The 115,343-nt window shown below is 37.6% G+C and carries 104 protein-coding genes, 1 tRNA gene, 1 other RNA gene and 4 other annotated features (2 of these 110 cut by a window edge); of the genes, 12 read left to right on the top strand and 94 right to left on the bottom strand.

The window, feature by feature from the left end; translation table 11 throughout:
• From JMM81_RS01110 to JMM81_RS01060, 11 genes are all read right to left on the bottom strand, one after another.
• Window positions 1–1,183 carry the 5' portion of a replication-associated recombination protein A gene (locus JMM81_RS01110; protein ID WP_256240284.1) on the bottom strand. 104 nt of this gene lie to the left of the window's left edge, so the window shows 1,183 of its 1,287 coding nt (coding positions 1–1,183); the start codon lies at window positions 1,181–1,183; its stop codon lies beyond the left edge, outside the window.
• Window positions 1,184–1,454: 271 nt separating this feature from the next.
• The gene (locus JMM81_RS01105; protein WP_256239665.1) at window positions 1,455–2,414 is read right to left on the bottom strand and encodes an ABC transporter permease; all 960 of its coding nucleotides are present in this window, start codon (window positions 2,412–2,414) and stop codon (window positions 1,455–1,457) included.
• On the bottom strand, window positions 2,407–3,333 hold the full coding sequence (locus tag JMM81_RS01100; protein ID WP_256239664.1) for an ABC transporter ATP-binding protein: 927 nt from the start codon (window positions 3,331–3,333) through the stop codon (window positions 2,407–2,409). The genes JMM81_RS01105 and JMM81_RS01100 overlap by 8 nt, the downstream gene beginning before the upstream one ends.
• Window positions 3,334–3,347: 14 nt before the next feature.
• Window positions 3,348–4,040: an ABC transporter ATP-binding protein gene (locus JMM81_RS01095; RefSeq protein WP_256239663.1), complete on the bottom strand. Its 693-nt coding sequence runs from the start codon at window positions 4,038–4,040 to the stop codon at window positions 3,348–3,350.
• Between the two features lies 1 nt (window position 4,041).
• Window positions 4,042–4,416 (bottom strand): GntR family transcriptional regulator, encoded by a 375-nt coding sequence (locus tag JMM81_RS01090; RefSeq protein WP_256239662.1) that lies wholly within the window; start codon window positions 4,414–4,416, stop codon window positions 4,042–4,044.
• Between the two features lie 3 nt (window positions 4,417–4,419).
• Window positions 4,420–5,211 carry a hypothetical protein gene (locus JMM81_RS01085; RefSeq protein ID WP_256239661.1) on the bottom strand — a complete coding sequence of 264 codons (792 nt, stop codon included), beginning with the start codon at window positions 5,209–5,211 and terminating at the stop codon, window positions 4,420–4,422.
• A gap of 192 nt (window positions 5,212–5,403) precedes the next feature.
• Window positions 5,404–6,177 (bottom strand): tRNA threonylcarbamoyladenosine dehydratase, encoded by a 774-nt coding sequence (locus JMM81_RS01080; RefSeq protein ID WP_256239660.1) that lies wholly within the window; start codon window positions 6,175–6,177, stop codon window positions 5,404–5,406.
• A 316-nt stretch (window positions 6,178–6,493) separates the two neighbouring features.
• A non-coding RNA gene (gene ssrS / locus JMM81_RS01075) (6S RNA) lies at window positions 6,494–6,678 on the bottom strand.
• 69 nt (window positions 6,679–6,747) lie between these two features.
• Complete coding sequence (gene aspS / locus JMM81_RS01070; RefSeq protein ID WP_256239659.1) at window positions 6,748–8,517, bottom strand: aspartate--tRNA ligase; 1,770 nt, start codon at window positions 8,515–8,517, stop codon at window positions 6,748–6,750.
• Between the two features lie 11 nt (window positions 8,518–8,528).
• Window positions 8,529–9,800, bottom strand: a complete 1,272-nt coding sequence (gene hisS / locus JMM81_RS01065; RefSeq protein WP_256239658.1) for a histidine--tRNA ligase — start codon at window positions 9,798–9,800, stop codon at window positions 8,529–8,531.
• Between the two features lie 247 nt (window positions 9,801–10,047).
• Window positions 10,048–10,290, bottom strand: a binding site (T-box leader).
• Window positions 10,291–10,346: 56 nt separating this feature from the next.
• Window positions 10,347–10,523, bottom strand: a complete 177-nt coding sequence (locus JMM81_RS01060) for a hypothetical protein (RefSeq protein ID WP_256239657.1) — start codon at window positions 10,521–10,523, stop codon at window positions 10,347–10,349.
• 281 nt (window positions 10,524–10,804) lie between these two features.
• Here JMM81_RS01060 and JMM81_RS01055 point away from each other — a divergent pair, with 281 nt between their 5' ends.
• Complete coding sequence (locus tag JMM81_RS01055) at window positions 10,805–12,142, top strand: N-acetylmuramoyl-L-alanine amidase family protein (RefSeq protein WP_256239656.1); 1,338 nt, start codon at window positions 10,805–10,807, stop codon at window positions 12,140–12,142.
• 50 nt (window positions 12,143–12,192) lie between these two features.
• Here JMM81_RS01055 and dtd read toward each other — a convergent pair whose 3' ends face one another.
• The 6 genes from dtd to JMM81_RS01025 all read right to left on the bottom strand — a co-directional run bounded on the left by dtd (window position 12,193) and on the right by JMM81_RS01025 (window position 20,814).
• Entirely contained in the window at window positions 12,193–12,630 is a 438-nt protein-coding gene (gene dtd, locus JMM81_RS01050; RefSeq protein WP_256239655.1) for a D-aminoacyl-tRNA deacylase, read from the bottom strand.
• A 9-nt stretch (window positions 12,631–12,639) separates the two neighbouring features.
• Window positions 12,640–14,835, bottom strand: a complete 2,196-nt coding sequence (locus tag JMM81_RS01045; RefSeq protein WP_256239654.1) for a RelA/SpoT family protein — start codon at window positions 14,833–14,835, stop codon at window positions 12,640–12,642.
• A gap of 185 nt (window positions 14,836–15,020) precedes the next feature.
• Entirely contained in the window at window positions 15,021–15,533 is a 513-nt protein-coding gene (locus tag JMM81_RS01040) for an adenine phosphoribosyltransferase (protein ID WP_256239653.1), read from the bottom strand.
• Window positions 15,524–17,893 (bottom strand): single-stranded-DNA-specific exonuclease RecJ, encoded by a 2,370-nt coding sequence (gene recJ, locus JMM81_RS01035; RefSeq protein WP_256239652.1) that lies wholly within the window; start codon window positions 17,891–17,893, stop codon window positions 15,524–15,526. The genes JMM81_RS01040 and recJ overlap by 10 nt, the downstream gene beginning before the upstream one ends.
• A gap of 111 nt (window positions 17,894–18,004) precedes the next feature.
• On the bottom strand, window positions 18,005–20,272 hold the full coding sequence (gene secDF / locus JMM81_RS01030; RefSeq protein ID WP_256239651.1) for a protein translocase subunit SecDF: 2,268 nt from the start codon (window positions 20,270–20,272) through the stop codon (window positions 18,005–18,007).
• Between the two features lie 245 nt (window positions 20,273–20,517).
• A complete protein-coding gene (locus JMM81_RS01025) occupies window positions 20,518–20,814 on the bottom strand; it encodes a post-transcriptional regulator (RefSeq protein ID WP_256239650.1) in 297 nt (98 codons plus the stop codon).
• A 279-nt stretch (window positions 20,815–21,093) separates the two neighbouring features.
• Between JMM81_RS01025 and spoVB the strand changes: the two genes are divergently transcribed.
• Window positions 21,094–22,683 carry a stage V sporulation protein B gene (gene spoVB, locus JMM81_RS01020; RefSeq protein WP_256239649.1) on the top strand — a complete coding sequence of 530 codons (1,590 nt, stop codon included), beginning with the start codon at window positions 21,094–21,096 and terminating at the stop codon, window positions 22,681–22,683.
• A gap of 40 nt (window positions 22,684–22,723) precedes the next feature.
• Here spoVB and JMM81_RS01015 read toward each other — a convergent pair whose 3' ends face one another.
• On the bottom strand, window positions 22,724–23,365 hold the full coding sequence (locus JMM81_RS01015; RefSeq protein WP_256239648.1) for a DUF421 domain-containing protein: 642 nt from the start codon (window positions 23,363–23,365) through the stop codon (window positions 22,724–22,726).
• 310 nt (window positions 23,366–23,675) lie between these two features.
• Here JMM81_RS01015 and JMM81_RS01010 point away from each other — a divergent pair, with 310 nt between their 5' ends.
• The gene (locus tag JMM81_RS01010; RefSeq protein WP_256240283.1) at window positions 23,676–24,065 is read left to right on the top strand and encodes a TIGR04086 family membrane protein; all 390 of its coding nucleotides are present in this window, start codon (window positions 23,676–23,678) and stop codon (window positions 24,063–24,065) included.
• A 74-nt stretch (window positions 24,066–24,139) separates the two neighbouring features.
• On the opposite strand, the gene yajC is transcribed toward JMM81_RS01010, so the two are convergent.
• The 13 genes from yajC to nadB form a co-directional block, all read right to left on the bottom strand.
• Window positions 24,140–24,409, bottom strand: coding sequence for a preprotein translocase subunit YajC (yajC, locus tag JMM81_RS01005; protein ID WP_256239647.1), 270 nt, complete (start codon window positions 24,407–24,409; stop codon window positions 24,140–24,142).
• 27 nt (window positions 24,410–24,436) lie between these two features.
• Complete coding sequence (gene tgt / locus JMM81_RS01000; RefSeq protein WP_256239646.1) at window positions 24,437–25,576, bottom strand: tRNA guanosine(34) transglycosylase Tgt; 1,140 nt, start codon at window positions 25,574–25,576, stop codon at window positions 24,437–24,439.
• Window positions 25,577–25,621: 45 nt separating this feature from the next.
• On the bottom strand, window positions 25,622–26,650 hold the full coding sequence (gene queA / locus JMM81_RS00995) for a tRNA preQ1(34) S-adenosylmethionine ribosyltransferase-isomerase QueA (protein ID WP_256240282.1): 1,029 nt from the start codon (window positions 26,648–26,650) through the stop codon (window positions 25,622–25,624).
• 198 nt (window positions 26,651–26,848) lie between these two features.
• Window positions 26,849–27,055 (bottom strand): DUF2905 domain-containing protein, encoded by a 207-nt coding sequence (locus JMM81_RS00990; RefSeq protein WP_256239645.1) that lies wholly within the window; start codon window positions 27,053–27,055, stop codon window positions 26,849–26,851.
• The gene (ruvB, locus tag JMM81_RS00985; RefSeq protein WP_256239644.1) at window positions 27,052–28,053 is read right to left on the bottom strand and encodes a Holliday junction branch migration DNA helicase RuvB; all 1,002 of its coding nucleotides are present in this window, start codon (window positions 28,051–28,053) and stop codon (window positions 27,052–27,054) included. Before ruvB ends, JMM81_RS00990 begins: the two co-directional genes overlap by 4 nt.
• Before the next feature lie 18 nt (window positions 28,054–28,071).
• Window positions 28,072–28,683 (bottom strand): Holliday junction branch migration protein RuvA, encoded by a 612-nt coding sequence (gene ruvA / locus JMM81_RS00980; protein ID WP_256239643.1) that lies wholly within the window; start codon window positions 28,681–28,683, stop codon window positions 28,072–28,074.
• 243 nt (window positions 28,684–28,926) lie between these two features.
• Window positions 28,927–29,475, bottom strand: coding sequence for a BofC C-terminal domain-containing protein (locus JMM81_RS00975; RefSeq protein WP_256239642.1), 549 nt, complete (start codon window positions 29,473–29,475; stop codon window positions 28,927–28,929).
• A gap of 297 nt (window positions 29,476–29,772) precedes the next feature.
• Entirely contained in the window at window positions 29,773–30,543 is a 771-nt protein-coding gene (locus JMM81_RS00970; protein ID WP_256239641.1) for a YhcN/YlaJ family sporulation lipoprotein, read from the bottom strand.
• Window positions 30,544–30,707: 164 nt separating this feature from the next.
• A complete protein-coding gene (locus JMM81_RS00965; RefSeq protein ID WP_256239640.1) occupies window positions 30,708–31,688 on the bottom strand; it encodes a phosphotransferase in 981 nt (326 codons plus the stop codon).
• On the bottom strand, window positions 31,672–33,627 hold the full coding sequence (gene safA, locus JMM81_RS22800; RefSeq protein WP_309143467.1) for a SafA/ExsA family spore coat assembly protein: 1,956 nt from the start codon (window positions 33,625–33,627) through the stop codon (window positions 31,672–31,674). Before safA ends, JMM81_RS00965 begins: the two co-directional genes overlap by 17 nt.
• Before the next feature lie 338 nt (window positions 33,628–33,965).
• Window positions 33,966–35,063, bottom strand: coding sequence for a quinolinate synthase NadA (gene nadA / locus JMM81_RS00955; protein ID WP_256239639.1), 1,098 nt, complete (start codon window positions 35,061–35,063; stop codon window positions 33,966–33,968).
• A 50-nt stretch (window positions 35,064–35,113) separates the two neighbouring features.
• Window positions 35,114–35,947 (bottom strand): carboxylating nicotinate-nucleotide diphosphorylase, encoded by an 834-nt coding sequence (nadC, locus tag JMM81_RS00950; protein WP_256240281.1) that lies wholly within the window; start codon window positions 35,945–35,947, stop codon window positions 35,114–35,116.
• Complete coding sequence (gene nadB / locus JMM81_RS00945) at window positions 35,916–37,478, bottom strand: L-aspartate oxidase (protein ID WP_256239638.1); 1,563 nt, start codon at window positions 37,476–37,478, stop codon at window positions 35,916–35,918. The genes nadC and nadB overlap by 32 nt, the downstream gene beginning before the upstream one ends.
• A 308-nt stretch (window positions 37,479–37,786) precedes the next feature.
• Here nadB and JMM81_RS00940 point away from each other — a divergent pair, with 308 nt between their 5' ends.
• Together JMM81_RS00940 and JMM81_RS00935 are read left to right on the top strand one after the other, a co-directional pair.
• Window positions 37,787–38,914 carry an IscS subfamily cysteine desulfurase gene (locus tag JMM81_RS00940; RefSeq protein ID WP_256239637.1) on the top strand — a complete coding sequence of 376 codons (1,128 nt, stop codon included), beginning with the start codon at window positions 37,787–37,789 and terminating at the stop codon, window positions 38,912–38,914.
• A gap of 26 nt (window positions 38,915–38,940) precedes the next feature.
• The gene (locus tag JMM81_RS00935; RefSeq protein WP_256239636.1) at window positions 38,941–39,489 is read left to right on the top strand and encodes a transcription repressor NadR; all 549 of its coding nucleotides are present in this window, start codon (window positions 38,941–38,943) and stop codon (window positions 39,487–39,489) included.
• An 84-nt stretch (window positions 39,490–39,573) separates the two neighbouring features.
• Here the strand turns inward: JMM81_RS00935 and pheA are convergent, their stop codons facing one another.
• The 28 genes from pheA to JMM81_RS00795 all read right to left on the bottom strand — a co-directional run bounded on the left by pheA (window position 39,574) and on the right by JMM81_RS00795 (window position 66,058).
• The gene (gene pheA, locus JMM81_RS00930; RefSeq protein WP_256239635.1) at window positions 39,574–40,428 is read right to left on the bottom strand and encodes a prephenate dehydratase; all 855 of its coding nucleotides are present in this window, start codon (window positions 40,426–40,428) and stop codon (window positions 39,574–39,576) included.
• Window positions 40,429–40,652: 224 nt separating this feature from the next.
• Window positions 40,653–41,108: an ACT domain-containing protein gene (locus tag JMM81_RS00925; RefSeq protein WP_256239634.1), complete on the bottom strand. Its 456-nt coding sequence runs from the start codon at window positions 41,106–41,108 to the stop codon at window positions 40,653–40,655.
• Window positions 41,109–41,428: 320 nt separating this feature from the next.
• Entirely contained in the window at window positions 41,429–42,718 is a 1,290-nt protein-coding gene (gene obgE, locus JMM81_RS00920) for a GTPase ObgE (RefSeq protein ID WP_256239633.1), read from the bottom strand.
• Window positions 42,719–42,763: 45 nt separating this feature from the next.
• Entirely contained in the window at window positions 42,764–43,300 is a 537-nt protein-coding gene (locus tag JMM81_RS00915) for a sporulation initiation phosphotransferase B (RefSeq protein WP_256239632.1), read from the bottom strand.
• A gap of 219 nt (window positions 43,301–43,519) precedes the next feature.
• Window positions 43,520–43,813, bottom strand: coding sequence for a 50S ribosomal protein L27 (gene rpmA / locus JMM81_RS00910; protein ID WP_256239631.1), 294 nt, complete (start codon window positions 43,811–43,813; stop codon window positions 43,520–43,522).
• Window positions 43,814–43,825: 12 nt separating this feature from the next.
• On the bottom strand, window positions 43,826–44,158 hold the full coding sequence (locus JMM81_RS00905; RefSeq protein ID WP_256239630.1) for a ribosomal-processing cysteine protease Prp: 333 nt from the start codon (window positions 44,156–44,158) through the stop codon (window positions 43,826–43,828).
• A gap of 11 nt (window positions 44,159–44,169) precedes the next feature.
• Window positions 44,170–44,478 (bottom strand): 50S ribosomal protein L21, encoded by a 309-nt coding sequence (gene rplU / locus JMM81_RS00900; RefSeq protein WP_256239629.1) that lies wholly within the window; start codon window positions 44,476–44,478, stop codon window positions 44,170–44,172.
• A 14-nt stretch (window positions 44,479–44,492) separates the two neighbouring features.
• Window positions 44,493–44,572 (bottom strand) — a sequence feature (ribosomal protein L21 leader region).
• A 174-nt stretch (window positions 44,573–44,746) separates the two neighbouring features.
• Window positions 44,747–46,189: an Rne/Rng family ribonuclease gene (locus JMM81_RS00895; RefSeq protein WP_256239628.1), complete on the bottom strand. Its 1,443-nt coding sequence runs from the start codon at window positions 46,187–46,189 to the stop codon at window positions 44,747–44,749.
• Window positions 46,190–46,281: 92 nt separating this feature from the next.
• The gene (locus tag JMM81_RS00890) at window positions 46,282–47,148 is read right to left on the bottom strand and encodes a M50 family metallopeptidase (RefSeq protein ID WP_256239627.1); all 867 of its coding nucleotides are present in this window, start codon (window positions 47,146–47,148) and stop codon (window positions 46,282–46,284) included.
• Window positions 47,141–47,923: a M23 family metallopeptidase gene (locus JMM81_RS00885; protein ID WP_256239626.1), complete on the bottom strand. Its 783-nt coding sequence runs from the start codon at window positions 47,921–47,923 to the stop codon at window positions 47,141–47,143. Before JMM81_RS00885 ends, JMM81_RS00890 begins: the two co-directional genes overlap by 8 nt.
• A gap of 157 nt (window positions 47,924–48,080) precedes the next feature.
• Entirely contained in the window at window positions 48,081–48,884 is an 804-nt protein-coding gene (gene minD / locus JMM81_RS00880) for a septum site-determining protein MinD (protein ID WP_256239625.1), read from the bottom strand.
• Between the two features lies 1 nt (window position 48,885).
• Window positions 48,886–49,566 carry a septum site-determining protein MinC gene (gene minC / locus JMM81_RS00875; protein ID WP_256239624.1) on the bottom strand — a complete coding sequence of 227 codons (681 nt, stop codon included), beginning with the start codon at window positions 49,564–49,566 and terminating at the stop codon, window positions 48,886–48,888.
• A 576-nt stretch (window positions 49,567–50,142) separates the two neighbouring features.
• Complete coding sequence (gene mreD, locus JMM81_RS00870) at window positions 50,143–50,661, bottom strand: rod shape-determining protein MreD (protein WP_256239623.1); 519 nt, start codon at window positions 50,659–50,661, stop codon at window positions 50,143–50,145.
• The gene (mreC, locus tag JMM81_RS00865; protein WP_256239622.1) at window positions 50,658–51,545 is read right to left on the bottom strand and encodes a rod shape-determining protein MreC; all 888 of its coding nucleotides are present in this window, start codon (window positions 51,543–51,545) and stop codon (window positions 50,658–50,660) included. Before mreC ends, mreD begins: the two co-directional genes overlap by 4 nt.
• Before the next feature lie 23 nt (window positions 51,546–51,568).
• Entirely contained in the window at window positions 51,569–52,591 is a 1,023-nt protein-coding gene (locus JMM81_RS00860; RefSeq protein WP_256239621.1) for a rod shape-determining protein, read from the bottom strand.
• 275 nt (window positions 52,592–52,866) lie between these two features.
• Entirely contained in the window at window positions 52,867–53,556 is a 690-nt protein-coding gene (gene radC, locus JMM81_RS00855; RefSeq protein ID WP_256239620.1) for a RadC family protein, read from the bottom strand.
• Window positions 53,557–53,598: 42 nt separating this feature from the next.
• Window positions 53,599–54,165, bottom strand: a complete 567-nt coding sequence (locus JMM81_RS00850; protein ID WP_256239619.1) for a Maf family protein — start codon at window positions 54,163–54,165, stop codon at window positions 53,599–53,601.
• 279 nt (window positions 54,166–54,444) lie between these two features.
• Window positions 54,445–55,530, bottom strand: coding sequence for an SPOR domain-containing protein (locus JMM81_RS00845; RefSeq protein ID WP_256239618.1), 1,086 nt, complete (start codon window positions 55,528–55,530; stop codon window positions 54,445–54,447).
• A 138-nt stretch (window positions 55,531–55,668) separates the two neighbouring features.
• Window positions 55,669–56,748, bottom strand: coding sequence for a LysM peptidoglycan-binding domain-containing protein (locus tag JMM81_RS00840; protein WP_256239617.1), 1,080 nt, complete (start codon window positions 56,746–56,748; stop codon window positions 55,669–55,671).
• Window positions 56,745–57,392, bottom strand: coding sequence for a PilN domain-containing protein (locus JMM81_RS00835; protein WP_256239616.1), 648 nt, complete (start codon window positions 57,390–57,392; stop codon window positions 56,745–56,747). Before JMM81_RS00835 ends, JMM81_RS00840 begins: the two co-directional genes overlap by 4 nt.
• A gap of 2 nt (window positions 57,393–57,394) precedes the next feature.
• Window positions 57,395–58,348: a type IV pilus biogenesis protein PilM gene (gene pilM / locus JMM81_RS00830; protein ID WP_256239615.1), complete on the bottom strand. Its 954-nt coding sequence runs from the start codon at window positions 58,346–58,348 to the stop codon at window positions 57,395–57,397.
• Window positions 58,349–58,399: 51 nt separating this feature from the next.
• Window positions 58,400–59,161 (bottom strand): prepilin peptidase, encoded by a 762-nt coding sequence (locus tag JMM81_RS00825; protein WP_256239614.1) that lies wholly within the window; start codon window positions 59,159–59,161, stop codon window positions 58,400–58,402.
• A 42-nt stretch (window positions 59,162–59,203) separates the two neighbouring features.
• Window positions 59,204–59,650 (bottom strand): type IV pilin protein, encoded by a 447-nt coding sequence (locus JMM81_RS00820; protein ID WP_256239613.1) that lies wholly within the window; start codon window positions 59,648–59,650, stop codon window positions 59,204–59,206.
• A 141-nt stretch (window positions 59,651–59,791) separates the two neighbouring features.
• A complete protein-coding gene (locus JMM81_RS00815) occupies window positions 59,792–60,997 on the bottom strand; it encodes a type II secretion system F family protein (RefSeq protein WP_256239612.1) in 1,206 nt (401 codons plus the stop codon).
• A 1-nt stretch (window position 60,998) separates the two neighbouring features.
• Window positions 60,999–62,039 carry a type IV pilus twitching motility protein PilT gene (locus tag JMM81_RS00810; RefSeq protein WP_256239611.1) on the bottom strand — a complete coding sequence of 347 codons (1,041 nt, stop codon included), beginning with the start codon at window positions 62,037–62,039 and terminating at the stop codon, window positions 60,999–61,001.
• Window positions 62,040–62,051: 12 nt separating this feature from the next.
• Window positions 62,052–63,716 (bottom strand): GspE/PulE family protein, encoded by a 1,665-nt coding sequence (locus JMM81_RS00805; RefSeq protein ID WP_256239610.1) that lies wholly within the window; start codon window positions 63,714–63,716, stop codon window positions 62,052–62,054.
• Between the two features lie 109 nt (window positions 63,717–63,825).
• Window positions 63,826–65,040, bottom strand: coding sequence for a G5 domain-containing protein (locus JMM81_RS00800; RefSeq protein ID WP_256239609.1), 1,215 nt, complete (start codon window positions 65,038–65,040; stop codon window positions 63,826–63,828).
• A 16-nt stretch (window positions 65,041–65,056) separates the two neighbouring features.
• A complete protein-coding gene (locus tag JMM81_RS00795) occupies window positions 65,057–66,058 on the bottom strand; it encodes a hypothetical protein (RefSeq protein ID WP_256239608.1) in 1,002 nt (333 codons plus the stop codon).
• An 833-nt stretch (window positions 66,059–66,891) separates the two neighbouring features.
• On the opposite strand from JMM81_RS00795, the gene JMM81_RS00790 reads away from it, so the two are divergent.
• The 3 genes from JMM81_RS00790 to JMM81_RS00780 are packed head-to-tail and all read left to right on the top strand — an operon-like array spanning window position 66,892 to window position 68,993.
• Window positions 66,892–67,356 (top strand): type IV pilus modification PilV family protein, encoded by a 465-nt coding sequence (locus JMM81_RS00790; RefSeq protein WP_256239607.1) that lies wholly within the window; start codon window positions 66,892–66,894, stop codon window positions 67,354–67,356.
• Between the two features lie 6 nt (window positions 67,357–67,362).
• Entirely contained in the window at window positions 67,363–67,800 is a 438-nt protein-coding gene (locus JMM81_RS00785; protein ID WP_256239606.1) for a PulJ/GspJ family protein, read from the top strand.
• Window positions 67,800–68,993 carry a FapA family protein gene (locus JMM81_RS00780; RefSeq protein WP_256239605.1) on the top strand — a complete coding sequence of 398 codons (1,194 nt, stop codon included), beginning with the start codon at window positions 67,800–67,802 and terminating at the stop codon, window positions 68,991–68,993. Before JMM81_RS00785 ends, JMM81_RS00780 begins: the two co-directional genes overlap by 1 nt.
• A gap of 248 nt (window positions 68,994–69,241) precedes the next feature.
• Here JMM81_RS00780 and JMM81_RS00775 read toward each other — a convergent pair whose 3' ends face one another.
• Together JMM81_RS00775 and JMM81_RS00770 are read right to left on the bottom strand one after the other, a co-directional pair.
• Window positions 69,242–70,546: a bifunctional folylpolyglutamate synthase/dihydrofolate synthase gene (locus tag JMM81_RS00775; RefSeq protein WP_256239604.1), complete on the bottom strand. Its 1,305-nt coding sequence runs from the start codon at window positions 70,544–70,546 to the stop codon at window positions 69,242–69,244.
• A 121-nt stretch (window positions 70,547–70,667) separates the two neighbouring features.
• Complete coding sequence (locus JMM81_RS00770) at window positions 70,668–73,313, bottom strand: valine--tRNA ligase (protein WP_256239603.1); 2,646 nt, start codon at window positions 73,311–73,313, stop codon at window positions 70,668–70,670.
• A 48-nt stretch (window positions 73,314–73,361) separates the two neighbouring features.
• Window positions 73,362–73,689: a binding site (T-box leader), on the bottom strand.
• A gap of 184 nt (window positions 73,690–73,873) precedes the next feature.
• On the opposite strand from JMM81_RS00770, the gene JMM81_RS00765 reads away from it, so the two are divergent.
• Complete coding sequence (locus JMM81_RS00765) at window positions 73,874–74,065, top strand: hypothetical protein (RefSeq protein ID WP_256239602.1); 192 nt, start codon at window positions 73,874–73,876, stop codon at window positions 74,063–74,065.
• Window positions 74,066–74,078: 13 nt separating this feature from the next.
• Here JMM81_RS00765 and ysxE read toward each other — a convergent pair whose 3' ends face one another.
• The 8 genes from ysxE to hemA all read right to left on the bottom strand — a co-directional run bounded on the left by ysxE (window position 74,079) and on the right by hemA (window position 83,101).
• On the bottom strand, window positions 74,079–75,113 hold the full coding sequence (gene ysxE / locus JMM81_RS00760) for a spore coat protein YsxE (protein ID WP_256239601.1): 1,035 nt from the start codon (window positions 75,111–75,113) through the stop codon (window positions 74,079–74,081).
• A gap of 25 nt (window positions 75,114–75,138) precedes the next feature.
• The gene (locus tag JMM81_RS00755; protein WP_256239600.1) at window positions 75,139–76,626 is read right to left on the bottom strand and encodes a LysM peptidoglycan-binding domain-containing protein; all 1,488 of its coding nucleotides are present in this window, start codon (window positions 76,624–76,626) and stop codon (window positions 75,139–75,141) included.
• A gap of 130 nt (window positions 76,627–76,756) precedes the next feature.
• Window positions 76,757–78,046, bottom strand: coding sequence for a glutamate-1-semialdehyde 2,1-aminomutase (gene hemL / locus JMM81_RS00750; protein ID WP_256239598.1), 1,290 nt, complete (start codon window positions 78,044–78,046; stop codon window positions 76,757–76,759).
• A gap of 147 nt (window positions 78,047–78,193) precedes the next feature.
• The gene (gene hemB / locus JMM81_RS00745) at window positions 78,194–79,168 is read right to left on the bottom strand and encodes a porphobilinogen synthase (RefSeq protein ID WP_256239596.1); all 975 of its coding nucleotides are present in this window, start codon (window positions 79,166–79,168) and stop codon (window positions 78,194–78,196) included.
• An 11-nt stretch (window positions 79,169–79,179) separates the two neighbouring features.
• Complete coding sequence (locus JMM81_RS00740) at window positions 79,180–79,962, bottom strand: uroporphyrinogen-III synthase (protein WP_256239595.1); 783 nt, start codon at window positions 79,960–79,962, stop codon at window positions 79,180–79,182.
• Window positions 79,959–80,894: a hydroxymethylbilane synthase gene (gene hemC, locus JMM81_RS00735; RefSeq protein WP_256239594.1), complete on the bottom strand. Its 936-nt coding sequence runs from the start codon at window positions 80,892–80,894 to the stop codon at window positions 79,959–79,961. Before hemC ends, JMM81_RS00740 begins: the two co-directional genes overlap by 4 nt.
• Window positions 80,895–80,908: 14 nt before the next feature.
• Window positions 80,909–81,739 (bottom strand): cytochrome C assembly family protein, encoded by an 831-nt coding sequence (locus JMM81_RS00730; RefSeq protein ID WP_256239593.1) that lies wholly within the window; start codon window positions 81,737–81,739, stop codon window positions 80,909–80,911.
• A 15-nt stretch (window positions 81,740–81,754) separates the two neighbouring features.
• Window positions 81,755–83,101, bottom strand: a complete 1,347-nt coding sequence (gene hemA, locus JMM81_RS00725; protein ID WP_256239592.1) for a glutamyl-tRNA reductase — start codon at window positions 83,099–83,101, stop codon at window positions 81,755–81,757.
• A gap of 286 nt (window positions 83,102–83,387) precedes the next feature.
• On the opposite strand from hemA, the gene JMM81_RS00720 reads away from it, so the two are divergent.
• Window positions 83,388–83,873 (top strand): LiaI-LiaF-like domain-containing protein, encoded by a 486-nt coding sequence (locus JMM81_RS00720; protein WP_256239591.1) that lies wholly within the window; start codon window positions 83,388–83,390, stop codon window positions 83,871–83,873.
• A 106-nt stretch (window positions 83,874–83,979) separates the two neighbouring features.
• Here the strand turns inward: JMM81_RS00720 and yihA are convergent, their stop codons facing one another.
• The 21 genes from yihA to JMM81_RS00615 form a co-directional block, all read right to left on the bottom strand.
• Window positions 83,980–84,564, bottom strand: coding sequence for a ribosome biogenesis GTP-binding protein YihA/YsxC (gene yihA, locus JMM81_RS00715; protein ID WP_256239590.1), 585 nt, complete (start codon window positions 84,562–84,564; stop codon window positions 83,980–83,982).
• Window positions 84,561–86,888: an endopeptidase La gene (gene lon, locus JMM81_RS00710; protein WP_256239589.1), complete on the bottom strand. Its 2,328-nt coding sequence runs from the start codon at window positions 86,886–86,888 to the stop codon at window positions 84,561–84,563. Before lon ends, yihA begins: the two co-directional genes overlap by 4 nt.
• 313 nt (window positions 86,889–87,201) lie before the next feature.
• Window positions 87,202–88,869 carry an ATP-dependent protease LonB gene (lonB, locus tag JMM81_RS00705; RefSeq protein ID WP_256239588.1) on the bottom strand — a complete coding sequence of 556 codons (1,668 nt, stop codon included), beginning with the start codon at window positions 88,867–88,869 and terminating at the stop codon, window positions 87,202–87,204.
• 213 nt (window positions 88,870–89,082) lie between these two features.
• A complete protein-coding gene (clpX, locus tag JMM81_RS00700; RefSeq protein WP_256239587.1) occupies window positions 89,083–90,348 on the bottom strand; it encodes an ATP-dependent protease ATP-binding subunit ClpX in 1,266 nt (421 codons plus the stop codon).
• Between the two features lie 412 nt (window positions 90,349–90,760).
• Window positions 90,761–92,056, bottom strand: coding sequence for a trigger factor (gene tig, locus JMM81_RS00695; RefSeq protein ID WP_256239586.1), 1,296 nt, complete (start codon window positions 92,054–92,056; stop codon window positions 90,761–90,763).
• A 154-nt stretch (window positions 92,057–92,210) separates the two neighbouring features.
• A complete protein-coding gene (locus JMM81_RS00690; RefSeq protein ID WP_256239585.1) occupies window positions 92,211–93,239 on the bottom strand; it encodes a tetratricopeptide repeat protein in 1,029 nt (342 codons plus the stop codon).
• A gap of 116 nt (window positions 93,240–93,355) precedes the next feature.
• Complete coding sequence (leuD, locus tag JMM81_RS00685) at window positions 93,356–93,949, bottom strand: 3-isopropylmalate dehydratase small subunit (RefSeq protein ID WP_256239584.1); 594 nt, start codon at window positions 93,947–93,949, stop codon at window positions 93,356–93,358.
• A gap of 14 nt (window positions 93,950–93,963) precedes the next feature.
• Window positions 93,964–95,367: a 3-isopropylmalate dehydratase large subunit gene (leuC, locus tag JMM81_RS00680; RefSeq protein WP_256240280.1), complete on the bottom strand. Its 1,404-nt coding sequence runs from the start codon at window positions 95,365–95,367 to the stop codon at window positions 93,964–93,966.
• A gap of 121 nt (window positions 95,368–95,488) precedes the next feature.
• Window positions 95,489–96,565, bottom strand: coding sequence for a 3-isopropylmalate dehydrogenase (gene leuB, locus JMM81_RS00675; RefSeq protein WP_256239583.1), 1,077 nt, complete (start codon window positions 96,563–96,565; stop codon window positions 95,489–95,491).
• Between the two features lie 234 nt (window positions 96,566–96,799).
• Entirely contained in the window at window positions 96,800–98,341 is a 1,542-nt protein-coding gene (locus tag JMM81_RS00670) for a 2-isopropylmalate synthase (RefSeq protein ID WP_256239582.1), read from the bottom strand.
• On the bottom strand, window positions 98,328–99,350 hold the full coding sequence (gene ilvC, locus JMM81_RS00665; protein ID WP_256239581.1) for a ketol-acid reductoisomerase: 1,023 nt from the start codon (window positions 99,348–99,350) through the stop codon (window positions 98,328–98,330). The genes JMM81_RS00670 and ilvC overlap by 14 nt, the downstream gene beginning before the upstream one ends.
• Before the next feature lie 153 nt (window positions 99,351–99,503).
• Window positions 99,504–100,019: an acetolactate synthase small subunit gene (gene ilvN, locus JMM81_RS00660; RefSeq protein ID WP_256240279.1), complete on the bottom strand. Its 516-nt coding sequence runs from the start codon at window positions 100,017–100,019 to the stop codon at window positions 99,504–99,506.
• Window positions 100,019–101,746, bottom strand: a complete 1,728-nt coding sequence (ilvB, locus tag JMM81_RS00655; protein WP_256239580.1) for an acetolactate synthase large subunit — start codon at window positions 101,744–101,746, stop codon at window positions 100,019–100,021. Before ilvB ends, ilvN begins: the two co-directional genes overlap by 1 nt.
• A 72-nt stretch (window positions 101,747–101,818) precedes the next feature.
• Window positions 101,819–102,075 (bottom strand) — a binding site (T-box leader).
• A gap of 366 nt (window positions 102,076–102,441) precedes the next feature.
• A tRNA-Arg gene (locus JMM81_RS00650) sits at window positions 102,442–102,518 on the bottom strand.
• Between the two features lie 109 nt (window positions 102,519–102,627).
• Window positions 102,628–103,143 carry a metallophosphoesterase gene (locus tag JMM81_RS00645; RefSeq protein ID WP_256239579.1) on the bottom strand — a complete coding sequence of 172 codons (516 nt, stop codon included), beginning with the start codon at window positions 103,141–103,143 and terminating at the stop codon, window positions 102,628–102,630.
• Window positions 103,143–103,754: an XTP/dITP diphosphatase gene (locus JMM81_RS00640; RefSeq protein ID WP_256239578.1), complete on the bottom strand. Its 612-nt coding sequence runs from the start codon at window positions 103,752–103,754 to the stop codon at window positions 103,143–103,145. Before JMM81_RS00640 ends, JMM81_RS00645 begins: the two co-directional genes overlap by 1 nt.
• A 93-nt stretch (window positions 103,755–103,847) precedes the next feature.
• Entirely contained in the window at window positions 103,848–104,924 is a 1,077-nt protein-coding gene (locus tag JMM81_RS00635) for a GerMN domain-containing protein (RefSeq protein WP_256239577.1), read from the bottom strand.
• A 97-nt stretch (window positions 104,925–105,021) separates the two neighbouring features.
• Entirely contained in the window at window positions 105,022–105,846 is an 825-nt protein-coding gene (gene racE, locus JMM81_RS00630) for a glutamate racemase (protein WP_256239576.1), read from the bottom strand.
• Window positions 105,847–106,274: 428 nt separating this feature from the next.
• Complete coding sequence (locus JMM81_RS00625; protein WP_256239575.1) at window positions 106,275–106,985, bottom strand: Crp/Fnr family transcriptional regulator; 711 nt, start codon at window positions 106,983–106,985, stop codon at window positions 106,275–106,277.
• 34 nt (window positions 106,986–107,019) lie between these two features.
• Entirely contained in the window at window positions 107,020–107,241 is a 222-nt protein-coding gene (locus tag JMM81_RS00620) for a heavy-metal-associated domain-containing protein (protein WP_256239574.1), read from the bottom strand.
• A gap of 214 nt (window positions 107,242–107,455) precedes the next feature.
• Window positions 107,456–107,680, bottom strand: a complete 225-nt coding sequence (locus tag JMM81_RS00615) for a helix-turn-helix domain-containing protein (protein WP_256239573.1) — start codon at window positions 107,678–107,680, stop codon at window positions 107,456–107,458.
• Window positions 107,681–108,016: 336 nt separating this feature from the next.
• Here JMM81_RS00615 and recQ point away from each other — a divergent pair, with 336 nt between their 5' ends.
• Entirely contained in the window at window positions 108,017–110,173 is a 2,157-nt protein-coding gene (gene recQ, locus JMM81_RS00610; RefSeq protein ID WP_256239572.1) for a DNA helicase RecQ, read from the top strand.
• A gap of 94 nt (window positions 110,174–110,267) precedes the next feature.
• On the opposite strand, the gene sdhB is transcribed toward recQ, so the two are convergent.
• The 3 genes from sdhB to JMM81_RS00595 form a co-directional block, all read right to left on the bottom strand.
• On the bottom strand, window positions 110,268–111,029 hold the full coding sequence (sdhB, locus tag JMM81_RS00605) for a succinate dehydrogenase iron-sulfur subunit (RefSeq protein WP_256239571.1): 762 nt from the start codon (window positions 111,027–111,029) through the stop codon (window positions 110,268–110,270).
• Between the two features lie 2 nt (window positions 111,030–111,031).
• Entirely contained in the window at window positions 111,032–112,795 is a 1,764-nt protein-coding gene (gene sdhA, locus JMM81_RS00600) for a succinate dehydrogenase flavoprotein subunit (RefSeq protein ID WP_256239570.1), read from the bottom strand.
• A gap of 81 nt (window positions 112,796–112,876) precedes the next feature.
• Window positions 112,877–113,485: a succinate dehydrogenase cytochrome b558 subunit gene (locus JMM81_RS00595; RefSeq protein WP_256239569.1), complete on the bottom strand. Its 609-nt coding sequence runs from the start codon at window positions 113,483–113,485 to the stop codon at window positions 112,877–112,879.
• A 379-nt stretch (window positions 113,486–113,864) separates the two neighbouring features.
• Between JMM81_RS00595 and JMM81_RS00590 the strand changes: the two genes are divergently transcribed.
• Window positions 113,865–114,317, top strand: a complete 453-nt coding sequence (locus JMM81_RS00590; protein WP_256239568.1) for a YslB family protein — start codon at window positions 113,865–113,867, stop codon at window positions 114,315–114,317.
• A gap of 144 nt (window positions 114,318–114,461) precedes the next feature.
• Here the strand turns inward: JMM81_RS00590 and uvrC are convergent, their stop codons facing one another.
• Window positions 114,462–115,343: the 3' portion of an excinuclease ABC subunit UvrC gene (gene uvrC, locus JMM81_RS00585; protein ID WP_256239567.1), read on the bottom strand. The gene runs 891 nt beyond the window's last position; 882 of the gene's 1,773 nt are visible here — the last part of the coding sequence; its start codon lies off the right edge, out of view — the gene reads right to left on this strand; the stop codon is at window positions 114,462–114,464.

The raw sequence follows: 115,343 nt of genomic DNA, 5'->3' as shown, positions 1-115,343 counted from the left end.
CCGGTAGATAGTCCTGATTTACCCATCCTCCGAATGTTCCAAGTGGATAATCATGCGGATATTGATATCCTACATGGCCAAGTTTTTTGGCCCCGGCATAATGAGCATCTCGTAAATGTTTTGGAATTTCCCCTACTTCTCCAGTACGGACTCCTTCAATTGCAGCATCTAATGCCTGATACGCAGAATTTGATTTTGAAGATAAGCACATTTCAACAACTGCTACCGCTAACGGAATCCTTGCTTCTGGCAGGCCTAGGCGTTCACTAGCTGTTACTGCAGCTAATACATGACTCCCTACATTGGGGTTTGCAAGACCGATATCCTCAAAGGCGATTACAAGCAATCTTCTATTGATCGAAACGATATCCCCACTTTCAAGTAAATGAGCCAAATAATAGAGAGCTGCGTTTACGTCACTGCCTCTAATACTTTTTTGTAAACTTGATAATAGATTATAGTAATGGGAACCTTTTTTATCCCCATACACCCCGACACGGGAGATCATATTTTCAACTGTATCAGACTTTACAATATATGTATCATCCTCTATATCGGAAGAATAAACGATGGATTCAAGCATAGTAAGTGCTTTTCTTGCATCACCACCTGCACCTTCAGCGATACGATCGATTTGCTGTTCATTCATTTGGATAGATAAGTTGCCAAGTCCTTTTTTCTCATCCTTCAATGCCTGTTCAATCAACTGAGCAATGTCTTCCTTCTCTAGTCTTGTCAATTGCAGAATTTGTCCACACCGGCTTCGAATCGCTGGATTCACATCATGGAATGGATTCTCAGTTGTCGCACCAATTAAAATGATCGTTCCATTTTCCACATGTGGGAGGAGATAATCCTGCTGTGCTTTATTAAAGCGATGGATTTCGTCCAAAAAAAGAATCACTTTGCCCGTTAGACGCGCTTCTTGGACAACCTCTTCTACATCTTTTTTCCCTGATGTGGTTGCGTTTAAAGCAATAAATGAAATCTTCGTCGTGCCTGCTATGGCATAGGCAAGCGATGTTTTTCCGATCCCAGGTTCCCCGTATAACAACATCGAAGGAACGTAGCCGTTATTGATCATTTTATACAAACTTGTATGACTTCCGATAACCTCTTTTTGTCCGACTACTTCATCAATCGTTGACGGACGCATTCGATAGGCAAGTGGTTCACCATTCAATCCAATAACCCCCATTCAACCTCTCCCATCATTATAGCTTAAAGTTCGGTGTCAGGCACTGCAAAAAGACGAATTCAACTTATTTGCACTTTTCAGATGGACATTTTTCTAATACTCACGCAAAAAAAGAGCTGTCCCATAAAGTGTCAGACACCTTATGGGGCAGCCCCTGGTTATTTCTGCATTATAATTATGAATCTACAAATTCATGTCCTTCTGTACAAGACAAAGAATAGATAAGTGTCCATTTTTGGTGCCTGACACCGATATTCTAAGCAGCTACATCACGTTTTTTGAAAACCATATGGGCCAAAAAGAGGAATAGGAGAAAATAGATGACCAACATGGAAACGGAAAATGGAAGGGTCATACCGTCAACCATTGGTATTCCATTGAAATATTGCATTAAATCTGTATTAGCGAATAAAATATATTTTGCCCATGTATATTTCATCGCAATCATTTGTGTAACCTGACTTCCCATGAACATAAGAAACAAGGATAATCCAATCGCAAGTGAGCTATTGCGAAAAACAGCTGAAATCATAAACGCCATTGTTGCAAGCATAAACATATTGATCGATTTCAAGCCATAAAAGACGAGTAAATGTGCCAGCATACTCTGTTCTGTAATCGTCCCTTCATAATAGTTTAAATAGGGAGTAGGATTTTCAGGGAAACCGAACAGGACAGCTCCTAACAATGCCGATAAGCCAAATAAAATTGAGAGCACGAGTAAGCCAAATAATAGAACCGTAATAAATTTAGTAGCTAGAATTTTCCCTCGTTTAATTGGTCGAATCAAAAGTAATTTAATCGTTCCCCATGTGAATTCACTCGCAATGATCCCTGCTGCGATGATAATGGTGAACAGACCGGCAAAATCAATTATTAATGAAGTCTCATTCACAAAACTCCAAACCGAATATTCTACATTTGGTGAAATCTGATGTTCGAGTCTATATTCATTAAGGGCAATTTGCCTTTCATAATAATTGATCGAGCTTTTCGGAACAGTTCCTCTTATTTCTTCAAGTTGCTTTTCAAGACTTTCATTTTCCATTTGAAGCCCCTGTTCCCAGTTTTCATTGTCAGGAACTACACCACCTTGTTCTTGGTATTTGATAAAAGCGCCAGTTATAGTGACCATTAGAACAAGGAGTCCAATCATAACATAGGTTCCAGGGCGTCGAAAAATTTTCATCCATTCATTTTTGATTAAATTAAACATGAATATTTCCCTTCTTTTCTCCTGTTATTTCTAAAAAGCGATCTTCTAATGTTTTTGTCATTTCTTTTATTCCATAGATAGAAATCTTGTGTTCAACTAGTAATGTCACCATTTCAGGGACTTGTTCTTTAGAAATCATGATAGCTAAACCAGAATCTATTTGTTCCATTTTCACCCCTGGGTATTCCGCTGTGATCACCTTTATTGCCTCTGCTTGATTAGCTAATTCAAAGGAAAATATTTTCTCTGTTCCTTGGACAAAATCATGAATCTGCTGAACATCAATCAATTTCCCATTTTGAATAATGGCAATTCGATCACACATCATTTCCATTTCGGATAATAAATGACTTGATACAATCACTGCCATATCCTGTTCCCTTGCAAGCATACGAAGATGATCACGAATCTCTCTTATCCCTGCTGGATCTAAACCATTTGTCGGTTCATCTAGAATCAAGACATCCGGGTCATGTAAAAGACATTGAGCCAACCCGAGACGCTGTCTCATTCCGAGTGAGTATGTTTTTACTTTCTCGTGAATTCTCTCAGTCAATCCTACTAATTCTACTACCTCAAGGATTTTTTCCTTTCTGATTCCTTTTGTCATACGAGCGTAATGAATTAAGTTTTGATAACCGGTAAGAAATTTATACATTTCCGGGTTTTCTACAATGGCTCCAACATGCCTTACCGCCTGTTCAAAATCTTTTTTGATACTTTTTCCATCAATTTCAATATCACCTTCAGTGATTCCAATCAACCCAACAATCATACGAATTGTTGTCGTCTTTCCCGCTCCATTCGGACCAAGAAAACCAAATACCTCTCCTTTACGAACTTCAAAGCTAATGGAATCGATAATTTTTTTTCCTTTAATTGTTTTCGTAACATTATTTAGTTTCACAATTCCTGTCATTCTATCAACACCTTTCATTCCTTAAACATTTTCTTCATCCATTCGAGAACAGATAACCCTTCTTCTTCTCGCAATCGCTCCACATCTCTTCTTTCTAAAATAACTCCATTTTGAATGGCAAGAACTTCATCAAGAAGTGCTTCAATTTCGTCTATTTCATGTGTAGCAATGACAACTGTTTGATGTTCAAAATCCACAAATGATATGAGTCCCTTTACAATTGATTCACGAACAATTGGATCAAGACCGGAAAAAGGTTCATCAAGTAGTAATATAGATGTATGACGGGCAAGGGCAATAACCAGTTTTAACCTTCCTCTATTTCCTTTAGAAAGCTGCTTTATTTTCTTAGTCGTATCTAATGACATGAATGCTAGTAATTCCTGAGCTTTATCCATATCAAAGTCTGAAAATTGAGAAGCAGAAAACCTGATCATATCCATTACATTAAATGATTCATAAAACATATCAAGCTCCGTTAGATAGGCCACTTCGTCTGCAATTCTTCGATTAGCCTCTCTACCATTTACGAGCACCTCTCCAGTAGTTGGATGAGTAAGCCCGGCCATCATCTTTAAGGTCGTTGATTTCCCGCTACCATTCGGACCAAGCAAGCCATATATTTTTCCTTTTGTAAGCTCGAAAGATAGATTCTTTAACGCAAATTCCCGACCATATTTTTTCGAAACGTTCTCGAATTGAATCATTCTATTTCCCCTGCCCTTCTTCAAAATAGCGAATAAGACTAGCAACCATTTCTTTCTCAGAAAAGCCGAGTTCTCTCATGTTATTAACAAATGTTGAAATCATATCTATTTGTAATTGAAACTTCAATTCTTGGATAACCGTTTCACTTTCAACGACAAATGTTCCTTGACCTCTTTTTGTTTCCACTATTGCCATCCTCTCCAATTCAGTGTATGTTCTTTGAATCGTATTTGGATTTACTCCTGTTTGGACTGCCATTTCTCTTACAGAAGGGAGTTTATCCCCTGGCTTAAGTTCATTTCTCACAATTTGTTGTTTAATTTTGTCTGCGATTTGCATGTAAATGGGCTTAGATGCTTGAAACTCCTTTCCCATATGTTACACCTCTACTTTCCGTTCAAGAAGCCAAACTGAAATGAAAAAGACTGCAATGATCAGAATGGTATAAAGTAACCCACCAATGATTGAAAAATTGATTATCCCAATGTCTGGCGTGAGATTAGCTCCCTCTTGTTCTACTTGAAAACTTATTCCTTGAAGAACATGAATTTGAATCACCCCTATACTAGTGACTTTTTCAAAGAGGGGATGGAATCGAATATAATTACCAATCGCACTAATCGCCATCCAAACAAAAAAGATCATGAGCCAACGAATATTTTTCAAGTACGTTATGCCTTTCATTGAGTGATAAAAGGACCAATAAAAGATCACCCATATCCCGAAATAGATTGTCATTAACGTGATAGATACTCCTACAAAAATCAGACCTCTTAGAACTTGGTCTTGAAACTCCAGAAAAAGTCCTGTTCTCATCGCCTGATTAACCGTCCAATACGTAACTAAGAATGCGATAAAAAGTGAAATAAAATAATAGGATAATTGTGCAACAAGTTTCGCCAATAACAGCTTTGATCCACTATTTGGGTTATGCAACCAAAGCTGTGTTTTTCCTTCTCTCCCAAGTGATGAAAGTAAGAAAATGGGCAGGTAGATCACATGCATCACAAATGCAATGAAAGAAATAACCGCAACAATACCCGGTTCTTGAAAATAACTTGTTAAACCAAATCCAGCGATAAACATAAACATGCTTAATCCCGTCATTATATAAAAGTCATACAAAGATACTTTCAGCTCTTTCCAATATAACCCTTTAAATGCTATCACTTACACGATCCCCTTTCAGACATTATATAATTGTATTAGTGTTCTAGGTAAATAGTACACTAGGACATAATTACATGTCAACAGAGTTAAAAGCCCATTTTTTCCCTTAGCCTGTCTTTCTTACAACTATAAAGTAGGATTGAATATTCTTTTTAATCTCTGGTTTCAAAAAACAAACAAAAAAACGCCCCATTAGGCGTCTTTTACATCTTTTACCGTACTGATTTTGATGTCACTTAATAGCTGTCTGACTACATAGCTAGCCATAATAAGCCCTCCTACAGATGGAACGAAGGCATTAGAGGAAGGAGGCATTTGGGCTTTGCGGATTTCCGCATCCTCTTTTCCGACCACTTTACGAATATCTTCACGGATGACAATTGGGCTTTCATCTGAAAAAACAACAGGGACTCCCTTTTTAATTCCTTCTTTTCTTAATCTTGTACGAATAACCTTGGCAAGTGGATCTGTATGCGTTTTTGAAATGTCTGCAATTTGGAAACGGGTTGGATCCATTTTATTGGCAGCACCCATACTTGAGATAATTGGGATCTTTCTTTGCAAACATTCTTTCATCAAATGAATTTTATAAGAAATTGTATCAGAAGCATCTACAACAAAATCTAGATCATAGCCAAAAATTTCTTCATATGTTTCTTCCGTATAAAATATTTTTAAAGCTACTACTTCACAATCAGGGTTAATATCAGCAATTCTTTCTTTCATTAATTCTACTTTCGGTCTTCCTACCGTAGAAAGTAAAGCAATTACTTGACGATTTACATTCGTAATATCAACATCATCTTTATCAATAAGAATTAGTTTCCCAACACCTGAACGAGCAAGAGCCTCAGCAGAAAAGGAACCTACTCCTCCAATACCTAATACAGCCACTGTACTATTCTTTAACGCTTCTAATCCTTCTGTACCAATTGCGAGTTCATTACGCGAAAATTGATGTAACATTTAGACCAACTCCAATATTCTTCTAGCTTATTTATGTATTTCCCGTTATTGAATATATCATACTCTTTCTATGTTCGAAACAATTACCAATCAAGGTACATGAAGGAATTACGATCACTATAGATAGCATGTTGGTGACCGTATCAGGAGAAATTCAGGAGGAATTTTAATTTTTTCGAGACTACCAATAGACCATAATGATCAAAATTGGGAGATTCATACTTTTGGAATATATCTCCTAAAAAACAGCTAAAAATCCATGTCAAATTGTATGTGACATGGATTTTTTCAAGTTTATTATAGCATATGTAAGTAAAAGAGTCCCAATCATGCCGTTGCTTTTATGCCTCGTTTGAACCCGCACTAAGCAGGTGGGTGTTCTGTTTCAATTTATTGTAAGTCCTTAACAAGAAGGCATTTACTCTGATCGAAAACTCGAACTCCCGAAGGTAAAATGTTCGGTCAAACTATTAGGTTACACGACGAACACATCAGGACTCTTTTAAAGATTATATATATAATAGCATATGGATACTTCTCAATTCAAGGGTTGTCCAACAGAACTTTTCCTCATTTTTTGACATTTGAAGACAAATGTAACTCAATCAATTGCGCTTGACTAACCTCACCAGGAGCATCTGTTAGCAGGTCACTTGCACTAGCCGTTTTCGGAAATGCAATCGTATCACGTAAATTCGTTCTACCCGTTAATAGCATCACTAGTCGATCTAATCCTAAAGCAATCCCACCGTGCGGAGGTGTTCCGTATTCAAATGCATCAAGTAGGAAGCCAAATTGACTTGTTGCTTCTTCCTCTGAGAAACCTAATGCCTTAAACATTTTATTTTGAACATCTCTTTCAAAAATCCGCAAAGAACCTCCACCAAGCTCATAACCATTCAAAACAATATCATAAGCCTGGGCGCGTACTTTACTAGGATCACTATCAAGAAGTCCAATATCTTCTCTAACAGGCATCGTAAACGGATGATGGGCAGCAGAGTAGCGACGTGCATCTTCATCATACTCAAGTAACGGCCAATCCGTAACCCAAAGGAAGTTAAATTTGCTTTCATCAATTAACTTTAATTCTTTCCCGATCTTTAATCGTAAAGCTCCGAGAGCATCTGCAACGATTTTTTTCTTGTCAGCAACAAAAAGAATTAAATCGTCTTTTTCAACCGCAAGAGTTTTGTTAAGGGCTTCTAATTCTTCTTCACTAAAGAATTTAATAATCGGTCCTTTTAACCCATCTTCTTCCGCTTTAAGCCATGCAAGACCTTTTGCCCCATAACGTGCAGCGAATTCAGTTAGAGCATCAATGTCTTTACGAGAGTAACTACTTGCACCATGTTTCACATTCAATGCTTTCACTTGACCACCTTTAGCAACAGCCCCAGCAAATACTTTAAAATTAGAGCTTTGGAAAACTTCAGATAGATCAACTAACTTCAAATCAAATCTAGTATCTGGCTTATCAGAACCGTAGCTACCAATTGCCTCGTCATAAGACATACGTGGGAATGGGACAGTGATATCCAACCCTTTTACTTCTTTCATAATTTTGGCCATCATATTCTCAACCATCGTTTGAATATCTTCAGCACTCATAAAACTTGTCTCAACGTCAAGTTGAGTAAATTCTGGTTGACGATCCGCACGTAAATCTTCATCACGGAAACAACGTGCAATTTGATAATAACGTTCCACTCCACTAACCATTAATAGCTGTTTAAAAAGCTGAGGTGATTGTGGAAGCGCGTAAAACTCACCAGGATGCACACGGCTAGGAACAAGATAATCACGGGCACCTTCAGGAGTACTTTTCGTTAAAATAGGTGTTTCAATGTCAAGGAAGCCTTCCCCATCAAGAAAATCACGCATTGTCTTTGTCACTTGATGGCGCATCTTTAACGTTTCAAACATAGCAGGTCTTCTCAAATCAAGATAGCGATATTTTAAACGAACATCTTCAGAAACTTCTGTATCATCTTCAATCATAAATGGTGGTGTTTTTGACGCATTGATAATCGTCATTTTTTCAGCTTGAACTTCAATTGTTCCAGTTGATAAATTTGGGTTATAGGTTGATTCCTCCCGAGCGATTACAGTACCTTCTATTTCAACTACATATTCACTACGAACCTTTTCAGCAACCTCTAATGCTGCTTGTGAAACTTCAGGATTGAACATAACCTGAACAATTCCTGTACGGTCACGCAAATGAATAAAGATCAAACCGCCAAGGTCACGACGTCTTTGTACCCATCCTTTTAAGTTTACTTTTTCTCCAATAGCGCTCGCAGGCACTTCTCCACAAAAATACGTTCTTCCAAACATAACTTTTCCTCCTATTGATATAATTCTTGAAATTTCTCGCTAAAATCTTCCAGGCTCATTTCCAATTGTTCGCCTGTTTCCATTCGTTTCACATTAATACGATTTTCTTTCAGTTCATCTTCACCTAAAATGGCAACAAACTTAGCATTCAATCGGTCGGCTGCTTTCATTTGTGCTTTTATTTTCCGGTCTAAATAATCCCGTTCCGCTGAGAAGCCAGCAAGGCGAAGTTTGTGTAAGAGCTTCACTGTATAATCTTTTGCTTCTTCTCCCAGTGAAACGAAGTAACAATCAATTCCTTTATGAAGCGGTAGTTCAACTTCCTCTGCTTTCAATGCTGCAATGAAACGTTCAATACTGAAGGCAAAGCCAATTCCTGGAGTTTCCGGACCGCCAATTTCTTTTGTTAAACCGTTATAACGTCCACCACCACATAATGTGGTAATGGCTCCGAAGCCTTCTGCATCACTCATAATTTCAAACGCTGTATGATTATAATAATCAAGTCCTCTAACAAGATTTGGATCAACAACGAAAGAAATATCCAAATCAGTTAAATATTGCTGAACTTTTTCAAAATAGGCTTTAGACTCCTCATTTAAATAATCAATGATTGATGGTGCAGTCTTCATTAACTCATGCTCACGGTCTTGCTTACAATCAAGAATCCGCATTGGATTTTTTTCAAGGCGATTTTGACAGTCATGACAAAACTCACCAATTCGCGTTTGAAAATGTTGAATAAGTGCGTCACGGTGTGCTACACGACTTTCTTTGTCACCAAGGCTATTAATGATCAACTTTAGCTTGCTTAAACCTAAGCTTTTATAAATAGACATGGCAAGAGCAATCACTTCTGCATCAATAGCCGGGTCTTTACTGCCAAGTGCCTCAACACCAAATTGAACAAATTGACGAAAACGCCCTGCTTGTGGTCGTTCATAACGAAACATCGGACCCATATAATACAATTTAACAGGTTGGTTCGGGTCACCATACATTTTATTTTCAACAAAAGAACGAACCGTTGAAGCCGTTCCTTCTGGTCGTAATGTCAAACTCCGTTTACCACGGTCTTCAAAGGTATACATTTCCTTTTGAACAACGTCTGTTGTTTCCCCTACTCCTCTTGTGAACAAATCAGTATGTTCAAAGATAGGAGTTCGAATCTCCTGATATTGAAACTTATCACAAAGTTCGCGCGCTTTTTTTTCAATGAACTGCCACTTTTCTACTTCGCCTGGCAGAATATCCTGGGTTCCTCTTGGAATCTGGATGGACATAAGCAATAAACCTCCTTGATATCAACAATAGTCAACCTATGTATGTGAAAAAGCTGTAATAGGCTCTAGTTACATTAAGGATCTTGTTAATGAATATTATTGAAAACGGCCTTTCGTGTAGTGTATATGAGTCTGAGTTCCATTCCATTGCACAACTCCTATTCGCCTACACGAAAGACTTTTAAAGCATCAACATGATTTTTCAACAAAACCTACAAAAAAAGCTCTCGTCCCTTGTATGATTTATACAAGGGACGAGAGCTTTTTTCCCGTGGTACCACCCTAATTGAAGCAATAAGGATCTTATTACTTCCACTTTCCAGTTAACGCCTGTTCACGTTCATCACCTAATAAAAGAAAAAATTCCTCTTTCAGTGCGAAGCCTCCGAAGTGTTCTTCATTTAGTCAGTATGTAGAAACACTCTCAGCCTAAGGTGCTTCCTCTCTTTTCATCTGAAGTTAAATTACTTTTCTTCCTCAACAGCTTATATTCACTTTATCTCTCTAATATTACGAACCTTATCGAAAATTGTCAATAGCGAGTACCTAATTACGTTCCATTTGTCTTTTTAACTTTTTAATATCTTGACTAGCTATTCCACATTCGGACGCTAATTCTACCATATACGCCTTTTGTCCTTTTTGAATTCTATCCCCAAAATCAACCCCATACAACTGATCTTCTCCAGAAAGAGCTGACATTCCCTTATCACCATTCCGCATAGACATCCCCCTTTATATTTTTTATCAAAAAAATAAGGTTTCTTTATGTAGTTTGCCCTCATAAACAAATTAATTTCATTCATTAAGAAATTTTCAATAAAGAATCTCTTTATAAAAGAAGAAATAATCCGATATTAGAGAAGGAAAAACGGTTGTTAAAAGAGAAGTATTTTAAGGAAATGTTCTATTCCAATTGTGGAAAGTACAACCGTATCAGAAATAGGGTATAAAACATTTTCTGATCAGAATAAAAGGAGGGAACTAAACTGAAACACAAGAGATTGATTTTCTTCATCTGTATGGCTCTTATTCTTCCATGGATTGGACCTATATCAACCACCGAAGCATCTAGCCCTACCATTTCAGTCGCAATAGATAGCCTGAATGTCAGAAGTGGTCCAAGCTTAGATGATCAAGTAATCGCCACTTTGAAAAAGGGAGAGGAATATCCCGTCATTAAAGAAGATGGAGAATGGTTGCAAATTAGTATAAGTCAAGAGGAAAAAGGCTGGGTTGCCAATTATCTGGTTACAAAAAATGATACAGGTATCACATCTGTATCTTCAGCAAAAAGTAAAAAAACAGAAAATGAAACGTCTCCCAAGACAGCTATTACTACAGTAAATTCATTAAACCTTCGTAGTGAGCCTACCTTAAATGGAACCATTATTAACAAGTTACATAAAGGGACAATGGTTGAAGTCATTTCTGAAAAGAATGATTGGGTTAAGATTCATTATGCCGGACAAATCGGCTGGGTTTCAGGTATGTATCTGCAAAACACAAACACGAAAGAGGACAATACAAAGAATGAACAAACGCAAACGATAGTTAATAGCAAAATCTCGATTTTACATAACGGGACAAATATTAGAAAGAATCCAAATACACAATCCTCTATTCTCGATCGTGCAAATCAAGGAGATACTTTTAAAGCGATCCTTTTCCAAAATGATTGGGTTGAAATTGAGCTTTCCAATGGACAAACTGGTTATGTAGCTAGTTGGCTAGTCTCTACACAAGAAGCAAATACTGAGGTTTCAACTACTCAAGTTTCAAACAAAAGACTTGACCAATATTTACAAAACAAGAAGATTGTTATTGATCCTGGTCATGGAGGAAGAGATAGTGGAGCTACTGGAGTAAGTGGCACTTTAGAGAAAAAAGTCACTCTAGACACGGCAAGTTACTTATTTAATAAGCTGAAAGCAGCTGGAGCAGATGTGATTCTAACTCGTCATCGTGATCAGTATCTCTCATTACCTTCCAGAGTGAACATGGCGAGCTATCATGACGCTGACGCCTTTATCAGCATCCATTATGATAGTATTAATAATGATAGCGTGCGCGGTTTAACAACCTATTACTATTATCCATGGCAAAAGGAACTTGCCATCAATATTCACTCTGCTGTTATCGGACAAACAAATATGAAAGACCGTGGAACACGCTTTGGTGACTACTATGTGATTCGTGAAAACAGTAAAAAAGCAATACTGATTGAATTAGGATATCTAAGTAACCCTAGTGAGGAATTGCATGTCACATCAGATCAATATCAACAATCAGCAGCCACAGGAATCTATGAAGGACTCGCCCGCTATTTTAAAGATAATTAAACCCAAAATAAAAAAGAGAGCTTGACCAAAAAAATGGTCTGCTCTCTTTTTTAACTTTCCAAAATCAACGTCACAGGTCCATCATTATTTAAGGAAACATTCATCATCGCCCCAAATTCCCCTGTTTCAACATGGATTCCTTTAGTTTCTAGTAACTTATTAAAGTGGAGATAAATACCTAATGCATGATCAGGCTTTGCTGCCGCCATGAAATTGGGTCTTCGTCCTTTTCGACAATCTCCATACAAAGTAAATTGCGACACGGAAAGAATACTCCCACCGACATCGAGCAATGATAAATTCATTTTATCATTTTCATCTTCAAAAATGCGGAGGTTAACAATTTTATCGGCCAAATGAGCAGCATCTGCCTCTGTATCTTCATGAGTAACACCTACTAATAGCACGAGCCCCTCTGAAATCTCGCCAACAACCCTTTCATTTACCGTGACACTCGCTTTTTTACTTCTCTGCACAACAATCCTCATATTTTCACCTTAATTCATGATTCTTCGTACTGCATACAAATCATGGATTTGTTTAATTCGTTCAACAACCTTTTGTAGATGACTTACATTTAATATTGAAATCGACATCGTAATCGTAACCATTTTATTACGGTCAGTACGACCAGATACGGCTGAAATATCTGTTTTCGTTTCATTAACAGCTTGAAGAACTTCATTTAATAAACCTCTTCTATCAAAACCTGTTATTTCGATTTCAACATTATATTCCTTCCGATCATTAAGCCCTGTCTCCCACTCAACCGGAATAAGCCTTTCTTTCACTTCATCTGTTTCGATATTCGGACAATCTCTACGGTGTACAGAAACCCCTCTACCCTTTGTGATAAAGCCGACAATATCATCACCAGGAACTGGATTACAACAACGAGAAAGACGAATAAGTAAATTGTCAATCCCTTCAACTCGAACACCAGACTCCCTTTTCTTCTTTTGTGGCAACGTTTTTAATTCCGAAACGGCATTTGAAATATTAGCACTTTGTTCAAGATCCCGTTTTTTACGCAATTTCTCGGTCAATCTGTTGGCGACTTGAAGGGCTGTAATACCACTATAACCAACAGCTGCATACATATCATCTTCATTGGAAAAATTAAACTTTTCAACCACTCGTTTTACATTATCTGGTGTTAAAACCTCTTTTAAATCAAACTCCATAAGACGAAGCTCTTTTTCTAACTGTTCGCGGCCTTTTTCAATATTTTCTTCTCTTCTTTGCTTCTTAAAAAAGGCTCTTATTTTATTTTTCGCTTGTGAAGTTTGGGCAAGCTTCAACCAGTCTTGGCTTGGCCCATACGAGTGCTTAGACGTGAGAATCTCTAAAATATCTCCGGTTTTCAGTTTATAATCAAGGGTAACCATCTTTCCATTCACTTTCGCCCCGATCGTTTTATTACCAATCTCTGAATGAATTCGATAAGCAAAATCAATCGGTACAGAACCAGATGGTAGCTCAATCACATCACCTTTTGGAGTAAAGACAAACACCATATCAGAGAATAAATCTACTTTTAACGATTCCATAAACTCTTCAGCATTAATCGTATCATCTTGGAATTCAAGAATCTCACGAAACCACGTAAGCTTGTCTTCAAATGAAGAGTCTTCATTTATTGTTTTGCCTTCCTTATATGCCCAGTGAGCGGCAATCCCAAATTCAGCGATTCGATGCATCTCAGTCGTACGAATTTGTACTTCAAGTGGATCACCTTTTGGACCAATAACAGTTGTATGCAAGGATTGATACATATTCGGCTTTGGCATGGCAATATAGTCTTTAAATCTACCTGGCATCGGTTTCCAGCAAGTATGAATAATACCGAGCACAGCATAGCAGTCTTTAATTGAATTGACGACAATTCTTATCGCTAACAAATCATAAATTTCATTGAACTGTTTGTTTTGACGAGTCATTTTTCGATAGATGCTATAAATATGTTTGGGACGACCGGACATATCCGCTTTAATGCCGACTTCCTCCATATTTTTTTGTAGCTCATGAATGACTTCATCTAAATATTGTTCCCGCTCTGCCCGTTTTTTCTTCATTAAATTAACAATACGGTAATATTGTTGCGGGTTTAAATATCGTAATGCGGTATCTTCAAGTTCCCATTTAATGGTGGAAATCCCCAAACGATTAGCAAGAGAAGCGAAAATCTCCAATGTTTCATTTGAAATACGACGCTGCTTTTCAGCTGGCAAATGTTTCAATGTCCGCATATTATGAAGTCGGTCCGCCAATTTAATCATAATCACCCGGATATCTTGAGCCATAGCTACAAACATTTTCCGATGATTTTCTGCTTGTTGTTCCTCGTGAGACTTATACTTTATTTTACCGAGCTTTGTTACACCATCGACGAGCATGGCCACTTCATCGCTAAAGGCTTCCTTTAAATCTTGTAGAGAAGCTTCTGTATCTTCAACAACGTCATGGAGAAATCCAGATGCGACCGTGGATGGATCCATTTCTAAGTCAGCAAGAATGCCTGCGACTTGTATAGGATGGATAATATACGGTTCACCAGATTTTCTATATTGTAAACGATGAGCATGACTCGCAAATTCATATGCCTTCTGAATAAACTCAACATCCTCATCATCTAAATATGTCCTTGTTCGATCGATGACTTGTTCGGCGGTCAATACTTGATCATTCGCCATAGAATCACCTTTTTATATAAATTTTCAAAGAAGTACCCAAAATCGTTTAAAAAATCAAATGATTGTTTTTATTATCGAAAAAAAACAGCAAGATGTAAAGAGAATGTGTGCTATTTTTCAGTATTATTAAAAATCCATTAAAAGTATAGGAAAAGAGCGCTTATTTTTGTAAGCGCTCCCAGCGTCTAAAATGTCATTAATGTTGTTATATCATAACCTTTGAGCTTACTCCGTCCATCTAATTCACTTAATTCAATTAGAAAAGCAATACCAGCAACAATCCCACCGAGTTCTTCTACTAATTGAATGGTCGCTTGAATCGTTCCACCGGTTGCGAGTAAATCATCCGTAATAAGGACTCTTTGTCCAGGTTTAATTGCATCCTTATGAATCGTTAGGACATCATTTCCATATTCTAAGCCATAGTCAACCTTAACGGTCTCACGTGGTAGCTTTCCTTCTTTACGAACAGGTGCAAAACCAACGCCAAGAACATATGCCACTGGGCAACCAATAATAAAACCACGAGCTTCAGGTCCCACAACAAGATCAATCTTTTGTTCACGAGCATACCCGGCGATTTGATCTGTTGCATATTTATAAGCCTCACCATTATCCATGAGTGTCGTAATATCTTTAAAACTAATACCAGGTTTAGGCCAACCTTCTACAATTGTTACGAATTTTTTTAAGTCCATTCTTCCACAGCCTCCTCCGATGTCACCGGTCCTTGCAACACTTGAGTAAACAAGTCTTTTAGTTGTTGAAACGATGAATATAACAAATCCTTTTCAAGTTCTAATTGAGCCTGCTTTTGTTGATAAGTTTTAGAATCTGATAAATCATGCTTTTTCGCATTTTTATTTAATATAATGAGTCCATTCTCCATTGTAACAAAATTAAGTTCAAAAAACACCTGTGACATAAAATCGACTGTTTCACGTGTCCATCCACGATGCTTGGCCAACGCATCACCATGCTTTTTCAGATCAAAAGGTCCTTTTTTGGCTAGTAAAGCATAATACCATGTAAAATGCTCTCTTTTTGGAATTGTTGAGAAAAAATCACTTTCCGCTTTATAAAAATGGGCATAGATTCTTGAAACCTTTTTCCCAGCAAATAAACGAATGAGTATTTCTTTTGAAGATGGCAAATCAACTAATACAACATGACAATGATCTAGTTGGAGCTTCTCTGCTTCATCTGAAGATGAAATAAATAACACTTCGCTGTCGCCTAATGTTCTTTGAAGCTTTTCCGTAAGTTCATCATGAAAAACAATCCATTTCGTCTGTTCAACTGGCAGTTCATTCGCTATTCGAATCAGCTTTTTTGCCCCCCGATAGTCAAATAGCTGCCATGAAGAGATCGAAATATCTTGTAAAAAGATTTGCGGTTTTTTCCGATTATTCCACTCATTAATCGATAATTCTCCGATTACAGATAGCTTAGCAACAGGAGAGATATGATCACATACCCACCCTAGGCCAAACCCTACGGCATCTAAAGATGCCTCATCATGTTCTAATGTCAACTTTAAATGATTTTGCTCAGAGCCAATTTGTCTGATATTAGCAATACGCGCATCCTTAATAACTACCTTCGGCTTTGGATTATCCATCCCATACGGAGCTAATTTATTCATCTCCTCAATTGCAGCTAAGTGTATATCGTGAATACTTATTTCTGTATCAATGTACGTAATGGGAATTAAATCTTCTGGTTTTAATTGCTGTTTTGCAAGTTGATTCAAACGTGAACGCAATTCTTCTACATCGGTTAAATTTAGTGTCATACCTGCTGCCATTGTATGACCCCCAAAATGGGGTAATAGCTCACGGCAGGTCGATAAACTTTTAAAAAGATCAAAACCTTGGATACTTCTTGCAGAACCCTTTGCTGTTCCCTTTTCTTGATCGTAGCTTAATACAATGGTTGGTCGGTAATATTTTTCCACAAGCCTTGATGCCACAATTCCAATGACACCAGGGTTCCATCCTACTTTTCCGATCACAAGACAAGAGTTCTCCTCAATAGGGAATTGTTGTTCAACTAATTGAATGGCTTCTTCTGTTATACTGTTCACCAATTCTTTTCGCTCTTTATTTAATTGTTCAATTTCGTCTGCTAAATCTTCTGCCTCATAAGCATCCTCAGCTAACAATAAGTGAACGGCAGGGTCTGCACTATCCAATCTACCGGCTGCATTTATACGAGGAGCGAGGGAGAATCCAACCGTTTCTTCATTGATTCCTGACTGCTCTGCTCCTGCAAGCTTCAAAAGAGCTTTTAAGCCGACATTGTCGGCACCTTTTAGTTTGTCCAAACCTTTTTGAGCAATGAGTCTATTTTCATCTTTCAAAGGTACAAGATCGGCAATCGTGCCAATCGCAGCAAATGGCAGCAAATGCTCAGGAACTCGTCCTAACAACGCATGAGCCAATTTAAACGCAACACCCACTCCAGCAAGTTCATGAAATGGATAGGAACTATCTTCAAGTTTTGGATGAATAATGGCAAAGGCGTCTGGTAACTCCGGCCCTGGTTCATGGTGATCTGTAATAATTAAATCAACACCCAGTTCCTTCGCTATACTTGCCTCATGAAGAGCAGCGATTCCTGTATCAACGGTAATGATAAGCCTGACGCCCATTTCATGGGCGTATCGAAAAGCCCCCTCGTTTGGACCATAACCTTCTGTGAAACGATTGGGTATATAAAATTCTACATTTGCACCAAGTTCTTGTAATGCTTTCATCATGACGGTTGTACTTGTCACTCCATCGGCATCATAGTCTCCAAAAATAAGAATGGCTTCATTTTCAAGGACCGCTTGTTTAATTCTTGTTACGACTTTATCCATATCCTTTAAAAGAAACGGATCATGAAATTCTTGTTTTTCATTAAATAAAAAAGCCCTTGCTTCATCAGGATTTTCTAATCCTCTGTTAACAAGTAGCGATGCAACTAATGGTGTGACATTGAGTATTTCCACCAGTTGAGTGACTTTTTCTTGATTTGATGATCGAACAACCCAACGTGTTTTCGACTTTAACATACGTTCACCCCTCAATCTAATCATTATACAAGACAGGTGGAAAGGATTCAATTATAGAAGTATGGTTTGAATGGGAATCGTAGGTAAAAAAAGCTGCGGGTATCCCGCAGCTTACACTTGTGGTTCATCACTGATTACTTTCTTTTCTTTATACGTATTAATAACACCCTTTTGTTTCAATTCCCGATGCTTAAATTCAACCCAAAGTGGGATAGCAATATAGATAGTCGTAAGCGTACCAACTACCAAGCCAACAGTTAAAGCAACCGCAAATGGAAATAATGATTCACTACCGAAAACCATGACTGAGATAACCGTAACGGTTGTCATCAAAACGGTATTAATCGAGCGGCCAAGCGTCTGCCTTAAACTTGTATTGGCAATATCGGCAATATCCTCAAATGTTTTAATACGTCTTCTTTTTTGCATATTTTCTCTCATTCGGTCAAAGGTAACAATCGTATCATTGATGGCATAGCCGACAATTGTTAATAAAGCAGCAATAAAAGTTAAGTCAACCTGTATTCTCGTAATACTAAAGACCGGAATAACAATGATCGCTGCATATAATAAGGCAATAACAGCAGAAACTGCCATTCGCCATTCAAAACGAAATGATACGAAGATAATTAAACCAATCGATGCAATTAAAACACCAAGCACGGCATTTTTCGCAAGTTCTTTTCCAACAATCGGTGTGACACTACTAACGCTAGGCTCCGCCCCAAACTCTTCTTGAAAATGTGTTTTTATATTGGCAATTTCCTCTTGTGATAGAGCCACATTAAATTGTGCTACACCCGTATTTCGTTCATCTCCAGAAATAACAATATCGTCTGTAGGTGTCCCTATTTTTTCAAATTCATCAGCAACCATTTCTGTTGTTAACGACTCTTTTGTTAAAATATCCACACGAGTTCCACTTGTAAAATCGATCGATAAATTTAATTTAAATACAGACAAAATAATAATCCCAATGACAAGCAGTGTACCAAAGAATGTTAAGAACTTTTTCCGATTCTTCACAAAATCAAATTGATCAAATTTTGTTGTTAAATCTAAAGTATCAACATTATCTTTCAAATCATGAATAGCACCCTTCTTCACGCCAAACCAGCCTGGTCTTTTATCTAATAAACCACTATTAACAAACAATCCTAATAACCATCGCGATAAAAACACATTGGTAATGAAACTACCTAATATCCCAATGATTAAGCTAGTTGCAAAGCCTTTTACCGAACTTGTTCCATAATAAAAAAGGACAGCTGCAGCTAAAAGAGTTGTAAGGTTAGCATCTGTAACCGTTGATAATGAATTCTGATTCCCTGCTTTGAACGCTGATTTAATCGTCTTACCAACTCTTATTTCTTCCTTAATTCTTTCTGCCGTTATAATATTAGCATCAACAGCCATACCAACCCCAAGAATAAGAGCTGCAACCCCTGGTAAGGTAAGAACGACATTCATCAAATCAAAAATAGTTAATACTAAAAATACATACACCGTTAAAGTAATCGTTGAGATCATTCCTGGTAAACGGTAGTAAAAGATCATAAACAGACAAACGGCTGCTACCCCAATTAATCCAGCAAAGACCGTCTTTTGTAGAGCTTGTTCTCCAAATTGGGCACCTACTGAGTTCGAGTAGATTTCATCTAACTTTACTGGCAGTGCTCCTGCATTTAAAATATCTGATAAGCTTTTTGCTTCTGCCACCGTAAAATTCCCCACTATGGAAACAGTATCTTGATTAAATACTTCTCTTACCGTTGGTGCTGAAACAAACTTTGGATTCGGTTTCAGAATTTCAGTCTGATAGGAATCTTCTCCTTCTTCAAAATCAAGCCAGATGGCCAAAACATTATTGGGCGCACCCATATTTACAATTTCTTGAGTCACTTCTCTAAATTTATCGGCACTTTTTAATTTAATCGAAACACTTGGGCTACCATTTTCATCAAAGGTTTGCTGAGCTCCACCCTCTGCAAGATCAGCTCCATCCATCAATATACGATCATTCGCATCACGGAAAGTTAGATTTGCTTCTGTCGATAGGATTTCCCTTGCTTCGTTTTGATCTTCCACTCCTGCTAATTGGACCCGAATTCGATTTTCTCCTTCTATCTGGATGACTGGCTCACTTACACCGAGAACATTGATCCTTCGATCCAATGCTTCAGCCGTACTTGCGAGAGCTTTCTGGTCAATCACTTGTCCCTCTTTAGCTTCCTTTACTTCATAAAGTACCTCAAACCCACCTTGAAGATCGAGTCCAAGTTTGATATTACTGACAACATCCTTTGTCATTACCCCCATTAATCCACCCATGACGACAATAAAAATAACAAAGGCAACAATCCGACTTCTTTTTATCATTATGTACAGTTCCTCCTTAAATCCAAAACCAACAAATAAGTAAAACATTCGTACATCCCATAGAACATAGTAAGAGCTTAATCGAGCCATTAAAAAGATTATTTTTATGTATATAACAAATCTGAAATAGGCTTCTTAAAAAGGGAATATTTTTATTATGAAACAGTTTCGAATAGCTGTCAATTTCGTATAAGATTACAACATAAAAAAGGGACAATCTCAAAGTTATCCCTTTATTTTATGTACTATTTTAATAACTCTAATCGTTCTTCTTCATTATCGAGTGTAAATTCGGCCTCTTTTAGCGCCTTCACTTGTGTATAATTCATAAATTCTCCTACTTTAAGAGAAAGGATATCTTGGACAACTTCAAATAGTTTCATATCACTACTCTCTTTTCGCCATTTTTTACTCACTAAAAAATCCCAAATATCCTCTTCCGAAACACGACCATAACCGAAAGTGAAAAACTCTTCCTGTTTACTTTTCAATGCTGGTCTTACTTTATGACGAAATTGATCATTATCATGGCTAACCTTCATATTATTAGCCCCTCCTCGCAAATTCATATAAAAAAAGTACAAGCGCCTTGCCTAGGGGAGAAAAGCATCAAAAGAGCCGGTGGAGAAGGTTGTTCTTTAACCTTCTTTAACCGTTTGACTGTAGACCCAAGAGCCCCTAGACGCTAAAGTTAGTTAATTATCTAACTTCAAAGGGATGACGCTCTCTAATCTAACAATTTCTTAGTCATGCTTTGTCCACATCCTTGCATATAAATAATTGTATATGATTAAACCTTTTTTGAGAAGGCAGGGAATGCAATGTCCAAGTTTTTAAAAGGGACCATAATTTTATTAGCAGCAGGACTTATTACACGTGTTTTAGGGTTTATTAATCGCATTGTAATTGCCCGCTTTATCGGCGAAGAAGGTGTCGGGCTTTATATGATGGCCTTTCCGACTTTTATTCTTGTCATTACACTTACCCAAATTGGTCTTCCTGTTGCTATTTCGAAAAATGTAGCAGAAGCTGAGGCGGTAGGAGATAAAGCAAAAGTTAAAAAAATCCTTGTTGTATCATTAGCAACGACGATCACACTTTCAGTCATTTTTACTCCATTGCTACTCCTAATGGCACCATTACTAGCTGAAACTCTTTTAACCGATTCAAGAACACTTCTACCTCTTTTAGCGATTGCCCCAGTTGTACCAGTAATCGCTATTTCGTCTGTTATTAGAGGCTACTTCCAAGGTAGACAAAGTATGAAACCTGTTGCATTATCACAAATGATCGAACAAGTTATTCGAATTGCCTTAATTGCTATCTTAACAAAAGCCTTTCTACCCTATGGGATTGAATACGCAGCAGCTGCAGCAATGGTCGCTTCTGTTATTGGAGAACTAGCTTCACTGATTTACTTAATTACATCATTTAAATTGAAAAAGAAATTTCGGGTCAGAAAACAGTTTTTCACCTATTTAAAATCCGGGAAAACAACCTTTCAAGAACTAATGAGTATTGGCATCCCCACAACCGGCAGTCGGATGATCGGATCTCTTTCCTGGTTTTTCGAACCAATCGTCGTTGCACACAGCCTTGCTATTGCCGGTGTTATCGCTGTTTCCGCAACAAAACAATATGGGGCACTAACTGGTTTTGCCCTGCCATTATTAATGCTCCCATCCTTTGTCACCCAATCTTTAGCCACTTCACTTGTGCCAGCGATTAGTGAAGCACATTCAAAAAACAATATGAAACTCGTAGAATACCTCCTGCAACAAGCACTTCGATTTGTCTTTTTAACAGGTGGACTGGCTGTCGTTGTCTTGTATGTTCTATCCGATCCATTAATGGAGGTGTTATACGGTTCAACAAGTGGAGCACATTTCATTCAATTAATGGCACCTTTTTTTCTTTTTTACTATTATCAAGGACCATTGCAAGCAGCACTCCAAGCACTTAATTTAGCTAGAGCTGCCATGATTAACAGTTTAATAGGAGCAGTCGTCAAAACAGCTGTGATTTTTTTACTAGCAAGCCAGCCTGCTTTTGGAATAAACGGGGTAGCCATTGGTTTGCTCGTTGGTTTCGTCCTCGTCACTTTGCTTCATTTTGCAACTGCACTAAAGGCGATCTCCTTTACATTTTATATACGGGATTATTTAAAAACCTTTTTTGTTATGGGTGTTTCCGGTTGGACAGGGTATTGGCTTTTACACCATCTCCCTTCGGAACAGCTCCTTTCATTTAAAGTTTTACTCGTTACAATAGCCATAAGTTTCGTCTATCTTCTATTGATTTTGCTACTCGGTTTATTGCAAAAAGAGGAGTTAAATCGGATTCCTTGGATTGGAAAGCCCTTATCAAAACTTGCTATATTTGGACAGCATCATTCTAGAATAAAACGATGAATAAAAAGGCCCCAAAAAGGTCCTTTTTGTTCATCATTCATTATTCATCAATCAAATCAATATAAAATTCTCCATTTTGGAAACTACAAAATGATATCTTTTTTATGTCAGGGTACCCTCTTTTTTTCAAATTTTGTCTAAGCCATAACTCTGTTTTATTCACGTAATTCAAATGATCTTGTTGCACCTTCCCATCAATAATAAGAGGAAGTGTTAAATCGCCTTCTTGTTCTTCCTTTTCAAAGACAGACAGTTTTCCAGAAGGTTCGAGAATAGCAAATTCAACATCAGCAATATTATGTACATTCTTTTCTCTCAGTTGTTGTAATAAATCATCGAAATTATATCGTTGCTTACTCATCGCTTTTTCATCTATTTGACCTTGATTGATAATAATGGTTGGAGAACCGTCAATTACATCCCTAAACTTTTTACTTTTCAACGACAGTTGTGCCGTTAAAATTTGAATGAGCATTAATAAAATAATGGGTACAATTGCTTTCATTATCTCTATGTTCGTTTTATCAATCGCCATAACAGCCATCTCAGCGATCATAATATTGACCACTAAGTCAAATACACCTAATTCACCAATTTCCCGTTTCCCCATTAAACGAAAAACAAATAATATCAAAAAATATAAAAATAGAGTCCGAAATATCACGATGAGATAGTCGTTCATATTCCCTTTCCCCTTTCAAATTCTCCATGCTTAGTGTGCGCTCTATTGATAAAATCATAATAGGAAATCTTGTTTTTTATTTTGACAAGTAAGAAAAACACAAAGCGCCCACCTATTGGCTTGTGTTGTGATCTCGAGCGGATGACTCCTGGAGCTAGACCACACTGATCAATTCAGAAATTTTATATTTTCTTATCTTATAAAAAAGAGGTTATGATTCTATTTATAAACATTTCCGAATATGCATGTACAAAGGGAACAGGCTGATATTGACTTGCCATCAGCCTATGACTGAAAGGAGAGATTGGTCATCGAAGATTCAAAAAACCTTGGTAGTGCTGTGTTATACGGAACTTTAACTATTTTTATTTTGGCCGTTGTCAGTAGCTTAATTTTTGCCTTTTTATTAAGATTTACTTCCTTACAAGAATCATCCGTACAATATATCATCACGGCGATCTCTTTTATTTCTATATTTGCAGGTGGTTTTATTTCAGGTGGAAAAGGAAAACAAAAAGGCTGGTTGCTTGGTGGATTAACTGGGATCGTCTACTCAGCAATTATTTTTCTCTACCAGTTCTTAGGTCTTGACAGCCTATTTTCTTTTGAGCAAATTATTTATTATATTTGCTATATTTTAATTGCAATGATGGGTGGGATTTTAGGAGTAAACATGGGAGGAAAATCACAAGCAACATAAAAAAGGACATAAGAAAACAGGAAGCATAGAATATCGCTTCCTGTTTTCTTATGTCCCAGACCTATTTATCGATATTAAGATTGAGCAGATTCTACAATATCACGAACTGCATTTCTGTCATATGTAAGACGACTTCCATCTCCACATTTAATCACGACCTTACCCTCATCAACCGCATCAACAATTCCATGCAGGCCTCCGATTGTAACAATCTTATCTCCCTTTTTTAACTCGTTCTGCATTTGTTGAACAGCTTTTTGCTTTTTTTGCTGTGGACGAATTAATAGGAAATAAAATAGAACAAACATTAAAATAATAGGACCTAAAGTTCCCAATATATCCATTTCTTTTTCCCTCCTTTCAACATCTATTTAAAAGTTCCTGGCATTTGGTTCATTAAAACCGTACTGCTCAAAAAACTCTTCTTTAAAGTCCCCCAGTCGATCTTCTAAAATCGCTTGTCTGACTTGTTCCATTAATTTTACCAGAAAATATAGGTTATGATAAGATGTTAAACGAATTCCGAATGTTTCATCACAACGTATAAGGTGACGAATATAAGCCCGACTGTAATTACGGCATGTATAGCAATCACAATTCTCATCAATCGGACCGAAGTCCTTCGCATACCGGGCATTTTTAACAACAAGACGACCACTTGATGTCATCAACGTTCCATTTCTCGCAATTCGAGTTGGTAAAACACAATCAAACATATCAATTCCACGGATTGCTCCATCAATCAATGAATCTGGTGAGCCAACGCCCATTAAATAGCGTGGCTTATTTGCTGGTAGCAGTGGTGTTGTATAATCAAGCATACGATTCATAATATCTTTCGGCTCTCCAACAGAAAGCCCCCCAATCGCATAACCCGGAAAGTCAAGTGATACAAGATCACGCGCACTTTGTTTGCGTAATTCTTCATACTCTCCACCCTGGATAATACCAAATAACCCTTGATCATTCGGTCTTTCATGTGCTTTCAAACAGCGTTCTGCCCAACGTGACGTTCTTTCAACTGATTTTTTCATATAATCATATTCTGCTGGGTATGGCGGGCATTCATCGAAAGCCATCATAATATCAGATCCGAGCGCATTTTGAATCTCCATTGCTTTTTCTGGTGAAAGAAAAAGTTTGTCGCCGTTTAAATGATTTCGAAAATGAACCCCTTCTTCTTCAATTTTACGGAACTTACTTAAACTAAATACTTGAAAGCCACCAGAATCGGTCAAAATCGCACGATCCCAATTCATAAATTTATGCAGGCCTCCAGCCTCTTTTACGATATCATATCCTGGACGTAGCCACAAATGATAGGTATTGCTTAAAATAATCCCAGCACCCATTTCCTTTAGTTCTTCAGGTGACATCGTTTTAACCGTCGCTAATGTTCCGACCGGCATAAAAGTAGGTGTATCAAATGACCCATGTGGCGTATGTACTCGCCCAAGGCGGGCACCTGTTTGTTTACACGTTTTGATTAATTCATATGTTACTGCAGTCAAGAAAGTATTCTCCTTTCAAACCTAAATGGCCTATCTCGTTGCAACTTAAATAATGAGCATCGCATCTCCAAAACTAAAGAATCGATAACGCTCTTTTACGGCTGTCTCATAAGCATGTAACACAGACTCTCTACTTGCTAATGAACTGACCAACATAATGAGCGTTGATTTTGGAAGATGAAAATTAGTAATCATACCATCAATGGCTTTAAACTCATATCCTGGAAAGATGAATATATCCGTCCAACCGCCCATAGCTTGAAATTTGCCATCACAAGCCGAAGCAATAGTTTCAAGTGTACGTGTCGAAGTCGTACCAACCGAAATAATCTTCCTTCCTGAGCTTTTAACCTCATTTAACAAGGCCGCAGTTCCTTCTGACATTTGATAATATTCGGAATGCATTTTATGTTGATCAACCTCATCCACACTAACAGGTCTGAATGTCCCTAAGCCTACATGCAAGGTGATAAAAGCAATATGTATACCCGCTGCTTGAATCTCTTCAAGCAACTCTTCCGTAAAATGAAGTCCCGCAGTTGGTGCTGCAGCAGACCCTCTTTCACGCGCATAGACTGTTTGATACCTGTCTTGATCATCCAATTGTTCTTTAATATAAGGAGGCAGTGGCATCTTCCCTAATTGATCCAGTACTTCATAAAAAATCCCCTCATATTCAAAATCAAGAATCCTCCCACCTTGCCCGAGTTCCTCTACACAAACAGCAGATAATAAACCATGACCAAAGTAGATTCTTGTCCCTTTTTTTATTCGTTTAGCTGGTTTGACGAGCGTCTCCCAGCGGTCACCCTCTTGCTGTTTCAACAATAAAACTTCTATTTTAGCCCCTGTTTCTTCTTTTTCACCAAATAGGCGAGCAGGCAAAACCCTCGTATCATTTAAGACAAGACAGTCACCCGGTTGTAGATAGTCTTTAATCTGTTTAAACACATCGTGTTCGATCGTACCGGTTTCTTTATTTAACACCATGAGCCTGCTACTTGAACGATCAGCTAATGGAGTTTGAGCAATTAATTCCTCTGGTAAGTGAAAATCAAATAAATCTACTTTCATCATGTCACCCTATCTAATCAAATTCGCCCCGCCGAATTTGCGCCCGGATTTTTATCGAGCTCACTCGATAAATGACCGTAAAAAATCGCAAGGCTCGCCGGAGGCTTAACTTCATTCAGTGGGGGTTTAACCCCCGAGTTTTTGCATTCATCCCCGACTTACAGAAGTGGAGGACTTCTGCTGAATGAAGTTAACGGTTTAACGAAACTTTCCAATAAAATAAAAAATCAGTGACAGCACAACACTTAAAACAATTGAAGTCACTATAGGGAAGTAAAAGGTCGTGCTCCCTTTCTTGATCACAATATCACCTGGCAATTTTCCAATTTGGATAAATTGCATCAGCAAGCCGATAATGAAAATGACTACACCAACTGTCATCAGTAGTTTGCCAATCCCTGTCAATCTTTGGGCACCTCCAGTCCTAAATGACGATAAGCTAAATTTGTCACTAGCCTTCCTCTTGGTGTCCGCTGTAGAAATCCAATCTGTAAAAGATATGGTTCATAGACATCTTCAATCGTCGTTGCTTCTTCACCAATGGTTGCGGCAATCGTTTCAAGTCCAACTGGACCACCACGGAATTTCTCAATAATCCCTCTTATTAATTTATGGTCAATATGGTCTAACCCTAAACGGTCAACTTGAAGAAGTTCAAGTGATTCTCTAGCCATCACTTCATCAATGCGGCCATTTCCACGCACTTGAGCAAAGTCACGGACTCTTTTTAAAAGGCGGTTCGCAATCCTCGGTGTTCCTCGTGATCGACTGGCAATTTCCGAAGCTGCCTGCATATCAATCTCTGTTTCCAAAACTTCTGCCGTTCGAATCACAATTTCTTTTAAATCGTCGGTCGTATAATATTCAAGTCGACTGTGAACCCCAAATCGATCTCGTAAAGGAGCTGACAAAGAGCCTGCTCTCGTTGTTGCTCCAACAAGCGTAAAGGGTGGTAAATCAAGTCTTACAGAGCGAGCACTTGAACCTTTACCAATCACAATGTCGAGACAAAAATCTTCCATGGCTGGGTACAGTACTTCTTCAATCGACCGCGGCAGACGATGAATCTCATCGATAAATAACACATCTCCTGGTTCTAATGCCGTTAAAATTGCGGCTAAATCACCTGGTCGTTCAATGGCTGGCCCTGCCGTTGTTCGAATATGAACATCCATTTCATTAGCAATAATAACAGCAAGAGTTGTTTTTCCAAGTCCCGGTGGACCGTAAAGGAGAACATGATCTAAGGTTTCTTGACGAAGCTTAGCGGCTTCAATAAACACGGATAAGTTTTCTTTTACTTTATCCTGTCCAATATACTGTTTTAATGTTTGTGGACGAAGACTTGTCTCAAAAGATATATCCCCTAGCTCGGCTTCACTTGAAATAATTCGTTCTTCCATTCCTCATCACCCCCAAGCTTACGACCTTAGCAGCATTTGCAGACCCTTTCGAATATACTGGTCGGTCGTAAGAGACTCTTTTTTTAATTCAGGAGAGATTTTTTTAATTTCTCTCTCTGAATAACCAAGAGCTACTAAAGCCAGAACAGCTTCCTCAAACTCTTCATATTGACTGCTTGACGTTTCATTATGTTCCGGCTGAAATAAATTCGGTACATAGTCTGGCAATAGATCTGGTAGCTTCCCTTTTAAATCAAGAATCATCTGTCTTGCTGTTTTTTTGCCAACACCTGGGAATTTAACAAGAAAAGCCTCATCCTCATTCTCAACGGCTTGAACAACCTGCTGAGGTTCACCAGAAGCTAGGATCGCAAGGGCCCCCTTTGGGCCAATTCCCGTTACATTTAAGAGTTTCATAAACAACGTCTTCTCTTGACGTGACTGGAAACCATATAAAGCGAGAATATCTTCTCGAACATATGTATAAGTATAGATGTTCACTTCTTGACCAGAGTATTGTGTGTAAATAAAAGGATTCGGTGCTGCAATTTGATAGCCCATCCCATTATTTTCAATCACGATATATTCAGGTCCAATATATTGAACCGTTCCTTTAATAAATTCGTACAATTTATCTTCTCTCCTCTGAATTGCTGTACATCATTTTATCATACAATATATAAGGGATTAAGAAAAATGTTATAGTTTTCAAATTATTCTCCATTGATTTCAAGGTTTCCTAATATACCCTGAAATCAATGGGGATTTTAACCGAGACAACAAAAAAGAACCAGTGTGACCGGTTCTTAAATTTGATCATGATAGATAGAAGGCATTCGTAGTCTCAGTTAATTAAAGGGCTTCGTATGCCTTCTAATTGGCTTGCTTTTCTTTTGTGTATGTTTTAAATATTTCTAATACTTCTACATAACGATCTTTTGTTTTAATGGGAATCCCTTTTTTCAATTCATTTCTTTTATGGCTCTCAAGCTTTCCTACATCAATTTGAAAAAAAGATTGGATAATATGAGATTTATATGGCTTCCCATTAAAAATGGATAATATTCCATCATTTGTAATTCCAAAATAACCATTTGCTTTTAATAAGGGGGAGATATCATCCATTTCCTTATGAAAGACAAGCTTTTTGTTTTCTATTCCCGTAAATTTCCATTCTTCATATTTAGCCCAAAAGTTCTCCATTGAATAGATTGTTTCTGTGACCGTCTCTTCACTAATTTCTCCATCCAAATACATACATTTCAATTGAATTTCTACCTCTATAGGAGCTTTTATTTCTTCTTTAGATTGATTGTTCGCAAACGCTACTTTTTGAATCCCCCCTAGGGAAACCTCAGCTAAAATGATCACCCAGACAGCTACAAATAGGGCAACTATTCGAACTAACCTTTTCGTTTGCATAGACGATCACCTCGTTTTGGAATAGAAGACACAGCTTTTAAATACATTCTGTATCCTAACAAACGCTAGCTTCAACACTTATACTTTTTTGTTAACTCATTACTATTTTGACCATTTTTTTCATACTTATCCTCATCTCAGAGAGAAAATAAAAAAGTCTAAGAGATGAGGAGTCCTTTCTGATTACAGGTCAAACAAGACAATAAAAAAAACAGAGCAAAGCCATTGCTTCACTCTGTTTTTATATCAAAAATAAATGACTAGGATCCATACAAAATTTTCTTATTTCTAATATCGCTAGTTATTGCGATTAGATTGGGGAACGTTTTCCATTTCTTTGTCTAAAGGCTCTTTTGATCTACCCTTTCTTAAATCATGATCGATCACTTTTATGCGATTAAATTGACTTTCATTTGTCACAATTTGAGCTGTTCTTCCACTTAAAAGGGGATTTACAGCCTCTTGAATATCTTTTTCTGTTTCTTCAACTCTCATTTTATCATTAAGTCGAACCGCAATGATGACCTTTTCATCATCAACAAAGGCTTGTGCTTCTTTCACATTTTCTACATTTTCAGTTGCCTGTGTAATTCGTTTGCTATAGTCCCCTGCATAACCATTGTAATAACTTTGACGTGTTGGCTGATTCGCCATATACATATGTCCGTGATAATTTACGTCACTTCTACCTAAAGTGGGATCTCCTGTGTTTACACCATCAGGGAGGATGTCTCTTAAGGTATTGTTCGTCATTTGATTGTTTACCATATGACTATTTATTAATTGCTTATTATTTTCATTATTCACGCGCAAATATCTTTTATTTGTTTCTCGTTCTACACCCCATGTATGGTCCATAATTTCTACAGCAGGCCCATCATTGTCAGAGCCATCCAACAAAACGGCATTTCCACCATTGCTTTCATGTTCCTCATTTGAATAATACCCCATCGGCATTGTATTTTCTGTTCGCTTATCTTGAAATGCAGTCTCATCATCTTGACCACAACCGGTCAAACCGACTATGAAGATCGTCGAAAGCATCCAAAGTTTTCGATATTGTTGCAAAGCAGTATCACCTCTCCGCTAATGATGAGCATAGAGCTGATTTTATCCCTTTTATCAAAAAATCCAAATAAAAGACCCATTGTGGATAAAGCCTATGCTCTCCATTAGGATGTGAGAGAACTACCTTTTTCATTCTGTCAGTTGCCACCATTTTTTGATTATAATCATTCAACCAATTGCACTAATTCATGATAAAAGGATCTTCTCTTTTCAAACTGACCTAAGGTTAACTCCATAATAGGACGAACTTTTTGTATATTATTGTACATCCGCTCTCTTACCAGACGATTCCATTCGCGAAAAATATCTGTTGGGAAGCCCAGTGCATACAAAAATACTTTTTGTTGAAGATAAGGTTGAAACAGCTCAAAAGAAGCTAACTCCTTTGACGACCATTCCAAAAAAGGAAGAATTCGGTTTGCATATTGCAAATAATCAACTGCCTCGGGACCTATGCTAACTAAATCAAAGTCAATTAAAAATAATTCCCCATCTGAAGTTCTTAAAAAGTTATGATGTGCGACATCACCATGTAATATGACTGTTCGTATTTGATCCAATGAATGCTCTTCTTTCTTCAAGCCAGCTAAAGACCACTCAGCCCATTTAAGTAGTTCCTGAATGATTTCTTTTTTTAAAAAGAAGGATAAGAATGAAAGATTATCTTTAAACAATTGGTATCTTTCCTGCCATTTATCAATTAAATGAAAAGAAGGCAGGATCGTTTTGTAGCTACCAATTAGTTTTACTGAACGTTCATGAAAATTTTGCAATAACTGAAGGCCTTCATGACAATTTTCTCTTGAATCATAATAGAATGTTTGGTCTCCTTTTTCAAGATACTCTATGCAACCATAGTAATGCGATTTGAAATATAAACTTTGTTCCTTAGAAAAGGTATAAAAAGAATACGTATAGGGAAATCCTGCTTTTTTTAGAGAATGAGTAAAAGCCTCCTGAATTTTCAATCTTCGAAGGGATGAGAATCCTTTTATAACAAATTGTAAATCATTTGCTTTTGCTATATATACATTCTTTCTTAGCCTACTCAATGTATGGATTTGAAAAGGCAAGTGATCGTTCAAATAAGAGAGGAGACGATTATGAAAACGATCGTCTCCTCTAAATTTATCCGTTAAATTCACTGCTTTCCTCATCGTGTGTGGCTTGGGCTTGATATTCAGACCCTGGACCGAACCTGTAAGGATTACCGTATGGAGACTGTGGAGCATACCCATCATACATATTTGGTGCAAAAGGTGGCTGACCGTATCCCATTTGTGCTGGATTAAACCCACCATGCGCAAATGGGATTTGTTGTCTATGCATCATTTGTGGTTGGTAATACCCTGGTTGGACTCCGTATCCTTCTAAATCATGAGGAGTCTTCGGCCCCCCACATCCACAATCTTTCTCATGCGACGGGAGTGACTGATATCCTTGCATAGGTTGGTGCATTGGCATTTGATGGTGCATCATCTGGCCTGACATGAATGGAGATGGTACTCCCATTTCTGCTCCTTGAACTTGTGGTGCGTACTGCTGACCATAGTCTAGGGGAGAAGGGGCTGCCATAGTTTCTCCACCCATCACTGGCATTTGCGGCATGAAAGGAGATGACTCTTCAAACATACCTGGACTTTCTGCAACACCAGGCATCATTCCATACGGCATTTGCTGTTCTGGCATATAGGCATCTTGAACCGGCGAATATGGCATTTGCTGTTCTGGCATGTATGCACCTTGAACCGGCGAATATGGCATTTGCTGTTCTGGCATGTATGCACCTTGAACCGCTGGATATGGCATTTGCTGTTCTGGCATATAGGCACCTTGAACCGCTGGATATGGCATTTGCTGTTCTGGCATGTGTGCACCTTGAATCGCTGGATACGGCATTTGCTGTTCTGGCATATAGGCACCTTGAACCGCTGGATACGGCATTTGCTGTTCTGGCATATAGGCACCTTGAACCGGTGGACATGGCATTGGTGGCGGTGGCATGTGTACACCTTGAACCGGCGGACATGGCATTGGTGGCGGTGGCATATAGGCACCTTGAACCGGCGGACATGGCATTGATGGCGGTGGCATATAGGCACCTTGAACCGCTGGATATGGCATTTGCTGTTCTGGCATGTGTGCACCTTGAACCGCTGGATATGGCATTTGCTGTTCTGGCATGTGCTCACCTTGAACCGGCGGATATGGCATTTGCTGTTCTGGCATGTGCGCACCTTGAACCGGCGGATATGGCATTTGCTGTTCTAGCATGTGTGCACCTTGAACCGACGGATATGGCATTTGCTGATATCCTGGATAACAAGGATCTTGACAAGGATTATGGACAGGATAATAATTTGGCTTTGGCATATATGGATACATTGGCTGGTACTGACCTCCTACATTTTGATCAATTGGTGTTTCAATAACAGGCATTTCCTCAATTGGTGATTCTTCTTCTATTACCGGCGCTTCCTCCACCGGTTTTACTTCTGGAAGAACATTTATCGGCTTTGGTGGGAGTTGTGGTGGGAGTTGTGGTGGGAGTTGTGGTGCGACTTGTGGTGGGACCTTTGCTTGTTCATGAACATCTACATTTGCCATGTTCATCATAAAATAGTTATTTATATCAATTTCTGGGATGGCTGGCTGCGGCATTTTCGGAATGTAAGGCTTTTTTGGTTTTTCCATTATTTTCTTTGGAGAAACTGGCTTTTTCTCCACCGGTTTTTCCTCTATTTTTTCTTTTGGCTTTTCTTTTACTGGCTTTTCTTTTGGTATTTCGACTGGGATTTCTTCAATCGGCGTTATCGGTTTTTCTTTTGTAAACGGATGCTCTTGCTTCGGCATTTCCTTTTTGCTACCTAAATTGATTTTTGTACCTGGCGAACTTGAGGTCCCAATTGGAGCTTCTTTTTTTATATTACCTCCTGATGTAGGGACTTTTATTTTCATACCGGGCATAATCATATCAGGGTTGCTGAGCTGTGAATTCATCTTTTTTAGCTCTTCAAAATTCACGCCGTACTTCTTGGCGATCTTCCAAAGAGTATCCCCTTTTTGTACGATATGGATTTTCACTCTGATTTCCCTCCTATGCGTAAGTCCATACAGTCTATGTTAAAGTGGGCAAATTGCTAACTAACTACATAAAAATTTATGCTGTCTTTTAAACAAATATGATTATGTGTGAGTTTATTCGTAATTTTGAGGGGGATATCCGTGATTTTCATATACTTATCCGTCTTTTCAAGGTCGATATCCGTTATTTCCGTATAGTTATCCGTCTTTTCAAGGTCGATATCCGTTATTTCCGTATAGTTATCCGTCTTTTTACTCAAAAAATCCGGTATCAGGCACCTGCAAAAGACGAATATCTTTTTCAGGTGCCTGATACCGGATCAGTACTATACTTTTATTTATCGTTGAAGCATTCGGTCTAGTGCTAGTTTTGCTTTTTGGGCAACTTCAGCTTCTACTTTAATAATGTTTTTCGTATCTCCCTGTTCAATGGAGTCAAGACTCCACGCTAAATGAGGAAGATCAATACGATTCATCGTTAAGCACGAACACATATAAGGATTCAAAGAAATAATATGCTTATCTGGATGTTGCTGGATAATTCGATTGACTAAATTCTGTTCCGTTCCAATCGCCCATGAAGTCCCAGGCTCAGCCTTCTCAATGGCATTAATAATATAATTCGTAGAACCTGCCAGATCACTTAACCCCACTACTTCACGAGAACACTCAGGGTGAACAATAATCTTCATATCAGGGTGCTGCTCCCTAACACTGTGAACATTTGCTACAGTAAAGTTTTCATGTACCGAACAATGTCCTTTCCACAAGATCACTTTCACATTTTCTAGAGAACCTTCATATTCAAATTTGTTTTCAATTGGATTCCAAACAGCCATTTCATTTAATGGAACACCTAGATTGAAAGCTGTATTACGACCTAAATGTTGATCAGGCAAAAATAAGATTCTTTCCTTCTGTTCAAAAGCCCAAGAAACCATTTTTTCTGCATTAGAAGAAGTAACCGTCGCTCCTCCATGCTCTCCAACAAACGCTTTAATCGCGGCTGTTGAATTCACATAGGTTAATGGAATAATGGTATCACCAAATGTATCCATTAATACTTCCCATGCTCGTTCTGTCTGATGAATATCTGCCATATCAGCCATCGAACAACCCGCACGCATATCTGGTAAAAATACTTTTTGATCTTCTGTTGTCAAAACATCAGCTGTTTCCGCCATAAAATGCACCCCGCAGAATGCAATATACTCTGCATCCCGGTTTTCAGCAGATAACTGGGCTAACACTAAAGAATCTCCCGTTACATCAGCAAATTGAATGACCTCATCCTTTTGATAATGATGACCAGGTATAAATAAACGATTGCCTAATCTAGCTTTCACTTCTCTTACCTTGTTCTCAAGCTCTTCTGTAGACATCTGTTTATACATTTCTGGAATCATATTTCCACTAATTGTTTGTAAAATAGACATTTCCCCACACCCCTTTAATAAAGAATGAAAATTTCTAAAAAACCAGTCTTCTATCCGATTTGAACCTTTACACTAATATCAAGAGCTTTCACTGTATGTGTTAAAAAGCCAAGCGAAATCACATCTACACCGGTATCGCTGTAACCTGCCAAATTGTCAAAGTTAATCCCACCAGATGCTTCTGTTTTAATCTCATCAGGAACAAGTCCAATCCATGTTTTAATTTCCTCCGGCTTACGATTATCAAACATAATGACATCTGCTTTTGCCTCAACGGCTTCCATCACCTGTTCTTTCGTTTCGGTTTCCACTTCAACCTTCACCATATGACCAAGCTGAGAACGCGCTTTTTCAACCGCCTTTGTAATCGATCCGGCAAAGGAGATATGATTATCCTTAATCATCACCGCATCATAAAGCCCGAAGCGATGATTTACTCCACCACCACATTGAACCGCATATTTTTCAAGCATCCGAAGACCTGGGGTTGTTTTTCTTGTATCCGTAATTTTTGTCTTTTCACTGTTTAAAATCGAAACAGCTTCATTTGTTTGCGTCGCAATGCCACTCATTCTTTGGACAAGATTAAGCACGACCCGCTCTCCTTGCAAAAGACTCGAAACATTCCCCTTAACTGTTGCAAAAGTTTGACCGATTTCAATTCGATCACCATCACTCACTTTTAGATCAATTTCAACCTTATCATCTAAAATAGGGAATCCAGTACGGATCACATCTTCACCGCAAAAAATACCATTATCCTTTGCGATAAAAACAATTTCACCCATTTCTTCTCCAAAAATTGACTCACTTGTCACATCACGGTCACCAATATCTTCTAAAAAAAACTGTTCAAGTTGTAAGCGCAACTTCAATTTGTTCAACATTATCACCCTTTATTTGTTGGATAATTTGTTTCGTTTCCCAGCTCTTATCCTCATTCGGATAATCTTTGCGGAGATGCCCTCCACGACTTTCTGTTCTTGCTAACGCAGACTTTGTCACAATCCACGAACAGATTAGCATAAATACTTTATTTAATTCTTCCTCTGATAAATGATCTAAATCGGCCTCAAGCCATGCTTCTACTTCGAAACCTTCGAGGAAATCTAATTGTTTTTCTAAAGAAGCCTTTGTCCGAACAATCCCAGTCCGGTCCATCATCGTTGTTTTTAAAGACCTAATATTTGGCAGTTTACTAGGAGAAGAAGTTATTTTTCCTCTATCTAGAACTTTATATGATCGCTCCAAATGTCTTGTTGATTGATTAATATAGTTTGCTAAATTTTTTCCAAAAAACAACCCTTCCAATAAGGAGTTGCTCGCAAGTCGATTCGCACCATGTACACCTGTGCAGGCCACTTCACCAATAGCATATAAGCCTGGAACTGTCGTCCTACCAGATAAATCCGTACAGATTCCACCATTTAAAAAATGGCATCCAGGTACGACAGGGATTTTTCCACTCTCTATATCAACACCATGCGCCTTACAGATAGAAGCAACCGTTGGAAAATATGATTCAAAATGTTCAATGGAAGAGATATCTAAATAAACAGAATGTCCTTGTTTCATTGTCTTATAAATCGTTTGTGAGACGACATGTCTCGGTGCCAAATCTTTATAGGGATGAACATTTTCCATAATAAAAGTGCCATCCTCAGTCACTAACCTTGCTCCCTCACCTCTTACAGCTTCTGAAACAAGTCCTACACCTTTCCCTCCTGCATATAAAAGGGTAGGATGAAATTGAACAAATTCCATATCAGCTAGCTCAGCTCCTGCACGATAGGCAAGTGCAAGCCCATCTCCAGTGACCGTTTCAGCACTAGATGTAAAACTGTAAATTTGCCCTAGACCACCTGTCGCGAAGACAACATGATCTGCCAATATTTGAACGGAATGTCCGTCCTTACTCTTTCCTTTAACTCCAATACATCTATTATGACTCATGATTAAATCATAAACTGTCATATTTTCAATAATATTTATATGGCTAAGTTGTGATTGTAAAAAATCAATGATCGTTTTCCCTGTAGCGTCTCCACCACCATGAACAATTCTTTTCTCACTATGAGCACCTTCTAAACCGAGCTTAATATTTCCTTGGGCATCGCGATCAAAACCGCATCCTTCTAATAAGAGTTCATTTATTAATTGGGGTGCTTCTTTGGTCATTAAAGAAACAGCCTCATGATGATTATGATAACGACCAGCTTCTAACGTATCTTGATAATGTTTATATGGATCATCGTTGGCAGATAACGCAACAGCAACTCCCCCTTGAGCTAAGTAAGAGTTACTTTTTGTAACAGATGATTTTGTGAGAATTATCACATTCAAATCATGACTTAGCTTTTTTGCTAACTGTAAAGCCGCTATTCCGCTGCCAATGATAATTACATTTGCTTGCATTTCTCTTCATCTGCCCTTCTCCAAGTTAACAAGTGTCTTGACACATATATTTACATAGATTTAAACTAATGACAAGTGTTTTTTTCTGATTTTCCATTCATTCGCTCACTTCAACCCTATGAAACACGCTTTCCTTGCTACTAGATTACTTACTCGAATCAAGTGTTTCGAGCATTCTTTATCTTCATTCTTTTAAAATCTTATTTCAGTTCTATTAATTTATCGATCATGGCTGCTTCTTTCTCTTAAATGATTTTTTACTAATAGTTAGATTAAGCCTAATACTAATAAAAAGTTGGTGAAATGTTTTGAAATACTTTGATTATGCTGCAACCACTCCACTTGATTCTCAAGCGGCTCAAACCTTTGTTGAAGTGGCTACAAAATACTATGGCAATACCGGAAGCCTTCATGATATTGGTAGTACAGCAAAAGATTTATTAGAAAATTGTCGTCAAGAATTTTCCAACCTACTAGGTGCCTCAAAGGATGGGGTTTTTTTTACGAGCGGTGGTTCAGAAAGTAATCACCTTGGTATCCACGCACTCTTATCTGCTAAGAAAAAAGAGGGATTCCATATTATTTCTAGCATAGCGGAACATTCATCGATTCGAAGTACGTTGGATTCCTTATCCTTAAAGGGCTATGAAGTAACCCTCTTACCGCTAAATGAAGAGGGACAGATTGAACTTGAATCGGTAAAAAAAGCAACAAGAGAAGACACTGTTTTAATCGCTATTCAACATGGAAATTCAGAAATTGGCTCCCTACAGCCAATTGAAGATATTGGAAAATGGTGTCAAAATCAGAAAATTTTACTCCATAGTGACTGTGTTCATACATTCGGCAAAATAGATCTACGAAAGCTTGTGAAAGTGGTAGATAGTTTATCCCTTTCCTCGCATAAGTTTTATGGACCAAAAGGGGTAGGTGCGGTCTATGTGAATCCAAAGCTTGCATGGAAACCACATTATCCTGGTACCACTCACGAAAATGGTTTTAGACCTGGAACCGTAAATGTTCCAGCTATTGTGGCAATGACAGTTGCCGCGCAACATAATGTTAGTCAACAACAAGAAAGATTCATCCACGCAGAGAAGCTGCGTCAATTACTACTTTCTATGCTAGATAGGACAAAAGAACCTATCACCATCTATGGTGGCGTCGGAGTTCAACAATTACCGCACACACTTGGATTACGCCTTCATGGACTTGAGGGACAATGGGTAATGCTTGAATGTAACCGACTTGGATTTGCCATCTCTACGGGAAGTGCTTGTCAAACCGGGCTTACTTCTCCTTCAAAAACGATGATGGCGATGAATATCCCAGATAAAATTGGCAAGGAATTTGTCCGCATTTCTTTTGGATATCATACAACTGAACAGGACGTTACGGCTTTAGGAGAAGCACTTATAAGAATCATTCACAAATAATAAATCTAGACAAGGAGGGATAAAAAGTGAAGGAACAAAAGAAAATCCTAGGTGAAGAAAGACGAACACTTTTACTTTCCCTTTTAAAAGAAAGTAATCAACCATTAACTGGAAATGAATTGGCTACAAAAACGAATGTCAGTCGGCAAGTAATTGTTGGGGATATTACATTATTAAAAGCAAGAAACGAACCCATTATCGCAACAAGCCAAGGCTATTTATATATAAAGAATGTCTCACCTACTACTGTTTACGAACGCACAATAGCTTGTAGCCACCCTCCCGAAAAAACAGAAGAAGAATTAAATATTTTAGTTGATCATGGGGTAACAGTGAAAGATGTAAAGATTGAACATCCTGTTTACGGTGACTTAACAGCTTCGATCTTAGTTTCAAACCGAAAGGAAGTAAAACAATTTATAAAAAAAATAAAAGCAACAAAATCTTCTTATTTGTTAGAGCTAACGGATGGTGTTCATCTTCATACCATTAGTGCACCAACCGAAACAGCATTAGACGAAGCGGAAGAAGCCTTGCGAGACGCACACTTTTTAATTGAACCAAGTGAATACTAAAAAAGCCGACATATAAACATGTCGACCTATAAAGTAAATCTTCCATCAGCGGTTTTCTTCATCTCCTACTGATGGAAGTCTTTTTTATCCTTGTAACTGATAATAAGGATAACTTCCTAATATTTTTACATGACAATCAAGCGCTTCTAATTCAGAAATAGCCCCTGGAATCAATACTTCGTCAAGCATCGTATCAATATCAATAATAAAGAAATAATTTCCAAGTCCAGTTTTTGTTGGTCTGGACTCAATTTTAATTAAGTTCAGGTTTCTCCATGAAAACGCTGATAATACTTGATGAAGCGCTCCTGAACGATCAGATGGCAATGTCACCATGAGCGTTGTTTTATGGCCAATAAAGTTAGGTCTTTCAGTAGACAGTCTTAAATCTTGTTTCGATAAAAAGACAAAACGAGTACGATTGTAATCAAAGTCATGAATATCTGGTTTCGCAATGGCCAGACCATATTCTTTCGCTGCTAATTCATTGGCTATAGCTCCAATCGGTAACTCAGGATTCTCCATAACAAATTGTGCTGCAGCTGCTGTTGATGTCACACCCTCTGCTTTTGTATCCTTTAACTCATGATGCAAGAATTTATGACATTGTGCAATGGCATGGGAATGGCTGTACACCTTTTTTATTTCTTGCCATTGATGGAGTTGATCTGGATGTACGAGAAAGTGTTGGCGAATGGGAGCTGATATTTCGCCTCTAATAGGTAAATCAACTTCATGAATCAAATAATCAAGGGTAATATTAACTGACCCTTCTAGAGCATTCTCAAGCGGTACAACCGCTATATCAATTTCATCATTCACAACAGCGTCAATACAGTCGGGAATAGTTGTATAGGCGATGGCCTCATATTCTGGAAACATTTCACGAACTGCTAAATCTGTAAAAGTTGCTTTTGGACCTAAATAACCTGTTTTCAATGTAAGTATTCTCCCTATTTTATATTTTAGAAATACTTTACCACGATAAAAATTAAATGTACATCCAAATTGTTCTAGTTATTATAATTTACATAAGAAAAATGCAACACTCCGCCTACTAACTCAAGCTAGAATCACTAGCCATCAACTAGACCACAAGAGATTTTACGAGCGATTTATTATTGTAACCACAACAAAAAAGGCGATGATACAAGCACGTGTGATCACGCACCTGAACCAAGCACCTCTACTTTTTCAACAAAGTCCAAACGTCTTAACTTTGTTAGCAGCTCTTCTATATCCATTTCCATCCCTGCTGTATTAATGGAAAGAGTCACATTCGCTCTCCCTTGTAATGGGATGGTTTGATGGATTGTTACCAAATTACAGCCTGATGAAGCGACAAGGGTTAAGAGATGTGAAAGGGTTCCAGAACGATCCTCCAAATAAAAAAACAAGGTAATAAGACGTTCCTTTACTATCGTGTGAAAAGGGAAAATAGTATCTCGGTATTTATAAAATGCACTTCTGCTTAAATCAACACGCTGTACAGCATCCCAAACCGATTCAACTCTTCCCCGTTCAAGCATTTCCTTTGCCTCAAGCGTTTTCTTCATCGCCTCGGGTAACACATCTTCCCTTACTAAATAAAACTTTTTATCAGCTTTATTTTGTTTCATTCCTCTCCCCCCAATAACAAAAGCGCAGGGCGCCCGCCTATCGGCAAAAAACACAAGACGAGCCTCACAGAAAAGTGTTCTTTACCTTTCTCAGAGGATTGGCTTGTGACCTCGAGCCGATAGCACCTGGAGCTAGACCGCTATCTCAGTTCAGAAAAGTTATACTTTCTTACCTAATAAGAAAAGCGCAAGACGCCCGCCATCGAAGAGCTTACACTAAAAAGCCACATCCATATAGCCCCACCATTACTTGTATGTCCTGTACGGCGAAGCTACAGCATTTTCTATTGTAGTCTTTTCTTATACTAGTCCAAATTTGCCTATTCGATAAATTCAAACTCAAATTCCATTAGCTTGACAATATCGCCGTCTACTGCTCCTTTTTCACGTAATGCCTCATCAATTCCCATACCACGAAGTTGGCGAGCAAAACGCTGTACAGACTCATCTCTTGAAAAGTCAGTCATTTTAAATAACTTTTCAACAGCATCTCCACTCAAAATAAAGCTACCATCCGGACCTCTTGTAATCTCAAACTCCTTCTGTTTGGCTTCATGTTTGTAAAGAACATGATGTACACCATCATCCTCAGTATCAGCTTGCAACGGGAACTCTGGTGTTTCTGAGATCTTATCTGCAATTGCAAATAACAGTTCTCTTAACCCTTTCCTTGTCACAGCCGATATAGGAAAAATAGGATAATCATCTTTCAACTTCTTTTTAAACTGTGCTAGGTTTTCATCAGCCTCTGGCATATCCATTTTATTCGCTACAATAATTTGTGGTCTTTCAGTAAGACGTAAATTATATTGCTCTAATTCGTTATTGATTGTGACAAAATCCTCGTAAGGATCTCGACCTTCCATTGAAGCCATGTCAATTACGTGGACAATGACTCTTGTACGCTCGATATGCCGTAAAAATTGATGTCCTAGTCCGACTCCTGAATGGGCACCTTCAATAAGTCCAGGTAAATCTGCCATGACGAAACTTCTATTATCTTCTGTTTCGACCATACCAAGATTTGGAACAATGGTTGTAAAATGGTATTCTGCTATTTTTGGTTTAGCAGATGAAACCACTGATAACAACGTTGATTTTCCAACACTAGGAAAACCTACGAGTCCAACATCAGCTAAAAGTTTTAATTCAAGAACAATATCTCTTTCCCGACCAGGTTCACCATGCTCTGAGAGCTCAGGAGCTGGATTAGCGGGAGTCGCAAAACGACTATTACCTCGGCCTCCTCGGCCTCCTTTAGCAATAATAGCACGCTGACCATGCTCGGTTAAGTCGGCAATCACTTCACCCGTGTTAGCATCGGTTACAACAGTTCCAGGCGGGACTTTAACAACCATGTCCTTTGCACCTCTACCATGTTGGTTTTTGGACATTCCATGCTCACCGCGCAATGCTTTAAAATGGCGTTTATAGCGAAAATCCATCAGTGTTCGTAAACCTTCTTCTACTTCAAAAATGACGTCTGCACCTTTACCGCCATCTCCACCAGCAGGTCCACCCTTTGGTACGTATTTTTCACGGCGAAAAGCGACCATACCGTTACCGCCATCTCCGGCTTTTACATAAATTTTAACTTGATCGACAAACATATTTCTAATCCTCCCGTCAATAATTTGGGACGGCAAACTAACTTATCACTTATAAGACATAAAAACCTCAAGCGTTAACTCTAGCTCTGAAATTTCAAACTGTTTCACTATGATCCCAAATGAAGTATTTTGCAAAAATTGTTCAATTAATTCTTTCTCTTCTATTATTCCACAAAAATCAAAAAAGAAACGAAGTCCTTCTTGCTGCGGTTCAATCGTTAGAAATAAATGATTATCCGAATAGAGCTTTGCAGCTTCACTTAAACAAGCAAAGAACTTTCTTGTCCAATTTGCAAGTTCTTTATCATCAAGACCTTCACATTTTAATCCATCGATCACTTCGAATTCAAGCTGAAATGAAGTATTTTTCCAATTATGAGTTAATAGTAATACTGTAAAATAAGGAAGATTCAAGTTCGTAACTCTCGTTTCATTCTGGGTCTCAATGACGATTTCTCCGATAATTTCCTTTGCCCGCTCGAATTTCCCTAAATCTAAATTACCCTTAATTAATTGCAACTTATTTAACCAGTCATGGCGTACATGACGAAGCACCTCGGCCGTATTCCATTCATTTTCCATAATCTATTTATACCCCACACATTTATTGAATGTCAGAAGACTACTTTTTGTTAGTATATCAAAAAAGTTAGAGAGAGTAAGTATTTTAGAGGAAAAAGAAGTATCTGAAATGTTAAATTATGATAAAGAAGTACCTGAAATATTAAATTATAATGTTTATAGTATGTCTCCATCTACAAAGAAAACTCTAACCAAAACGGTTAGAGTTTTCTGACATGATTACGCTTCTTGAGCTTCAGGATATACGCTCACTTGTTTACGATCACGACCTACACGCTCAAACTTAACAACGCCGTCAACTTTTGCGAATAGTGTATCGTCTCCACCACGGCCAACGTTTACTCCTGGATAGATTTTCGTACCACGTTGACGATAAAGAATGCTACCGCCTGATACGAATTGTCCATCCGCACGCTTAGCGCCAAGACGCTTAGAGATTGAGTCACGACCGTTTTTTGTAGAACCTACTCCTTTTTTAGAAGCAAAAAACTGAAGATCTAATTTTAATAACATGTATTCCACCTCCTACTTTTTGAAGGTTATTTTTATATGTTCTCCGTATTGTTCCTCAATCGTTTGTAAGGAAATTACCATTCCTTTAAGAAGGAGTTGAACTTTTTCTTGAACATCTTCCGAAATTTTTTCCGGAATGATACAACTCAAGAAACCATCATCACTCTGCTCGATATGAGGGATAATTCCTGTTAACTCGTGAACAGCATTGATGCTACCAAAGGATATAGCAGATGCACCTGCACAGACAATATCTTGACCATGATCCGCAAATAATGCATGTCCGCTCATTGTAAATGATTGAATCAATTCAGACTCGTTACGATGTATCGTAATATTTATCATCGTGTCAAACCTTAAGCGTTGATTTTTTCAACAACAACTTTAGTGTATGGCTGACGATGACCTTGCTTTTTATGGTAGTTTTTCTTCGCTTTATATTTGAAAACAATGATCTTCTTTTGACGACCTTGTTTTTCAACTTTAGCTGTAACTGTAGCACCCTCAACAACTGGGCTTCCTACTTTTACACTTTCTCCACCAACAAAAAGAACTTTATCAAAAGTAACTGTTTCTCCTGCTTCAGCGTTTAACTTTTCAATGTAGATTTCTTGACCTTCTTCTACTTTGATTTGCTTACCGCCTGTTTCGATAATTGCGTACATGAACTTGCACCTCCTCATAAACTCAGACTCGCCAATTACAGGCGTTTTGCTAGAGCAAAAACTTACAACCTGTTCTGAGCGGTTGTAGCACAGGTGCTACAAACATAACAATAAAATATTACCATATAGAAGAGATCTCGTCAATATGAAAAGAGGACTTTACATAGACAAAATTCCTATCTCATCTATTCTAATTTTCTCTTTGGACTCTTAGAAGGATACGTTCCGTTACTATTTACCTTTATTTCATCATCGATAAGTGCCCTTTCTATCGAAGTTTTCCAATATGATAAAAAGGTTGATCACTCGTCCGGATCGTAAATGTAAAAGTAAAACCTAATAAGTCTTCTAACCTCTTACTATGAATATTTTGCTCTCCACAAAACACCTTTTTTACCTCGTCTGTTAATTCAATCACAACTTCTTCAATATCCCCGTTACGATATTCATAAAGCTCTCTTTCAAGGCGAAAGGCTATCGTTTCAGCACTTGCGATTTTTCCTGTCCCTTCACATAGTGGGCATTTCTCCTTCAGACTTTCAGAAAGGGAGACCTTTGTCTTTTTTCGTGTTAGCTGTAGAATACCAAGCGGAGTAAAACCGAGGATATTGGTCCGCCGGCCATCTTTTTGTAATTCCTTTTGCATTACTTCCATCACTTGATTACGCTCATGATCGTTTTTCATATCAATAAAATCAATTAAAATCATTCCACCAAGATCACGCAGGCGAATTTGCCTTGCTGTTTCTATCGCTGCCAACCTATTTGTTTTTAAAATGGTATCCGCTATATCATGCTTTCCTGAAAACTTGCCAGTATTCACATCAATAATGGTAAGCGCCTCGACTTCATCCATAACCAAATAAGCACCATTATCAAGCCAGACGATTCGTTTTAAAGCTTTTTCAAGTTCACCATCAAGATGATAGACAGAAAAGATATTTTCTTTAGCTGTATGCAAACTAATAGGTAGGAGCGGGAATATTTTTTTTAGATTGTCTACTAATTCACGTTCATCCACGATCATCTCAACAGAGTCAGAAATGGGTTTGATTTCTGCTATCATATCTGTGAAGAAGTGATCCTGCTCATATAATTTCCCCGTTTTCTTCATTGACTTTGCTTTGCTTTCAAGCTCATCATACACGCTACGAAGTTCATCTAATTCAACTCTAATCTCCTGTTCAGAGGCCGACTCACTACTTGTTCGAAAAATAATTCCCTCTTCCTTTTGTTTAATCTCATAGCCAAACCGACGACATCTCTCTCTTGCTTCAAACTGCTCTATTTTTTTTGAAACTGCTACATATCTTCCTTTAGGCATATAAATTAAATGGTTTCCCGAAAGTTCAATCACAGCTGTTAATCGTGGTCCTTTTGTTCCGGTTGCATCCTTTTCCACTTGAACCATCAGCCTTTCTCCTTGATGAACAAAAGATGAAATACCACGTTTTTCTTTTTGACCCTTCTCTTCTTCCGATTGGACAAAAGAAGCTAGTTTGTTACGATGAATAAAACCATTCTTCCCTTCACCAATGTCAACAAAAGCCGCATTCATTCCGGGAAGAACTTTTGTAACCGTACCCATATATATATTTCCGACAATAGAAGCGTGTTTGGGCTGCTTCACCACTAGCTTCTCTACTTTTTGATCCTCTAAAAGAGCAAAACGTTTTTCCCTTGTTAAATAATTAACAATCAATTTTTTCAAATCACATTCCTCGCTTTTCGCATTTAAAAACGAGTGGCTCTCCCTAAGGCAAGCCACTCGCTTTTTGTCATCTTTCCCTTTATTATGCTTATTTAATAAGGATAAAGCAACTCCCCAATTTTAGCTGAAAGCATTTTTTGAGAAAAATAAGCATGGAGCAATTCATTTTCATCCAATTGTTCGCTTTCCATGCCCTTCCTTTCAATGATAATTGAATGCTTACATCCTCGTTGAAATTGTTCAAGGACATGGATAACAGACTCATCTTCTTTCACATGAATCGGTTTTAATGTTTCAAACTCCATTTTATTTCCATAATATCTTTCCAGTAAAAATCGGACAAAAACATATCGTCGTTGTTTCCATTCAAAATAAAGAGAAAAAGCGAGGAAACTAATTACGATCCATAAATTCAAATTAATTGGTTGTATGAAAAGTAAAAGTAATGAAAAAAACGAAAGACTAGAAGCAGATATCCATAAGGTTTTCCGCTGAGCTTCAGGAAAGGGTTCATGAAGTGATCGCCATAAATAAACAAGTTTCCCTCCATCCAGTGGCCAAATAGGGAGTAGATTAAATACAAGTACCATAATATTAAATTCAATAAATTTTCCATAAAGGTCATCAGGCATCCAGGATAGTTGATAAAGAATAAAGGCAACTCCCATCATCCAGACATGCTGCAGTGGACCTGCTATCGTGACAATGACTTCTTCTTTTAGCGGCCTATTACCATGTTCATCCATTTCAACTACTCCCCCAAATGGAAGCAGTGAAATTCGTTTGATGCGCCAAGAAAAAAAAGATGCGGCCAATGCATGCCCAAGTTCATGAATCGTGATAATAAACAAAAAAAGGGAAAGTTCAATAAAATGAGCCGTTATAATCGCTAAAGCCATCACAAACCATAACAATGGATGTACATGAATATATTGCAACAAGCTTAACCTTTTAATCAAATTGAATCACCCGAATTGGATCAACAAAATCTTCACCCTCTTTTATGGCAAAATAAAAGGAGCTATTTGTTCCATCCTCATAATCAGTCGCTTTTCCTACCGTGGTTCCTTTTTCAATATATTGGTAGAGAGAAACATCAATAGAACTTAAATTTCCGTACCATGCGTAACTTTTATCAGGATGTTGGATCACAACCGTATTACCGAACCCCTCTTTCTGTCCAATAAAACTAACAAGCCCACCATCCATTGCTTCAACTGCTTCCCCTTTACCAATTTCGATCGCAATTCTTTGTCCATTTTCACCAAACTCTTCTAAGATTTTCCCCGAGGCAGGTAAGGCATATTGTTGTTTAGAATTCCTATTATTGACTTCCAACTTATCTTGCTCCATAGATGGTAATAATGCTAATGGCTTGCCAAATGCACCTTCATACCAATTAGAAACAGCCGCAAATTGGAATTCCTCATTCATAGATTTTGTGACAAACTCTCTTGCTGGCTCTAAAGCAGGTGTTTGATTACGAAACATAATGGCAATAATCAGCACCAGACATGCAGAGGCTAGTACTTTAAAAATAAATATTTCTTTACGAAAAAGTGGATGATGTTCTTCTTCAATAGGACCACTTTCATACGATCCCATTTTTTCAAAGCCATAACGCTCCTCATCTTCTGTCCACGGAAGTCGTGATTCAATCTGCTTCGTCATCCGCTCTCGTTGTTTCTTTCGTTTCTCAATCCTTTTTCGAATATCATCACTTCTTGAACTCATGATCCTCCCACCATTCCTTATACGCCATATAATAGTACAAGTCTATGAGCCAATCCCAAAAAATATAACTCCACTTCCGTTCAGTGCCTAACACCAGAAATGAACATTTCCTTCTATGAAGAGAGCATAAAAAAACCGGAGATTAAAATCTCCAGTTTTATTTCACACCAAAAAATTTCTTTAGTTTTGAGAATACGCCTTGAGTTTCTTGTTCTAAAGGCTGGAGAGGGATGGATTCACCTAAGATCCTTCTCGCAATATTTCGATAGGCAATACTTGCTTTACTATTTGGATTAAGCGCTATGGGCTCACCTTTGTTGGAGGCCTTGATCACTTCATCGTCATCAGCCACAATTCCAATCAAATCGATCGATAGATGGGTCGTCACTTCATCCACATCAAGCATATCGCCATTTCTCATCATATGGCTACGAATACGGTTAATCACAAGCTTAGGAGGCTCAATACCTTCTTCTTTCTCAAGTAAGCCAATAATTCGATCTGCGTCTCTTACAGCAGAAACTTCTGGTGTTGTAACAACAATTGCTCGATCAGCACCAGCAACCGCATTTTTATATCCTTGTTCGATACCGGCCGGACAATCAATAACGATATAATCATAGTCTTGTTTCAAACCATCGACCAATATCTTCATTTGCTCTGGTGTCACAGCATTTTTATCACTTGTCTGTGCGGCAGGAAGAAGATAAAGAAGGTCATCAAATCGTTTATCCTTTACGAGTGCCTGATGCAATTTACATCTTTCTTCGATAACATCAACAAGATCATAGATGATTCGATTCTCAAGACCCATGACAACATCAAGGTTACGTAATCCGATATCTGTATCAACCAAACAAACCCGTTTGCCTTGAAGCGCTAAAGCTGTACCAATATTTGCAGAAGTTGTTGTTTTTCCAACTCCGCCTTTTCCTGATGTAATAACGATTGCTTCTCCCATCCTACCATCCCCTTTCCAGTCTCGTTAAATTGGGTCTAAGCTGAATTAACACTTGTAATCTATCAATCATAATTTGATTATTTTCATTTATGTAAGCACATTCCATTTCTCGGTTTTCTTGGTCCGTATAATGATCTGGTGCCCGATTAATAAATTCACCAATTCGAAGTTGTGAAGGCTTCATAATGGAAGCGGCAATAATCGCCTCTGTATTCCCATAACAACCAGCATGGGCAATCCCCTTTAAGACACCCATGACAAAAATATTTCCACCTGCCATGACAGTTCCACCAGGGTTCACATCACCAATGAGTAATAGATCTCCTGGTACTTTCACTACTTGACCTGAACGAACAATGCTTGAAACCGAAACAATCTTTTGTTCCTGCTTCATTTGTTCCACTTCTTCTTTTGTCATCACATTTGAAGAAACCGAATCTACCACTAGATTCTTCGTTTGAGTGATTAATTCTTTCAACTCTTCTATTTGCGTGTCCGTCAAATAGCGATTACCCACTTGAACCTTTACAGTGATCTGCTGTTGACCTTCCTGCGAGCGATAGTTTTCTGACAATTTCCAATAGAGCTCCTTCTTAAGCTCTTCAAAGGAACAACTGTCATTCAGATGGAGTGTTAACCCCTCTTTTGTTCCTTTAATGACTACATTTTGGAGTTTTTTCATTTCAAGATGTTCACCTCAACTAGATAAGAAAAGCACAAGCGCCTTGCTCACCCCCGACAAGCATAAGACAAACATTAACTGAAAGGTGTATTCTTTACCTTTCTAGGATGTTTGGCTTATGCTCTCGAGGGGATAGGCTCTAGAGCTAGACAGTAATCACAGTTCAAAATTTTATACTTTCTTACCTTATACGAAAAATACAAGGCGCCCACCTATCGGCTTATGACCAAAGATCTAATGACGCCTAAAGTTAGACCACTTGCTCACTATAAAAACGTATACTTTCTGACAAGAAACTTATTTGGAACAAACAATATTAAAAATAAATCCCTATCCCTTCAAATCATCTATTCTTTTTATACTAAAAAAGAACTAGACAACAAACAATACCGTTCTAAATACTTCGACAAAAATCGTTAAAACTCCTTTTTCAAAATAACAAAAAAGCTATCGTAACGAAATGAGTCATGTTCCTGATGGACGAACCCATTTGAAATAATATACAAAAATATCAACAAACCCTAATCTATCTACATAATAGAAAAGTAAAAATCAAGCGACTAAAGCCTTGATGCTTTAATCGTTTCTTAATGCTTCTGTAAAACGATCTAAATATTTTTTCAATGGGTAAGCAACAATCAGAATAAAAATAAAATTTAATACGAGAGTTGGAAACAGTCTACTATCGACAAAAATCGTTAAAGCCATAGTCGTATGGCCAATAATCAAATTCATGCCATAAACCCCAAATTCTAAAAGGGTAACACCTGCTAAGGCAACAAGACAAACAATCACAATATGACTTTGAAGTACTTTCATAATCCAAGTTGTGACATAGACCACTAATGGGATTAGAAATAAATAAATACCAATAATCTCAGTATACACGATATCAAAGAGAAGTCCGAAAATAAATCCATACATCAAGCCACTCTTCTTGTTCCCATAGATCGTCGTAAAAATAATCGCTACAATCAAAAAATGAGGTACTAATATTCTCGTACTAGCAAAAAACTTTTCAGGTAATAATTCAACAAACACACTCTCAAGAATAAAACAAAGACTTATAATAAGAGGAAGAAAAGCCTTTATCACTTTTTGTCCTCCTCCTCACCGATCATATCTTGTAATTCAGGTTGAATCATACTCCGCTTGACGACCATCACATGTTCAATATCATAGAAATTGGCTCCTGGCTTCACATAGGCCGTTTGTGTTAATCCATATTCATCTGGGACCACTTCTTCTACCGTTCCAATAATAAGTTGCGATGGAAAAACACCGCCCATACCTGATGTTTGGACAATTTGACCTTTTTCAATCTTGGCCTCGTATGGAATTCTTTTCAACAGTAAGCTTTCTGTCTCTCGGTCAAAACCTTCAATCTGTCCATAGTAGGTTTCATCCCCAACAATTTCAGCCGAAACACGATTGGTCGAATCATTTGAACTTAATAACTGAACAGTGGAAGTGAATTGGCGAGTATTTTTCACTTTTCCAATTAGCCCTGTTGAAGTGATAACTGGCATATTCCTTTCAATCCCAGTTGTCGAGCCTTTATTGATAATAACAAGTTCATTCCACATCCAGCGATCTGGATTACGACCAATAACCGTTGCTTGAATGGGTTCATAATCACTTAAGGACTCTTGCTTATCTACTATATCCCTTAACTCGTCATTTTCTTCTCGTAAGCTTTGGACATCTGCCTTAAGCTGTGCCAATTCATTTAACCGTGACTTTAACTCTTTATTTTCTTCATATGTATTTTGCAAGTCTTTTACATTTTCAAAAAAACCGGCAATAGAATGAGCCGGTCTTGACACAAGGGTTTGTACCCAGCCAGTTGTATCTTTAATAAACTGTTCCGGCCAGGTCAACTCTTCACGTTCCTTAAGCGAAAACCCTATTAATGCCACGAGAATGATAATGCTAACAAGCAAAATAATCAGGCGTTTGTTCAAAAAGAACTGTGGCATAGGTTACACCTCTATATTCAGTGTTAGCGAGAATCTCGCGCTTTATTTTTAAATAAATGAATGTGATCAAGTGCTTGACCGGTACCAATTGCCACACAATCCAATGGATTTTCAGCAATTAAAACAGGCATTTTTGTTTCTTCACTAATCACTTTGTCCAAATTACGTAAAAGCGCGCCCCCTCCTGTTAAAACGATTCCTCGGTCCATAATATCAGCAGCAAGCTCTGGTGGAGTCTTTTCAAGCGTCATTTTCACAGCATCTACAATGGCTTCCACTGTATCTGCTAACGCCGAAGCAATCTCTTTCGCTGTAATCTCGATCGTTTTTGGTAGTCCTGTTAGGAGATCGCGTCCACGAATTTCCATATTGTCAATTCCTTCTGAATCACCAGCTGAACCGATTTCCATTTTAATAGCTTCTGACGTACGTTCCCCAATCATTAAATTATAGGTTTTACGAATATAATTAACGATCGCATCGTCCATCTCATCTCCAGCAATACGGATCGATTCACTTGTGACAATTCCCCCAAGTGAAATGATCGCAACCTCTGTTGTTCCACCACCAATATCAACGACCATACTCCCAGTAGGTTCCCAAACAGGCAGATTCGCTCCAATTGCAGCTGCAAATGGTTCTTCAATCGTATAAGCATCCCGAGCGCCTGCTTGCCTTGTCGCATCTACTACCGCTCTTTCTTCAACTGCTGTTATACCTGAAGGAACACAAACCATAACATATGGTTTGCCCGAAAAAACACTCTTTGATTTAAGGGCTTCTTTTATATAATACTTCATCATGACTGCTGTTGTTTCATAATCTGCAATAACCCCATCCTTCATTGGGCGTAGTGCCACAACATTTCCCGGTGTACGGCCAATCATATTCTTTGCATCATTTCCAACGGCTACAATACTTTTTGTATCTGTTTGTAATGCGACAACTGAAGGCTCTCTCACTACAACCCCTTTTCCCTTTACATAAACAAGTGTATTTGCCGTACCAAGATCAATCCCAAGATCCCTTGTACCAAATCCAAACATTATTGTATCTCCCTTTCTGAAACAAAATACAAACTCCAATGAAAAGCGTAAGGCACCTGAAACTAAACTTTTCAAAATAAGGCCTATTTATCCTCTTTATTGGATAGGTTTCCCCCCACTGATGGAAGTTCATTTTATTGATTTAATTATTTTTTCATTTTCACAGACTTCATACTTTATCAAAAATAAATATGCATAATGTACCGAAAAATCAAGTGAATTCGTCAAAAATTCACAAATTACATTATATCCTAAGGTTTACTAAAATCCTAGTACTATAAATAACCTTTTTCCTTCAAACTGACAAATTTATTTTCCCCAATAATGAGATGATCGAGCAAATCAATCCCCAGTATTTTGCCACACTCATTTAAACGCTTTGTTACATCAATATCCTCACGACTTGGTGCCGGATCTCCGGAGGGGTGATTATGAATGCAAATAATCGAAGCTGCTGAACGGCGTAATGCTTCTTTGAACACCTCCCTAGGGTGCACGATCGAGGCATTAAGGCTTCCGATAAAAACGGTTTTCTTATGCATGACTTGATTTTTGGTGTTTAAATAAAGGGTAACGAAATGTTCTTGAGTGAGGAACCTCATGTCATTCATGACATATTTAGCCCCATCTTCTGGTGAGCGGATCACATAGCGGTCTTCAAGGTTTAGGTTGGATACCCTTCTGCCTAATTCAACAGCAGCTAATACTTGTATAGCCTTTGCGGTTCCAATTCCTTTTATCGAGGTAATTTCATCAAGGTGTGCATCTTTTAATAACCTTAACCCTTCAAAATGGGTTAAGAGTCGATTGGCGAGTTGAAGAACAGATTCTTCTTTCGTACCCGTACGAAGCATAAGCGCAAGTAACTCATGGTTTGATAAACTTTCTGGTCCGCTTTGAATAAAACGCTCACGTGGGCGTTCATCCTTTGGAAAATCGCGGATCATCAGCGACTCTGTCTGCATTTTATTTCCTTCTTTCCCGTAGAGCTCAGGAGTAAAGAAAGATCAAATAACATATCCTGCTTTTATTAATTCTCTCATCGTTCTTGCCACTGGAAGCCCGACTACAGAAAAATAATCTCCTGTTATTCCTTTCACAAGTAGACGACCAAACCCTTGGATGCCATAGGATCCAGCCTTATCAAACGGTTCACCCGTGTCAAGATACTTATTAATTTCTTCATCACTTAACTCCCAAAACACTACATCTGTTTTTTCGAAAAATGTCTGTTCATTTGTGGGCGTTACAATGGCCACCCCTGTATAAACGGAATGCGTTTTTCCAGAAAGACTTTTAAGCATAGAAAAAGCTTCCTCACGGTTTTGTGGTTTTCCTAAAACGTGATTGTCATTTACAACAACGGTGTCAGAGCCGATCACAAAAGAAGCGGGGTAGTCCTTGAATACAAATTTCGCCTTTCTAAAAGCTAGTTCCATCACAATTCTATCCGGCTTCCATTCTGGATCATAATGCTCGTCGACATCGCTACTTACTGTGTTAAATGACAATTGGAGATTTTCTAGAAGTTCTTTTCTACGTGGAGATGACGAGGCTAAAATGAGGTTTTGCATAGTTTCACCTTACCTTTACAATATTTAGGGAGATACAACTATATCCTATCATTAAAAGCGCTAACAAACAATTAAATTGCGACATTTATCTACGAATGCCTTCTTAAGATAATCGCTCAAAAAACCAGTGATAGACAAAGTTAGCGCATCGACATTCGCTTTTTTTGCCATCCCTGGTTTACTCTTCAATCTTCTCTATCATTTCCCGGAAAATACAATAATCGACGATATATAACATTTTATCTATTTTCATGCTTAGCAATCGCTAATCGCAGGAATTTACAGGCTTTGATAGTGAGCTAAAAAAGATAATAGATGCTGTTGGATTAAGTTTAAAGTACTAGGTTCCGGATTTTTATCATATATTTTCAACTGAACAGTTGCTGCTTCAAGTTGTGAATGGATTCCGGCAACCTCTTCATTCTGAAGCTTTTCTTTATCAATTCCAGCTAGATTCGAGGATTGCTTTTCAAAGTCCTCCATTAGACTAGCAGGGATACTATTCGAATTGGTAGCAGAGGTGACACTTGCTGTGAGAGTTTGATATAGGAGCGGGGATAACTCAAGTAGTTTCTTCTCTTGTTCATGAAGATTCCCTATTGTTTTTTCCCCGATCACAAATTCCTTCGAAAAGTTGCTAATCCCACTTTCGCTTAATCCCTTCCCCATTGTTTTTGCATCTGCAACACTATCCGCTACACGAACAAAAATCGCAAATTGTCCGTTTATAGGGACGATGACTGATGGAATTCCTTTATCCTTTAAAGTTGCTTGAATGTCTTCTGCTCCGCCTTGGGATGAATAAATGCCTTCTTGCACAATTGCCGTTGATAAGTCTGGAAGAGTTATTTCAACATTACCGCTCACAGCAGCTGGAGTGTCACTCTGTTGTTCCGTTTCAACAACCGGTGCCTCCTCTCCAACCACTTTTTCTGACGGCACCACTTTAAGTAATAGTAATCCGAAGAATGTACCTAGTAAAACAGCAAAAAAGACTGCCGAGACCATGGAAATATTTATTCCTTTTGTCGAAAACTTTTTTCCTTTTATTCCTTTTCCAAAATAAGTTGAAATTTTCAGTTTATCACTCTTCTTTTTTTCTGGTGGATCGGTTTTACATTCTTCAATTTCTGGGAGATTCCCTGTCCTCGGTAATACCCAGTCAAATTGTTCATCGTCTTCAGTTGACTCCTTTGCTACAGCTGCCTCTCGCTTAACTTGATTCGAGAGTTGGGACTGTTGTTGCTTTTCGGTTCCCGTTGTTTTTTTATTTATCGGATGCTCTCGCTTTTTCTCTTTCATAAAAGAACTTTCTTTCCCGTTGATCTTGATGGTAATCGTTTTCCCATTCTTTGGCTTGTCCATGTTAGGTCCAACCCCCTATCTTTTGCGCGTTGGTACCATCCTAACATAGGACCCCAAAAAAATAACAAGACTTTTGTCGTCTTGTTATCGAATGCTTTCGTCAAATTTCTCAGTGGAATTTATTTAAAAAACAATTCGTTATTTCCCCATTTTCTCTCCTTCTTCAAAAGGAATGATGAGCTTTTGACCTATAAAAATAAGATGACCGAAAATCCCATTTGCATCCCTTATCTTTTGCATTCCTTCGATGGAATGATAGTAGTGAAAAGCAAGTTCAAAAATGGTATCTCCAGGCTTGACCGTATGGATGAGGTATGGTTCATCTTTTATCATATTCTCTCCATCTTGACCAGCGTTACCTTCACCTTCTTGAGGATTCTTTTCGTCTTGAACAGTGTTGCCTTCACCTTCTGCACTGTTCTCTCCGTCTTGCACACTATTTTCTCCATCTTTGACAGCAGAAGGCTTTCTCGGGATATGCGTTCTCTCTATTTTGGATGGATCATACACGCTAAAAGTGCTAAATGGATTTTTCCTTTTAGCAGGTCCTGGGTTTTCCATTTTCGGCAATTGATCGATTAAATCCGTTAAAGTAGGCATATAAAAAGCGGAAAGTGTCACTTGAAAGGACAAGGGTTCGTCCTCTTGATCTGCTTCGATGACCTCATCACTACCCGTAAAGTCAATAGACTCAACGACCGTAATACGCTTAGAACGTTCAAGTGTTCCAATAAAGTCTTCTAGTTCAAAATAGCTTGGTGACTCGATGTTCATCGAAACGGTAATCTTTTTTACCCCTTCAGGTAAAGAAATTGTTGTTGGTTCTTGTTCACCGCTATTATCCGATGCCGCTTGTCCATCTTCCACATTCGTCTCTTCTACTATATTCACTTCACTGTCCGCAAAGCTCATACGACTGACAAAACTGCCCGAAACTACTTCAGCTTTTTCTATGTCTAACAACAATTGTTCCGTTAACGGTTTTACAGGGACAAGTTCCTGTATGCTTGTGCTGGCAAACTTATTTTTAGTTGGTTCCACACGTTTACTTTCTAAAACAGATAATAATTGCTGCTGTGTTTTTAATTCTTTTTCTTTTTGATCTATTAACCCCATTTTTGGATATAACACAAAAAAGTAAATACCAACAATCAATAGGGTCAATAGGATAATCATTCCAATAATTGTCCATTTTCCATTCGGCAGTTTCACATTCATGAATCCTCTCCTCCCTTCTGTTCGGAGGATTGTGAGGCTAGTTCATTTTTGATCGCATTTTTACTTAAGGTAATATCAAAGTTTGCAACATATCGCGGAACATATTTTTCATTTTTCAATAAAGTTTCATCTACTTCAGAGTCCCCTAATTGTTTATCGTAGAACCCAGTCTCTGCATCGATATTTTTCAATTTGGCATCCTCTATCCAATCGGACTTGAGCAACGTATTTAAATAGTAGGCAGCTTCTCTAGTTGATTCAAATTGAACACGTACATTAACTCTTCCTGTTTCTTCATAATTAAATGTTTGAATAAACCCTCTCTCAGGCAAGAGTTCAGTCAATTTATTTAAAACAGGAACGGTTTTAATCGGATATTGTTTGGCCCATTCTACTGTTTGTTCTAGCTGAGTTAGAGAGTCTGACGATTCATAGGAAGTCATTTTCTGCTGTTCAAGCTCCACTAGCGCCTCAGTCGACGCAATTTGCTGTTCGATCGAGGCGATTTTATTCTCATATGTACGATTAAGCCAAAAAACGAAAAATCCATCAATAAGGAGGATTGCAACGGAAATAATGGCTAGCAATAAAAGGGATTTATTTTTTGTATCTTTCTCAGGTAATAAGTTAATGTCTACAAGCATTTTTACACCCCTTTTAAGGCAAGTCCTAGTGCTAAATAATAAGTATGCGGTAAGATTTGGTCGTTTGGAACCTTCTCTTCATAAGAGATGGTTTCTAATGGAACCGCAAAACGTCCTCTAAGATCCTTTTTAATCCTTCCAATCATCGGATGATCTCCGTTTAACAAAATTTTGGAAACTTGTTTCTTTCCTTGATGCAAGGAATAACGATAAAAGTCCATTAACCGGTTAATCTCTTTGTAAATATCGTCAAGTTGGTAGTTTAACTCGTCTTGTTCACCGACATAGGATAATGTATACTCTCCATTTTTATTTAAATTCATTTTCCATTGTTCCTCATCAAAGTCAACGGGCAAATGATGCATGAAAAATGGGATATGGTTTTCAAATATACAAATATTCACCGTATTTAAATCAAATTGAACAACAAGTAAGTCCTCATTCCTTTTTGTCTGATCTAAATGATCATACAATCGATATAAGGCTAATGGAGAAATCTCTGCTTCAATCGGGTCTAACTTTAAATCTGAAAAAAGATCACTATATTCCATTACATTTTCTTCTTGAGCAGCAAAAATAAGGATTTCTTTTTTCTCTTTATCTGAGGAGAGGACAACCGCATCAAACACAGGCTCCTCAAACGGCAGATGGATACTGGATCCTAGTTCCAAGTATAAATACCCTTTTATTTCGTCATCCTCCACATTCGCAGGGATGGTCACTTTACGAATAATGACAAAGAATTCAGGAATTAAGAAGCGTACTTGTCGCTTGCGAATCTTCCATTCCGTTATACACTCTTCTAAAATCATCGAGAGTGTTTCGTAGTCGTTAATTTTTCCATTGCTAATAATCCCGGCTGGTAACAAGCGCTCCCCCCATTTATAAGCAATGGGCGGGTTCGCTTGTTTTAGCTCGAGATAACGGATGGAATGATCATTAATGACTATATTCACAATTCTCTTTTTGGGGGACAAGAAGGATAAAGGCATCATAAAACCCTTTCATTAAAAGCCTAGTGTTAAAATATGTAAGTAGTAGTAGATGATTTCGTCATAATAATAATAAGCGGTAAGCGTTCCTAGTGCAATAAAGGGCCCAAACGGAATCGGTTTCCCGCGTTTGACGATTTTGAATACTAGCCCAATGATACCAAACAAGGCGCCGTATAAAGTGGATAAGAAAAATGATACTAACATTACTTTCGTCCCAACTACAAACCCAATGAGGGCAAATAACTTAATATCCCCGCCACCCATGCCACCTTTTGAGACAATGGCAATCAGGAGCAATAAAGTAAAGCCGATTGCTGCACCAAGCAAGGAATCCCACCATGGTGTGAGTGGAAGAAAGATTCGTTCCACCAAAAAAATCCCCGCAAACACGATTAAAATCTTATCAGGGATGAGCATATAGGTAATATCTGACACAAAAATAATGATGAACAGTGAAATTAATGTCCAAGCAACGAACAGCTCTGTTGTCCAGCCAAGAACAAGTGGAGCAGAAACAAATAATAATCCGGTTGTCAGCTCGACTAATGGATAAATAGGAGAAATGCCTGTCTTACATTGACGGCATTTCCCCCCTTGAAATACATATGATAGCACTGGAATCAACTCAAGAGCTGTTAACTGATGGTAACAGTTAGGACAGGCTGAGCGTGGTGCTACGATTGATTTATTTTCTGGTATTCTTAGACCGACTACGTTGTAAAAGGAACCGAGTGTTAGACCGTATATGAAAGTTATTAATAGTACAATATTCATGATTTAACACTCCAATTATCCTTTTTTATATAACCTACAGTATTATTCTGGCGCTCCTCCGTCATACTGATACTCTGAAACCACTGTGACTGTTCCATTAAATTGAGCAGCACCATCTTCACCTTTTTCTGTTATACTATCTATTGCGGTTGCCTCTATTGTTGGAACCCCATCAGAAAAAGTTACTGTAAAACTAGCAAGGTTTTCTATTTCATCAATATATACTTCCAAGTCATTTGTATCAGCAGCAGCATTCATAGTTAGAGATGTATTACTATCAACTTCATGACTAGCTGCATACATCTTAGCAGAGTTTAATACCTGAATAGCGTCAGCTTTAGCAGCATCATATTGCGATTTAGAAATAATCCCACCAATACTTGGAACCGCAATGGCAGAAATAATCCCCAAAATGACAATAACGGCAAGCAATTCTACCAATGTCAAACCGCGCTGATCTTTTAAACGTTTTTTGATATTTTTCAACATATTTATCTCCCCTTTTATTCTATCTATAATAGTTATATTTAACTATTATAATTATACTTTAGCAAATTTCAACAAACAACGTCACATTTTTTCCATAAAAACCGTGACATTTTTCTTATATTTCATAATATTTTCTAAAATTTATCCAACTTGATTAAAGATCTCGAACATCGGTACCATGATTGCCATGACAATGGTCCCTACCAATGCTGCTAAGAAAACAATCATAAGTGGTTCGATTAAGGATTTAATGCGGTCCGTACTGTTCTCCACTTCTTGCTCATAGAAATCAGCCACCTTCCCAAGCATCGCATCAAGTGATCCCGTTTCTTCCCCTATCGCAATCATTTGCGTCACAAGAGGAGGAAAGGCCCAATGCCTTTTCATCGGTTCTGTCAACGATCGACCTCTTTCCAACGAATCGCGTGATTGTCGAATCACACGAGAAATCACTTCGTTTTCGACAACATTCTCCACAATCGACATCGCTTGTAAGATCGGAACAGAGCTAGTGAATAAGGAACTTAATGTTCTCGTCATCCGAGCTAGTACCGCTTTTTGTAGCATCTTCCCAAAAATCGGAATACGCAACACGAAATAATCAAAATAATATTTCGTCTCCTTATTTTGCCGAATAAATAGAATTCCTGTGATCAGTCCGCCGATCATCCCAACAACAAGCCACCAAAATTTCTGCATAAAATGACTTGCATTCAGGACAAACTGCGTAATCACTGGTAGCTCTCCACCGAAATCAGCAAACATGCTCACAAATGTCGGGACAACGGAAACAAGAAGAAACATCACAACCGCTATCGCAATAATGCCGACAACAACTGGATAAGCAAGCGCCGACTGTATTTTCGACCTTGTGTTATGCTGCTTCTCAAAATGAACAGCTAAGCGATCTAACGTTTCATCCATATTTCCTCCCACTTCACCAGCCCGAATCATATTGATAAACATCGAAGAAAATATTTTCTTATGCTTGGCAGCGGAATCGGATAAGGGCTTTCCCTCTTGCAACTCTTGTTCCATATCAAGGAGTGCTTTTTTTAATGCTTTACTTTCGGTTTGTTCAGCGAGAATTCTTGTGGAGTCTACAACGGAGACACCTGCTTTCAAAAGCGTGGCAAACTGCCGCAAATAAATAACCATATCCTGGAGTTTGACAGGTGAACCAATGGAAATATCCTTTGTCAGCAGGGTCTCTGGAACTTCGGTCATTTCTAATACTCTGATGCCATCATTCCTCAGCTTTTGCATCGCTTCTCTTTTTGAGGAAGCGGTGATCATACCTTGTTTCTTCCCTTTACGATCTCGGCCTGAGTATTTAAAGCGTGCCATCTTAGCTTAATTTCTCCTGTAGGAATGGCTCTGCTGCTTCTTTTGAGATGATTCCAGATTGGACCAGTTCTTTAATGCTCATTTCAATGGTATGCATCCCATAGGCACGTGACGTTTGCATCACATTAACAATTTGGTGGATTTTCTCGTTGCGAATTAAATTGGCAACAGCCGCATTATTAAGGAGAATTTCAGTTGCTGCCCGACGACCTTTTTTATCAACAGTTTGAAATAAGCGCTGTGAAATAACCGAAACAAGTACAGATGCCAATTGAATTCTTACTTGCGCTTGTTGCGAGGGAGGAAAAACATCAATAATCCGGTTAATCGTTGCTGGTGCGCTTGACGTATGTAAGGTTCCAAACACTAAATGCCCTGTTTCAGCCGCTGTAATCGCCGTATGAATCGTTTCAAGGTCACGCATCTCCCCAACAAGAATGACATCAGGGTCTTGCCTTAAAGAAGCTCGTAAACCATTCGCAAAGTTCTTCGTATCAAAGCCTACTTCTCGTTGATCAATGATGGAATGACTATGCTTGTGTAAGTACTCAATTGGATCTTCTAATGTAATAATATGCTTTCTCATATTCTGATTCATATATTGAATCATGGAAGCTAATGTCGTCGATTTCCCACTTCCAGTCGGTCCCGTCACCAGTACAAGTCCTTGTGGTTTTTCAGCAATTTTCTTTAACACATCCGGCAATTGTAATTCCTCAATTGTCGGGATTCTTGTCGGCACAATTCTCACAGCCATCGAGATGCATGACCGTTGAAAATAGGTATTTACACGGAAACGAGAAACGCCAGGAATGCCGTAGGAAAAGTCTAACTCCCCTTTTTCCTTAAACTGTTCCCACATATTATCTGGGATAATGGCCTTAGCCATTCCTTCTGTATCAGCAGGATTCAAAATATCTTTGCCGTATCTTTTTAAATCTCCATTGATTCTCATAATCGGCGGGACACCAATCGTTAAATGAATATCTGATGCCTTTAATTCAAAGGCCGCTCTCAATAAATGATCAATCATTTCTTTCATTTTTTTGCACCTCTATTCAGGTAATGCCACTCGTAATATTTCTTCTGTTGTTGTCAAACCTTGTTTCACCTTTAACAACCCATCATCAATAAGAAAAATCGTTTTGTTCTTGATCGCTAATTCTCTCAGTTTTGTAAAGGAATCCTCGTTCATAATGACTCGTTTCATATCATCATTAATCACCAACACTTCATGGATCGCGATCCGACCTTTATACCCTGTCATATTACAGGAAGAACAGCCTCTTCCACGGGTAATTTTGTCAACCTTCATCCCCCGTTTGATAAAGATTTCAATTTCCCTATTTGAAGGAGCCTGTTCTTCAGCACAGTCACGACAAACCTTTCGCACTAATCGTTGCGCAACCACTCCACTTAATGAGGATGCCACTAAAAACGGCTCCACTCCCATATCCACAAGTCTTGTTAGCGTTCCAAGTGAGTCATTTGTATGAAGCGTGCTTAAAACTAAATGCCCAGTCAACGATGCACGTATCGCTACATCTGCGGTTTCTTTATCACGAATTTCTCCGACCATGATAATATTCGGATCTTGACGGAGAATGGAACGGAGTCCAGCCGCAAATGTCATTCCGATATTAGCATTCACCTGAATTTGATTAATTCCCTCAATCTGATATTCAACAGGATCTTCAATCGTAATAATGTTAACCTCTTCACTATTAAGGTTATTTAGAGCTGCATAAAGTGTGGAAGACTTTCCCGAACCCGTTGGTCCAGTGATCAGAACAATTCCTGTCGGTTTTTCAATCATGTCGGTAAACCGCTTTAAGTTCAGTTTATTGAAGCCTAATTTGTTTATATCATTTAAAGAGCTTCCTAAATCTAAAATCCGCATAACAATTTTTTCGCCAAATACCGTTGGCAATGTTGCCATACGAAGATCAATGGGATGAAAGTCCAAATTCACCTTAATCCGACCATCTTGTGGTACACGGTGTTCTGTAATATCAAGGTTGGCCATAATTTTAATTCTGGCTGTAAGCAGACTTTGCATATGCTTTGGCAACACTCTTTCCGTCCGTAAAACGCCATCAACACGATATCGAATGGCAACCTTCGTTTCTTGAGGATCGATGTGGATATCACTGGCCTTCATCGTAACCGCATTTGATAAGAGCTGGTTAACAAGACGAACAACCGGTGAGTCTTCTGCCGTCATGGTTTCTTCTTGTACTACCTCATCACCATCAGAAAGGTTTCCAATCAACTCTTCAAACCCTTCATCGATGTTATAGTACTTGTTAATGGCCCTTAAAATATCATCCTTTGTCGCAATCGCTGTTTCAATTTGAAATCCTGTTGAGAGGCGCAAATCGTCAATGGCAAAAAAATCCATCGGATCAGCCATAGCCACGAAGAGCCTATCCCCATCCTTTTTAAGTGGAATTAATTGATTTCGTTTAGCCATTTCTTTCGGTATTAAATTAAAAAGCTTCGTATCAAACGGATAACGATACAAACTTATATGAGGAATTTCAAGTTGGAATTCTAATACCTCAATAAGCTGCTGTTCTGTTAAATGACCTCTTTGTAACAAAGCGTCCCCGAGCTTTTGACCCGAACTTTTTTCATTTAATGTTGTTTGTAGCTGTGCTTCTGTTATAAGACCTGATTCAACAAGTAGATCACCCAGTCTTTTGCGAGTTTGTTGCATCCTTCTACCTCATTCCCTACCATTATTCATGCTTTCTCCAACCACTATTCTCCAAGATCTTCTTCTGGTGCAGGATAGACCGTGTCGTTGTTCGTACTTCCTGCTTCTTCTAGCGGCTCTGTCTCATCTGCCTTATCATCCGTAGGTTATCATTAGCGGTATCGGCTGCGCTCTCACTGCTGATTAAACTACGTACCTCGACTTGATGAATTGGAGCATAAAAGTCTTCTGAGATCCTTTCATTCTTTATCCTTTTACCCTTTTCATCATAGGTTTCTCGGTATATCCGAATCAATAGCCCGTCCTTACCTTCTGTTTTCACACTCTGCTCTCCTGATGATAATTGCGAATTAAATTGAACGATCGTCTTTGGTTGAAATGTTTCTTTTTCTTTCTCAACTACTTTATATTCATATAAAAAGCTTGTTCCTGTTAGCGACACAACTAAATCATGATCATTCCAGTCAAATTGTAGCTTGTACGTAGAATCATTCGGATTAAAAAAAACAAGATCTATGTTTCTCTCAGGATTTATTTTTGCTTCATAGCCAAGCTTTGCATAGCCTGGCAAACTCTCACTAATATGTCTTTCAATAATAGAGAAATTTGTTTGTAAAACGACTTCGTAAATAGCTGAGGCCATTATGCTTAACATTTTAGCAGAATTGTACTGAATTCCTGATTGTTCTAGCTGAGCAAGCAAAGAAAACTCGGACATTGGAGCAATTTCGACCTCACCGATATTCTCAAGCATATTTCTTACCGGATCAGATAGACCGGCTTCTACTGTCGCTTCAATTGTTCCATAATCATTTGCAGCTCCATTATTTAATACAAACTCTTCTAACCTTAGCTTGTATTTGCCAGTTTGCAGCATACTCGCCTTTCCAAGAATCTCTTCTTCAACCTTTTCAAGATCAAAATCTACCTTTTGATTGGATGGAGATATTTTACTCAGCATCATTTCTATTTCATCTGAATAGACCAATACGTTATTTTTTTGACCCTCTATTGCCCTATCCACAGATTCCTGTACATCAAAAGCAATGGAATAAAGATCAAATAGAATCTTTTTCTCTTTATACTGAACCTGTATCTCCGTTTTATTCAGCCAACTTACTAGTTGTTCATCTACCATTTGTAGGGCTTCTGATTTTGTTGTACCAGAAACATTAACAGAGCCAACGAACGTCCCCTCATCAAAGGAATCACTTTTATTCATAATGGTATCGTAAGCTACGACACCAAAATGGGAGAAGCTAAAAATATAGGACGTACAAAGAGCTAAAACAATAAACAATTTCAAGGTCTGCTTATTTCCCATATGACCCCACCTTATTTTAAGATTGCTGTACTACTTGTTTTTTGAATTCCTTAATGGGCTCAATTTCATCCCCCCACTCAACGTTTTCCTCAACATCTATTGACCGAGGCTGTTCGATTTGTTCAAGCTCCAGAACGGGGATTTCGATATCCTCATCTTGTTCTTCCTTTTCAAGATTAGAAGGAACTTCTTCTCCCCCCCTATCAAATTCAGGGGTTTCCTCCAGCATGTCTTTGGAAAAGTCCTTATTCTCAACATCTGTTTCGAGCAAAGAGTCAATTCCATTTCCCTCTAGCATTTGTTCAATTTCAGCCATATAACCGACAGCTTCTTCTGATTTCGAACTTATATTCTCGTCTATTTGTGACGCTTCTTTTATGAGTATGAGTTCTTCTCGTTTTAGTAAAAAGGAAATGTCTTCGTCTAAATCTTCAACCATTTCCACTTTTTCTTTCTCTAGCGCTTGATGTTCTTTAGCAAAGGAATTTTCAGTCTCACTTTTTATTAACGACAACTCTTGATTTACTACAGAGATTTCTTCTTTATGAGAATCCTGCTTCATTTCGATTGTCATTGATTTTTCTTTGTTTTCATGTAAATCTACTAATTTCGCAATTTCTTCTGGACTTAATGGATTATTGGAAGAATGATCTAATACTCGTTCTACCATCTCATCTTCTTGAAAAACTTCTTCTTTCACCAATAAATCTTCTTGCGTTCCTTTATGAGCCTGATCTTCTCCCTGCAAAGCATCCATTGTTTTAACTGGTTTCGAAAGGTAAAGGATATTTTTTAATTTTGAATCAAGCAAGATAGAAAAAAGAATAACGAACAATAACATGATAAGCACCGTCTGCCAGATAGGAAACCTCCATTGAGACAGCAACCCAAGATTCGCTATCAAAAAAGCGACTCCTATTAATACAAATTTTCCTTTTAGGGAAAAACCTAACGGTAAAAAATATAGGGTAGGGGCTAGAATAACTAAGGATGCTAGCGTGAATATTAAATTTTCCATTTCTATTTCCCCCTTAAGATAATTGGATTGTCAAAAAGAGTTATAAATAACACATAATGTAAACCCTTTCATTTATATAGTATTTTTCAACGAAATGTTACAATTTACAAAAAACACCCTACCTTTATCCTGAATTTATAAGTATTATATATTAGTTATTTTATAATAGTTTTATTCCATTAGAAAGAAAAATAAAGAGGTAATAATCCTTTTATCCTATTTAGATCACACAAGAAAATTCATGTTAATCTTTCATTTTCATTAACCTTAAGCACATTTCCTGTGTGAGATTTTTACCCATTTAATTTCCCCAGTTAAAACTCCTCTCATTCACGTAACATCTTAATTATAAGTTTAAAATTTTATGATAAGCTCGTCAAATTTAGACAATTTCGGCACTTTTCATGCTAATAAATGTTAAATTACTTGGAATTAATCTACTTGATCTCAACCAATAAGTAATTCCCTCATATGACTTCTTAAAAACAAGTTTTTAATCAAAAATGAATTTTCCCCCTTGATACAAGATAATCATCTTAAAAGCTATATAATCTACGCTCACTTGCTACTTTCACACTTTGTTCTTTTCTATAAGTCTAAATAACAAAGAAGAGATTTTTTTTGGAAAACCTCTATTATACGCTCTAAAGGACCTAAGTATTTAGAACTGCATCAAACACCCCTGAATAAAATCTGATATAATTTATATATAAATAAAAATCATATTCTTACCTACCTATTCATCATTTCGAACATAGGAAACCACCTTGTCTCATACACAAAAGTTTAATGTTCTAGTAATCATCCACTATATCTCTGAAGGAGAAATTTACATGATCCACCACAATCAAAAAGGAGTAACTCTCTTAGAAGTCCTCTTATCCATTGTCATCTTAACCATTATTCTTGTGTCGATTATGAACCTTCTCCCTCAAATGGGATTTATGAATAAGCAGAACGAAGATAAGCAACAGGCCATTAATTTGGCGAAGAAGGAATTGATTTATTGGCAAGGAACGTTGGAAAGTAGTAACTTTACGAGTTTTAAAGGCAACCCTGAACAAGATTACCCTTTCATTGAAGAAGACGATATTATTTCTACTAACATCGACACCATTATAATAGAAACCGACACAACGGGACCAGCCAATTCAATATTTAATGTGGAAGTGATCATACAAAAGGATTCTGACTTAGATTCAGAACCGATTAAAGCATATCCACTTCATATTAAACTGTTTAAAAACAAGGGCACGCTAGTTAGCGAAACATATGGATATGTCTTTTATGAAGGGTGAGTAACAATGATGAAACAAAATCAACGAGGAATTACTTTAATTGAATTGTTGATAACCCTAGCAGTTCTTTCGATGATAGGTATTTTAGTATGGGGTGTCTTTTTTCAAGGAACAAATTATTCTAACAAAGCCATGATAAAGAATCAAATGCAACAAGAAGCCAATATCATCATGACAAAATTAACTAAGATTCATCAAACATCTGATTCATATGAAATTGATTCACTTGATACATGTAGTTTTACCGTCAAAGATAACGATGGATCAACTGAAGTATTTGAGCATGATCGATTATGCTTTAGCGTTAGTACGAATGTTCCAAATCCCATTCATTCAAACGATGACGATGTGGAATTAGAACTAACAATTTATGATAATAAAGATTCGAAAAATACATTAACAATACACGCTTTCTTATACCGTTTAAAGGGTGGTGATTCTTGATGAAAAAAATCATAAAAGATAATCGAGGATACGCACTTGTTACAGTACTATTAATCATCACTATCTTTATGATGCTTGCCCTTTCATTTATAGGGCAGTCCGCCAACAGTATAAAGCAAAATAAAATGGTTGAAAAAAACTCACAGTCTGTTGCGCTTGCCGAGATGGGTATAACTTATTATCAACACGCAATAGAAAATGCTTATTCAGATGTTAAAAAGAATATCACTGAATTAATTGAAGGTGATATAAATAACAATCAAGTTAAACCTGAAGGCTATTTAGAGACAGCTAAAAGCAATTTCATTACAGCGATTGAAAATATTGCGAAAAAAAAGTATCCAACAGATGATCCTCTTCATACTTTCTTTCAAATTGAAAATCTAGATATAGATACTAGTGGAGAAAATGGAAATATACAAATTAAATTTAGTTCTGTAGGGGGAAAGAACCAAGAAAAGACTAAACTAAGCGCTATTATGGATTTCACCCTAACAAAGGTAACATTAAATCAAGAAGAGGAAGAAGAGAGTGGGGATAATCTTTTACCTGACTTTAATGAAGTGAAACAGTTGGAAAATATTTGTAATTATCCACAAAATGACTACTCAGATTGTAAAACGATTGTACTAGATGGGACCACACCTTTAGATTTGGGAAATGGGAACAATCATAATAACATGAATACACAAATAATCTATTCTACTGGTGCCCTAGAATTTGATGGTAATAATGTTAATAATATGGATAACATGAAAGTTCATGCTGAGGGTAAAATTGATATTCACCAAAATATGCAAAATGTAACCTCTTCAATAATTGAAACAAAGGGAGCAATAGATATTGGAAATCATTTAGATTTAGAAGGTTCAAGGTTGCTTGTAGGTGGAGACCTTACTATCGGCCAACACTTAACACTTACATCTCATTCTAACAAAGGTTCTTTCGTCTATATTGAAGGGAATGCAACTATAGATAATCAACTGACAATTAACAATAATTCAACCATGTGTGTAGGTGGTATATTAAAAATAGGGAATACGGTTCAGACATATGAATTAGGATTACCCAATGGAATCTATACCAAGGATCATCCCGATTTTAACGATACATGTGGAAGTGTAGCTTCCACTATACTAGAACTAGATTGGGGAGAAATGAGTCCCCCTATTATCATTAATTATGAATATTAACTTACTAAAAATAATCCAAAGAGAGCGAATAAATCTTGCTTTCTTTGGGTTATTTTAATAAAGGCTGTTTTAAACAATCATGTTGATGCTCCAATGGCCTTTGGTATACATATCCATTAAGTGATTCATACTGAATCAAATACATGCCGCATACACCAAAGGCCATCGATCAACAATAATCATTGACAAAGCCTTAATAAAAATGGTGTCACACTTCGAAAAAGACTAATATTTTTCTTCATCTATCTCTATATAAATGTTTCCCGAAGAAAAGATTTTACTTGTGAGATAAAGTAGAGTGAGCCTGTTACAACAAGGATTTCATTTTCTTGTACCTTTTTGAACTCCATTGTTAGGATCTCTTTCCAATTTTCATGATATTTCTTATTAGCTGAACCACTTAAATGAAACAAAGCTTCTGCTGTTGATGCCCTTGGATAATCAAAACTAACGAATGTGATTTCATCAGCAATCCTATCGAGTTTTTCAATCATCCCATCTAATTTTTTATCAGAAAGAGCTGAAAAAACCAGCTTAATTTTCTTATCCTCATAACGTTTTGACAGTTCTTCCGTTAATGCGGTAACCCCTTCTTCATTATGTGCCCCATCGAGAATAAGGATCGGGTTATCTGATACCAATTCAAAACGACCTGGCCAATACGCATCCTTAAGTCCTTCACGAATATCGTTTTCGCCAATCCGAAGAGCATGTTCTTTGTCTAATAACATAGCCGCTTTCACAGCAAGGGAAGCATTTTCCGTCTGATGTTTTCCAAACATAGATATCGCTAAATCTGACAACGTTCTATCCTGATCACTCCAGGTAAACGTTTCTCCTGATTCAATCGATACATGGTTTGTCACATTAAAATCCTTCTCGGAAAAATAAGTTGGCACTTGTAATTCGTCTGCCCGCTTCCGAATCACTTCTTCTGCATCCTCTTGTTTAACTGCAGAAATCAAGCTTGTCCCCTCTTTAATAATCCCTGCTTTTTCAAAGGCGATCTCTTTATGGGAAGTTCCTAAAAATTGAATATGGTCTAAGCCAATATTTGTGATAATCGAAAGGAGTGGATGGATGACATTCGTTGAATCAAAACGCCCCCCTAGTCCGACTTCAAAAATGGCTATGTCAACTGAATGTACGCTTCCAAAATAATAGATTGCCATCGCTGTAATAATTTCGAATTCTGATGGACCGCCTAACTCCGTATCCTCCAATTCAATGGATAGAGGGTATATCACATTTGCCAGCTCAACAATTTCTTCGTCTGCGATAGGTACTCCATTTATACTAATGCGCTCATTAAACTGCTCAATATAAGGCGATGTAAAGGTACCTGTCTCATAGCCCGCTTTTTCGAGAATACATCGCAAATAAGTAACCGTCGAACCCTTGCCATTCGTTCCCCCAATATGAACAGCAGTCATCTTCTGTTCTGGATGATCAAGCCTCTCCAACATCCACTCCATTCTCTTTAAGCCTGGCTTAATCCCTACACGTAGTCGGGAATGAATCCAATTCAGTGCTTCTTCATATGTATGAAACATGGCTGTCTCTCCTAAAAATGCTGATTTTAAAAAACAGTTTTGCGCTATTCACTACACGCTTGTTTTACAAAGTCTTTTCATAAGGAAGACGAATTCCTTTGAAAGGAATTCGTCTCGTTCATTATTCACCTTTTAATTCGTTTAAACGCTCTTCAACAGCTGCTCGTTTTTCGGCATAGTCTGTTTGTTTTGCTTTTTCTTCTTCAATGACCTTCTCAGGTGCTTTTTTGATAAAGCCTTCATTGCTCAATTTCTTCTGCACCCGTTCAACTTCTTTATTTAGTTTATCCCATTCCTTCTGAAGGCGAGCAATTTCTTCGTCCAAATTAATCAGACCTTCAAGTGGAAGGATGATTTCCGCTCCTGTCACAATCGATGTCATTGCTTTATCTGGAACGGCTACTTCCGTTGCTAGTAGTAATTCTTCTGGGTTACAGAAGCGCTCTAGATAGGCTTTGTTTTTCTCTAAGATCGCTAGCACAGCTTGATCCTTCGCCTTCACAATCATTTTAATTTTCTTGCTCATTGGCGTATTCACTTCTGCGCGACTGTTACGTACAGAACGAATCATTTCAACAAGCAACTTCATTTCTTCTGCCGCTTGGTGGTCGGTTAAAGAAGAATCAACTTCCGGCCATTTTACCATTGTAATGGACTCTCCTTCATGTGGAAGGTTTTGCCAAATTTCCTCGGTAATAAATGGCATGAACGGATGCAATAAACGCATTGTGTTATCGAGAACATAAGCAAGAATGGAACGAGTTGTTTTCTTCGCTGCTTCGTCTTCCCCATAAAGTGGAAGCTTCGCCATTTCGATATACCAGTCACAGAACTCATCCCAAATAAAGTTATAGAGGACACGACCTACTTCACCAAATTCATAGCGCTCAGAAAGCCTTGTAACGGTTTCAATCGTTTCATTTAAGCGAGTTAATATCCATTTATCGGCAACTGATTTCTCACCCGTGATATCGATCTCTGCATATTTCAAACCGTCCATATTCATTAAGGCGAAACGAGAAGCATTCCAAATTTTATTGGCAAAGTTCCAAGTGGATTCAATTTTCTCCATGCTAAAGCGTAAATCTTGACCAGGTGAGCTTCCTGTTGCCAAGAAATAACGAAGCGCATCTGCACCGTATTGATCAATCACATCCATTGGATCAATTCCGTTGCCTAAAGACTTACTCATTTTTCTGCCTTCTGCATCACGGATCAAACCATGAATGAGGACGTCTTTAAATGGACGCTGTTCAGTAAATTCAATTCCTTGGAAAATCATGCGTGATACCCAGAAGAAAATAATATCATAGCCTGTTACAAGTGCAGCTGTTGGATAATAGCGTTTATAGTCAGCCGCATCCTCATCAGGCCAGCCAAGAGTGGAGAATGGCCATAGAGCCGAGCTGAACCATGTATCTAAAACATCATTGTCTTGTTCCCAATTTTCAGGATCTGCTGGTGGTTGTTGATTCACATAAATCTCGCCTGTTTCTTTATGGTACCAAGCAGGAATTCGATGTCCCCACCAAAGCTGACGAGAAATACACCAATCACGAATATTCTCCATCCAGCGTAAATACGTTTTTTCAAAGCGATCTGGGACAAAGTTTACTTTTCCATCGTTTTGTTGCAATTCAATTGACGCATCAGCAAGTGGCTGCATTTTCACAAACCATTGTGTCGATAAATACGGTTCCACAACCGCTCCACTACGTTCTGAATGTCCAACAGAATGAAGATGATCTTCAATTTTAAATAATACGCCTTGATCTTGAAGGTCTTTGACGATTTGCTTACGACATTCAAAGCGGTCTAGCCCATTATATTTGCCTGCTTTTGCATTCATCGTACCATCTTCATTCATCACAAGAACGCGTTCTAAATTGTGACGATTACCGACTTCGAAGTCATTCGGATCATGGGCAGGGGTAATTTTCACAGCACCTGAACCAAATTCCTTATCAACATAATCATCAGCAACAATCGGAATTTCACGACCAACGATTGGCAAGATCACTTTTTTTCCAATTAGGTGCTTGTAGCGCTCATCTTCTGGATGAACGGCAACTGCTGTATCACCTAGCATCGTTTCCGGACGAGTGGTAGCCACTTCGATTGAGCCCGAACCGTCTGCAAGCGGATAATTCATATGATAAAAGGCCCCTTGGACATCTTTATAGATAACTTCAATATCGGAAATCGCTGTTTTCGTTGCAGGGTCCCAGTTGATGATATATTCACCGCGATAAATGAGCCCTTTTTTATAAAGCTTCACAAACACTTCATTTACGGCTTTTGAAAGACCTTTGTCCATTGTAAAGCGTTCACGTGTATAATCAAGCCCAAGCCCTAGCTTTGACCATTGCTCACGAATAAACCCAGCATACTCTTCTTTCCATGCCCATGTTTGTTCCAGGAATTTTTCTCGTCCTAAATCGTAACGACTTTTCCCTTCCTCACGCAATTTCGCTTCTACTTTTGCTTGCGTAGCAATTCCGGCATGGTCCATCCCTGGTAACCAAAGCACATCGTAGCCTTGCATCCGTTTCATTCTTGTGAGAATATCTTGCAAAGTTGTATCCCAGGCATGCCCTAAATGGAGTTTCCCTGTTACGTTTGGTGGTGGAATAACGATTGTGTACGGTTGTTTTTCTTGATCCGTTTTTGCCTCAAAGTATTTTCCTTCTAACCACCATTTGTATCTACCATTCTCAATCGTATTTGGATCATATTTGGTAGGCATCGTTACTTCTTTCTGTTCCATGCTATTTTCCTCCTGTTTGTTGACAATATAAAAAACCCCACTCGTCACTAAAAGGACGAATGGAGCTGCGTTCGCGGTACCACCTTTTTTCCAGCACAAAAACAACCTGCCGGCACTTATAAGGATAACGGAATTCCGTCTTTTACTACTCGAAAAACGCAAGTGCCTTCGAAACAAGACAAGCTTGTTCCTGTACAGCTGAAGCCGGACACTATTCTAACTTTAAAAGATTACCTTTACTGATCTTTTAAATATTCTTTCGCAAAAGAAGCTCAAGGGTGACTTTCCAATGGTTTTACTTAGAAAACCTTTCAGCTACTAGTTTTCCTCTCTTAAAGCAAGTGATCATTGTACTCTTCCCTGTCAGTGCTTGTTATGTAATTAAATCTATTCTTAATATTATCTAAAAAAGAGACCAATCGTCAATAAGCTTCCCCTTATTTTTTATTTTTTATTCTTTATTCATAAGAATCCTTTTTTTGTCCAAAAATAGGTAACACTTATCACTAACTCAAAACATAAAATAGGCTAAGGATGATTTTCACAAGGAGGAGAAAGGGTTGAAAAGACGTTATAATCCTTATACGCTTCCACCATGGTTAAGAACCTGTAGAGCGGTTTTCCAACAATTTGCTATTCCATTTAGCATTTTTCAAGGAATCCGTACAATACTCATTCCTACAACATTTGATGTCCTCTTATTAGCAGTATTCATTTTAATTGCTGTCGCTTTCCATCTTGAAATACTCTAAAAAAACCCGGAAATTATTGCTCATTCCGGGCTTCTTCTTGTTTCTTCAGTCTTTCAATTTCATCGATTCGACTAACAACATATTCAGTGTTTTTTAATAGCCAATACTCCTTCTGCAACTTTTGAACAGCCTTCCGTTCATTTCTTTTTTCATTCTCACGAAAAAAACGTTCAGCTGTTTTGATCACAGGACCTGGATGAGCTAAATAGCTTAAAAACAAATGCATTTCCTCCTCCTTAAGAGGAAAGTATTTAAAATACGTATACACCCATTCAACAATTTCTTCTGGGCTTTTTGGAAATCCCCTTAAAGATTTTGCTAAAAACGGCAATAAATCATGGGAAGGTGAGCCGATATTGGCCTGTTCAAAATTAATAAAATACCCATAGCCTTTATCATCATATAAAAAATGATCATCGGCCATCTTCCCGTGTATGATGACAACCCGTGCTTTTTCGTGCTCTTTCGTTGCCTCATACCATTCCTTCAATTTCTTTTTTGAAAATTTCAGCGCTTGGTTAATGTCATGGTAATAGGAACAAAACATAAGTTCAATTGGAGCCATGTATATTTTTCTTTCACAAGCCTCTAAATAACCTTCTAGAAATTCCTCTTCACGTTCTAGATCTTCAACTGTTTTTTCATAATGCGCTGTACGCGCCTCTTGACTTACCGTTATTTCATGAACTGAGAGGGAATGTAAGCGAGAAAGTTCACGAAATAACCGATGATTGCGTTCAATGGGATCTCCCTTTTCTTTATTTGAAAGCCATGGCATCAAATAATAAAGCGCATTTTCATAGAGAATCGCATAGCGCCCATCCAATGTTGGATAAATGGGAACAATCCGATTATATCCTTTCTGATACAGACTTTGGACATAACGGATAAAATCGATTCCATGATGGGGATTAATTTTTTTAAAAGCAAAAACACCATGATTAGAATATACTTTTTGAATATTACCCATCTCTTCGACAAAATAAGGTTCGATCCCATAGCTTTTTAACATGTGTTTCACTTTTTTCAAACTGTTCGTTTCTCTCATATGATCCCTCTGTCTGCTTTGGGATTTACCTTTGGCTTTGAGCGATTGGGATATATAATACCTGCCCTTCATATATATCTTGATTCAATTCCATCTCATTCACCCTTTGCAACTGAGCTACAGGGACATTATAGCGTTCAGATATGATATCAAGATTATCGCCGTTCTGAACGATACACATCTTTAACATTGTATGCTCTTCTTCTTCCTTACGAGCAAAAAACTCCGATAGTGTGAGACTTTGTTTGTTTTTCCATTTTTTATTCTTTTGCTTAGCTTGTTGCTCTGGTGAAGATGAAGACGAGGATGAAGATGATTCATTATCTACTAATGAATCGACTGCATCGACTACATCGACTACTTTTTTCTTAAGTGTTCCAAAAAGAACACGATCATCTTCTACAGCCTCTTCTATATTCTCTTCTGATACTGGAGTTGGTCTTTTTTCTTCGTTCTGCTTGGATGAAAAAGTAATTTCAGGATAAATATCTTTAATGGACTCATTATCCTCCAAATTCACAATTTCTTCATCCGCTATTTCATCAATTTCTTCATTGACTTCTTCCCTGACTGCTTCTATCACATCCTCCATTATATCTTCCTGTTCTATATCTTCCTGTTTGTAGATTACTTCTTCATTTAAACCTTCTTGTTCAGAGACCTGTTCTTCATTCAAGTCTTCTTGTTTAGAAGCCTCTTCTTCACGATTCACTACTTCTTCTTCTTTTTCATAAACATTTACTTTGGGTTCCACATCTTGTCGTTGATACACATACTCAGGTTGACTAACCTCATCCTCTAGATTGTGAGCTTCTTGTTCCAATCCTTCTGCTTCCTTATTCTGGACTTCAACTTGAGGTTCTTTTCTAGCTTCTACCTCAAAAGGTTTGTAAAACTCAGTTGATTCCTCTTCAGCCAACAATGGTTTTTCAAATGGAGACGGTCTTTCACTCACTTCTACTTCAGGTATGACGGGTTCCTGAAATAGCGGTTCTAATTTAGGGATTTCTTCCATTTCCTCTAATTCCTCTAATTCTTCTTCCTCCTCTCTGTCCGTTTGTTCCTCCAATAGTTCGTGTTGCTGTTCACCATATAACCCCGTAATCATAAGATCTGCAGATAACATCAGACAGCTTCTCTCGGGAAAAGCATAATCAAACGTTTCAACAAAAACATCAATTTCTTGTAATTCTTGAATTCGATTTTTTGGAATTGTCACTTCAACTGGAAAATGGTGTGAAAATAAATGAATCCCTTCTTCTCTTACTTCTACCGCTTGAATAATTTTAGGATTTGTAAAATAATCTACTTCTTCCTCTAAATTCATTTCTTCACGGTTATATTCACCTGATAATTCCAGCGATCCTTTTATCGTTACATACTGATCGCTTTCTTGAATCGAAATATTCGGATCAAGGGCAATCGATAGTAATTCATCTACTTCCTGTCCTTTTTGAAACCAGACCGATTCTTCTAATGTGAATCGTAAATGAGATTGATTTCCATACGACAAAGCGACTCCTCCCTTCCAGTGCTCATGTTAATCACCATGTCATTAACACTTTATGAAAGAAGAAGAAAATTTATGATATTTCAACAAAAAAACACCCATTAACAGCTGGGTGTTTTTTATTGAATCTATATTAACTACGTAATTTTGAAAAAGCATGTTCAATGGCTTGAATTGTTTTTTCGATATCTTCATTTGTATGGGCGGTAGATAAGAATAATCCTTCAAATTGAGAAGGAGGAAGAAAGACTCCTTGTTCCGCCATTTCTCGGTAATACGAGGCAAAAAAGTCTAAATTAGATGTTTTTGCACGATCATAATTGATTACTTCTTCATTTGTAAAAAAGAAACCAATCATCGAGCCTGCACGATTAAAAGTAAGTGGAACCTCATACTTTGTCGCGGCCGCTTTAATACCTGCTTCTAGTCGATCACCTTTACGCTCAAATTCCTTGTAATGTTCAGGTGTCAATTGACTAAGCGTTTCATAACCAGCAGTCATTGCAAGCGGATTACCAGACAATGTACCTGCTTGATAAATGTTTCCGCTTGGTGCAACTTGTTCCATAATTTCAGCCTTACCACCATAAGCTCCCACTGGCAGCCCACCACCGATGACTTTGCCAAGACATGTGATATCAGGCATGATATTAAAATAGCCTTGTGCACAGTTGTAACCAACACGAAATCCTGTCATCACTTCATCAAATATTAAGAGGGAACCGTACTGCGTTGTTATTTCCCTGAGTCCTTCTAAAAAGCCAGGTTGTGGTGGGACGACTCCCATATTTCCTGCAACTGGCTCAACAATGACTCCAGCAATATCTTTTCCGAATTGTTCAAATGCGTATTTTACTCCCTCTAAATCATTGTAAGGTACGGTAACCGTATTTTTGGCAATGCCTTCTGGTACACCAGGGCTATCTGGAAGACCTAATGTTGCGACACCTGAGCCTGCTTTAATTAATACAGAATCCGAACTTCCATGGTAACATCCTTCAAATTTCAAGATGATATTACGACCTGTATAGCCTCTCGCAAGTCTTAGCGCACTCATGGTTGCTTCTGTACCAGAAGATACCATACGAATCATTTCAACAGAAGGGACCCGTTCTTTTACAAGATTCGCTAGCTTATTTTCCGTTCGTGTTGGTGCACCAAAGCTTGTACCTAACTCTGTCATTTTCTTTAAGGCTTCGACAACCTGTTCATTAGAGTGTCCTAAAATAAGAGGGCCCCATGAAAGAACATAGTCAATGTACTCATTACCATCGATATCATAAATTTTGGAGCCTTTCCCTCTTTCCATAAAAATCGGATCCATGTTAACCGATTTAAAGGCACGAACTGGACTATTTACGCCACCAGGCATTAATGTTTTCGCTTCTTGAAAAGCTTGTTTTGATTTTTCATAAGAGCGCATAGGATCCCTCTTTCCTTAAATAATATTATTTTCTCATTTATCATGACTAGGGGGCTTTTCTTAGTGACCGGTTTTCCCTGTTTGACTCTTGTTCGACCCCTTTTCGGCACCGTGAGCCTCTATTCGTAATGACTTTTTGCGCAACGATTATTCCGATAGCCAACGAGCAGCCTCTTTTGCGTGGTATGTAATAATCAAATCACTGCCAGCTCGCTTCATTCCTGTTAACATTTCCAATACAACTGCTTTTTCATCGATCCAACCATTTTGAGCAGCAGCCTTTACCATCGAGTATTCCCCACTTACATTATATGTAACAACCGGCAAATGAAATTGATTCTTCACATCACGAACAATATCAAGATAAGGCATTCCTGGCTTTACAATAAGGAAATCTGCGCCTTCGTTCACATCAGATTCTGCCTCACGAAACGCTTCTATTCGATTGGCTGGATCCATTTGGTATGCTTTTCGGTCACCAAATTGAGGTGTACTGTCAGCTGCATCACGGAATGGACCATAAAAGGCTGAAGCATATTTAACCGCGTATGACATAATCGGTACATTTTCAAAGCCAGCTTCATCAAGACCTTGGCGAATCGCTGCCACAAATCCATCCATCATGTTCGATGGCGCAATAATATCTGCACCCGCACGAGCTTGGCTTACAGCCGTTTGCGCAAGCAATTCAAGTGATGGATCATTTAATACTTCCTCATTCTCAATCATGCCGCAATGTCCATGGCTTGTATACTCACATAAACAAGTATCTGCAACGACAATAATATCAGGATAACGCTCTTTAATAAAACGAGTCGCTTCTTGTACAATGCCGTGATCATGATAAGCACCTGTGCCACATTCATCTTTTTCAGAAGGAATCCCAAATAATAACACTGATTTAACTCCTAATGAAACAACCTCATCCATTTCTTCCGAAAGTCGATCAAGTGAAAATTGAAAAATTCCTGACATGGAGGAAATCTCATTTTTTATAGCATTACCTTCAATTACAAAAACTGGATAAATTAGATCCTCTACTCTTAAAAAGTTTTCTCTTACTAACGCACGCATATTAGCGGTTTGTCGCAATCTCCGATGACGAGTAAATTGTAAAGCCATTTGAACTCCTCCTATAATGATGATTCTCTCTTAATATAATAAGCAATCTCCCTTAGCATATGCTCAACCGTATAAACAGCTGGTACCGCATGGACAGTCAGTCCCCAGCTTTCTGCCCTTTTTTTCGCTACTGGACCAATACATGCAAACATACAAGAGGTAATCCTGTTAAACAAATGGTATTGCTCCACTACCTCCATAAAGTGATCGACCGTTGATGGACTTGTAAAAGGAATAATATCCAAATCTCCATTTAAAAGCATTCCTGCCAAAGCCGCTTTACTTTCTGGCGGCAAATAAGTGTCATAAACAATTAATTCATCAACTACTGCCCCAAGACAAATCAACCGTGAAGAAATATAATTACGGGCAAGATTGCCTTTCGGAATGAGCACCTTTGTCCCAGGCCCAATCATAGTAGAAAATTCAGTTACAAATGCTTCTGCGACATATTCAGTTGGAAAGAAATCAACTTTCCAACCTTTTTCCTCTACTACTTGGGCTGTTTTCTCGCCAATAGCTGCTAGTTTAGGAAATACTGCCCTAGGGCCAGACCAATCTGATAAAAAAGTTTCCACCGTTACTTTACTGGTGAAAATAATCCAGTCATACTCTCGTATATTTTTCAATACAAATTGAAGCTCCGAGCAATCTGCCGTTGGTTTAAAAGCAAGCAAAGGGATTTCAACTGGAGTTCCCTCGTATTTTCTCACCATTTGTGCAAAAGCTTTTGCACTACTTTTTTCTCTTGGAACTAAGACCCTCTTATTTTTTAAGGAGAGAGAGGAGGTCATTCACCCTCAAGCTCCTCTTTCACTTCGTTGATTAGGTTTTTAGCCCCTTTTTCAATCAGCCTATTCGCTAAACGCTCACCAATTTCTTCATGATTTTGTCCAACTTCTATCTCTTTATAAATCGTTTTTCCATCTGGTGAAGCAACAAGACCCGTTAGCGTGATTTCATCCTGATTATTCAGCTCGGCAAAACCAGCAATAGGTACTTGACAGCCACCTTCCATTTTATTCAAGAAAATTCTCTCCGCAAGGACCGTCTGCTTCGTTTCTGTACAAGTGAATTTCTCAAGTAATGCTAGTAACTCTTCATCACTGCCACGACATTCAATCGAAAGAGCACCTTGTCCAACAGCTGGTAAGCACACCTCTGGCTCTAAAAACTCTGTTACAACATCCTTTGCCCAGCCCATTCTTGCTAGTCCTGCTGCGGCTAAAATGATCGCATCATACTCTTCATTTTCTAGCTTAGCTAACCTTGTATCAATATTGCCTCTAATCCATTTAATCTCTAAATCAGGTCGTTTCGCAAGTACCTGTGCGCCTCTACGCAAACTGCTCGTACCTACAATAGCACCTGGCTTCAAATCAGCTAGTTTCACATGATCTTTGGAAATAAGAGCATCACGGTGGTCTTCCCTTTTTGGAATACACCCAATTACAAGTCCTTCAGGAAGAACGGCAGGCATGTCTTTCATACTATGTACAGCCATATCAATTTCTTGATCAAGCATCGCTTGTTCAATCTCTTTAACAAATAACCCTTTCCCTCCCACTTTTGAGAGGGTTACGTCCAAAATACGATCACCTTTTGTTACAATTTCCTTCACTTCAAAATCGAATGAATCATCCAATTTCTTTAATTGCTCAATAACCCAGTTCGTTTGTGTTAACGCAAGCTTGCTTCGTCTTGAACCAACAATAATTTTCCGCATAAGTGCCTCCTAGTTTATAACCAAATATGGAAGGATGAAATATTCCCAATTAAGAAAAAGTTTATTAATAGAATGAGAAATGCCGCTATATTCCACAGTGCTAGTGTCTTTCCGGCTAATCCTCTTCTAAGACGTAAATATAAATAAACACAATAAACAGCTAGTACAAAGACTGAACCAATGACTTTCGGATCAAGCCATGAAATATTCGGCAATTTAAGATACGCCCACTGCGTTCCGAGGATAACCCCAATCAACAGCATGGGTACCCCAATTACAGTTAAGATATATGACATATGCTCAAGCTTTGATAGATCCGTAATTCGCCATAACCTTTTGCCCCACTTTTTCTGTTTGAGTAAATTATACTGTAATAAATATAAGAGTGAAAAAACAAACGCTAAGGAAAATGCACCATAAGACAATATAGCCACAGTAATGTGGATCAATAATAATTCTGACATGAGTTGCTGTGCTTTCACAGTTGATTCAAACTGTTCTGGGGCAAATGTATGTATAACCAAAAACATAAAGCCAATGACATTTGTAAAGAAAACGATAAAATCCACTCTTAACAAATAATTGACCACAAGTGAAAGAGTAATTAAGACCCACACATAAAAATAAAGACCTTCAAAAATTGTTAATACAGGAAACCGGCCTATGTGAATCATATAAGCATATAAAGATACCGATTGTAAAACCCATACAAACGAAAGTAACCAGAAGGCAGTACGGTTTGCCCTCCGGTTATGGTGAAGAAAATCAATAAAATATAACAATACGGATACAGCATATAAAACGACAGTCAATTCATGTAGCCTTGTCAGCAAGTTATCCACCATTAACAATACCCTCTTCTATGATTGAAAGGCAGGCTGTGATGAATGAACATATACCGTTTTTTGTTCGGCCGCTTTCACTTCTTGTTGCTCTGTAACAAGGCCCTCAATATTAAATATTTTCATAAACAACGCCAATGCTTCATCAGCATCTTTAGAACCAGCCAATTCTTTCGCCTGTAGTATTGGATCTTTTAGCATTTGATTGATAATGCTCTTTGTATGTTTATTTAATACTTTCATATCTCGTTCACTCAAATGTGAAAGTTTTCTTTCCAAACTCGACATCGTTTCTGCCTGAATCGTTAACGCTTTTTCACGAAGAGCCGAAATAACAGGTACAACACCAAGCATGTTTAACCATTGCTTAAATTCAACAATTTCAGCTTCAATCATTAATAGAATGGTTGAAGCCGCGTTTTTCCGTTCTTGTAAATTAGCTTCAACGATTCCTTCTAAATCATCAATATCGTAAAGAAAAACACTATCAAGTTTAGAAATCGCAGGGTCAAGGTCACGTGGTACCGCAATATCCACCATAACTAAAGGTTTACCCTTCCGCTTTTTCTCTATACTTTCAATCATCTTCTTTGTGATGACAAAATCCTTTGCTCCTGTCGAGCTAATTAAAATATCTGCATCTATAAGTGCTGCATTCAATTCATCCATTGATTGAGCTTTCCCATTAAAACGAGAAGCTAATGTTTCAGCCTTTTCATACGTACGATTGATGACAGTCACCTTCGTTGCTCCGCTACCGTGAAGGTTTTGGATTGCCAACTCTCCCATTTTTCCGGCACCTACGATGAGTACATGTTTGTTTTCAATCTTACCAAAAACTTTCTTGGCAAGTTCGACTGCAGCATAGCTTACTGATACCGCGTTTGCTCCAATATCCGTTTCTGAGTGGGCACGCTTTGCCAGTGTAATAGCTTGTTTGAAAAGCTGATTAAATACCGTACCAATTGTATTTTCTTCTTGAGCCAATAGAAAGCTTGAACGCACTTGTCCTAAAATTTGTGTTTCTCCAAGAACAAGAGAATTTAATCCACAAGATACGTTGAATAAATGTTCCATAGCCCCATCTTGCTCATATATAAATAAAAACGGCGAAAATTCCGATTGCTCTATTTGAAACCATTCTGATAAAAATTCTTTTATATAATATCGGCCTGTATGAAGCTGATCGACAACAGCATAGATTTCAGTACGATTACAGGTAGATAGAATAACATTTTCAAGAATACTTTTTTTATCTTTTAGCTTCTTCATCGCGTTTCCTAATTGCGATGGATCAAATGTCAAACGCTCACGGATTTCAACTGGCGCCGTTTTGTGATTAATCCCAACGACAATGATATGCATGTTATTTTTATCCCCCTTAAAAATAAGCATAAGTTCCTATAATAATTATAGCATATGTGATTTTTATTTTTTTACTAATATATGAACAATTATTGAAATCCTTTTCGTTTAACCCGTGATAAGAAAGTATCCATACGATAATTTCTACAAATTCATCTCCAATAATATGTTAAACTATTTAATGCAATAAAGCCTAATATACATGTTACGACATGTTTCTTTCTTATGTACAGTAACAAAAAAACAAACAATATTCAAGAATTCATTACTGGAAGGATTGAGTTTATTGAAAAATCTGCGTATTTTTCCTGGGATTATTTTAGTTGGATTTGGGATATTCTTTTTTGGACAACAGGCCAATATCTCGTTATTTGCCGAGTTTATGACATGGCCAACACTTTTAATGATTGTGGGAATTGCTTTTTTATGTCAGGGATATGGTGGAAAAGACTATGAATCTATTTTACCCGGTGTCATTTTAACTGGATTTGGCTTCCACTTTCATGTTGTGAATCGACTCTCAATCTGGCCTAATTCGATCGGTACGTTTATTCTGGTTATGGCTCTCGGCTTTTTGCTACGCTATCAAAAGGTCGGTAATGGCCTTTTTCAAGGAATTCTTTTTCTTGCTTTAGCCGGTCTTCTGCTTTTCTATGATCAAATTATGCGTTGGTTTGGACTTTTAGAAAACAATGTTGCATCTTTTGCAAAATTTTGGCCTGTTATACTTATTCTCATCGGTGTCTATTTATTATTTTTTAAAAGAAAATAGATAATTCACCCCCTCGAAAAATGGATAATTATGGATATATTAGCAAACTTTCGAATTCTAGATACAAAAAAGCGGAAACATGATATTTCCGCTTTTTTGTATCTACTTAGCCCATATAACTTTGAAGAACAGACCAAGCTTTTTCCTTTCCATAACCCGTCTCAGATGAAAAAAGGATGATTTGATCATTTGGATCAAGTTCTAACTTATCTTTCGTGATCTTTATATGCTTTTGCCATTTTGCTTTCGGAATTTTATCTGCTTTTGTATTAATGATGATGCAAGGTAGATCATAATGCTTTAAGAATTGGTACATCATGACATCATCGGCAGTCGGTGGATGGCGTAAATCAACAATCAAAAGCACTGCTTTTAGCTGCTCCCTATTTGTTAAATACGTCTCAATCATCCTACCCCATGCTGCACGCTCCGTTTTAGATACACGTGCATATCCATAGCCTGGTACATCTACAAAATGAAACTCCTCGTTAATTAAATAGAAATTTAAAGTTTGTGTTTTCCCCGGCTTTGAAGAAGTCCGAGCAAGATTTCTTCTATTCAACATCTTATTGATAAAAGAAGATTTCCCCACATTCGAGCGGCCAGCCAAGGCAAATTCTGGCATGGCTTCACTCGGATATTGTTCTGGCTTTACCGCACTTATGACGATATCGGCACTTTTGATTTTCATTCCTGTCCCTCGCTTTTTAATGCATGTTGCAACACTTCATCAACGTGGGAAACAAGAACAAATTCTAATTCTTCCCTAACGCTTTCTGGGATATCATCTAAATCCTTTTCATTTTCCTTCGGACAGATAATTGTTGTTAATCCAGCTCGATGTGCACTCAATGTTTTTTCTTTTAAACCACCAATTGGCAATACTCTTCCACGGAGCGTAATTTCTCCTGTCATTCCTACTTCTTTCCGAATCGGTGTTCCAGTCAAAGCAGAAACAAGAGCCGTTGCCATTGTAATCCCTGCAGAAGGACCATCTTTCGGTACTGCTCCTTCAGGTACGTGAATATGGATATCTTTTTTCTCATAGAATTCGGAGTCAATTCCAAGTTCCTCTGTCTTTGAACGCACATAACTAAATGCAGCTTGAGCCGATTCCTTCATGACATCGCCAAGCTTACCTGTTAAGACGAGCTTTCCTTTACCAGGCGATAAAGACACTTCAATTTGTAACGTATCACCGCCAACTGTTGTATACGCCAGACCTGTTGCTATACCAATTTGATCTTCCGTTTCTGCCTGTCCATAATGAAACCTTGTTTTACCAAGGAACTCTTCAACATTATGATCAGAAATAACGACTCGTTTCTTCTCACCAGATACAATAATTCTTGCTGTTTTCCGACAAATACCTGCTAATTGTCGCTCTAGTCCCCTTACGCCTGCTTCACGTGTATAAAAGCGAACAATTTGTTGTATCCCTTCATCACGAATTTGCAACTGTGCTTTTGTTAATCCATGTTCCCCAATTTGCTTTGGCAACAAATGATCTTTGGCAATATGAATCTTTTCCATTTCCGTATAGCCAGCGATCGAAATAATTTCCATCCGATCACGTAAAGGCCCTGGTATCGTTGATAAATCATTCGCTGTCGCAATAAACATCACTTTAGAAAGATCATAAGGTTCTTCAATATAATGATCACTAAAATTATGATTTTGCTCAGGATCAAGTACTTCTAACATGGCAGAAGAGGGATCCCCACGAAAATCACCTGACATTTTATCAATTTCATCTAAAAGAAAAACAGGATTGACTGTTCCCGCCTTTTTCATCCCTTGAATAATCCGACCAGGCATCGCACCTACATAGGTTCTTCGGTGACCACGAATTTCCGATTCATCACGAACCCCACCAAGAGAGATCCGGACAAAGTTTCGATTTAATGAAGTAGCAACCGAACGAGCAAGGCTGGTTTTCCCTACTCCTGGAGGACCTGCAAGACAAAGAATCGGACCCTTCAATGAATTTGTTAGCTTTTGCACCGCCAAGTATTCAATCACACGTTCTTTTACTTTTTCTAAACCATAATGATCCCGGTTTAGAATCCGCTCAGCTTTCACGATATTAATATCGTCTTTTGTTGCTTTTGTCCATGGAAGCGACAGGATCCAATCAATATAATTTCGAATAACAGCACTTTCAGCAGAGCTTGATGGAACCTTTTCATAACGGTCCAATTCTTTCAATGCCGTGAGTTTGACATGTTCTGGCATACCCGACTCTTCTATTTTTTCTGCCAGTTCACCTACTTCTCCTGACTTTCCATCTTTATCACCAAGTTCTTTTTGAATCGCCTTCATTTGTTCACGCAAATAATATTCTTTTTGCGTACGTTCCATCGATTTTTTAACTCGCTGTCCAATCTTCTTTTCTAAACTTAATACTTCTTTTTCATTATGGATGATTTCAATCACACGATTCATCCGATCTTTCACATCAACCAATTCTAAAATATCTTGTTTTTCCTTTAGTTTTAACGGTAAATGAGAGGCTATGATATCAGCCATTCGACCTGGTTCTTCAATATCACTAACAGATGAATAGGTCTCAGCAGATATTTTTTTGGAGACCTTTATGTATTGTTCAAAGTATTCAAGCATTTTTCTCATTAATGCTTGATCTTCGGCATCAATTGTTTCCTCGTCTTCATATGTGTTTAAACGAACTAAAAAGTAATCTGGCTCATCTATAAATTCACGTATTTCCGCCCTTTTTAATCCTTCAATTAACACACGAATCGTTCCATTCGGAAGCTTTAACATTTGCTTCACTTTCGTTAAGGTCCCCATGTGATATAAATCTTCCTCCAATGGTACATCTAGAGAAAGATCCTTTTGGGTTGTTAAGAAAATGAGATGGTCATCAACCATTGCTTTTTCAAGAGCTTGTACAGATTTATCTCGACCAACATCTAAATGTAGTACCATTGTTGGATAGACAAGCAAGCCACGAAGCGGCAGCAGGGGGACGATAATATCTTCATTATTCGTCATTACCTTGCACCTCCATATGCATATTTTCTATATATCACTAACATTTGCTTTTTCTCAATTTTATCTTATTTATACCAACGTGTCTAATTAGCAAGCTTTTTGGACCTGTTTGATTACTTAGAACAAGTTTTCACCACGTCATATTCTACATAATAAAGCTTCGATTTGCTCTTATTGCAACAAATCGAAGCTTTATTATGTTCCCAAAGCCACGGTTATTGCAAGTAGAATTTTCTAATATCCTACTGACGACCACTCTAATCCGAGAGTACGTTTATACTCATTCGTCCATCATTTTTATTATAGAAATGGATTAAATACTTTCCTTCTTTGATAAATCAATGGATGCAGTTAAAGCTTCACCAGACGTATAGTCTTTTATGAATACTAAGTCAAACACTTCATTTATATGACTAACTGGCACAATTTCTATATCGGTAATTTCATTTAAAATGGATTGCATATTTTCTTTCGGAATGATCACTTTTTTCACACCTGCTTTTTTAGCTGCCTTCACTTTTGGATACACTCCACCAACCGGTTTAACATTTCCATGAATACTAATTTCCCCGGTCATGGCCACTTTGTTATCAATCGGTAATTGATAAATAGCTGAGTATATGCCCGTTGCCATCGCAATTCCAGCAGATGGTCCATCAATCGGAACTCCTCCAGGAAAATTCACATGAATATCATAATCATCTGCCGCAACACCTAATGTTCTTAATACAGTAATGACATTCTCAGTTGAACCCTTTGCCATACTTTTACGGCGAATCGACTTGCTTCGGTCACCCATTGTTTCTTCTTCAACAATCCCCGTAATATTGATTGAGCCATTCCCTTTTGTCGGCATGACAGTGACTTCAATTTCAAGCAATGCACCTGTATTGGGTCCGTGAACTGCAAGTCCATTAACGAGACCAATCGCTGAATTAGCATTCACTTTTCGTTCCATTCTTGGACTAAGTTGACTTGAATGAACAACCCATTCTAAATCATCCTCTTTTATGTAAGAACGCTCTTCTGTAATGGCCAGCCCTGCAGATAGTTGAATTAAATTGACTGCTTCCCGTCCATTTCGCGCATAGGAAGATAGGATGGAAAGACCTTTCTCACTAATATCTAATTTCACCTTTTCAGCAGCTTTCCCCCCAATTACAGCAATTTCCTCTTGTGACAATTCTCGAAAAAATACCTCCATACAACGCGAACGGATGGCGGGTGGAATTTCATTTGGTGTTCTCGTTGTTGCACCAATAAGTCGAAAGTCTGCTGGTAGTCCATTTTTAAAAATATCATGGATATGAGTTGGAATTTGTGTATTTTCCTCATTATAGTAAGCACTTTCTAAAAATACTTTACGATCTTCCAGTACCTTTAATAGTTTATTCATTTGAATCGGATGCAATTCCCCTATTTCATCTATAAATAAAACACCACCATGAGCGTTTGTCACTGCCCCTTGCTTTGGCTGCGGGATTCCTGCTTGTCCCATTGCTCCTGCACCTTGATAAATCGGATCATGAACAGACCCAATTAATGGATCGGCTATCCCTCTTTCATCAAACCTTGCTGTTGTCGCATCAAGCTCAACAAACACCGAAGAAGGCTGAAAAGGGGATTTTTGATTTTTTTTTGCTTCTTCTAGAACAAGCCTAGCTGCTGCTGTTTTCCCTACCCCTGGAGGACCATAAATAATGACATGTTGTGGATTTGGACCGCATAATGCAGCTTTTAAGGACTTTATACCGTCTTCCTGCCCAACAATATCACGAAAGTCTGCCGGTCGAACCTTTTCAGATAATGGTTCACTTAAAGAAATATCTCGTAACTTTTTCAAGTGATCCATGTCCTTTTTCGATTCACGATCAATGGATACCTTTTGAGTACGCTGGTTCTTTAATAAATTCCAAAAATATAGACCAATCACAACTCCAAAAAATAATTGTATAAACAAGACAATACTCGTCCAACTCATTAAATTCCCTCCTGCAAATTAATACTAGTTGATATTATTGCTAGTATTTCCTTGACTAAGCAGGAATAAACAAACTTTCTACTGTGGAAAACAGAAAAGCCTAAGCGTCCTAGTCACAGATAGACACTCACAACTAAACAATTATCTGTCTTTAAAAAGTTATACTTTTCACTAAAAAATAGCCAAACCGCATGCGGTTTGGCTATTTTTTCATTAAGCAGATGTTTTTCTTTTTGCATCCTCAATCGTTCCATCTGTAAGGACCAGTCTTGGTTCCATCTTATTCGTAACCGTTTCACCTGTAATAATACACTTGGAAATATCATCCCTTGAAGGAAGATCATACATCACATCTAGCATGATGCCTTCAATAATGGATCGCAATCCACGTGCACCCGTTTTTCTTTCAATGGCCTGCTTAGCAATTTCACTCAAAGCCCCATCCTCAAACTCAAGTTCTACATCATCAAGTTCAAGCATTTTTTGATACTGCTTCACTAGTGCGTTTTTCGGCTTTGTTAGGATTTCAATTAATGCATCTTCATCAAGTTGTGAAAGACTAGCAATAATTGGTAAACGTCCAATAAACTCTGGAATAAGACCAAAACGCAATAAGTCTTCTGGTAAAACTTTAGATAGAAGATCTTTTTTCTCAACTTCTTGTTCTTTTAAGTCAGAGCCAAATCCAATGACTTTTTGACCAAGTCGACGTTTAATGATCGTTTCAATTCCATCAAACGCACCACCACAAATAAATAGGATATTCGTTGTATCGATTTGAATGAATTCTTGATGTGGATGCTTTCTGCCACCTTGTGGAGGAACACTTGCTACCGTTCCTTCAAGAATTTTCAGCAATGCTTGCTGTACACCTTCACCAGATACATCCCTTGTAATCGATGGATTTTCCGACTTACGAGCCACTTTATCGATTTCATCAATATAAATAATTCCTTTTTCAGCCTTTTCTACATCATAATCTGCCGCTTGAATAAGCTTAAGAAGAATATTTTCTACATCCTCTCCAACATATCCAGCTTCTGTTAGTGAAGTAGCATCAGCAATAGCAAATGGAACATTTAAAATACGAGCTAACGTTTGAGCAAGTAACGTTTTACCACTACCAGTCGGTCCGATCATAGCAATATTACTTTTCGCAAGCTCCACTTCATCAATTTTACTATTTGAATTAATTCGTTTGTAATGGTTATATACAGCCACTGACAATGATTTCTTTGCCTGATCTTGTCCAATTACATACTCATCCAGTATTTCACGAATCTCTGATGGCTTAGGTACATCTTTAAATTCAATTTCCTCTTCAGTTCCTAATTCTTCTTCGACAATTTCAGTGCAAAGTTCAATACATTCATCACAAATATAAACACCTGGCCCAGCAACTAATTTTCGAACTTGTTCCTGTGTTTTCCCACAGAAAGAGCACTTCAATTGTCCCTTTTCGTCATTAAATTTAAACAATCTTTTCACCCCTTAAATGAACTTTATCTAATCTATAACAAATGCGAATCACACGCAGTTAGTAAGATGTTAAAACTATGTATTGAATTGTAACACATTTTGTGAATATACAGGAAATAATAACTCTTACAAGAACCTGAGTTAATTAAAAAATTTATACTGCGTGTGATCCAGTTTTCATATATGTATTTTACTAGCATAACCATTAAATCAATAATGATCAAATTTAAATGCTTATATGTACTATTGATATTCCTGATATTCTCAAAATAAAACCTTTTATTACAAAATTACTTACTTTTATCTATTATATGTGATTTTACCATTATATAAAACAAGGTACGATCAAATCGCACCTTGTTTTTTTAATATTTTTCTTTTTTAACCTATTGAGCTTGGTTTTTTAAGAAAATTAAGCCTGTTTTTCAACTGTTTTACTGTTTTCAACTAAGAATTGAACTGTATTTCTAGCTTGGATATCAGATCTAATACTATCTAAATTTCCAAGTGCAGCTTTAATATTTTCAACTGTCATATTGTAAGTAGCAGCCATTTTTTCTAATTCTGCATCTACTTCTTCATCAGTTACTTCAATGTTTTCAGCTTTACCAATTGCTTCAAGTGTTAGACTACCTCGAACACGTTGATCTGCTTCTACTTTCATTTGATCACGTAATGCTTCTTCATTTTGACCAGAGAATTGGAAATAAAGTTCAAGGTTCATTCCTTGCATTTGTAAACGTTGTTCAAATTCTTGCAACATACGATCCACTTCATTGTCGATCATGATTGATGGTACATCAATTTCAGCGTTCGCAGTAGCTGCTGCAACAAGTGTATCTTGCGTATGATGCTCTCCTTGATGTTTTTTATCATGCTCTAGACGAGATTTGATTTTTTCTTTCAATGCGTCTAAAGTTTCTACTTCCTCATCTACATCTTTTGCAAATTCATCATCTAATTCAGGAAGCTCTTTTCCTTTGATTTCATGAAGAGTCACTTTGAATAAAGCAGGCTTTCCAGCTAATTCTGCAGCATGATATTCTTCTGGGAATGAAACTTCTACATCTTTAGATTCTCCTACTGCAAGACCTACTAATTGCTCTTCAAAACCTGGAATGAATTGACCTGAACCAAGTTCAAGAGAATAGTTTTCAGCCTTTCCACCTTCAAATGCTTCACCATCAACAAAGCCTTCAAAGTCCATTACTACTGTATCGCCATTTTCTGCTTGTCCTTCTTCTTTTACCACAAGCTCAGCTTGTTTCTCTTGAAGTCCTTTGATTTCGTTGTCAACGTCTTCATCTGTAACAGATGTATCAAATTCTTCAACTTCAAGACCTTTGTATTCTCCAAGTTTCACTTCAGGTTTTACAGTAACCTTTGCTGTGAAAATAAAAGATTTCCCTTTTTCAATTTGCTCTACATCAATTTCAGGACGATCAACAGGCTCAATTCCTGTTTCTTCGATTGCTGATGTATATGCTTCTGGAAGCATTAAATCAATCGCATCTTGATAAAGTGATTCAACACCAAAACGTTGTTCAAACAACGGACGAGGCATTTTCCCTTTACGGAAACCTGGTACATTTATTTGCTTAACTACTTTTTTGTAAGCAGAATCTAAGCTTTCGCTAACCGTTTCTGCATCTACTTCAACTGTAAGAACCCCTTGGTTCCCTTCTAACTTCTCAAACTTTGCAGACATACTATATTTCCCTCCAGCAATCTATTTCATTTACATTCACTAACGAAATGATATGAATATGATTGATCTTATAATCATATTCTAATTGTAATACATTTTTTCACAAAGCGACCACTACATTATAACACACGTTGTCACCGTTTCAACAGACAAGCTACAGATTACGATAAGAAATTTCTTCAATCATTCTAATAAATGAATCTGCCTTATTCATATCCGCTTCTACCACTTGATATTCTCCTAGTAATTCACTCTTAGTATGAGTATTTCCAAAATATTCATTTCCTAATGCATGAAATGCAGCTGCCCATGCTGATATAGCTAAAGAGTCTAAAGGAAACGGATAGATGAAGAAAAACTGTCTTTCCACTAATGATTTAATATTTCCGTAAAGAACAGGATCCTCGTGTTCAAGCTTCTCTCCAATCACTTCTATAATCCTCATTAATTGAGGATCTTTGGTTACAGGGTGAAGCTGTTCTGGAATAATGGTTATTTCCTTACCAAATTTTTGAATTTCGATCGGTTTATGATGTTGATGTTCCTTCAAAACATTTAATATCAATGTTTTAAAAAACGGGTCTCCCTCTTTAGATTGCAGATATTCCGCCATTTCCTCAAGATATGGTTGAATATTGAGGTGGTTAAGATCGGCTGCCAATACCATTTGCGCTTGAGGATCTTGATAGTCAAAAAGATTAAGCTCCTGCCCTGTCCACTCAGCAATCGTTGTTTTCTTCATTTCCATTTCCATTTGATTGTCAATCATTTTCTGACTAAATTGGAGCAACCTCTGAAAATGTTCAAGCTTTTCTTCAGGAATATTACTTTCACTTAATAATTCCTCAATTATGGCCACAACTTCACTATACTTATGTGTCTGTACAAGAAGCATAATATAGATGTTCATCGTTTCAAAATCATTTCCAATGCCATCTTGTATCATTTCTTTTGCTAAATTCATAGCATGTTCGACCATTCCAGCATCAAAATAAGCAAGTAACAGACCTACATGACTATCGTTATTCATAGGCTCTAAGTCAATTGCCGATTCTAATAGAGGAATCGCTTCATCATAATTCTTTCGATGCAAATTTTCCAAACCTTTTTCCAACAGCCTTTTTTCTAAACCAGGAAAATAAATAATATTATCATCTTTTTTTAACGGTTTTCCATTATCCATACTTATCCGCCTTATGTATTCATTGAGCTAAGTGTAGCATAAGAAAAAAAGCAAAGTAAACTTTTTATCGGTAAAAGGAAAAAAAACCACAGAATAGACTGTGGCTTTTTATATGTTTACTTTACAGATGCTTTCTCTTGTTCATATTTGGAAATGGCCTCATCAAGTTGAAGAGTAATCTCAATTTCATCCCAACCATTAACAAGCATTTTTTTCCAATAATCACTGATAGGAAATGATGCTTTGAAGCCTTGACTATCTGAAACAATCTCTTCTTCAATATTAACGGTCAACTCATACGGTTGTTTTTTTGCAGCACTAAGCAAGTATTCCACTTTTTCCTTTTCAAGCCTGATCGGTACGATACCATTTTTTAAACAGTTTTGATAAAAAATGTCTGCAAAAGAAGGAGCAATAACAACCTTAAATCCGTAATCTAGTAATGCCCATGGAGCATGCTCACGAGATGAACCACAACCAAAGTTTTCATTAGCTACTAAGATCGATGCACCTTGATTTTCAGGTTGATTCAATTCAAATTCAGGATTTAGCTTATCATCTTCAAGGTAACGCCATCCGTAAAATAAAAATTGTCCAAACCCTGTTTTTTCAATACGTTTTAAAAATTGTTTTGGAATAATTTGATCTGTATCTACGTTCACCCGATCAAGGGCAACCGTTTTTCCTGTTAGTGTTGTAAAACCACTCATGTTGATTTCCCCCCTTATTGAACTACTTTTGAACTTTTTCGTAGGTCCGCAAATCTACCATATATAGCCGCATTTGCCGCCATTGCTGGGCTGACTAAATGAGTTCTTGATCCTGTTCCTTGTCTGCCTTCAAAATTACGATTGGATGTAGATGCACAATGTTCACCAGCAGGTACAACATCATTGTTCATACTTAAACACATACTACAGCCAGCATCTCGCCATTCAAAGCCTGCATCCGTAAAGATTTTATCTAATCCTTCTTGCTCTGCTTGTTTTTTCACTTGTTGTGAACCTGGTACGACTAGTGCACGAACAGATGCTGCAACGGTTTTCCCTTTCGCCACTTCTGCCGCAGCACGTAAGTCTTCAATTCGAGAATTTGTACAAGAACCGATGAAAACATGTTGAATCGCAATGTCTTCAATCGCTTGTCCTTCTTCTAATCCCATGTATTGAAGGGCACTTGCTAAAGCTTTACGATCTGAATCTGTTGCACAATCCTCTAAAGTAGGAATACTTTCACTCACTTTAGATGTCATAGAAGGATTCGTTCCCCAACTAACCATTGGTTCGATATCACTTCCATCAATTTCAATAACCGTATCATAAACGGCATCCTCATCAGATGTAAGTTCTTTCCATTCTTGGACAGCTTGTTCGAAATTCTCTGGCGCGTATTTCTTCCCTTTTACATAAGAGAAAGTGGTTTCATCTGGTGCAATAAGTCCTGCTTTTGCGCCACCTTCAATTGACATGTTACAGATGGTCATTCGCTCTTCCATTGACATATTCCGAATTACTTCTCCACAAAACTCAATCACATGCCCTGTTCCAAAATTAATTCCATATTTAGAAAGAACATAAAGGATGACGTCTTTAGACGTTACTCCTTCTGATAATTGCCCATTAATTTCTAACTTTAATGATTTAGGCTTTGATTGCCAAAGCGTTTGTGTCGCCAAAACGTGTTCAACTTCACTTGTTCCAATTCCAAATGCAAGGGCACCAAATGCACCATGTGTTGATGTATGGCTGTCACCACAAACAATTGTTTTTCCTGGCTGGGTTAATCCAAGTTCAGGACCGATAACATGAACAATTCCTTGTTCTGGGCTTTCAAGACCAGCTAAAGGTACATTAAACTCTTGGCAATTTTTCTCTAATGTCGTCATTTGATTTAAAGCTACTTTATCATTAATAACAAAACGATTTTTCGTTGGAACATTATGATCCATTGTTGCAAATGTTTTGTCAGGTCGTCTTACCTTCCTGTTCTTCATTCTAAGACCTGAAAAGGCTTGTGGTGATGTGACTTCATGAACTAAATGTAAATCGATATATAGTAAATCTGGCTTACCCTCTTCTTGATGAACGATATGCTTGTCCCAGACTTTATCGATAATTGACTTTCCCATCATAATCCCCCCTCAAGTTGATTGCTCTGTTTTAATTATTTTCATTTTTCTTGTGTCATGATGAATACTATTATCATAGAGTAATAAATCCATTATGACAATTTATAATTTTTAGCAATTTTTATTTTCCTAATATACTTTTCACTTCTTGAATCATTTCAGTTGTAGATACTTGTGTTTTTCCTTCTGCCATTAAATCACCTGTCCGATAGCCTGCATCAAGTACATCATTCACTGCTTTTTCAATGGCAGCTGCCTCTTCTTCTAAGCCAAATGAAACCCTGATCATCATAGCTGCAGAAAGAATAGTTGCTAAAGGATTGGCAATGTTTTTACCAGCGATATCTGGAGCAGAACCATGAATTGGCTCATAGAGGTAAGGACCTTCTTCTGAAATACTTGCAGATGGTAGCATACCTAGGGAACCAGTTAATACAGAAGCTTCGTCACTAAGAATGTCACCAAACATATTTTCTGTCACAACAACATCAAATTGCTTAGGGTTACGAACTAATTGCATCGCACCATTATCAACAAGCATATGTTCAAGCGTCACATCTGGATAGTCTTTGCTTATTTCCACTGCAACTTCTCTCCACATACGGCTTGATTCCAAAACATTCGCTTTATCTACAGAAGTCACTTTTTTCTTTCTTGTTTTCGCTAATTCAAAAGCTTGTCTAATAACACGAGCAATTTCTTCTCTTTCGTAATAAAGTGTATCGACAACTGCTTCTTTACCATTTACTTCTCTTCGTTCACTCGGCTTGCCAAAATAAATTCCACCTGTTAACTCTCTTACCATTAGCATATCAACACCTTCGATAATTTCTTTTCGAAGCGGTGATGAGTCCGCCAAGCTTTGATAATATGTAGTTGGACGTAAATTAGCAAATAGTTTTAATTCTTTACGTATTTTTAGTAATCCTTGCTCAGGGCGAAGATGAACCGGTAAAGTTTCCCATTTTGGACCACCGACAGCTCCTAGAAGAATAGCATCACTTGCTTTGCAAAGACTGGTGGTTTCATCTGGTAATGGTACTCCAGTAGCATCAATTGCAGATCCACCAATTTCTCCAAATGTAAATGAAAATTGGTGATTATAACGTTCACCTACCGCCTCTAAAATTTCAATAGCACCTTGAACGACTTCTTTGCCAATACCATCTCCTGGCAATACTGCAATTCGTTTCTCCATGTCTAATCCCTCCATCGTTTTCCATGTCAAATTTTTCAGATAACTCAACAAAGCGCAAGGCGCCTGGAGCTAGAGCACTATACTTTCTTATCTTTTAAGAAAAGCATAAGGCGCTACCTAAAAGGAACGCCATTATTTAAAACAAGGCTGACTCTAAAGAATTTGACTGCTACATCATTGGAATCTTGTAGCTTTTGTCATCTTCATTTTTGAGTCAGCCTTTCCTATTCTTTTTTACTTTACTAACTCTGATTCAGAAGATTCTTTCATATAAAGAAACCTATTAATCGCATTCAAATACGCTTTGGCAGATGCTTCTAGCACATCTTGAGCGAGTCCACGTCCACTTGTTTCGATTCCGACACATTCCAGTTTGACGAAAACTTGAGCAAGTGCGTCTCTACCGGCACCTACTGACTGAATACGATAATCTAAAAGGTTCACTGTTTCATGAACACTTTTTTCAAGGGTATTGTATAGTGCTTCAACACTACCCTTTCCTGTTCCTATTTCTTTAATGATTTCATTATTACGTCCAGAAAGAGTAACCGTTGCCGTGTGTTCCTGATCCTCTCCACCTTGGACTTGTAAACTAACCAATTCGTAATATTGATCTTCTTTTGACATCTTATTTTCTAATACAATCGAAACTAGATCATCATCAGTCATTTCTTTTTTCTTATCAGCTAAGTCTTTAAAAGTAGCAAACAATTCGCCGACTTCTTCATCTGCCACTACTAACCCAAGTTCATCTAAACGATTTTTAAACGCATGACGTCCTGAATGCTTCCCTAGCACTAAAGAATTAGAATTAAGACCAACTAATTCAGGAGAGATGATCTCGTATGTTGATTTTTCCTTCAAAACTCCGTCTTGATGGATACCAGATTCATGAGCAAAGGCATTTTTCCCGACAACTGCTTTGTTAGCTGGAACAATCATTCCTGTTAGCTTACTAACGATGCTGCTTGTTCTGCTAATTTCCTGCAAATTAAGACGAGTACCTTTATTGTTGTAGTAATCCCCTCTAATGTAAAGAGCAATTGCGACTTCTTCTAATGCTGTATTACCAGCTCTCTCACCAATACCATTAATGGTACCTTCTACTTGAGTAGCACCATGTTCTACAGCTGCAAGTGAGTTAGCAACAGCCATTCCTAAGTCATCATGACAATGTGTAGAAAGATCTACTTTATTAATAGAAGGAACATTTTCTTTTAAATATTTAAAAATCTGTCCATACTCAAGCGGTGTTCCATACCCAACTGTATCTGGAATGTTGATGACATTTGCACCTGCTTGAATGACTTGTTCTACAATTTCTGCTAAAAATGGTAATTCTGTTCTACTTGCGTCTTCAGCAGACCATTGAACAACTGGAAATTTAGCAGCAGCGTATTTGACCGCTGCTACTGCACTTTCAACAACCTGTTCTTTTGACATTTTCAGCTTATGTTCACGGTGAATCGGAGAAGTAGCAAGGAAGACATGGATTCTTGGTTCAACTCCATCTTTTAAAGCATCCCAAGCAATGTCAATATCCTTTTGTAAACAACGAGCTAATCCTGTAACCGTACTATTTTTAATCGTTTGAGCAATTTTTTGAACAGATAAAAAATCACCTTTTGAGGCTGCAGGAAATCCAGCCTCAATAATATCAACATTTAAACGTTCAAGTTGTTTCGCAATTTCAAGTTTTTCTGACAAATTAAGATTTACACCTGGTGTCTGTTCCCCATCTCTAAGTGTCGTATCATAAATCTTAATTTTTTGCACTACCCACCACTTCTTTCTTACGAGCGTCGTTCACAAATGGCATCATCTCTCTTAGTTCACGACCAACTTTTTCGATTTGATGTTCATTTTCATTTGCATCGATCGCATTGAACATTGGTCTGTTAGCTTGGTTTTCTAAAATCCAACCTTTAGCAAATGTACCGTTTTGGATATCTGTTAATACGTCTTTCATTTTTGCTTTAGCTGACTCGTCTACTACACGTGGTCCGCTGACAAAGTCACCCCATTTAGCAGTGTCAGAGATAGAGTAGCGCATGTTAGACATGCCTCCTTCATAAATTAAGTCCACAATTAATTTCATTTCATGTAGACATTCGAAGTAAGCAACTTCTGGTTGATAACCAGCTTCTACAAGTGTTTCAAATCCAGATTTAATAAGAGAAGTTAATCCTCCACATAGAACCGCTTGCTCACCGAAAAGATCTGTTTCTGTTTCTTCTTTGAAAGTCGTTTCAAGTCCACCTGCACGTAAAGAACCAATTGCACTTGCATAAGCTAGAGCTAACTCTTTCGCATTTCCTGAAACATCTTGATAGATAGCAAAGATTGCTGGTACGCCTGCACCTTCTGTATATGTTCTTCTTACTAAGTGTCCTGGACCTTTAGGTGCTACTAATAGAACATCACATTCTGCAGGTGGTACGATTTGGCTAAAGTGAATATTGAAGCCATGAGCGAACATTAAAGCTTGGTTTGTTAAGTTTGGTTCGATTTCTTCTTTGTAAACTTTTGCTTGTTGTTCGTCAGGTAATAGAATCATAACTACATCTGCTTTAGATGTTGCTTCACTAACTGAGTATACTTCAAATCCAGCTTCAACTGCTCTATTCCATGAGTTTCCTTGACGAAGACCGATGATTACATTTACTCCGCTTTCTTTCATGTTTAAAGAATGGGCATGACCTTGTGAACCATATCCAATTACTGCTACTGTCTTTCCTTTTAAATATTCTAGATTTGCATCTCCGTTGTAGTACATTTTTGCCATTGTTAAAACTCCTTCTCAAAATAAATTTTATTATTATTGTTTTGTTCACTGCTAACTTTATTCTACTAAATTTATTATAAAATCCTGTGTTCGGCGATAGATCGTTTTATCTATCACATCACAACAGGCATATTACCAAATGATCCATAAAACTTATACAATCGAAACTTTTTGTGAATTGGCTTGTAATTGCATTCCTCTTGGGAAAGCAGTTGTTCCTGTTCTTGCAAGCTCTTTAATTCCATACGGTTTGATGAGTTCGATAAAGGCTTCAATTTTTTCAGATTCGCCTGTAATTTGAATTACAATACTTTCTTTACTTACATCAACTACAGAAGCACGAAATGGTTCAATGAGTGAATAAATCTCATTTCTCGTATTCGGTAACGTTTGAACTTTAATTAATGCAAGCTCTCTTGAAACAATGGCTTGATCTGTAATATCTGTCACCTTTAACACGTCAATTTGTTTATTTAACTGTTTTGTAATCTGTTCAGTAATACTTTGGTTTTCTACCTGAACGACACAAGTGATTCTTGAAACTCCTTCATTTTCAGAAAGACCAACTGAAATGCTTTCAATGTTGTAATTTCTTTTTGAAAATAAGTTCGTGATACGGTTTAGCACTCCTGGTCGATTAAGAACGGTTAAACTGATAATCCTTTTAATCACGGCTTAACACCTTCCATTTCATGTAATCCTTTTCCTGGTGCAATCATTGGATAAACCAGTTCACTCGGATCAATTCTAAAATCTAAAAGGACAGGTTCATCATTGTTTAATACTTCATTCAAAATTGTTTCCGCTTCTTCATTTGTATCAACCCGATAACCTTTTATCCCATATGCATCAGCTAATTTCACAAAATCCGGTTGATTAGGGATTTGACTATGTGCATAACGCTTATCATAGAAAAGCTCCTGCCATTGTCTAACCATTCCTAAAGCCATATTGTTTAGAATAACCATTTTAATTGGTAAATTATGCTCTCTGATAACCTGTAATTCTTGTGAGCACATTTGGAAACCACCATCACCAGATACCATAACGACTGTAGTATCCGGAGCAGCAATTTGGGCTCCAATACTTGCTGGAAGACCAAATCCCATTGTACCTAATCCACCAGATGTTACCCATTTATCAGATTTTTTAAATGGATAATATTGAGCAGCCCACATTTGATGTTGTCCAACATCAGTTACAACAATCGCTTCACCGTTCGTTTTGGCATGTATCATTTCTAATACTTTTTGTGGTTTTAAATTTTCTTGATCTTCTTGGTTGTAATGGTACGGATATTCTTTTTTCCAGTTATTGATTTTTTCAACCCACTCCGCATGTGCAGGTGGTTTTCCATCTTGCTGAATCATTTGTTTTAAAGCTTCTTTTGCATCAGCAACGACTGGGATTTTTGTTGGAATATTTTTTCCAATTTCAGCAGGATCAATATCAATATGAGCTACTAGAGCATTAGGAGCAAAATGTTCTAAATTTCCAGTTAAACGATCATCAAAACGAGCTCCAATATTTAGTAATAAATCACATTCATACATTGCACTGTTTGCAGCGTAACATCCATGCATGCCACCAAATCCAATATACAATTCATGATCTGCTGGGAATCCACCTAAACCAAGAAGCGTGTGAATAACTGGAATGTGTTGTTGTTCAGCATATGCTTTTAATTCATCCATCGCCTTAGCATGTAAAACCCCTGCACCAGCTAAAATAACCGGTTTTTTCGCACTACTTACTGCCTCTGTTAATTTTCTGATTTGCAAATAATTAGGTTGTAAAGTAGGTTGGTATCCCGGTAAATCAATTTCTACTTCTTCGTTGACTTCAACCACCGCACTAGCTATGTCCTTTGGAAAATCGATAAGTACGGGTCCAGGACGTCCAGTGGTAGCAATATAAAAGGCTTCTTTTATGATGCGAGGAATATCTTGAATGTTGCGCACTTGAAAATTATGTTTGGTAATTGGAGTCGTAATTCCAAGTATGTCTGCTTCTTGGAAAGCGTCTGATCCAATCACACTTGTTGCTACTTGACCAGTAAAGACTACTAATGGTAAAGAATCCATCATCGCATCCGCAATTCCTGTAACGATATTAGTTGCTCCTGGTCCTGATGTTGCAATGACAACTCCCGGCTTACCAGAAATCCTTGCATAACCTTCAGCTGCATGAATTCCACCTTGTTCATGACGTGGTAAAATGTGGAGAATCTTCGAATCGTAAATCTTATCATAGATTGGTAAAACTGCTCCACCAGGATATCCAAAGATAACTTCCACCTTTTCTTTATCCAACGCGTTTATCAATAGTTCAGCCCCACTAATCTTATGATTATCAGCCTTTATCTCGTTAAAGGCAGTATCCGTATTCTGCAACATTTGGAATATACCTCCTTTTTCTGATAAAAAATATAAAAAGCCCCTTCATTCCCTATACGCCAAATAAATTGACTAAGGGATGAAAAGGCTTTGGAAACCTACTCCACGGTACCACCCTTGTTTACGCAACATGCGTACACTTGTGAACAACCACTGTCGTTCTCTTTAATAACGAGTGCTTTGCACCCGGCCTCCCCTACTTAATATATATTGTTCAGGTCAGCATTCAGAGGTGAGTTCATCTTATACGAGATTCACCGGTTCTCAGCTATTCCGGCTCTCTGTAAAATCCTACGTATAAAATTACTTATCCTCTTCAACATGTTCAGCTATATTCTTATTATTAATAATATATCCTATTAAAGAAACAAAATGAATCAAATTTTCAAAAAAAGATTGAATTTTAATAAAATACACTTTTCTTTCACACTGTTATTAATATTCTTTAACCCTTTTGTTGAAATAATCTTACGCTGATTTCACGATTGAGTCAATACCCATTCTAAGAATAATTACATAATTGGGTTTTATTAAACTGTTGTACCCGCTTACAGTATTAGTGTATGAATGTTTATAATAAATATTTTTTTATTTATTTGTTTTAAAATAATATTTAAAAAAGGACATAAAAAACTCACCTTTTCAAAAGGTGAGTTAACTTTGGTAGTATTTATGTAATTAATTGGTGTAAATAATGGCGTCCCAGGAGAGATTCGAACTCCCGACCGACGCCTTAGAAGGGCGCTGCTCTATCCAGCTGAGCTACTGGGACGTAATATTTTTTAAGAACAATTTTTATTATAGTGAGTTCACTATAAAATGTCAACAGTATTTTTAAATTAAATTTCTTAATCAAAAAAGGATATTTTTTTCCCTATCGATTAACTCGATAGAGAAAAAACTTGTGATAGTTCTGATATTTCACCCTTATCAATATCATATACTTTTAATTGATACGATTCTTCTGAGATAGCTAAAATAACATATGTTTTTTCTCTTCTACCACGCGGAAGCCTAATACTGCCTGGATTAATAAAAAGGGTTCCATGAACCATTTCTGCACCAAGTTGATGAGAGTGACCAAAACAAGCAATATCTGCTAATACTTCCTTTGCTTTATAAGATAACTTCATTAAACTTGATTTAACCGAATAACGGTGTCCATGTGTAATCAATATAGTCCGATTCCCAATCGTCTTTATCCTATCTTCTGGAAACCTTTCATCAAAATCACAATTACCCCTGACAATTATAAAATTTTTTAGAGCAGGATCATCTGGGTCTAGTTCTGAATCACCACAATGAATGAAAGTATCGACTTCACCATGATGTTTCTCTATCAGTTTCTCGAGTTCCTTTGTTAAACCATGACTATCACTGACGATAAGCACTTTCATTACTTGTTCTTCTCCTTTGAGAACAATTGAGATAATTGGTCTTCTAGTTTTCTTAATGCTTTTGCACGATGGCTAATTTGTGTTTTTTCTTCTGGCATGATTTCGGCCATTGATTTTTTTAGCTCCGTGACCAAAAAGATTGGGTCATAGCCAAATCCATTTGTTCCTTTTCGCTCGAATAAGATGGAACCTTCACATGTTCCATTTACGGTAATCGTACTCTGTCCTGGAGAAGCGAACGCTAATGCACAGTAAAATCTTGCTGTTCGATCCTCTTCCTTCACATTTTTCAGCTCATCTAATAGCTTATCATTATTGGCTTCATCATTTTTTTCTTCACCAGCATAGCGTGCCGAATAAATACCAGGTCTACCATCGAGTACATCAACAATTAAACCTGAGTCATCCGCAATAACCATTTGATCAAATTGTTCACAGACTGCCTCTGCCTTCAAAATGGCATTTTCCTCAAAAGTCTGTCCTGTTTCTTCAATATCTTCTACTTCAGGAAAGTCAAGCAATGTTTTTACTTTTACTCCATAAGGTTCAAACATTCGAACAAACTCTTTCGCTTTTCCCGGATTTTTCGTAGCAACGATCACTTTCTGCATCTCACTTGTCCCCTTTATCAAAAAAGAATAAGAGTCGGCATTTATGCCCACCCTTTTTCAACGTTACTATTTAGTATAACAAAAAATGTTTTTTTAGAAACTACCTGTATTGACATTTTCAGGACGAGTTACTGGTTCGGTTAGTGTTTTACCATCTTCGCTCATGAGTTCTGCTTTACCATCTACAGTCACTACCACACTCTCGATTCCATTTTGTTCCGTTAAAGAAAGCACGAGAGCGTCAAGCACATTTTGAGAAATGATTTTTTCCTCAAAACTACCATAAATCGATTCATTGAAATTAAGTGTCACTTTTCCATTCTCTAGCTTCGGCTCTTCAAGTAGTTTTACGCCTGAGTTAAACTCATTTAGCAGGTTAGATGCTACATTCGGTCCTTTGACTAACTCATTAATCACTGCATCAATATTGTTTTCCGTTTTATTACTCACTCGTTTTGTTACAGGAACAAAATAATACGAATCCGTTTCTCCCCCAATATAGTAAACCGTCACAGGTTTTGTATTCCTAATGTCTGATACATGTGACATATCTAGGTTGATTCCATCATTTCGCGTTAATTCATCTCCAATTGGTGTGCCATTCACAGGCATCTCATCAAGCGGGTGGCCATTCAGTTGTAACTTTACTTTTTCAATTGTATCAAACTGAGTTAATGTCCATGTAATGGATTGAAGTATTTTAAGTTCATCCTCTGCTTGATAGTCTTTAAATTCGTTCGAAAAGTCAACAGTTGCTACTGCATCCTTTACACTTACACTTAGTTTCGTGTCAGCCGGTAGAACAGCTTGAAATCCATTTGGTAACATTTCAGTCACAGGTCCATTTTGAACTAAATATTCAAGAGCCTGCTTGGCGACCGATTCCGTTTTTGGAAGGTCAAGTGTTTGCGGAACAACATATCCATTTTTATCCATCAAATAAAGTTCTGTTTTTAATGTGTTTTCGACAACCGCTTCTTCATCCGTTGTCTCTTGATCAGATGAATTGGTTTCCTCCGTTAATTCCATTTCTTCCTCTGTAATCGTCACTTCTTTCGGCGGGTCAATTTGTTCTGTTTTTTCAGCCCCAAAAAGTCCGCAACCTGATAAAAACATAGCTGAAGCAGCAACAGTTGATACTAAAGCCGTTTTATAATTAATTTTAGCCATTAAGATCCCTCCAAAGACAGTTTGTACTACATATATACGAGCTTTTTTTAAAATTAGACCGTCTTTGAGAGAAATACTCTTGTAAATTTATTGAAAGCTAGAATTTTGAATAGATCGTTTTTTCATTTTCTAATTTGACTTTCGCTACATTCAAAACTGGTTTTCCTAGCCACTTAGATGCGATTTTTGTGAAAATGTGTTTCGAACCAGTTGTAAAGAAAATATGTTCTAGTCCACTTTCTTCCACATTTAATAACCCACTATGATGAAGAATCGTACTCACTTCACTCGCCGTTTCCTCACCAGAACTAATGACCTTCACTTCATCCCCCATCACCTGATGAATTAAATCTTCTAGAAGAGGATAGTGGGTACAACCTAAAATAAGTGTATCTAAACCTTTATTTTTTAATGGTTTCAATGTTGCTGTGACAATTTTCCTCGCTACCGGTCCGTTATGCTCTCCGCTCTCAACAAGTGGGACAAATTTTGGACAAGCCAGAGATGTCACAACCGTTCTCTTATTAATTTGCGTAAGAGCTTTTTCGTAGGCAGCACTCTTCACTGTCCCAATCGTTCCAATCACACCAATTCGATGATTTTTGGTTATTTTAATAGCTGCTCTTGCACCAGGTTGAATGACACCTAGAACAGGAATGGAAAGTTTTTGTCTAATTTCATCTAAAACAACAGCCGTTGCCGTATTGCAGGCAATGACCAACATTTTGATATCTTTTTCCAATAAAAAATTGGTCATTTGCCACGTAAAAGTTCGCACCTCTTCAGTCGATCTCGGACCATAGGGACAGCGCGCTGTATCTCCTACGTATATAATTTGTTCATTCGGCAGCTGACGCATGATTTCTTTTGCTACCGTCAAACCACCAACACCGGAATCTATAACTCCAATCGGATGTCTCAATCTTACCGCCTCATTCTTATCGCCTATGTTGGCATAATCCTATTATTTTTTCTCATTAAACACTTTATATTACCTTCTATGAAGGACATTAAACGTAGGATCGTTCAATCTCTTCATCCATTTCTATCTTTATTCTCGTTAAACCAACCTTTGTGTTCACTTAATCATTTCTAATGGCTGTTCTTATTTTCTATCTTTTCATTTGAAAATTCAAGATCAATTCAAGAACAAAACATTGCATTTATGTTAATTTTTATAAGAACTAAAGTCCAAAGAAAAGCCTTTTCTCACTTATCAAACCTTTACGGGATTATAAGAAAAAGACATTCCATCAACTGGAATGCCTTTTTCTTATAATTAATCTCATTCATCATAATGACAAACGACTTGTCCAACAGCTTTTTTTCGCTATAAGAAGATGATCTTTATCAAACGAGGATTAATCCATCTAAATCGACTATTTCTATTTTTTTATTTATCTTTTGCTTAATATATCCTTCATCTTCAAGATCAGATAACTTACGACTAATCGTTTCAGGTGTAGTCCCCAAATAAGAAGCTAGATCCTTTTTACTCATAGGTAATTCAATCTCATTCGTTTGATCCTCCCCGTCTACACACTCAGCTAAGAAAAGGGCAAGTCTTGTTTCCACTTTCTCCGTTGCAAATCGAGTCGTTTGTTTTTCCGATTGTTCTAGTCTATTTGAAAACTCAGCTAATATTTTTAAAGAAATAGAAGGATACTTGATTAAAAAAGCTTGTAAATCTGATCGTTTAATCAAACAAACTTGAGTATTCATCAGAGCTTCTGCATACGACTCATGAAGGGATTCATTAAATAACGCAAGCTCCCCGGTAAAATCACCTGGATTTAAGATACGTACAAGCTGCTCTTTCCCTGATTCAGATAAACGATAAATTTTTATTTTTCCTTTGTTTACAATATAAAGGGAGTCAGATTGATCACCTGCATGATAAATCATATCTTCTTTTTTGTATGAAACAGATTGAGCGGTCACCATGATTTCATTCATTTGTTCCTCTTCTAAATGATTGAAAATAGGAACGAGCGAAACACATGCTCTATGTGTTCCGCTGGAATGATTACATTCATGGTTATGTGTTTCTTTCAATCCCACTATTTTCACTCCTTCATCTTGAATCTAAAAGAATTCAAGAAACTTTTGGGACTAAAACTGGGTACCCTAGCTTTTTAATCGTTTCTTCTAATTGATAGGACTCAATTTTAGTCTCATCAAATTCTATTTTTACTTTGCTTGAATTAAATAATACCTTTACTGAGTCAACACCCTCTGTTTTATTAAGTGTTGTTTCGATTTTTTTTATACATGATGGACATGTAAGTGGTTCTAATTGAAATACTACTTTTGCCATTTTATTTTCCTCCCCTGATTTACTATACTTTTATTATAGGCGAGTACTTGTTGAAAAAAATTGATGTAAATCAATTTTCCCACCTTTTATTCAATTTTCATGATATCACTTACATTTTGCGGATAATAGCTTTAAGGATTCACTTTCACTAACACACTTAAATAACCTTTATATATGGATTAATCGGCACCCTCAAAAAGGGTACCGATCAAATTTAAAGCTTTAGCTCTCCCATACGAAGGAGCTCTATAACAGCTTGGGAACGCCCCTTAACGCCTAACTTTTGCATGGCATTCGAAATGTGATTTCGAACTGTTTTCTCGCTAATAAACAACTCTCCCGCTATCTCTTTTGTTGTTTTGTCGTGTATTAACAGTTCGAATACTTCTCTTTCTCGTTTGGTGAGTAATGGCTTATGAATATATTCATTCTCCTTCAAGTATTGTAACCCTCCTTGCCTTCGCCAGCTATGAACTGCGGGATGGGTATATATTTAGTCACGATATCATATGTAAAGGAAAGTGTTGGAGTGACTACAATTCAATGAAGGTTCTTATTTATTTTCTAAAAATTCAAAACAATTTATCGATTCAAAAATAAATATCGAATTCGACATCTAATAATCTAGATGGACCACACTGAAAAAATGAAAAAAGACACTCTATGGAATTTCCACAGTAACAGACATTATATACATTTCTTTCCCTTGTATCTTATCAAGGACCTCTATTCAATGGTAAACTAGAATTAATTCTAAAGAATTAGGTGATAAGAAATGTTAGATCAAGCAAAGGAAATTTTAGAGAAATACTATGGTTTTTCAGCTTTTCGAAATGGTCAAGAGGAGATTATTCGTAATATTTTAAAAGAACAAAACACGCTTGGCATCCTGCCTACAGGCGGTGGAAAATCGCTTTGCTTTCAAATTCCGGCCCTTCTTTTTCCCGGAACTACCATTGTTATTTCCCCTCTTATTTCACTTATGAAAGATCAAGTCGATGCACTATCAGCCGCTGAGATTCCAGCCACCTTTATCAACAGTTCCCTTAGTCAAAAAGAATTACAAGAAGAAATGCAGGCTATCCGAAGTGGAGTATACAAACTTGTATACGTTGCACCAGAACGGTTCGAATCATCCTATTTTATGGAGATGCTCAATTCGATTGACATCCCTTTGATTGCCTTTGATGAAGCCCATTGTATTTCACAATGGGGGCATGACTTTAGGCCAAGCTATCGTTCAATCGTTTCTTCACTCAGTAAACTAAACCAAAAACCAGTTATTGTTGCTTTAACTGCGACCGCGACTGAAAATGTGGCAATCGATATTTGTAAACTGCTTAACATTGAATTACATGATACGTTTAAAACTGGGTTTGCACGTGAAAATCTATCCTTTCATGTTGCAAAAGGAACGAATAAACGTGACTTTATCATCAACTATTTAAAGCAACACCCAAAGCAATCAGGAATCATTTATACATCAAGTCGAAAAGAGACTGATCAACTCTATAACTTTTTAACAGCTCAGCACTTTTCAGTAGCAAAATATCATGCTGGACTCCGTGAAGAGGAACGTAAGCATGCACAAAATCAATTTGTTTATGATGAAAAAGAAATTATGATTGCGACTAATGCTTTTGGAATGGGAATTGATAAATCCAATGTTCGCTTTGTCATTCATTATAATTTACCAAAAAACATTGAAGCATATTATCAAGAAGCAGGTCGAGCCGGACGTGATGGGGAAGAAAGCGAATGTTATCTATTATTTTCACAACAGGACATTCAGTTGCAGAAGTTTCTCATTGAAGAGACAAGCCTGGATGTTGAAAAACGAGAACAAGAATATCATAAGCTTAATCAGATGGTTATGTATTGCCATACAGAAAAATGCATGCAATCGTATATTATTGAGTATTTTGATCACAACAGTCAGCCGGTAAAATGCGGGAAATGTAGTAATTGTCAAGACAATCGTGAAAAAGTAGACATCACACGTGATGCACAAATGATTTTCTCTTGCTGTAAGCGAATGGGCGAACGATTTGGTGTAACATTGATTGCTCAAGTATTAAAAGGATCAAATCAGAAGCGAATTCGTGAACTTAAGTTCCATGAACTGTCTACTTTTGGCTTACTACGAGCCCAAAAGGAAAAAGAAATTATTGATACGATAAACTACTTGCTGTCGGAGGGATACTTACACTTGACAGATGGAAAGTATCCAGTGGTGAAAGTCACTCCAAATGCGATTCCTGTCTTAAAGGGTCAGGAGAATATTTGGATGAAGAAAACGTTAACTCCAGTAACCATTGCAGAGGAAAGTGAAGAAAACAGAGAATTATTTGAGATTCTTCGCATGCTGCGTAAAGAATTAGCCGATCAAGAACATGTCCCACCTTTCGTCATTTTTTCCGATAGCACCTTAAAAGAAATGTGCCGCTATTATCCAATCAATGAAGCTTCCATGCTACAAATAAAAGGAGTCGGACAAACCAAATTTACGAAATACGGGCAAGCCTTTATAGATAAGATTCATGAGTTTGTTCAGGAAAATAAGATTGAGATTTCTTCCATATCGATACCGGTTCATCATAATTCTTCACCGAAACCTGTGGAGAAAGAACTACTTGAACAACCGAGCCATGTACTTTCTTATGAGTATTATGTACAAGGAATGACCATTGATGAAATTGCCCACAAACGGCAACTAACAAAAATAACGATCCAAAAACATATTTTACGTAGTGTCAGTGAAGGATATGAGCTGAATTGGCAAGATGTTTTCGACTCAGAAACGGAGCAAAAAGTTCTACAAGCCATTCATGAAACGGGTGGCGAAAAACTAAAACCCATTTGGGAAGCATTAGATGGAGAAATTGATTATTTTACTATCCAAGCAGTCATGTGTAAAACTCAAATGGAATAGAGTAACTCCCGCCATTTAATAATAGTCCTTAGCTTCTTACTAGACGTAGTAAAACCCCCTTTTCTAATTTTAGAAAGGGGGGGTATTTTTTCTATTAAACTTGATCACTACCAAAGAAATTCTTGAAAGATTGGATTGTCGAATCTCGGTTAAGAGCAGCAATCGATGTAGTCAATGGAATTCCTTTCGGACAAGCTTGTACACAGTTTTGTGAATTCCCACAATTCGCAAGACCACCATCATCCATGATTTGTTCCAAACGTTCTGCTTTGTTCATTTCACCTGTTGGGTGAGCATTGAATAAGCGAACTTGTGATAATGGAGCAGGTCCGATAAAGTTTGATTTGCTATTCACATTTGGACATGCTTCTAAACAAACGCCACATGTCATACATTTTGATAGCTCGTATGCCCATTGACGTTTTTTCTCCGGCATACGTGGACCAGGTCCTAAATCATAGGTTCCATCAATCGGAATCCATGCTTTTATTTTCTTCAATGAATCGAACATACGGCTTCTATCAACCTGTAAATCACGTATAACAGGGAATGTTCCCATTGGTTCTAGACGAATTGGTTGTTCAAGTTGATCCACAATAGCCGAACAAGATTGGCGTGGCTTTCCATTGATCACCATAGAACAAGCTCCGCAAACCTCTTCTAAACAGTTCATATCCCAGATAACAGGAGTTGTTTTCTCTCCTTTTTTATTAACCGGATTTCTACGAATTTCCATTAAAGCAGCAATAACGTTTAAATTTGGACGATATGGAATTTCAAATTCCTCTTGATAAGGTGCTGAATCCACATCATTTTGACGAGTGACAATAAATGTTACGGTCTTTTGTTCAGACATCCCTATTTCCCCTCTTCTTTACTTTTCGAATAGTCACGTTTACGTGGTTTAATAAGTGAAACATCAACATCTTCATAATGGAATGCAGGCGCTGATTTGCTATCAACAAATTTGGCCATCGTTGTTTTTAAGAAGTCCTCATCATTACGTTCTGGAAAGTCTGGCTTGTAATGTGCACCACGGCTTTCATTACGATTGTAAGCTCCAATGGTAATGACACGTGCTAATTGCATCATGTTCTCTAATTGACGAGTAAAAGTCGCTCCTTGGTTACTCCATTTCGCTGTATCGTTAATATTAATATTTTGATAGCGCTCTAACAATTCTTGAAGTTTTTGATCTGTTTTTAACAATCTATCATTATGACGAACAACAGTCACGTTATCTGTCATCAATTCTCCTAATTCCTTATGAAGAACATACGCATTTTCTGTTCCGTTCATTGCCATAATGTTATTCCATTTTTCTTGCTCTTGCTTAACATGCCCCTCATATAATGAAGAAGGTAACATATCTGAGCTTTTTTCTAAACCATTAACATAGCGTACTGCGTTAGGTCCAGCGACCATACCACCATAAATAGCGGATAGTAACGAGTTTGCGCCTAAGCGGTTAGCCCCGTGCTGTGAATAATCACATTCACCTGCTGCAAATAGACCTGGAATATTCGTCATTTGATCATAATCAACCCATAATCCACCCATAGAATAGTGAACCGCAGGGAAGATCTTCATTGGAAGTTTACGAGGATCATCGCCCATGAATTTCTCATAAATTTCAATAATTCCACCTAATTTAATATCAAGCTCTTTTGGATCCTTATGAGAAAGATCCAAATACACCATATTTTCACCATTAATTCCAAGTTTCTGATTAACACATACATCAAAGATTTCACGTGTAGCGATATCCCTTGGTACTAAGTTTCCATACGCAGGATACTTCTCCTCTAGGAAATACCATGGCTTACCGTCTTTATATGTCCAAATACGTCCACCTTCTCCACGAGCAGATTCACTCATTAAACGGAGTTTATCATCACCTGGTATGGCTGTCGGATGAATTTGAATAAACTCTCCATTTGCATAGTATGCACCTTGTTGATAAACAATTGATGCAGCAGACCCTGTATTAATGACAGAGTTGGTAGATTTACCGAATATAATTCCAGGCCCACCTGACGCAATAATAACAGCATCTGCTGCGAATGACTGAATTTCCATTGACTTTAAGTTTTGCGCAACGATTCCACGACAAACACCATCATCATCAAGTACCGTTCCTAGGAATTCCCAACCTTCAAATTTAGTCACTAAGCCACCAACTTCATGACTACGTACCTGTTCATCTAAAGCATAAAGTAATTGTTGACCTGTTGTTGCCCCTGAGAATGCCGTTCTGTGATGCTGTGTTCCGCCAAAACGACGGAAATCAAGCAAACCTTCAGGGGTACGGTTAAACATAACTCCCATACGATCGAATAAATGAATAATTCCCGGTGCTGCTTCTGTCATTGCTTTGACTGGTGGTTGATTCGCTAAGAAATCACCGCCATATACCGAATCATCAAAGTGCTCCCATGGAGAGTCACCTTCACCTTTTGTATTAACCGCTCCATTTATACCACCTTGGGCACAAACAGAGTGAGAGCGCTTTACCGGTACGAGTGAAAACAAGTCAACCGGTGTTCCCGCTTCTGCTATTTTTACTGTCGCCATTAGCCCTGCAAGGCCTCCGCCGACTACGATAACTTTCCCTTTTGCCATTCGTGATTCACTCCTCATTCCATATTACAGCTATCATTAATTTAACTTTTTACTGTATTAAACTACGACTTTGATACAAGATTAAACGAATGCTAAGATTGCACGTACACCAATAATCGATAAGACAACAAAGAATGCCATTGTAACATACGTAGAAATTTGTTGTGATCTTGGTGTTACAGTAATTCCCCAGCTAACAAAGAATGACCATAGACCATTGGCAAAGTGGAATACAGCAGAAACAATGCAAATAATATAGAACCATAGCATAATTGGATTAGAAACTATTTCCTCCATCATCTTAAAATTAACTTCTGCACCAAAGGCAGCCGCAATTCTTGTTTCCCACATATGCCACACTATAAAAATAAGTGTAATAACACCCGTTATACGTTGCAGTACAAACATCCAATTTCGGAATATATTAAATTTGTTTACATTACTTTTTGCTGTAAACGCAATATAGAGTCCATAAATTGCATGATATAGAATTGGTAAATAAATAACAAAAACTTCTAAAAAGATCAGGAATGGTAGGTTCCCCATAAATTCTACAGCGGAATTATATTCCTCCTCTCCTTGTGTTGCAAAATGATTCACCACTAGATGTATAGTAAGATATAATCCTACAGGAATAACACCAAGTAATGAATGCAATCTGCGATTAAAATACTCTCGATTACCAGCCATTACATTTAACCCCCCTAAGTTTTTAAAAGTGGTGCTTCGGCTTCTCATCATTTCTCCCTAAAAAAATTGATCAACCGCTCACCGTTAGAAAATGAATTTTTCGTTTTCTTACAATTGTGTGACAACTTCATTTTACCTTCAACTGAATTAAGCGTCAAGAAAACAGATTAACATAATTTTTTTTATAAAAAGAATTTTTAAAAAATAGTATTTTTAATGGAGAACGCGTATCTAAACCTCTTTTAAAATTCTCCTGAAAAGTAATGTAATATAGAAAAACAGTAATTTCTTCCACTAATTCCATTTACCTTTTTTTCTGTCTTACACTCCAACAAAAATAAAATTGTATATAATAGACTTAAAGAAAGAGGGGAGATTATTGAGTAAAAACACAGCCATAGAATTAAATCAAGAAGTTGAATCTGAGACTATACCGATATTTGGTTATGAATTAATGAGAGAGGTATTGTTACCTGAAATATTAGGAGATGATGCTCCTGCCATTTTATATTGGGCAGGGAAACAACTAGCTCGAAAATATCCGCTTAAGAACTCTGAAGAGATTATTGACTTTTTTAAGCAAGCAGGTTGGGGAAACTTAACGATCATAAGTGAAACAAAAAATGAATATAAATTAGAATTATCAAGTACTGCCATTTCTAAACGCCTACAAAGTAAAGAGGAACACCATTTTCAATTGGAAGCTGGTTTTTTAGCTGAACAAATGGAAATCTTAAAACAGGTTGTCAGTGAAACTTTTGAGCATCCACGCAAACGATCAGGCAAAGTCCTGTTCACCGTTAAATGGGATCATAAAGATAATCTCTTCTAAAAAAAGCGTAAGCCACCCACCTATCTGCTCGAGCTAAAACGCTATCTCAGTTCAGAAAATAAGTTATGACAAAAAAACAAGAGAACAGCCCTATAAGGTGTCTAACACCTTATAGGGCTGTTCTCCTAAAAATCGCTAACCATACTAGTCTTTTAGTTTTTCTACTAGCTCTTTGGCAACATTTTCTGGAATACCTATAGTAGTTATTTCTTCCAGGGTAGCTTCTTTCAACTTTTTTACAGACCCAAATGCTTTTAACAAATTTTTCTTGCGTTTTTCACCAATACCAGGGATATCATCAAGGATGGATTGAAAAGCTGTCTTTCCTCTTAATTGACGATGGAACGTAATGGCAAAACGGTGGACCTCATCTTGTATTCTTTGTAACAAATAAAATGCTTGGCTATTTCTTGCCAAAGCAATGATTTCAAGCGGGTTTCCATATAGAAGTTGTGATGTTCTATGTTTATCATCCTTTACTAAACCCGCAATTGGAACTTCGAGCCCAAGCTCATTTTCCAATACGTCTCTCACCGCCTCAACATGCCCTTTCCCACCATCAATGATAATGAGATCCGCTAACGGCAAACCTTCTTTTAATACGCGGGTATATCTTCTACGTACAGCCTCCCGCATTGATTCATAATCATCAGGGCCTTCTACCGATTTGATCTTATATTTCCGATATTCTCTTTTTTCTGCCTTCCCATCAATAAAAACAATCATCGCAGAAACAGGATTCGTTCCTTGGATATTGGAATTATCAAATGCTTCAATTCGGTGGGGAGTATAGATTCCCAGCGCTTGTCCCAGATTCTCAACTGCTTTGATCGTACGTTCCTCATCCCGTTCAATTAATGAAAATTTTTCTGTAAGAGCAATTACTGCATTTTTAGAAGCGAGCTTTACTAACTCCTTTTTCTGCCCTCTTTGCGGTTTTAAAACTTTTACCTCCAGTAACGCTTCTACCAATTCTACTGAAACGGTATCAGGCAAAAGGATTTCTTTCGGCTTAAAGTGGTTCTC

Origin of the sequence: Bacillus sp. V3B, assembly GCF_024494465.1 — a bacterium.
Classification (GTDB): Bacteria; Bacillota; Bacilli; order Bacillales; family Cytobacillaceae; genus Bacillus_BD.
This window is presented reverse-complemented; position numbering and strand designations above follow the sequence as displayed.

Coding starts and splice junctions, on each gene's coding strand:
- nadB (WP_256239638.1), bottom strand. CDS start 37,478: ATGCAAGCAAATGTAATTATCATTGGCAGCGGAATAGCGGCTTTACAG.
- ysxE (WP_256239601.1), bottom strand. CDS start 75,113: ATGAGAGAAACGAACAGTTTGAAAAAAGTGAAACACATGTTAAAAAGC.
- minD (WP_256239625.1), bottom strand. CDS start 48,884: ATGGGAGAAGCAATCGTTATTACATCAGGAAAAGGCGGAGTTGGAAAA.
- JMM81_RS00785 (WP_256239606.1), top strand. CDS start 67,363: ATGATGAAACAAAATCAACGAGGAATTACTTTAATTGAATTGTTGATA.
- JMM81_RS00975 (WP_256239642.1), bottom strand. CDS start 29,475: ATGCAAACGAAAAGGTTAGTTCGAATAGTTGCCCTATTTGTAGCTGTC.
- leuC (WP_256240280.1), bottom strand. CDS start 95,367: ATGGGAAAGTCAATTATCGATAAAGTCTGGGACAAGCATATCGTTCAT.
- ilvC (WP_256239581.1), bottom strand. CDS start 99,350: ATGGCAAAAATGTACTACAACGGAGATGCAAATCTAGAATATTTAAAA.
- JMM81_RS00815 (WP_256239612.1), bottom strand. CDS start 60,997: ATGGCACGCTTTAAATACTCAGGCCGAGATCGTAAAGGGAAGAAACAA.
- leuD (WP_256239584.1), bottom strand. CDS start 93,949: ATGAGTGGTTTTACAACACTAACAGGAAAAACGGTTGCCCTTGATCGG.
- obgE (WP_256239633.1), bottom strand. CDS start 42,718: ATGTTTGTCGATCAAGTTAAAATTTATGTAAAAGCCGGAGATGGCGGT.
- aspS (WP_256239659.1), bottom strand. CDS start 8,517: ATGTTTGGAAGAACGTATTTTTGTGGAGAAGTGCCTGCGAGCGCTATT.
- JMM81_RS00645 (WP_256239579.1), bottom strand. CDS start 103,143: ATGAAAGTGCTTATCGTCAGTGATAGTCATGGTTTAACAAAGGAACTC.
- JMM81_RS00805 (WP_256239610.1), bottom strand. CDS start 63,716: ATGCAACAAACTCGCAAAAGACTGGGTGATCTACTTGTTGAATCAGGT.
- JMM81_RS00790 (WP_256239607.1), top strand. CDS start 66,892: ATGATCCACCACAATCAAAAAGGAGTAACTCTCTTAGAAGTCCTCTTA.
- JMM81_RS01060 (WP_256239657.1), bottom strand. CDS start 10,523: ATGCGGAATGGTGATAAGGGAATGTCAGCTCTTTCTGGAGAAGATCAG.
- JMM81_RS01095 (WP_256239663.1), bottom strand. CDS start 4,040: ATGATTCAATTCGAGAACGTTTCGAAAAAATATGGTCGGGAATTTGCG.
- JMM81_RS00820 (WP_256239613.1), bottom strand. CDS start 59,650: ATGTTGAAAAATATCAAAAAACGTTTAAAAGATCAGCGCGGTTTGACA.
- lon (WP_256239589.1), bottom strand. CDS start 86,888: ATGACGAATAATGAAGATATTATCGTCCCCCTGCTGCCGCTTCGTGGC.
- radC (WP_256239620.1), bottom strand. CDS start 53,556: ATGCAGACAGAGTCGCTGATGATCCGCGATTTTCCAAAGGATGAACGC.
- hisS (WP_256239658.1), bottom strand. CDS start 9,800: ATGTCCATCCAGATTCCAAGAGGAACCCAGGATATTCTGCCAGGCGAA.
- JMM81_RS00905 (WP_256239630.1), bottom strand. CDS start 44,158: ATGATAAATATTACGATACATCGTAACGAGTCTGAATTGATTCAATCA.
- JMM81_RS01025 (WP_256239650.1), bottom strand. CDS start 20,814: ATGAAGGTTAGCCATGATAATGATCAATTTCGTCATAAAGTAAGACCA.
- recJ (WP_256239652.1), bottom strand. CDS start 17,893: ATGTTAAAGTCGAAAACACGTTGGGTTGTTCGATCATCAAATCAAGAA.
- dtd (WP_256239655.1), bottom strand. CDS start 12,630: ATGAGGATTGTTGTGCAGAGAAGTAAAAAAGCGAGTGTCACGGTAAAT.
- JMM81_RS00860 (WP_256239621.1), bottom strand. CDS start 52,591: ATGTTTGGATTTGGTACAAGGGATCTTGGGATTGATCTTGGTACGGCA.
- ruvB (WP_256239644.1), bottom strand. CDS start 28,053: ATGGAAGAACGAATTATTTCAAGTGAAGCCGAGCTAGGGGATATATCT.
- rplU (WP_256239629.1), bottom strand. CDS start 44,478: ATGTACGCAATTATCGAAACAGGCGGTAAGCAAATCAAAGTAGAAGAA.
- mreC (WP_256239622.1), bottom strand. CDS start 51,545: ATGCCACAGTTCTTTTTGAACAAACGCCTGATTATTTTGCTTGTTAGC.
- JMM81_RS00635 (WP_256239577.1), bottom strand. CDS start 104,924: ATGGCTAAAATTAATTATAAAACGGCTTTAGTATCAACTGTTGCTGCT.
- yajC (WP_256239647.1), bottom strand. CDS start 24,409: ATGGATATATTGGGAACTTTAGGTCCTATTATTTTAATGTTTGTTCTA.
- JMM81_RS01015 (WP_256239648.1), bottom strand. CDS start 23,365: ATGAACGACTATCTCATCGTGATATTTCGGACTCTATTTTTATATTTT.
- JMM81_RS01080 (WP_256239660.1), bottom strand. CDS start 6,177: ATGTTACATCAATTTTCGCGTAATGAACTCGCAATTGGTACAGAAGGA.
- JMM81_RS00835 (WP_256239616.1), bottom strand. CDS start 57,392: ATGCTTGTAGACATTAACTTATTACCTGAGAAAGATACAAAAAATAAA.
- tig (WP_256239586.1), bottom strand. CDS start 92,056: ATGTCTGCAAAGTTTGAGAAGTTAGAAGGGAACCAAGGGGTTCTTACA.
- JMM81_RS01100 (WP_256239664.1), bottom strand. CDS start 3,333: ATGACAGGAATTGTGAAACTAAATAATGTTACGAAAACAATTAAAGGA.
- leuB (WP_256239583.1), bottom strand. CDS start 96,565: ATGGAGAAACGAATTGCAGTATTGCCAGGAGATGGTATTGGCAAAGAA.
- sdhB (WP_256239571.1), bottom strand. CDS start 111,029: ATGTCTGAACAAAAGACCGTAACATTTATTGTCACTCGTCAAAATGAT.
- JMM81_RS00775 (WP_256239604.1), bottom strand. CDS start 70,546: ATGTTTCATACATATGAAGAAGCACTGAATTGGATTCATTCCCGACTA.
- queA (WP_256240282.1), bottom strand. CDS start 26,650: ATGAAAGTAGATTTATTTGATTTTCACTTACCAGAGGAATTAATTGCT.
- rpmA (WP_256239631.1), bottom strand. CDS start 43,813: ATGTTATTAAAATTAGATCTTCAGTTTTTTGCTTCTAAAAAAGGAGTA.
- JMM81_RS00795 (WP_256239608.1), bottom strand. CDS start 66,058: ATGGAAAATTTAATATTCACGCTAGCATCCTTAGTTATTCTAGCCCCT.
- JMM81_RS00845 (WP_256239618.1), bottom strand. CDS start 55,530: ATGGACAAGCCAAAGAATGGGAAAACGATTACCATCAAGATCAACGGG.
- JMM81_RS00620 (WP_256239574.1), bottom strand. CDS start 107,241: ATGGCAAAAGTAGTATTTCAATTAGAACCACTTACATGTCCATCATGT.
- spoVB (WP_256239649.1), top strand. CDS start 21,094: ATGTCCAAGTTTTTAAAAGGGACCATAATTTTATTAGCAGCAGGACTT.
- JMM81_RS00850 (WP_256239619.1), bottom strand. CDS start 54,165: ATGCAAAACCTCATTTTAGCCTCGTCATCTCCACGTAGAAAAGAACTT.
- JMM81_RS00780 (WP_256239605.1), top strand. CDS start 67,800: ATGAAAAAAATCATAAAAGATAATCGAGGATACGCACTTGTTACAGTA.
- JMM81_RS00800 (WP_256239609.1), bottom strand. CDS start 65,040: ATGGGAAATAAGCAGACCTTGAAATTGTTTATTGTTTTAGCTCTTTGT.
- JMM81_RS00770 (WP_256239603.1), bottom strand. CDS start 73,313: ATGGAACAGAAAGAAGTAACGATGCCTACCAAATATGATCCAAATACG.
- secDF (WP_256239651.1), bottom strand. CDS start 20,272: ATGATAAAAAGAAGTCGGATTGTTGCCTTTGTTATTTTTATTGTCGTC.
- JMM81_RS00595 (WP_256239569.1), bottom strand. CDS start 113,485: ATGGCTGGTAATCGAGAGTATTTTAATCGCAGATTGCATTCATTACTT.
- hemA (WP_256239592.1), bottom strand. CDS start 83,101: ATGCATATCATTGTCGTTGGGATTAATCACAAAACGGCGCCAGTTGAA.
- JMM81_RS00810 (WP_256239611.1), bottom strand. CDS start 62,039: ATGAAAGAAATGATTGATCATTTATTGAGAGCGGCCTTTGAATTAAAG.
- JMM81_RS00885 (WP_256239626.1), bottom strand. CDS start 47,923: ATGAGTTCAAGAAGTGATGATATTCGAAAAAGGATTGAGAAACGAAAG.
- JMM81_RS00840 (WP_256239617.1), bottom strand. CDS start 56,748: ATGAATGTGAAACTGCCGAATGGAAAATGGACAATTATTGGAATGATT.
- minC (WP_256239624.1), bottom strand. CDS start 49,566: ATGAAAAAACTCCAAAATGTAGTCATTAAAGGAACAAAAGAGGGGTTA.
- sdhA (WP_256239570.1), bottom strand. CDS start 112,795: ATGGCAAAAGGGAAAGTTATCGTAGTCGGCGGAGGCCTTGCAGGGCTA.
- JMM81_RS00640 (WP_256239578.1), bottom strand. CDS start 103,754: ATGCAGAAAGTGATCGTTGCTACGAAAAATCCGGGAAAAGCGAAAGAG.
- nadA (WP_256239639.1), bottom strand. CDS start 35,063: ATGTCTATTTTACAAACAATTAGTGGAAATATGATTCCAGAAATGTAT.
- JMM81_RS01105 (WP_256239665.1), bottom strand. CDS start 2,414: ATGTTTAATTTAATCAAAAATGAATGGATGAAAATTTTTCGACGCCCT.
- JMM81_RS00690 (WP_256239585.1), bottom strand. CDS start 93,239: ATGGATAATGGAAAACCGTTAAAAAAAGATGATAATATTATTTATTTT.
- JMM81_RS00915 (WP_256239632.1), bottom strand. CDS start 43,300: ATGGAAAATGAATGGAATACGGCCGAGGTGCTTCGTCATGTACGCCAT.
- JMM81_RS01045 (WP_256239654.1), bottom strand. CDS start 14,835: ATGGCGAATGATCAAGTATTGACCGCCGAACAAGTCATCGATCGAACA.
- JMM81_RS00825 (WP_256239614.1), bottom strand. CDS start 59,161: ATGAATATTGTACTATTAATAACTTTCATATACGGTCTAACACTCGGT.
- JMM81_RS00730 (WP_256239593.1), bottom strand. CDS start 81,739: ATGGTGGATAACTTGCTGACAAGGCTACATGAATTGACTGTCGTTTTA.
- hemB (WP_256239596.1), bottom strand. CDS start 79,168: ATGGCTTTACAATTTACTCGTCATCGGAGATTGCGACAAACCGCTAAT.
- JMM81_RS01090 (WP_256239662.1), bottom strand. CDS start 4,416: ATGGGAAAGGAGTTTCAAGCATCTAAGCCCATTTACATGCAAATCGCA.
- lonB (WP_256239588.1), bottom strand. CDS start 88,869: ATGAGTTGGACGAGTATTGTCTTGTTTATACAATTATTTTTTGGAGTT.
- JMM81_RS00740 (WP_256239595.1), bottom strand. CDS start 79,962: ATGACCTCCTCTCTCTCCTTAAAAAATAAGAGGGTCTTAGTTCCAAGA.
- recQ (WP_256239572.1), top strand. CDS start 108,017: ATGTTAGATCAAGCAAAGGAAATTTTAGAGAAATACTATGGTTTTTCA.
- JMM81_RS01040 (WP_256239653.1), bottom strand. CDS start 15,533: ATGGACTTAAAAAAATTCGTAACAATTGTAGAAGGTTGGCCTAAACCT.
- JMM81_RS00925 (WP_256239634.1), bottom strand. CDS start 41,108: ATGAAACAAAATAAAGCTGATAAAAAGTTTTATTTAGTAAGGGAAGAT.
- yihA (WP_256239590.1), bottom strand. CDS start 84,564: ATGAAAATCAAAAGTGCCGATATCGTCATAAGTGCGGTAAAGCCAGAA.
- hemC (WP_256239594.1), bottom strand. CDS start 80,894: ATGCGGAAAATTATTGTTGGTTCAAGACGAAGCAAGCTTGCGTTAACA.
- ilvB (WP_256239580.1), bottom strand. CDS start 101,746: ATGTTGCAGAATACGGATACTGCCTTTAACGAGATAAAGGCTGATAAT.
- hemL (WP_256239598.1), bottom strand. CDS start 78,046: ATGCGCTCTTATGAAAAATCAAAACAAGCTTTTCAAGAAGCGAAAACA.